Here is a 115,343-nt window from a genome sequence, read left to right as displayed (position 1 = left end):
GGAGTGAGCGGGATTAAGATAGTAGCCGATGCCACGTTTGGTCAAGATAAAGTCATTACCCAGTTTTTTACGTAAATGATGAATATGCACTTCAATGGCATTACTTTCGATATCTTGTTGCCAACCATATAGCTTATCTTCTAAACTTGCTCGGCTGTGGATTTGCTTGGGATGGGTCAGCATTTGCTCTAAGATTGCCACTTCTTTGATGGTCAATTCAACCACTTGACCTTGATAAGTCACTTGCTGAGTGTTTGGCTGATACGCCACTTCACCATAACGAATCTCAGGTTGGCTGCGTCCCTGACTGCGCCGCATTAGAGCTTGCAGACGGGCAATGACTTCATCCAATGCAAATGGCTTAACCAAGTAATCGTCAGCGCCCGCATTGAGTCCTGCCACCCGATTAGCAATCGCATCACGAGCGGTGATAATCAACACCGGCGTATCTATATGTTTGGCACGCCAGTTTTGCAGCACGGTCATGCCGTCACCTTTTGGCAAGGTTAAATCAAGCAGCACCGCATCAAACATATCCTCTTGCAGTGCCATTTCACCTTGCTTAGCATCACTGAACCAATCGACCATCATGCCATGGCTCTTTAAGCCGAGGATAATACCTTCAGCAATGCTGCTATCGTCTTCTATTAATAATATCCGTGCCATGTGTCTTCCGCCGCTTCGTTTAGTTCACATCTGACGGCTCATCTGTCACCGTTTTATTACCGGTTATCATCGCTTTAATAAGATTTTGCCGTTCCCAATAACTCATCACAATAGCAGAGATAATGTGCAGCGGTACAAGCACGTATAAACTATTGGCTAAGAACTCATGAATCCCTTCCATTAAGTCTTTATTACCAAGAATTTTCGTCTCCATGAGATATCCTGTCAAGCCTAAGCCTATAATCACCGCCCATAACGTGAACATCATAAGGGCGGCTAATGGATTGTGACCCAAATGCTGTTCATCAACACGGCGCGCGCTTAAATCAGCTAGATGACGTTTCAGTCGTGTAGGCGTCGGGAAAAAGTCAGTCAAGCGTGCATAGCGCGTTCCAACCAAACCCCACAGCAAGCGTATCACCACCAATCCTACCACGGTATAGCCGACAACTTCGTGCAGCTCGCTGCCATCTTCAGTAAAGAGTAAGTTAGCAATAATACCAGCAGCGACTGTCCAGTGAGTAAATCTGACCAAAATATCCCAAACTCGCACTTGCCGAGTTTTGAGGACCGTTAATGACGCTACATCAGAATGATGGATCAAATTAGTTTTGTTATTGTGGCTCATGGTCGTCACTCCCTCAATCATACATTTATTTATTGACGATATCCGGCTGCTAAAAATTAAAGCTAAGCAAAATATCGTAAGCAGACTAGAGATAACCTCATCTGTCTTATCGCTATTACAACAAACAAAACTTAAGGGAAGCTTAGGAAACCAGTTAAGAATATAAATGAATAGTTGAACACAAGTGCTAGGGACTTTATGCTAATGACGATTGCGACGGTAATATAAGATATAATTGGAGATATTTATTAAAGGTATAATGATTATTATCTTATACCGATATCTTTAATAGCACGGGCTTTTTTACACGGCGCTTAGCAAAGAAAATCATAGCAAAGCCGCACGCTAGCGTCCACGATAGCAGCATTGATACCAAAGTATGACTAAAAAAATGATCGCCAATGAGCATTTTATACATCCCCATCGTCCATCCTAAGATGGTAGTTAAAATAATGATTTTAACGCGATGACGTTTCAGAGTAGGCAGATAGGCAAATCCATATAATGCAAAGCCCGCGCTTGCATGCGCTGCAGGAAAGCACTTGGCTTCTGTGTTCGCAACAATATTCTGCCAAATACTAAGATACGGTAACGCCCCATTAAACAAAGCCAAATTATTCGGGCAACTGACGTGAGTAACGGCTTTTAGCGAAGCAATAATGGTGGGCACGGCTATCAACGTCACCAATAAATAGCCTATCTCACGATTCGACAACGTAGTGACTAGCCCAATAAAGAAAGTTTTGGCACGCATCGTATAAGTAGACTTACGCCGTACATACCTTAAGATGAGTATTACCAATAATGCTACAATCATTAATATCAGCAAGGCTTTGGGGAAATCGTACAGGATAAACGCATAAGGCTGTCCGCCTTTTTCCAGCAGCCAATCACCATTAGAATAAAAAAGCTCACTGATGCGAACGTCTAGTTGACTGTGCTCAAATACCAACGTAGAGCCGATAGTTAGAGCAAGCAGGATTAGCCATTGCTTGATAAGTGGCGTATAAACTTGATTCATCAACACATCTCACTAACTACAATAATATAACCACTATAAATAGTAACCAAACCAAGAATGACGATTAATATCAGCTATAGTGTAATCACGATAATTATCAAACATTAAATCTTGGCGATATCTTTACATTATAATGCAGCCAGTTGTTAAGATAGCGTTAAGACGAATCGCGACAGAATAATGCACGATATTAACGTGTTCTTAACAGCAATTTTGCTAACTTACCTCTTTTATATTTACTATATCAGATCAGACAGGTCTACATGATGCATACATGGTTATCCAAACTCTCGCTCTCAACTCGTCAGATTGGCTTAGACTATCTGATTTTTTTGACCGCATTATTCCTAGTAATCACGGCAAATCTAGGATTTTTTCAGCACGCATTAAGCATCTACGACTTTAAAAACAATGCGGGATTTATTATCTCACTGGGCGGCATGTTACTAGGTCTTTTATGGCTGGTTTTACAACTGCTTTGCTATCGTCTCAGCTATCGTTTTGTCTTGATACTCATGGTAATTGTCGCAGCAGTTTGTGCCTACTTTACCGATAGTTACGGCACGATATTTGACCGTGATATGTTACTAAATGGTCTACAAACCGATCAGGCAGAGGCACGCGACCTATTAGCCCCTGCTTTTTTTATTCGAGTATTACTATTAGGCATATTGCCCGCTTTCTTAATTTTCAAAGTGGCTGTACCTCGACTATCATGGAAAAAGGCAGTACAGCATAAAGCGGTAACACTCATTCTAGCGGTCGCTTTAATCGCTGTCAGTTTGCTGCCTTTTGGCGACCAATATGCGAGCTTTTTCCGTCAGCATAAGCAAGTGCGCTACTATACCAATCCGATTACGCCTGTCTATTCAGCGTTTAAACTATTGAAAGTATCTTACGATGACATGACCCGCCCCACCTCGATGATTACCCATGCAACGGATGCCAAAAAAGTGAGTGTAGCAAACACCACAACAGCGTCTAAACCTAAGTTAATGGTCTTTGTCGTTGGTGAAACGGTTCGTGGCGATCATATCAGCTTGAATGGCTATCCCCGCGATACCATGCCCCTATTGAGCAAACAAGCAAATATCTATAGCTTTAAAGACGCCAGTGCTTGCGGCACATCTACTGCCTACTCCGTACCTTGTATGTTTAGTTATCTGGGGCAAAAAGACTATGATATCGATGAGGCAAAGTACCATGAAAATGTCCTTGATACCCTCAGTCGACTGGGCGTAAAAGTAGTTTGGCGCGATAATAATTCTAGCTCTAAAGGCGTTGCCGACCGAGTGACTTATGAGGATTTTAAAACAGCAACACTGAATCCCGTATGTGATGTCGAATGCCGCGATGTTGGGATGCTAAGTGGCTTTGATAAGCTCGTACCGATATCAGGCAAACCACAAGATACGTTAATTCTCTTGCATCAGATGGGCAATCACGGACCGGCTTACTATAAGCGCTATCCAAAAGAATTTGAGGTATTCAAACCCGTTTGTAAGAGTAACGAGCTGTCACAGTGCGATTCAAGCAGCTTAATTAATGGCTATGATAATGCCATTCTTTATACCGACTACTTTTTAAATACGACAATTGAAACCCTGAAGAAATATGAGCAAACCTATGATGTAACGATGGTCTATATGAGCGATCATGGTGAGAGCTTAGGTGAGAATAATATCTATCTTCATGGTCTGCCTTATAAAATAGCCCCTAAAGCACAAAAACATGTGCCTTTGATTGTCTGGTCGCCGACAGATAATGGCGTTGATGCCGCGAGTCTGCAATCAATGGTAGCAAAGCCTGTCTCACATGACATTATCACCCCGTCCTTGCTGAGTTTCTATGGTATTCAAACTCAAGAAGTTGCGGATAAACAAACCTTGTTTAAAGCGCAATAGCCATACTTTTTTAAAATACAGCAGTTTTAAAATGCAGTAGTATATGTGGTGTGGCATTATCAGAGCATTATATTGAAAAAAAGCAACGAGACTGGGAATGAAAATGACTAAAATACTGATTATTGAAGACAATCCTGACATCGTTGCCAATATCTATGCTTTTTTTGAACCAAAAGGCTATGAGGTCGATAATGCTTATAATGGTAACAGTGGTTTGGCATTAGCTATTGAAAATCGCTACGATGTCATCTTGCTAGATGTGATGCTACCGGGGATGAATGGCACAAAGTTATGCCAAACGCTGCGTGCGGAACATCACAATAAAACGCCTGTCTTAATGCTGACCGCGCGTGATACGGTGTCTGATAAAGTCATTGGTTTTGAGAGTGGTGCAGATGACTATTTGGTCAAGCCGTTTTCGCTCGTTGAGCTTGACGCTCGTATCAAAGCGTTAATACGCCGTCATCAAGATGATCATTTTCAGCATATATTACAAGTCGGCGAACTACGATTAGATGCCGAATGTCACTTAGTAACACGCGCAGATCAACCTTTAAAGCTGACGCCAACTGGCTTTAAGATATTGCAATTATTAATGGTGACCTCACCACGAGTGGTCAGTAAAAGTGAAATTGAAGATAAGGTTTGGGGACGCAATATCCCTGATAGTGATGCATTGCGTACTCACGTACATACCTTACGCCAACAAGTGGATAAACCTTTCACTTATCCGATGATTGTGACCATAACTGGTGTCGGTTATCAGCTTGCTATACCTGATAACTCGTCTGCTAACCTAGCTGATAATCTGCCTGCCAGTCTTCCTGACGCGCGCAATAACACACTCACATAAGCGAACATATACCGCATGAAAGCTTTTGATTCTATTTCCCAAAAGTTCCGCTTATCTTATCTGATTTTTACCGCCATATTATGTGTGACCTTTGTCAGTATATTTTTTTATGCGGGCATCCATATGGAGGAAATGCTGGTTAAGAGCCGTTTACTGGAACAGCTGTCACTTAGTATTAAACAATCGGGTATTCAAAATCATTACGCAGCGGATTCTGGTATTAATATCTATCGATTTGATACTGCGCCACCTGAACTACAGGCAAAAGCGACCGAAACGGTTCAAGAAATAACAGTCGAGGTCAATGGTCAAAATAGAGAGCTGCACTTTTTCACCCATCAAAAAGAGGGTCAACGGTATATTTTGACCTATCTACTAGAGGATCATATGGCGCTTGAAGACTATCCAGTCTTAGCGATATTCGAACACTTTGAAGCCATATTTTTACAGACCTTACTGCTTGCGGTTCTGCTAAGTTTTGCGATTGCTATTCTTTTTTCCTATGTATCTTCCTACCAAATTACTAAACCGTTATTAATTTTAAAAAATGCCGTCGAAACAGATAACGAATCATTAAGCACCCTGCTACATCTACCCTCAGAGGTCGGGGTGTTGGCGCGTGTCATTGATGATAAGAATCAAAAACTCGCCAGCTATTTGCTTCGAGAGCAGCTATTTACAGGAGATGTGAGCCATGAGCTACGAACACCGCTCACGATTATTATTGGCGCAGCGGAAGTACTTGAATCGCAATTACCTTTAGACAGTCAGCAGCGTGAGTTCACCCGACGCATTCATCATACGGCAACTGAAACCTCAGACATTATCACCGCCTTACTGATGTTATCAAGAACGCCTGAGCAACTGGATGCGCCAAGAACGATTATTAATTCAGTGATAACCTCAGAAGTAGAACGGCTACAATACCTGATTGGCTATAAATCTGTGACCTGCGAAATTATTGCTGACCACAGCTATGCAGCGATGGTGCGTCCTGAATTGCTAAAAATGGCAGTGGGTAATTTGATTAAAAATGCCTTTCAATATACAGAGTCAGGACAAGTCACGATTACCATTGATTATGACTTTATTACCGTTGTCGATAGCGGCATAGGCATCCGTGAATCGATGACGCCACATTTGTTTGAGCGCTTTGAACGTGGTGGCATCGATGATATTAATGCTATTGAAGGTAGCGGATTGGGACTCAGTATTGTGCAACGTATCATGGTGCATCTCGGTTGGCAATTGCACTACCAACCTAATGCCTCAGGTGGCAGTACCTTTAAGATTCAGTATAAAAACGCGCTGTCCCAAATTGATAGCAATGACTATAATAATGAATAAATTTTCTATAATAATCGGATATATTTACCCCTAACATTAAAGGGCATTAGCCGCGTCATAAGCGGTTTTAATCGCATGTGAGATATCAGCAACTTCTAAGCAGTCTCCTACTTTGACGACTGCAATACCTTTATCAAGGAATGCTGCTGTGTCAAATTCAACGGGACGTGCGCCGCTGGCAATAACCACGTAGTCGCACGGAATTGCTACCGGCTTACTGTCCTTATCCCCGCAATGCAATTTTTCCTTATCGATGCTGATGACTTGATGATTCACATACTGTTCTACACCGTGTATTCGATAACTCTCAAGCATGGTCGGTAGAATAGTCGTGCTTAAGTCATTTGCAATCTTATCTTGCATCTCTACCACTGATACCTTGCAACCTTGTTCAGCAAGATATTCTGCCGTTTCACAACCAACAATACCACCGCCAATAACCACCACGCGACCAGATACTTTTTGCTCACCAGCAAGTACTTTCCACGCATCACGGACGTTTTCGCCATCCACGCCTGTTATAGGCGGTGTGAAGCTCGACGCACCAACGGCTACGATTACAACGTCGGGAGCACACGCCAGCACATTTGAGACAGTGGCGGTTTTCCCAAGATGCAATTTCATGCCCTCACGGTGGACTGCCTGTACTAAATCCTCTACAGCACGGTATATCTCACTTTTACGAGGGGGAATATTAGCTATATTCAACTGTCCGCCCAGCTTATTTTCTTGTTCAAACAAGGTGACACGATGCCCTTTTTTTGCAGCAACGCGGGCAGCCTCTAATCCTGCAGGACCGCCACCAATGACGACAATGTTTTTCTTTATTTTAGCCGGTGTGATAAAGCGTGTTTCTTCAAAGCCATTCTCAGCATTGACCACGCAAGCGATAAATGAACGATTGAGAACGTTATCAACGCAGCCTTCGTTACATGAGATACAGCGAATAATATCTCGGGCTTTACCTGCAGCAGCTTTATTCGTCCAATCAGGATCAGCCAACAACGCACGACCAATACCAATCATATCAGCCTTGCCGTTTTGAAGCATATTCTCGCCCATATTGGGATCAATAATACGCCCTGAAGTGCTGACAGGAATAGAAACCTCACGTTTAATATCGCCTGTAATATCCGCAAAAAAGCAATAAGGCTGCACACCCATCGGTGGGATAGTATCTGCCATATTACCGGTGTGATTCGCCTGCCCAACATGCAACATATCCACGCCAGAATCTTCAAGCCACTGTGCAAACAGTGGCGCATCCGCCTCATCAATACCGCCTTTACCACGATCAGGAGTAACTACTGATAATTTATAATCGATAATCATATCGGGCACTGATTTCTTCAAGGCAGCGACCAACATCAAGGCAAAACGAGTACGATTTTCCAGAGAACCACCGAATTTATCTGTGCGTGTATTCATTCGCGTGCTACACAGCGCGCCCACTAGCCTGTCACCATGTATTTGAATGACATCCACACCTGCTTTCTGAGCGCGCACTGCGCAAGCACACATCTTGTCAATAATAGCCATCAAGGCGTTTTCAGACACTTCATTAATGAAAAACTGCATATCGTGATGTAGTTGAGTACGCACTTTGTCCATCTCACCCGCAGCAAACAACGCATTAAGGGTATCGCAGTCATATTCTGGGTGGAATATTTGCACGCCAAGTTTAGCGCCATAGGCATGTACATTATCAGCGAGCAGGCGAAAACTTGCTATTTGGCTATCATCAAACAGCTTAGGTGTGGGTGCAAAGCTACGGATAGGCGCGACATCACCCAGCACAATATATCCGACGCCACCTTTCGCAAGCCGTGTATAAAAGCCATTGCTTTGCGAGCTAATCGTACCGTCTTTGGCTTCATACCCTGTCGTTAGCGGCGGAAACATGATGCGATTCTTAAAGACTACACCGCCAATCGTGATGGGTTCTAATATTTTCATAACCACTCTCTTATGTATATCTCAGAAATAATCGTAACTGTTAAACAGTCGTATTCCGCTATTCTCTCATTCCCTGCTCTAATTGTGGGGTTTAATATTTTATTAAAGTAAGATTTTTGATCGTCATCAAAATGTAATACTCGGCTGTTAGAGTGTGCCTAAGTTAAGGTTTCTTAATTAGAAATAGCACCTAAACCCTATAAAATTACCGTTCTATTACTTAACTCTTAATATTTAAAATTGGTTTAATATCAAAGTATTATCTACAAGTATTACCGTATTATTCATTAATACCGCTTATTGTAATCATTTTTTAATAAAAGCATTAATAGCTACATTATTTTTTTGGTAACTTACTTCATTTATTCAAATTTTATTCATAATTAATTCCATTTAGGAGAGTTACATGCGTTATTCATTACTGGCTGTGGCAACAATGGCGAGCGCCCTGACTTTAGCAGCTTGTGATAGTAAAAAAGAGGCAAACACTGATGCTACTGGTGCAGTAGCGACGGAATCGTCTGCGCAAGCTGCAAGCAATCAAACCGCGGCGGCTTCAACATCAGGTTTTAAATCTGCTGAAAATATTGCCCTTAACATTACGGGTGCTGGTGCGTCTTTTCCGCAGCCTATTTATGCCAAGTGGTCAGCTGACTACAATGCGGCAACGGGGGGTCAGGTCAATTATCAGTCTATTGGCTCATCAGGCGGTATTAAGCAAATTGAATCAAAAACGGTCGACTTTGGTGCATCTGACGCGCCGCTAACCCCTGAGGAATTAGAAGCGTCAGGTCTGATTCAGTTTCCCTCTGTGATTGGCGGCGTCGTACCTGTGGTTAATATTGACGGTATCAAACCGGGTCAATTACAATTAGATGGCGAAACTTTAGCAAATATTTATTTGGGTAAAATCAGTAAATGGAATGACGCGGCTATCAAAGCGCTGAACCCTGACTTAGCCCTACCTGATGCCGCGATTACCACCGTATTTCGCTCTGACGGTTCTGGTACGACCTTTAACTTTACCGATTATTTAGCCAAAGTATCAACGGCTTGGAAAGATACTGTTGGCGTAGACAAAACGGTGAAATGGCCAACGTCAGCAAAGGGAGCAGGCGGGAAAGGCAATGAGGGCGTGGCAAGCTACGTCAATCGTATGAAGAACTCTATCGGCTATGTTGAGTATGCCTATGCTAAGCAAAATAATATGGCACACACTGCGCTAAAAAATGCAGCAGGCAACTTTGTGCAACCTTCGGCAAAAACTTTTGCCGCAGCGGGTGATATCGATTGGTCACAACACGCAGGCTTTTATAAAGTCATTACCAACTCTGAGACTGAGCAAGCGTGGCCAATTGCTGCCGCTACTTTCATCTTAGTGCACAAACAACCAGAAAATCCCAAACAAGTGGCTGGCGTATTAAATTTCTTTGATTGGGCATATAGCCAAGGGGATGATGACGCCATCGCGCTCGATTATGTACCGTTCTCTGACACAGCAGTAGCGTTGTTTAAAGCCAAGTGGAATGACGTGAAAGGCAGTGATGGACAGCCCTTATATAAGCCAGCTCAGTAAATTCATTACAATATTAATGACAACCTTATTGATAACGTAGCTTGATAAGTTTTATTACAGCAAATTTAACGGTAAAGCGCAGCAGTTTTTTTAATACGCTTTACCATTTTGAGTTTGCTGTTGCAAAACAATATTAGATAATAAAACCGTCTATTATCTCTCCAATTTTTTCGACTGAATCATATTTAATAATGAGACATTTATGATAGATCTAAGGTCGCAACTGGCTAAACAAAAACGTTACGATGCACTGTTCGTCAATGCAACCAAAGCTTTTGCCATTCTGGTGCTGTTGTCATTGGGCGGTATTCTTGCCTCCTTGGTCATTGGTGCGCTACCGAGTATCCAGACATTTGGACTTGGGTTTTATACCAGTAATAACTGGGATACGGTTGCTAACGAATATGGGGCATTGGCACCTATTTACGGCACGTTAGTAACGTCATTTATCGCTATTTTAATTGCCGTGCCGATCAGCTTTGGTATTGCTATATTTTTAACAGAAATGTGCCCTAACTTTCTTAAAAAACCGCTGGGTATTGCTATTGAGTTATTAGCCGGTATTCCTTCGATTATTTATGGCATGTGGGGCTTGTTTGTCTTTGCGCCTTTTTTTGGCAACCATATTCAGCCTTGGTTTATCGAGCATATAGGTCCACTGCCTATTATCGGTAAATTATTTACTGGCGCACCGATGGGACTGGGGATGTTTACCGCGTCTTTGGTGCTCGCCATTATGATTATCCCGTTTATAGCTGCCACCATGCGCGATGTTTTCGCTGTAGTGCCCGACTTACTTAAAGAGTCGGCATATGGTATGGGCGCGACGACTTGGGAGGTCATGTTTAAAGTTATTTTACCGTACACCAAAGCAGGAGTCGTCGGCGGTGTCATTTTAGGGCTTGGACGCGCTTTGGGTGAAACCATGGCAGTGACCTTTTTAATTGGTAATGCCTTTAATATCAGCCCCAGTTTGTTCACCTCAGGGGTAACGATTACCTCGGCACTGGCAAATGAGTTTGCGGAGGCATCTAGTGAGTTGCATTTGGCATCGCTATTGCATTTAGGCTTAATTTTATTCGTCATTACCTTTATTGTACTGTCACTTGCCAAGCTGATGCTCATGCGTATGGATCATAAGGCTGGCAATCGCTAAGTCTAACTCTAAAAAGTTTAACTCTGCCAACTCACGCGTACTATTTTATCTAAGACGATAAGGAAATATAGGTTATGTCCACTACCCCTGCCAGTACAGCTGTTAATAATACATTGCCGATTGCCACCAATTTTAAGGGTCGTTATAACCAAAGTTTATATAACAAACGACGTTGGATGAATAAGCTTGGCTTAGGATTTGCGATGTCAGCAATGGTATTTGGCTTGTTTTGGCTCTGTTGGATTTTGCTAACGTTATTGGTAGAAGGCTTTCAAGGTCTAGTTCAATTGCCAGTATTTACGGCTGATACGCCGCCACCAATGAGCGTGGGTGGACTACGCAATGCCATTGTTGGTTCAGTCATGCTGGCATTTTCAGGGTTATTTATCGGTGCACCTATTGGACTGATGACAGGTATTTACTTAGCCGAATTCTCGCATGGTAGCTTGCTAGGTAAAGTGACCCGATTTTTAAATGATATTTTATTATCAGCACCATCGATTGTCATCGGGCTATTTATTTACGCATTGATGGTCAAAGGCAAAAGCTTCTCTGGTTGGGCAGGCGCGTTGGCATTGGCACTCATTGTCATTCCTGTGGTCGTACGGACGACAGAAAACATGCTTAAACTGGTGCCCAATACCTTGCGTGAAGCTGCCTATGCACTGGGCACGCCCAAGTGGAAACTGGTGACCCAAGTTACCTTTAAAGCCGCTAAAGCCGGACTGACTACCGGTATATTATTAGCATTTGCCCGTATTACGGGTGAGACAGCACCCTTACTATTTACCGCGCTAAACAATCAATATTTTAGTACCGATATGGGTCAGCCATTAGCAAACTTACCCAATACCATTTACCAGTTTGCGATGAGCCCTTACGAGAACTGGCATACCTTAGCATGGGCAGCAGCACTCCTAATTACTGGCTCGGTCTTGGTATTAAATATTTTGGCACGCTTTATCGGCAATAGAGATCAGCACTAATAGAAATACGATATTTTTCATTACTACCTAATATTAAGAACTAATTGTTAATAACCCATTTTCCTATATTTAATGAAGCTGAACGAGATATCCTATGAGCGATGTTAAAAAAAGAACTTCTAAAACAGACAAAACTTTTAACGCCAAAAACCGCAGCCTATTTACGAATTCAATACCAAGCAAAGCGCAAATGGCACAACCCGATAGCGCTCATTTTACTCAGCAAACATGGCAAGATATTCCCAAAAATATGCCACCTGCAAAAATGGAAATTCGTGATTTGAATTTTTACTATGGTGACTTTCAAGCGCTGAAAAATATCAATATTGATATTGCGGATAAAAAAGTTACCGCCTTTATCGGTCCATCTGGCTGCGGCAAGTCTACCCTACTGCGTACCTTTAATCGCATGTATGACCTGTATCCCGGCATGCGTGCTGAAGGCAATATTAACCTTGATGGCAATAACATCTTAGGTAAAGATATCGATGTGAACTTATTACGCGCACAAGTTGGCATGGTATTTCAAAAACCAACCCCTTTCCCGATGTCCATTTACGACAATGTGGCGTTTGGCGTACGCTTGTATGAAAAACTAAGCAAAGCAGAACTGGACCATCGCGTCGAATGGGCACTGAAAAAATCAGCACTGTGGCCAGAGGTTAAAGACAAGCTAAAAGCATCTGGATTGTCTTTATCAGGCGGACAGCAACAACGCTTGTGTATCGCGCGTAGCGTGGCGACTAAGCCGGAAGTATTATTGCTTGATGAGCCAACCTCAGCGCTGGACCCTATCTCAACTGGCGCGATTGAAGATTTGATTGAAGATTTAAAAAATGATTACACCATTGCCATCGTGACGCATAACATGCAACAAGCCGCACGGGTTTCTGACTATACCGTTTATATGTATTTGGGCGATATGATTGAAATGGGTGAAACCGATCAGGTCTTTACCAATCCTGCCCAAAAAGCCACTGAAGACTATATTACTGGTCGTTACGGTTAAAATGCTACTAAAAACATGACTTAACTAAGCATTTTAATTAAACATTACTTTTTAAATACCCTGCATGATGCGCCCAATATTTTGATGTTATGGAGTACCCTTGATGCAAAATGATAAACATACTTCTAAAAGCTTTGACCAAGACCTTGATGAAGCCATCCGCTTATTTTTATACATGGGTGATAGTGCCGCCAATCAAGTAACCAAAGCCATCCACGCGATGATTGGTAAAGATGCGGTAATGGCGCAAGAAGTCATTGATATGGATTTTGATATCAATCGTATGGAAATTGAGCTTGATGAACATATTTTATTATTAGTGGCAAAACGGCAGCCGACTGCCAGTGACTTGCGCTTGGTTATGGCAATCAGTAAAGGCGTGGTCGACCTAGAGCGCATTGGTGATGAAGCGGTCAAAATAGCAAAAATGGCATTAAAAATAATCACTCAAAGCCACACGCCATATGGTTACGCTGAAGTTCAACATTTAGGCAATCATGTGCGCTTGATGCTGCACAATGCCCTTGATGCCTTTAGCCAATCCAATGCCGAGCAAGCGTTTGAAGTCATTCGTAATGATGAAGTGGTCAATGCTGAATACCAATCTGCACTGCGCGCACTAATGACTTATATTATGGAAGACTCGCGGCACGTCTCCAAAGTGATTAACGTCATGTGGGTGTTGCGTGCGCTGGAGCGGATTGGTGATCATGCCCAAAATATCGCTGAGCTAGTTATTAACTACATGAGTGGGCACGATGTGCGTCATTCGGACTATACTTCGGTTGAAAAAGCGGTACAGGAAGCCAACGATCGCATGGCATCACACTACCCGCAAGTTACTATAAGCCAAGAGAACAGCGCTAGTACAATAGATGATAAGGTTAATGAGTAAGGTTAACTTAAAAGCTTTTTCATTAAAACAGCGTTAGAAAAGCTGTTTTAACCATTGTTTAAGATGTTGCCATAATGATGAATTAGCCTCACTGGGTTGCGGCTTTTCATCAACATTACTCATTTTATTAACAACATCAGCGCCATTAGCACCATCAACAGTTATAGGAAACGCCGATTCAAGCTGTTCACAGGTAGGATATTTTTCTTGTAGCTTGTGTAAATAATAGGCTTGATTTTCAGTAAAAAACCCATCTAATATGCCGATAGGCGTAGCACCATCATGACGACAACTATCATTCTCACGATTCCACGCCACAAATGACACTACTGGCTTGCCAATTATCAATGTATCATTCTCACAGCGCAGTGCTGCTAGCGATGATATTGTATAGTCTGCTGGTTTACTACCATCTGGGTTATAGGCTAAACCAATAACCAACTCATTTTTTTCAATATTTTTTAGCTCAAAATTACTGCGCCATTGCTGAGGTTTAGAGTACTTAAACCAAGTCAAAAAGGGGCGAAAGACAAAGCGATGACGGCTAAACTGCACATCAAAATTTATCGGCTGATTAACCTCTGGAACGGGTGATAAAGCTTGTACACGACCAATAAATACATCGGACGGTGAATGAGGCAGACACGCCCATAGTGTCTGTGGCGTAGTCAACAGAATTAAGACAGGCACATAATAAAATAGGCGCATTAATTTACTCTCATCATTAACCATATTCATCAACGACTGATATCTAAACCATCAAAAGAGTGATTATTCTACCTTATTGATGAGCTATTGGAACTTATGTTATAGCGATATTTAGAGTCAAAAAAAAACCCAAACTATCCTCTCAGATAATTTGGATTACATTTAAAATAACAGAGCACTCAGCTAAAACCTAAACAACGCTGCATTATTCTTCGTCAATATTTGGTTATATAACGCCTCATCATTGACAATATCTTTAAAAGCATTTAGCGCCTTATCAAAACTCATGTCACTCTCATTTTGAGTATGTGGCCAATCACTGCCCCAAATCAAGCGATTTTGCATACCGTGCTGCACTAATAGCTTAAAAGCATCCTTAGCATTTTGTATTCCTATGTTTTCACCTAAACGATAGTATCCCGACACTTTTACCCAGTGCTGAGTAGCATCAAGAATAGTGAGCAACGTTTGGAAATCGGGATCTGCTACTCCTTTATTCTCATCAAAACGTCCGAAATGATCGATAACCACATCTAGCGCATACAGCTTGAGCATTGGTAGCAACTGCACGAGATAAGCAGATGGCGCATGAAGCTCGACTTGCCAATGAATATCTGCTAAACGAGTTAAAAATCCAGTCCACTCTGGCAGAGTCAAGTCAGGACAAGGTAGCCCGAACAGATTAAGACGGATACCAACAATGCCTTGTTTATCAAGCGCCTGCATAGTCGCCATATCTGTCTTATTATCTATAACCGCCACGCCTTTAAGCCGTTTAGGCTGTGCTGCTAACGCCGCTAACATACAGCTATTATCCGTTCCCAAAAAGCTTGGCTGAATCAGTACACCTTGATTGAAGCCATGTTTATCAAGCTGTTCAATATAATCCTCGACGCTCGCCGTATACTCGGGACGATAGCGCGACGTTGGCACAAACTTAGCATGATGCGAGAAGACATGCGCATGGGTGTCAATATACTGCATAAAACACTCCTTCAAAGTAAGCGTTAGAATATTAACTGAATAATGATAGTAGCAATCAATCCTGCAACGATGCCGATCGGTACGGCTTTAAATAATAACGCATTTAACAGTTTATCTTTATCCATACTTGCTGGAGATGAGCCTAATATCAAGCTGCCTCCTGAAGAAAATGGCGAGATAGAAGAGCTTTGTGCACCGACAATAATACAGATGAATAATAACAAAGGATTCAGACCAGAAGCGACCGCCAATGCTGGTACGATAGGAAATAAAGCCGGCGCGACCACCCCAAGTGTACTCGCAAATACGGACATAATAGCACTGATAATAAATACTAAAATCGGCAGTAACCAAACGGGTACATTGGTGCTGAGCCATTCTGTTAGCTCATTAATCACCCCTGCTTTCACCCCAAGACTGATAAGCATTCCCACACCGCAAATCATAATTAAGGTATTCCAAGGTACTAAAGCAATCACCTTTTTTTCATCACCAAGCTTTAGAAATAAGCTGATTAACGCAAAAAATATGGCAATAAAACCGATATCAATACGCGCATTCAAAAAATCAATCGTTTGGTTTTGCGGCATGATGATATTTAAAATAGGTACAATCAACACAATTGTCATCATCGTAAAAATAAGAATAATCGATTTTTTTTGCTTACTATCTAATGGCTCAGGCAGAATCGATTCAATCTGTATCTGGTTACGTTTCGCATTAATAACGCTATAGATACCCAACACGACGATAGGAATTAAAAAAGTCGCCGCAAAAATACCGGAAGAATAGGTAAAAGCCGTATCGCTGGCTATGTTTGCGGTATCCATTAATCCTCTAAAAATGATACCACTTTGCGAGGTCATAAAATTCGCCCCCGCCAGTGCCCCATAGTTCACCGCCAATACCGCAATGACGACATTCATTTTGGTTTTTTCACACAATAACAGGGTCATCGGAGCCATAAAGGCAAGCACCGTATAATATCCTGCGCCCAAGCCAGAAATAATAGTGGCAACAAAAAAGATAGCGAGAGGTAATAACGAGGGAAATTTTCGACACCGATACAGCAACTGATTACATAATTTTTCTAATGCCCCATTCGCCAAGGCAAAGTTATAAAATAAAGTCACGGAAAAGATAATAAAGAATATCTTGATAGGCCATAACTCAATCACTTCTGAGGTTTTGAGCCCCATCACGAAGCAGCCTATTAGATATGAAAATACAATAGCAAAAAAGCCGATATTAATTTTTGTCTTATAGCCCAACACAATAGAAACTACGATGGCGGCGAGAATATAAAAAGTCATGTCTGCTCCTTGACCTCGACTATTCGAGTAAAGACTTAATTACATATAAAGGTATAAACATATATATGAATTTATTTTATTATTAGAAGGCATCATGCTAATATTGTCAAATAGTTTTTATGGTCTAGATGAGAGTGGGGCTAAAAATGATAGAGACATTGCAAAAATATAAAGTGCCCCGTTACGAACAAGTGCGCTGGCAAATCCAAAAATTACTGACAGAAGGCAGATGGGATAAAACCACCCCCTTACCTACTGAACAAGAACTTGCCGAGCGTTATGAAGTCTCTGTCGGCACAGTGCGTAAGGCTGTCGAAAAATTGGTAGAAGATGGTATTTTATTCAAGCAACAGGGAAAAGGAACATTTTTAAAACAGCCTAATTTTGAGCATTCATTATCACGATTTTTTAAGTTTCGCGACAAAGATTCAGCCTACGTCACGCCAATAGGGGTTATCAAGAAAATAGCAGAAATACCCGCACTTGAGCATATCAACGAAAAGTTAAAACAAGATAAAAATGCGACGTTAATTTACCTAGAACGTGTTCGTATCATCAATGATAAGATAATTGTTAGCGAAAAAATATGGTTACCTAAAAGCCGCTTTGAGCCACTAATAACACTAGACTCTAATGAATTTGGCAGTCTTCTATATCCTTTTTATTATAAAAAATGTGGTCAATTTGTTTTTTCAGCCACAGAAACACTATTCTTTATCAAAGATCATGCAGACTATTATTTAAAAAATAGTGAGCATGAACCCTTAGTCAAAGTATGCCGAATTGCCAAAAATCTAAATGGCGAGCCGATTGAATATCGAGAATCCTATGGTTTAGCAGAACATTTCAGTTATGAGATTAGTATTAACTGAAACTCATAACTGAAATTAATAATCAAATTACTCAATAGGCAACACTATCTGCACTACCAGACCTTTAATACCATCTTGACGATTGTGTACATTTAGCTGACCTTTATGCGCCATTACCACCGCATGGACGATAGCAAGTCCTAGACCATAACCACCTGTTTGCCGATGGCGAGCGGAATCTAGGCGAACAAAAGGCTGGAATATGCGCTCTAAGTCTTTATTCGCGACGCCGCCGCCTTCATCGATAATGCTAATTTGAATACCGTCTGTTACTTTATCTATCTGTATTTGCTTTAGCTCAACCGTAACCGTTGAATCAGGCGATGTGTGCATAAACGCATTACGAATGACATTCTCAAACGCGCTATGTAGCTGGTCTTGATTCCCAAGTACGGAGTAATTTAATGTTGGCGGCTGCCATTGCCAACAAACATTTTTATGATGAAATTCAAAACAAACATCTTGCCCAATCTCACTGATAATCTCAGGAATATTTACACTCTCACGCTCCAAATCATTCATCGCATACTGCTGCATCTGCAATGATTGAATACGAATAATTTGTTCAATCAACTCATTCATACGCGCAGATTCTTTATCAATACGATCCAGATAACGACTAGCATTGGGAGCGAAATCTCGAGTCAGCTCAGTTGCGACATCAAGCCGCGCCAGTGGGGAACGCAATTCATGAGAGATATCACTCAACATTTGTTTACGTGATAGCTCGCTGTCAGCTAAGCGTGTCGATAACTGCGCCACATCTTTGGCGAGTAGTCCCAGCTCATCTCTACCGAGCTTTGATAAATCAGGATTGGCTTGATAATCACCAACCAACATCCGATGTATGCTGTGTTGCACACGCAAAATACGCTTGGTCATCGTACGGCTGAGCCAAAAGCAGACTAAAATACTAAATAGCAAGATAAGAGCTAAGCGTAAAGTAAAATGTCCCCGTTGTAGCTCTAGGACATCTTTAAATAGGAGATGGGGACGCAGCTGAATAATGGCGGTTTTACCATTGGGCAATGTCACGGTTACTTCAGCCAGTTCAGGGCGACTGTCCACATCGGCAATGGCTTTATGCGCAGGCATAGGCTGAAAAATATCATCAAGTAGCGAAGGTTTAGCATTTGAATCGTCAGCACTTAAGCTGTATATATCATAAGGATTCTTGCTAGAACGTTCCTTATTACTATATTTACTATAATCCGTTTCACTTTTATCAAAACGATTATCGAAACTGCTTTTATCAAAACGGTTGTCAGAAGCTTTATTATCAACATCTGCCTTATCAAAGCCGAGGTCACCTGACTGCGCTGATATTGATGGCTCGATTATTTGGTTATCAGTACGTCGCTCTTCTCGATAACGATATTTAGGATAAATTATCGAGCCTTGTTCATCGTATATCCTAATCTGATTCATGAGTCGACGGTCATCTGCGTACATGCTCTTGACGCTGTCCATATCGCCTGCTTGTAGCGCTGTAACTAATAATTCGCGCTTAGATAATAAGGTCTCGATTTGACTGTCCATGCGTGTTGCCAGTTCTTGTTCATTGAGCCAGCGCTCCCCTATAATGGATAACGTAGAAGTAATTAGAATCATGAACAACAATCCTAAAAACAGTTGCCAGAATATGGTCAAATGCGGTTTTTTTATTAAGGAAGCGGTGTTTTCCATTGCTGAGTCATTCATGTTAGTCATGTCAGTCATTACAGTACCAGCTGATAGCCCTTGCCACGAATGGCTTTAATAGGCTCATCATGAAAAGGTTGAAGTTTTTTTCTAAGACGCGAGACATGCACATCAAGACTACGATCAAAGGGTTGCAGCTCACGTTGCAGCACATGTTCTGACAGCCAAGCTTTACTAACCACTTCCCCCTTTTGTCTTAACAACGCCACTAATAAATCAAACTCCGTACCCGTTACTTGTAGCTCGATGCCATCTATCTGACAAATACGCTGAGTTTGATCCAGTTGCAAACGACTGTCAGGTAATGGCGTGTGCTCTGAAGAAGCTGCGTTGGTACGTTTAATCACGGCATTAATACGTGCCAGCAACTCGCGCGGATTACAAGGCTTGGTAATATAATCATCAGCACCAAGCTCTAAACCAATAATACGGTCAATCTCTTCACCTTTAGCAGTGAGCATGATAACGGGAATATCACTGATACTTGGCAGTTGACGCAGCACACTCAAGCCATCCATTTTTGGCATCATGATATCGAGTACCAATAAATCATAAGTAATGGCATCATTCGTTGTTGCTTTCAGTCTTCGTATGACCGCCTCTCCATCATGGACACACTCACAGTTGATACCGTGATTATGCAGATATTCTTGTAATAACTGCGTCAATTCCTCGTCATCATCACCAAGCAGAATATTGGGCATCTCAACTCCTTTATCATTAAATACGGTTAAGCGCTTCATTTTTACGCACGTTATATTTCTATTATCCGCCAAGCACAAGACAAGGCGCTACAAACGTTACCTTTCTTAATGTTTCATAAATGTTCGTAACGTCAGTCTGCTCTATTATAGTTTCTATCGACAGCGAGTATTGTTTTATAGCAGTCAGTGACATCGCTGTTAAATGCTTTAAACATGGCGCTTTTAAGACCACAAATCATACTTTTAAAAATAATTTAAGGAAAAATAATGAAAAAATTATTAATGAGCACAATCATTGCCGCATCAAGTGTATTTGCCATCACTGCCGGTGCTAATGCAGCTAGCCCAGCGACCGACACTGCAGCGCAAAGCAGCACACAACAACATAGAGCGGGCGCACACAATCCATACGCACAGCTCAATTTGACCGCCACACAAGAAGCGCAAATCAAAGCCATTATGCAACAAAAATATGGCGCGCAAAAAGGTAAAGCCGGTAACTATAAAGCTGAACGTGAGCAAATGCAGAAGCAGATTCAAACCCTTACTGACAGTAAAACGTTGAATAACACCACGCTTAACCGTTTGGCAGATCAGGAAGCCGCAAAAACCAAACAACGCTTTATTGAGCGTGTACAAACCCAACATGCTATCTCGCAAATATTAACTCCTGAACAACGCAGCAAAATGGCACAATTAAAAACCGAAAGACAGGCTAAAGGTCGTCAGCATTGGGAAAACCGTAAGGCAGCGGCTAAATAATAACAGCGTCCGTTTACTAGAAAATACTTATTTATATCCTATAAAAAAAGCGCATCAGTGAATCTGATGCGCTTTTTTATTAATTCAAGTAACATAAATTTAAACGTAAACTTATTCGGCGTTCATCATCTCAACCTGAGTAGCGTACATACTTTTATAAATTGGCAGCATATTAAGAAGTAACTTACCCATAGCGGTGCCATGACCTGCCTTATAATATGCTGCTAATTCCTTACTATAATCTCGTAAGTCTATGCTATTACTGGCATTGGGTACTTGCCTGTCACTTGGCAAATTAAGAAACGCGGCATCTTGCGTCCGTAATGGTAAATACTGCTGTAAGACGTCAATCGTGACACTATCGCTCGGTTGAGCTTGGCGACTCTTTGAGGTTGGTAAATCACTACGCGTATGCTGCCATTGCAACTGACCGCGCTTGTCAAAACCATACAGCTCTTGTATTGGTGCGCGGGTGTTGACTTGCTCAGTGGGCGTTAATGTAGACGTTTTAGGATCGCTATCCATGGCGCTTTTCATCATTATTAATACGTGTTGTACCAATATTTTACTGGTAAATTTTTCAGCACCAGGACGTTGTGCATCGTCCTCATCAGATGTCTTTTTAACGATCAAATCTGGATATTGCTGACCAATGAGCTTATGAAAAGTGTTGATATAGGTTTTATAAGACTGCTCATAGCTTGCAGCATCTTGCACACGGCGGATTATTTTTGGCGTGTGTAGCATGGGCGCAAGCTGCTGTTGGGGTATTTTAGGAAATAAAGTAGTCAGAGTGTCCGGTGCGATAACGTCAAATCGACTAACGGCTGCTTGCTCGTACAAGGCATCAAGGGCAGCAAAGTGGCTTTTTATCACGGCACTGCCAAAACCCTTGGGCAATGTACCATCATCAAGTGCAATTTTTAGCCATTTATTGTGCCATTTTGCTCCTAATTTATCATCCAACACTTTTGAGTTCATGGACGCAAAGTTATCCGCCCATAGATAGATAGTACCGTTTTTTAAATCGACATAAATGGGCTGATTGATGCTGGTGTAATTATTGCGCGCCTGATATTGGGCGCTGGTCAACATGGTAAACTTGCCTGCGAGCGGTTGATAAACGCCTTGAGCATTAAGAGATAATGGCTTTAATAAATAAGCATCCATTAATTGCGCTTTTTTGATATCAAGCTTGGTTTTTTTGCCCTCGTATTCTGTAAATATCTTGTCATAATAAGGCGACACGGGCTTGAGATTTGCTTGCTTGTCAGCGGTTGGTGACGACGATGGCACGACAATAACCGCATTTTTGTTAGTACGCTTAACATCATAGTTAGCATCGTCAGCCGCAACAGCGTCAGCGTCACTATCATAGTGACTATCTGACCACGCTTCATAAGCTTGCGCACAGGCTACATAAGAGAGCTTAAGCGCGTTACGCTGAGCTTGATAGGCGCTTGCTGAGATATCTTTACCTTGTGCTTCTGACTGCGTCAATAAGGCAGCATAGCCTTGGTCATGATTATCTTCACAATAACTATCGACACTTGCTGAGGCTACCAGTTGCTTGGTATCCACATTGGTAAACTGCTTGTCGTTACTAATCTCAAGATTGGTATGATAGCTAAAAGACTGGCGACGCTGTTGCTGTAAGGCGCTAACGACTATTTTTTTGGCATCAGCAGGTGACTGACTTGCAGCGCTAGTGCTTGATTGGCTTAGGCTGGTTGTTTGGCAACCCGTCACCAATAAAGAAGCGGCTAATAATGAGCTTGCCAATACGGTTTTGGTGCTGACTAATGATGACAATTTGGGCGCAGTTTTCATATTATTTTATCCTTGAACAGCAGTATCTTAAATCTGACAGGTGATATTTATTGGGTGATTACTGAGTGCTAAAAATCTATCTTACTCATCCTCAATATCAAGAGTGTCATTGCTATTATTATTGTAACTGTCATCGTAGTTTTCATTCAGATTATATTTTTCATCATACTCATAACGTGCCTCACGCGCCTGCTGTAAACGCTGGGTTTGCTGCTGTATTTTCCTAATCAAGGCATTACCATCAATCGCAGGTGGCGCATTAGCCCCAAAAGATTGCGCAAGCAATGGCGCTAAAGGATGCTTGTTGAAACTTGCGTTGTCGTAGCGCGTTTGATTGATAACCGTGGTTTTTGATCCCAAAAGATCCCCGCCAACATTGACACGTTGCTGCTTGGCTAGTAGACGGTCTGAATGATCAAGATAATAGTAATTGGTATGATTAAAAGAGATAGGACCAATGGCTTCTATAAGCTGTAATAATGAGCCAACATCGGCACTTTGATAGCCTTTATTATAGTGCGCAATCTTAGTGATGGCGGTTTTTAATGCCGCATCTTCAGGGTATTTTTCTGGATTGGCATCGACATAGTCTTGTAGCGAACGCGACACATATTTAAACACTTTACCGATGAGTTCACCACTTTGCCGACTGCCAAAATATACTTTTACCGCTTGCGTGGCGCCAACCTCTTTGGCAAATTTATCACCACTAATATCAACGGCACTGAAATAATCCGGTGCAAGCTCCGCCATGCTGTTTTGTACTGCATTAATAGCTGCATCATAAATCACCGCTACGGGGATTTGCGAGGTTATGGTCTCAGGTAAGCCAAAGCCGACGGTATGGGCTGCCATCTGTGTGGGTAATGGTGTATCCTCCGGACTGGCAATTGCCATAATTGGCATCAATGCAGAAGGGTCGATAATCACGCGGCTGTTATTAAAATCAAGTGCAATAGGCAGTTGGATGGATGACGTGATGGTTGGTGCTAGATAATCATAGCTATAAACGCTTTGAATACGCTTGTTCTGCGGTTGATACTGAGTAACACTATTAATAGAAAGGTATTGATATTGATAGGTGTTCATGGCTTCAATTTGCTCAGGAGTGCGACTGAACATACTTAATATTTGACTGACAGCGCCTGAAGAATCAGACTCTGCTGTTGCCTCTTTTTGATTAGCAGCTTGCTGCTGTTTAGTATGCATGGCTTCATAATCATTGAGCAACTCTTTTGGGTTCAGCCCTCTTATACCTGACAGTAGACCACCGCGCCCACCATTATATTCCTCTTCTTTTTGGTTACCATACTCATTGTAGCCGTCTTTATCATAGCCATATTGGTCGTAACCAGACTCGTCATAGCCCGCTTGATTAAAGCCGTCTTCATCAAAAACATCGTCATTATTCTCTATAAGTTCAGCATCTGTACTGTCGTCCGCTGCTACTGACGCCACAACCGCTTCCGCATCCGAGTCCACATCATAGTCATTATTATCATCATCGGCACTATCTGCATTTTTATAAGCATATAAGTTAATTAACGTCCTCAATAAACCACTAGAACCGGCGTCAATACTATCTGCCTTAATAAAAGGGACGGCATGATAACTGGCGTGCGCGACAGCAACATGCTCAGTCGCCAAATGTTGACGAATAGCAGCCAATAAGCGTTGCTTGGCTTGCATGTCATTATCTGGATAGGTAGTGCTATCGAATAATTGCTGATACTGGTCACTATTGGCGTTCAAACGGGCATGAAACGCACGACCTTGGGCTTGGCTTTGCGCACCATCAGCAGTATCAAAATCAATAAGTGGTTGAGGCGTACCAGCCGTAGAAGATAGGTGGCTACTAGACTGACAGCCTATTAATGCCACAGAAACGCTACTGAGCAACAGCGCATAACCTGCGGTAGATTTTCGTTTGCGTATGTTCGCTTCTACCTGAGACCGATGCTGTAAACCACGTTGATTAGAAGTGAATGGTGACATAGAAATCCCTATAGTCGACTGATAATATATGGAGAAAATTTGAACAAGATGTTATTTATAGCACAAAAGGTTACAAATGAGTAATTAATAGGTAGGGTTTTATAAAAGCTTCCACGCGTTCAAACGGTTTATAACAAAAGTTGATAAGTAGCTGTCCATTGAGCATTATTTTCGTTACTATTTACTGAGTATTAATGCTCGACCCCTTTCCCACTCGTAAAAAGGACTTTGCGATGCACAACTCAATATCTAAAATTCAACAAAATGCTCATCTTAATAATCCGCAAAATAAAGCGAAAATAAAAGCCGCTATACTATTAATCAGCAGCACGTTTTTAGTCTCCGTATCCGCTCATGCCCTTGAACCCACTAAAAGCACCATCAATAACGGCTCAATAAACAACAGCTCAATAAATACTAGCGCCATCAATCTAGCGATTATGACAGATACGCCGACCGTACTGTCGGAAACGAAGCGCGTCACTCGTGCCACGCCTAATAGGCTACAACAAGCGCCCAATACCACCGTCACTAAAAAAGCGGCTAAAGCTGACCTTGCCATTTATTCAAGTGATGCTATTGAGCATCCGTTATGGGCAAAAAACGGTATGGTAGCAAGCCAAGAAGCCATTGCCTCTGATATCGGATTACAAATCCTTAAGCAAGGCGGTAATGCTGTCGATGCTGCCGTTGCGGTTGGCTTTGCCTTAGCTGTCACCCTACCTCGTGCCGGCAATATTGGCGGTGGCGGATTTATGATGATTTATGATGCCAAACAAGGAAAAACGATAGCACTCGATTATCGTGAAAAAGCACCAAGCAGCGCGACGCGAGATATGTATCTCGATAAAGACGGCAATGCAGTGAGTGACTTATCACGCTATCACGGCTTGGCAGTTGGTGTACCAGGAACGGTTGCTGGACTGCTTAAAGCGTTAGATGAGCACGGTACGATGAGTCGCGGCAAGGTCATGGCACCCGCGATTGCGTTGGCGGAAAAAGGTATTGTCGTCACCCCGGGCTTGACCGAGTCGTTAGAGGCACTCAGTGAGCGCATGCAAAAATGGCCCAGTACCAAAAAAATATTCTTTAAACCCAATGGCAGCACTTATCAACCCGGTGAGCGTTTAAAGCAACCTGAGCTTGCTCGCTCACTTAAGTTGATTGCTGCTCAAGGTACTGACGGATTTTATAAAGGGGAAACCGCGCGTAAACTGGTGAAAGCGGTCAATGAAGCGGGCGGCAATATGAGCTTGCAAGATTTGGCGAATTATCAAGCTATTGCACGCGAGCCAGTGAAAGGTAACTATCGTGGTTATGAAATCGTCTCTATGCCACCTCCGTCCTCTGGCGGTATTCATATTGTGCAGATTTTAAATATTTTAGAAGGTTACCCGTTAAAAGACTACGGGCAAAACAGCGCACAAACCATCCATTTAATGGCAGAAGCGATGCAACTTGCTTATGCTGACCGCGCAGAATATTTGGGAGATTCAGACTTTATTGACGTGCCAGTAAAAGGTCTGACTGCTCGTCCTTATGCCGATAAATTACGCAACTTAATCAATCCAAACAAAGCCACGCCCGCTGCGACCATTAAAGCTAATAATCCTCTACCCTATGAGAGCGACCAAACCACGCATTTCTCAATTGTCGATAAAGACGGTAACGCGGTAGCGAATACTTATACCTTAAACTTCTCTTATGGCACCGGATTGGTCGCTGAAGGTACAGGTGTTTTACTCAATAACGAAATGGATGACTTTTCCGCAAAACCAGGTGTGCCCAATGGTTATGGTCTACTTGGTGGCGAAGCGAATGACGTGGAAGGTGGCAAACGTCCTTTGTCTTCTATGAGCCCAACCTTAGTGTTTAAAGACAGTAAGCCCTATATCGTAACGGGCAGCCCTGGCGGTAGCCGTATTATTACCACCGTCACCCAAATCATCTCCAACGTCATTGACCACGACATGAATATTGCTGAAGCGACTCATGCACCGCGTATTCATGACCAATGGTTACCTGATGAAATTCGTATCGAAAAAGCACTGAACATTGATACGATTAGAAAGCTTGAATCAATGGGTCATAAAGTCAGTCCGCAAGAAGCCATGGGTTCAACGCAATCCATAATGTTGACGCCAAATGGTGTCTATGGCGCGTCAGACCCGCGTATTGTCGATGCCGCAGTAGTTGGGTATTAGGTGTCAGATAACCGGTGACAAATGCGCTTGGCGGAATTGCGTGGGCGACATACCTGTGAATTGTTTGAACTGACGGCTAAAGGCACTATGATCGCCATAGCCGCAGTTCAATGAAATCTGAGTAATCGATATCTCAGGCATGGCTAATAATTTAATGGCATATTCCAGTCGCAGTTTTTGCACAAACTGTAAAGGCGACATATTCAGTACCGCTTTAAAGGTGCGCTCTAACTGCGACAAGCTCAAATTAGCCAATTCCGCTAACTCAGTAATATTAATTTTTTGATCTAGATTATCTCTTACAAATTGCGCTACTTCAGCCAAACGCGCGTGTTTACGTAAAATGCGCTCATTATCTTCATCAATATCGACCGAGATACCCACCATCGCGATAATTTGCTTATGGATATTATAAATAGGCAATTTATTGGTCAGGCACCAGCCAAGCTTCCCTGATGCGTAACTGTGTAGCTCCAGATTATCAACAATCACCTTGCCTTCCTGAATCACTTTTAAATCCTGCAACACATAGTCTTTACCTTGACGGTGAGCAAAAACCTGCTCTGAGGTAAAACCCACAATATCTGCATGTTTACTCAACTTGCAGCGTTTTAATAACGTTTTATTAGCAAGTTGATAACGTGCCTGCTCATCTTTTACAAAAAACACCACATTACTCAAGGTATCAAGTAGCGGTAATAATAGTGAAATACTACCAATAAATGCAGCACTATTGTCTGGATAATAATTATCTAGACTCTGCTGTAGTACGGCCGCCAGTTTTTTTTCTTCTATAGCATTATTAAACATATCATTTCCTTTCACTTTCTTACCTTCTATTTTTGTCACTCTTAATATCGTATCTCGTGGCATGCTCCCATCAAGCATACCTAAATTATAGGCTACTCCCCTCTTTTTTATTCCCTATTTATTCGCGGTACGCTACTAATCCTTCGTACCTTCTCATTAAAACATTCGCTAATTTAAGTATCGACTGTGCAGAAATGCGCATTCTTTACCAAAAAAACAGCAAGACGATGCATTTAAAAAAGTCCAATCTATATACAGACCTTAGATATTCAGTACTGGCTATGACGTATTAGATATTAAGTAGTTAGTAAGATATCCGGTCTGATGAATGACAATGGAATGTACCTTTTACACGGATGAATTAGGATGTCGGTCATGGCTTCTACACTATATAACTTTGAGATTATAGATTCGCATACCGGTGGCGAGCCCACTCGTATGGTCTACGACGGCTTTCCTGCGCTTGTTGGTGACACCATTCAAGACAAGTTGCACTACTTCAAACAACACTTTGATCATCTACGCCAAAGTATCATTTTAGAACCTCGTGGCAATGATGTTCTTGTTGGTGCCTTACTGTTATCTGCCACCGACCCTAAAGCCACTGCAGGAGTTATTTTTTTCAATAACGCCGGCTATCTTGGCATGTGTGGTCATGGCACCATCGGCGTCATTATATCTTTGGCGTATCAACAAAAAATAACTGCAGGCGAGCATTGGTTAGAGACGCCAGTAGGATTAGTCAAAACTACTTTGCGTGACGACGGCAGCTGCAGCGTACAAAACGTGCCTTCTTATCGTTATAAAAAAGAAGTTGAGGTTAATGTTCCTGAGCTTGGCGTTATTCGCGGTGACATCGCATGGGGTGGCAACTGGTTCTTTTTGGTAAGTGAGCATGGACAAGATATTGCCGCCAATAATGTCGAGGCGCTGACGCAAGTATGTATCCAGATTAAACAAGCTTTAGTCGCAGGCAATATCACTGGGAAAGACGGCGGCGAAATTGATCACATTGAGCTGTTTGCCGATAGCACAGAAGCTAACATTGATAGCAAAAACTTTGTGTTATGTCCGGGCGCTGCTTATGACCGCTCACCTTGTGGTACGGGCACTAGCGCCAAACTTGCCTGCTTAGCCGCTGATAATAAATTAGCACCTGAGCACTTATGGCACCAACAAGGCGTGGTTGGCAGCTCCTTTACCGGCAGTTATCAATACGCAACGCCAAGCCAGCTCGACCAAATGGGCGCCTATCCTGACAATACCATTATTCCAACAATTTGTGGTCATGCTTATGTCTGTGCAGAAACCCGCTTAATTGTACAAGATAACGATCCTTTTAAGTGGGGCATAGCTACTTTATAAGGCGAGCTAAATTTACAGCACTGAAAAATATAGTATCTGTCTATTTTTAGTACCTATGTTGAAGTAAATATGAATTATTGAGAGCACTTATGAGCACACAAGACTTCGACTTACATATTATTGGTGGCGGTATTATCGGTCTAGCGACGGCGGTAACGTTGCAAGCGCGGGGAGTAAAAGTAGCGCTGCTTGATGCCAACGAAGTGGGTCAAAGCGCCTCATTTGGTAATGCGGGTCATTTAGCAACCGAACAAGTGTTTCCCATCGCTGATGCCAGTATCTTACGTCATCTCCCAGCGATGTTATTTAATCCCGCAGGTCCGTTACGGCTAGATTGGCGCTACTTACCACGCTTGATGCCCTGGGCAATCCAATTATTAATGAATATGCGCCCTGAGCCGTTTGCCCGTATTCATCAAGCCATCTTAAACCTGAACCAAAGCAGTATCGAAGCGTGGCAAGGGTTTGCAAATGAGTGGCAGCTTAATGATTGGGTACAGGTAGAAGGCTCCTTATTAACCGTTGAAAAACAAGTCAGCATCGAGCCTTTAATCACTCATGGCAACCGTCTTAACGACATTGGCGTAGCAAATGAGTTATTGAGTAAAGAGGCATTGCAAGAACGTGAACCTGCCTTGCAAGACAATCAGCTGAATGCGTTGTTTTTTCCTGATACCGGTCACGTTACGAATTTAAAAGCCATCATCAGTCAGCTTAGCAATACCTTTCGACAACTGGGCGGTCATATCATTGAACATTGCCGTGTGCTTGAAGCCACGCTCGATACAGACGGGGTTCTTCTGACCACCAGTCAAGGTGAGATGACGGCAAATAAGGTGATGCTATCTGCAGGCGCGCATTCAAAAGCACTTGCCAAGCAACTGACTGGTGTGAGCGTGCCCTTAGATACTGAGCGTGGCTATCACTTGATGCTCCCTCATGAAAGCAAACGTTTACATATACCGGTATCAAGTATGGATCGGCGCTTCATTATGACTCCGATGCAAGATGGGCTACGTTTAGCAGGGACGGTAGAGTATGCCGGATTAGATGCCCCTGCCAATATGCGACGTGCACAAATGCTCTTGCCACTGGCGCAGCCAATGCTTAAAGCAACGTTAGATGCCACAGATAGCGTGCCGTGGATGGGATTTCGTCCTTCAACCGCAGACTCATTACCTGTCATCGATAACATCGGTCGCGTATTTTTAAACTTTGGGCATCAGCATTTAGGCTTAACGCAAGCAGTAGTCAGTGCGCAGATGATTGCTGAATATTATTTTAATGAGCCACATGCTATCGACCCGACACCTTACCGATTAAACCGTTTTAAAAAATCGTGATACGCAATCGTATGACGCTATGTCAAGAAAGCCAGCGAAGTAAATAAAACCAGCGATTCAACTTTGAATCACTATGAATGAAATCATCAATAATCAATTCATCAATAACTAAGGATAGTCTCATGAATATAAATGGAATTTTAGTCCCAATCGTTACCCCTTTTGACAACCATGGCGATGTCGACACTGACACCTTAACCACGCTAGTAGAGGCGTTTATTGACAAAGGCGTGACTGGTATTGTCGCCTGCGGAACTACGGGCGAATACTACACCTTTTCAGACGCAGAGCGTGAACTCGTGCTAACCACCATCGCTAATGCGGCCAAAGGTAAAGTGACCCTTATCGCTGGTATCAATAACTTATCAACTGATCACTCTATCAAACTTGCCGAGCAAGCCAAAACTTTAGGTTATGACGGCTTAATGCTATCTGCACCACCTTATAGCTTACCTGAGCAAGACGGTATCATCGCGCATTTTGAAAAAGTCGCGGATGCAAGTGAGCTGCCTATTATCATGTACAACTTCCCTGCTCGTGTTGGCGTGAGTATCGAGTTTGACACGGTAGCACATCTAGCCAAGCATCCTAATATCGTGGGCGTTAAAGAAAGCAGCGGCGACTTTAGTCATGCGCTACGCATGCTGCAAGCGAATTTTGATAACTTTGAGGTGGTTTGTGGCTGTGACGATCAACCGGTTGACTTCTTCTTTTGGGGCGCAAAAAGCTGGATTGCTGGTGCCGCTAACGTCTTTCCAGAAGAACAAGTCGCCCTCTTTAATGCCACTCAAGAAGGTGACTGGGACAAAGCCAAACATATCATGAGCAAAATCTATCCTGCTATCCATTCTATGGAATCTGGCAATTATAACCAAAAAGCCAAAGCCGGTTGTCTAAAAGGCAGCATCAATGTCGGCTCAGTACGTGTCCCCTTGACTGACATGCCAGCGGACGAAAAAGCAGAGTTTTTAGCCCTGCTTTCTTAATAGCAGTGCAAGCAGATACAACGCAAGCAAATACAACGAATATCTAGTGAGCAAATACTGACGCAAGCCATTAAAAATGAATATATCAATCAATATATGAACAAGCGCTACGTCAGTATGGCATCACCCTACTTATTATAAGGATACAAAAATGAGCATCACTAAAGAGCAAGTATTTGAACAAGCCAAACAACAAAAATTATGGGCAGGTCAATTAACAGTTGCTGACCCTCAATCCGAGGCGACATTAGACAATCACACCCCTATTGATAACACCCTTATCGGTCAAATTGCTGCAGGGACTGCCGAAGACGTCGATGCTGCCGTGAAAGCTGCACGTGACGGTTTTGAAAATGGCACATGGCGACGCTTAGCCCCTAGCGAGCGTAAAACCATCATGCAGCGCTGGTGCGCCCTCATGCATGAACATGCAGAAGAACTTGCAGCGTTAGATTGTGTCGATGCCGGTAAACCGATTACCGAATGCTTAAACACTGATATACCCGCAACCATTGAAACTTTCGAGTGGTATGCCGAAGCCGCTGATAAAGTATTTGGTAAAGTTGCCCCTACTGGTAGCGCCGCTTTAGGACTGATTATCCAAGAACCTATTGGCGTAGTCGGTGCCGTACTGCCATGGAACTTCCCTGCACAAATGTACGCGTGGAAAGTAGCGCCAGCCTTAATGATGGGCAATTCCGTCATTGTTAAACCTGCCGCCTTAACCTCATTATCTGCTTATCGCTTAACCGAATTGGCTTATGAAGCAGGCGTGCCTAAAGAAGCATTACAGCTAATTTGTGGTACGGGCAAAACTATTGGCGCTGCTATAGGTCGTCACATGGATATCGACATGGTGTCATTCACGGGCTCAATAGAAGTGGGTCGCCTATTTTTACAATATTCCGCTCAAAGCAATCTCAAAGAAATCGTCTTAGAATGCGGTGGCAAAAGCCCACAAGTGATATTTGATGATGCGGTGTTAGACGATGCTGTGATTAACGACATCTTGTCTGCCGCTTTTTGGAACATGAGTGAAAACTGTAGTTGTGGCTCACGCTTATTGGTACACAGCAGCCAAAAAGAAAGCCTCCTCAATAAGCTTAAAGAAGGATTAAAAGGTTGGAAAGTCGGCTCACCTTATGATGTCGAAACCGCTATTGGTCCGATGATTGAAAAAGCACATTTCGAAAAAGTTTGCCATTATTTAGAGACCGCAAAAGCAGAAGGCGCAACTTTAGTGGCAGGTGGCAAAATTCATACTAACTTAGGTAGTGGCTGGTATATCGAGCCGACTATTTTTGATAATGTCACGCCCGATATGACCCTGTTTAAAGAAGAAGTCTTTGGTCCCTTGCTTGCAGTGACCAGTTTTGAGACAGATGAAGAAGCCATCGCACTGGCTAATGATACTGAATTTGGCTTAGCCGCCTCTTTTTATACGCAAAACATCAAGCGCGCTTATAAAGTTGGTTCAGCGATTAAAGCAGGTACGGTATCTATTAATGGTTTTTCGGAAGGTGACATTACCACACCATTTGGTGGCTATAAACAATCAGGATTCGGTGGTCGTGATAATGGACTTGAAGCCTTATCACAATACACGCAAACCAAAACCATCTGGTTGGTGAACTAAGCGATTTTTGCAACGGCTACCTTTTATATCATGATGTACTGATACTTGATGAAATGATAGATAGGTAGCCAACCGCTTAGATGGATTACGTTTTTAGTCACACACTTACAAGGAAGTAGGTTATGGAAGCGATTATTAATACCATTGTCGGCTATATATGGAGCGATGCGTTAGTTTATTTAGCACTTGGAGTGGGTATTTACTTTACGGTCATGACACGCGGTGTCCAGTTCCGCTACCTCAAAGAGATGGTCAGACTGTTATTTGACAAACAACAGTCTGACCAAGGCATTAGCTCATTCCAAGCGTTTTGCATGGCATTATCGGGTCGAATTGGCGTTGGTAATATTGCAGGGGTTGCCACTGCCATTGCAGCAGGTGGACCGGGCGCTGTGTTTTGGATGGTCGTCATGGGTTTACTTGGCGGTGCGAGTGCCTTTATTGAATCTACCCTTGCTCAGGTCTATAAGCACAACGTAGATGACCAATACCGCGGTGGCTCGCCATTTTATATCGAGCGTGGACTGAAGATGAAGCCATTTGCGATTATCGTCGCTTCAGTAACTTGCCTATCTTATGGGGTGTTAGTACCGGGCGTACAAGCCAACACTATCGCTGATTCTTTCAATACCGCTTTCAATATTCCCCCTGTTATAACGGGCCTGATTGTCGTTGCCATGCTCGCCATTATTATCTTTGGCGGAATCAAACGTATTGCCAGCTTCGCCAGTACCGTTGTACCATTTATGGCGATTGGTTATATCTTAATGATGGTCATCGTTTTAGCCTTTAATGCCTCAAACTTGCCTGCTATGTTCGCCTTGATTTTCAAAAGCGCCTTTGGTATGGATGCCGTATTCGGCGGTATTATTGGTTTAGCCATTTCTTGGGGTGTACGCCGTGCGGTCTTTTCAAACGTTGCGGGCGCAGGCGAAGCGACTTTCAGCTCAGCTGCCGCAGAAGTCTCACACCCTGCCAAACAAGGCTTGGTACAAAGCTTTTCTATCTATATCGATACGGTTGTCGTCTGTACGGCAACTGCACTCATGATTTTATCTACGGGTATGTATAACGTCATTCCTACAGAAGGCTTAACCTTAGTCGAAAATCTGCCCGGTATTGAAGCGGGAACTGCATTTACACAAGCAGCGGTATCAACTGTATTTAGCCAATACGGCAGCGGTTTCGTTGCGATTGCCATCTTCTTATTTGCTTTCACTTGTTTGATTGCTTATTACTATATCGCTGAAACCACGTTGGTTTATCTTGATAGTAAACTTCGCTATCCAGTATTAAAACCTTTATTAAAAATAGTATTTTTAATCGTCTGCTTTAGCGGCAGCATACAGTCGATAGGTATGATGTGGGCGCTAGGCGACATTGGTTTCGGTAGTATGTGTTATTTGAACTTCATTGCTATCTTATTACTCAGCAAAACCGCATTAAAAGTGTTAAAAGACTATGATGAGCAAATGAAATTAGGGCTCAATCCTGTATTCGACCCAAGGAAAGCCGGTGTTGACAATGCTGATTTTTGGATAGAATATAGTGATAAGTATGATAAGCGCTAAATAGTAACTGGATTATTTCTGATACTTTAATAAATAAAAATCCTTACTTTTACTATGACACCAAGAGCTTGCACTTATAAGACATATTATAGCCCATCGAAACCTATTAACCTCATTTATACTAGCCTGTTGAGAGCACTTATGAATACTCAAGAATTCGATATACACATTATTGGTGGTGGTATTATTGGTTTAACGACGGCGGTAACGCTACAGGCGCGTGGGGTAAAGGTATGCCTACTCGAAGCCAATGAGATATGTAAGGGTACCTCATCAGGTAACGCAGGACATTTAGCAACCGAGCAGGTATTCCCCGTTGCTGACGCTAGCATGTTACGTCATATTCCCGCCATGCTGCTTAATCCTACTGGACCGCTACGGCTAGATTGGCGCTATCTTCCACGTTTGATGCCGTGGGCGCTACAGCTCTTGTTAAATATGCGCTCTGAGCCTTTTGACCGTATTCATAAGGCGATATTAAGCCTAAATCAAAGCAGCTTAGAGGCATGGCAAAACTTTGCAACTCAATTTCAGCTAAATCAGTGGGTGCATACCAGCGGCTCACTATTAACCATAGAGCACCCCACTAATCTCAAGATACTAACCGATTATGGTAAACGTCTTAATGATGTTGGGGTGGTCAATCATCTGCTAACCAAAGAAGGTATTGCAGAGTATGAGCCCGCCTTGGACAACAGTAAACTCGATGCTCTATATTTCTCCGAGACTGGACATTTTACCAATCTGCAAGCCATTCACGATAGTCTTGCTAACACCTTTAGGCAGCTTGGAGGTCATATCATTGAGCATTGCCGCGTGCTTGAAGCTGTGCCAAGCGAGGACGGTATTCACTTAAAGACTAACCACGGCGATATTATTGCCTCTAAAGTTGTCCTATCAGCAGGCGCTTACTCAAAAGCATTAGCCAAACAACTTACGGGCGTTAAAGTGCCATTGGATACCGAGCGCGGTTATCATTTAATGCTGCCGCATGAGAGCAAGCGCTTAAACATGTCGGTATCGAGTTTGGATCGGCATTTTATTATGACTCCTATGGAAGGTGGCTTACGCCTAGCGGGCACAGTGGAATACGCAGGGCTTGACGCACCGCCTAATATGCAGCGCGCACACAAGCTATTGCAACATGCACAACCCATGCTAAAAACACCATTAAATACCGATGATAGTGTGCCGTGGATGGGCTTTAGACCAACGACAGTGGATTCTTTGCCAGTCATTGATAGAATCGGGCGAGTGTTTTTAAACTTTGGTCATCATCATTTAGGTTTGACTCAATCAGTCGTAAGTGCACGGATGACTGCAGAGTACTATTTTGACGATCCACACACTATTGACCCTAAAGCTTATAAGCTTGATCGTTTTAGTAAAAAATCTCATTGAGTTATTATTGTTAGTATCAAAAAAGCCTTCTATATTGTTATGATATAAAGGGCTTTTTTAATACCTTTTATATCTTAACAAGGTAACGATCTGCTTAAACCTGCTATAGAACCACTCTTATTTTCAGTAAATATTATTTCTATGCCATTTATTATGTAGCTAAACTAACCATACTTACGTCACTGAATAAGTGGCTGTAGAGGCTAAATAATGCTATGATTACCACCTAAGATAAAGATTAAAAATAAGGCTATCAATGCCTTATTTTTTGTTTAGGTAGCCTAATAATCCATGAATTATTAGATAGTAGATTTCTATATTTACATCCTTGTCTTAACGTCTTACCCTCCTTTTTGATTTAATCAGTAAGAGTTCTCTATGGCATTTGTACACCTCGGCATTCACAGCGAATATTCGATTACCGATTCTATCGTGCGCATCAAGCCATTGGTTAAAGCAGCAGCGGCTGACAATCAACGCGCCCTTGCATTGACAGATTTATCCAACCTTTATGCCACGGTAAAATTCTATCGTGCTTGCTTAGGTGCCGGTATTAAGCCCATTATCGGCAGCGAAGTCATTATGGACAATGAAGACACACGCTTAACTCTGCTGGCGATGGATAATGAGGGATATCAAAATATTACCCGTATCGTGTCGCTTGGCTTTACCGAAGGTCGTGCTGATCCTGTCAACCATGGTACTCCTGTTATTAAACGTAGCCATATTTTAGAGCATGCCGCAGGCGTCATAGTCTTATTTACTGAAAAGTCTGATGTTGGGCAAGCATTGGTTGGCTCAATGCCGGAAAAAGCTGATGAATTGCTTGCAGAGTGGCAAGCAGCATTTAGCGACCGCTTATATTTTGCGATCAAGCGCACCAATCGTACGGGCGAAGATGCCTTTATTAAGGCAGTGATTCACTCAGGTGCTAAGCATCATATCCCTATCATTGCGCATAACGATGTGCGGTTTTTAGAGCAAGATGATTTCGATGCCCATGAAGCGCGGGTCTGTATCGCTGGCTCTTATGTACTTGCTGATCAAAATCGTCCACAAACTTATTCCGATGCCCAGTACCTAAAAACTCAAACGCAAATGCAGCAATTATTTGCTGATATTCCGCAGGTTATTGACAATACTTTACGCTTAGCAACGCGCTGTAATGTGACTTTAACGCTTGGCATTAACGTCTTACCAGAGTTTCCAGTACCTGAAGGTGAAACGACTGAATCTTTTTTTCGCCTAGAGTCGCAGCGCGGGCTTGAACATCGTTTAGACAAACTATTCCCAGTTGAGGCACGCAGCGATAATTGGAGTGATATACGCCAAAGATATGATGAGCGTTTAGAGTATGAGCTGAAGGTTATCCTATCAATGGGCTTCCCTGGTTACTTCCTAATTGTTATGGATTTTATCCGCTGGGCAAAGGCCAATGGCGTACCAGTCGGTCCTGGTCGTGGTTCCGGTGCAGGTTCGCTAGTCGCTTATGCGCTCAATATTACCGACCTTGACCCTATCCATTACGACTTATTATTCGAGCGCTTTTTAAACCCTGAACGGGTATCCATGCCCGACTTTGATATTGACTTTTGTATTGAAGGGCGCGATCGCGTTATTGATTATGTGGCGCAAACCTATGGTCGTGAAGCGGTGTCGCAAATTATTACCTTTGGTACAATGGCAGCGAAAGCTGTGGTACGAGATGTAGCGCGCGCTCAAAGTAAATCCTACTTTCTTGCCAGTAAAATGTCGAAGCTCATTCCTAAAACACCGGGGATTACGCTCAGTCAAGCACTTGAACAAGAACCACAGCTTAAAGACTTAATCTCCAACCCTGACAATATGGATTATGAAGATGCCATTGAGATTTGGGAGATGGCGATTAAGCTTGAAGGTATTTGCCGAAACGTCGGTAAACATGCGGGCGGTGTATTGATTGCGCCACACAGAATTACTGATTTTAGCGCTATTTATTGTGACGATGACGGTCACCGCGTCAGTCAGTTTGACAAAGATGACGTCGAAGCCGTTGGTCTAGTAAAGTTTGACTTTTTGGGCTTGCGTAACTTAACGGTAATCAGTGCAGCGGTCAAAAATATCAATCAGCGCCGCGCGAAAGAAGGTGTGGCTGAATTGGTATTAGAAGATTTGCCATTAGATGACGCTAATGCCTATAAGCTCTTGCAAGATGCCAAAACGACCGCGGTATTTCAGCTAGAAAGTATGGGTATGAAAAAATACCTTGCTAAGTTGCAGCCAACCAATATTGAAGATGTTATCGCCATGTGTGCGCTGTATCGCCCCGGTCCACTCGATGCCGGTATGGTAGAGATGTATATCGACCGTAAGCACGGTCGCGAGGAAGTCATTTATGACCATCCCAATCTTGAACCAATTTTAGAAAATACCAACGGCGTTATTGTTTATCAAGAACAGGTCATGCAAATCTCGCAGGTAATGGCGGGTTATAGCTTGGGCGGCGCGGATATGCTTCGCCGCGCTATGGGTAAAAAGAAACCTGAAGAGATGGCGAAGCAGCGTGATATTTTCGTCACTGGTGCCACTGAGCAAGGTATTGATGAAGCTACCTCAGGTGGCGTGTTTGATTTGATGGAAAAGTTTGCCGGCTACGGTTTTAACCGCTCACATTCTGCTGCTTATGGTGTGCTTGCTTATCAAACGGCTTATTTAAAACAGTACTACCCTGCTGAATTTATGGCGGCAGTATTAACATCCGATATGAATAATACGGATAATGTGGTGTTCTTTATTAACGATTGCCGTGAAAACTTCGGTTTAACCGTGGTTAATCCATCGGTGAATCGTAGTGAATGGCACTTTGTTGCGGATCAGCCGACCAATATTATTTATGGTTTGGGTGCTATTAAGGGCGTGGGTGAAGGTGCGGTTGAATCTATCGTTGAGGCGCGTCGTCGTGACGGATATTTTAAAGATTTATATGACTTTTGCCGTCGTGTTGATATCAAAAAAGTGAATAAGCGTACGCTTGAAGCATTAGTAAATGCAGGGTGTTTTGATGACTTTGCCGCAACCTTGCGTCCTGACTTACCAAGCGACGAAGCATACGAGATTCGTGGCGCATTAATGAGCCAGCTGCCAAGCGCGGTGCAGGCGGCTGAGCAAGACCGCCAAAATAAAGAAATCGGTATGATGGATTTATTTGGTGAAATGGACGGTGTCGTTGCGGCGCCTCCTCTAGTCATGACGCCAAAGCTGATTTGGGGTGATAAACACCGCCTAAAAGCCGAAAAGAATACTTTAGGATTATACTTAACGGGTCATCCGATTAATGAATATCTAGAAGAACTGAAGCGTTATACTTCAGGCGCACGCTTAGATAAACTGGCGGATACGGGCTATAACGGTAGCTGCTATTTTGCGGGCTTAATTATCGACATCGCAAACTTTGGTAATCGTAACGTCATTATCTTAGATGATGGTACCTCAAGACTGGAAGTTAGCTGTTACGCTGAGCGCTTTAATCGCGTCAAAGAGCAGCTAAAAATTGATGAAGTGGTCATTATTAAAGGCAGTATCCGTGAACGCGATGGTCGTCTGTTCGCCCGTCTTGATAATGCTCTGACCATCGTCGATGCACGCCTGCGTTGGCTCAAAAAAATCAGCATCAAAATTCATGGTCATGATATTAATTTGCTCACGCGCTTACAGCCCCTACTTAAATCAGCACAAGCGGACTTAATACCGGCACCGCGCCTAGCGTTTGACAACGATCAGGACGAGCAAAGTAATGGCAATGGCAGCGCTAACGATTATTATGATAATACTGCTGGTGGCAGTTTGTACGATGAAGATGGTAATGATTTATTAGCATTAGAAAAAGATATGCATCAATATACTGTCAGTCAAAGCAATATTGAGCAAGGCTATGCCAATAATGCGCTGAGTAATACAGACGCCTCAATCAACGACAACTGTACCCCACTCGGGCTGAGTGTGTATGAGGATTACGGTATTGCCAATGTCGGACTGTCTGAACATTGGCGCATCTATCCTAATGATGATAATCTACAACAGTTAAAGAATATGATTAGCGTAGAGAACTTACATTTTCATTACAGCTGATTGATTACACCCACCCATTTTACATTACTGGAAACTTAGTCATGGACGACACTCATCTTAATCATAACCAAAACATGGATAGCCATTCTATGGACAGCCATCCTGTTCATGAGGTCATCAATCACGAACAGTTTGAAGAGATGCGCGACTTGCTGGAAGAAGACTTTGCAGACTTAGTGCAGACTTATCTTACGGATAGCCAAAAACGTATTGATAGTCTGCGTGTCGCTCAAGTAGCTGGTGATAATGCGAATGGCTTTGAGGCGGCTCATGCGCTAAAAGGTGCCAGTGCTAATTTAGGCGCCACGCAATTAGTAACTCTCAGTGGACAATTACAAGAAGCCTGCCGTGCTCATCAAATCAGTCATTCAGCTACCGTTATTGAACATTTATCAGAAGCACTACACCATGTCGAACAACAGATTTATCAACGCTTAGCGCTATAAAAACCGAGCTAGAAAAACAGGGCTATCATAATAATGAGTCGTACTTTATCAACATCAGCTTCCATCTTAGCAAATACTATGGTAAGTGACTACTTATCCTGCCTACAAGTCGTCATGGTGAATACCACCTTGCCAGCCAATATTGGTTCAGCTGCACGGGCAATGCATACCATGGGCTTGTCACGGCTGACGGTTGTTAATCCCAAGCTCCCGATTGACGAGACCAGTATTTCGCATGCCGCTGGTGGCGGTGAGGTGTTAGCAGCAGCAACAATTACGCCTACGCTAGAATCTGCTATTGCAGATTGCCAGTTGGTCTTTGCTGCCAGTAGTCGCAGTCGCCATTTGCCACGTCCAGTGGTGACTCCAACGCAAGCAGCGAAAATCATGCTAGACTTTATTGATAAGCAAAGTGCTATTAATGAGCAAAATGGTATGAATACAGCGCCCAATATTGCCCTTTTATTTGGTCGTGAAGATCGTGGTCTGACCAATGAAGAACTAGCATACGCTGATTATCATATTCAGATTGATGCCAATCCTGCTTATCCTGTGCTCAATGTCGCATCAGCCGTGCAAGTGATTGCCAGCTTTATCTTTGCTTATACGCAGACGCATATTCCCTCTATGCCTCATCGAATTAGTCTCGATAATAAAGACACAATAGAGGCAACGACTAATACAGATAATGCAACAACCCCACTGCTGTTAAATACCTATGTGCGTCAGCAATGGGATGAGCCTGCCATCACTCAACAGCAATTGCAACAATTGACGAAACGTACTACGGAACTGATGGTTCAGCGTGGTCTGGCGGATGCGGAACATTTAAAATCATTGCCGTCACGCTTATCTCGACTTGGTTCACGTATCCAACTCGACCAAAAAGAGTATCAACTGCTCAGTGCTTTGGTAGCCAAACTTTTAAAAGAATAAAGCTACGCAGCCTAAAAAAACCTAAGTCGCCAAGTTTTTTGTATTATTAACGATGCCTGATATACTAGCGCACGCTACATGCATTACTTAATAATGATTATTTTTTATAAACTGAGCAATAACAGCGATTGTTAGCGAGCAATTGCATACGATGTAATATTAAAAAGGAGCTAATTATGAAATGGACAGTCTACTTATCTGGTGAAATTCACACCGACTGGCGTCAGAGAATCATTCAAGGTGCTACAGAACATGGTCTTGATATTGAGTTCACATCAGCCGTCACTGAGCACGAAGCCAGCGACGCAGCCGGTGATGTACTGGGTAAAGACGAGAATGCATTCTGGCGCGATCATAAGTCGTCGAAGGTCAATTCGATTCGTACCAAAAATCTGATACAAAAATGCGATATTGCTATTATTCGTTTTGGTGATAAGTATAAGCAGTGGAATGCAGCATTTGATGCCGGCTGTTGTGCAGCTTTGGGCAAACCATATATCACGCTGCATGCTGATGACATTATTCATCCGCTAAAAGAAGTGGACGCAGCAGCAATGGCATGGGCGCAAACGCCTGAACAAGTTGTTGAGCTGTTAAAATATACTATCAACGGCTAGATGTGGCAGTAAAAACGAATTGGAATCTATGTGGCAGTATTGCGGACGTAAACGATCACCTTTAGCATAAAAAAACTACTGTTCACTGCCAATCTGGTTTTATTTAACACTCATCGCTATATTTTATGATGCAAAGCTGCTATAACTAAAAATATTGTCATCAAAAATACGATAGGACGCTTTATGTTATTGCCAACTGCCTTGTTTAAATCGCTTACTCGCATCAAAAAAGACTTAAAAGAAGATATCGATGCCGTATTCACTCGTGATCCTGCTGCGCGCAATAGTATGGAAGTTCTACTGACCTACCCTGGTATTCATGCGCTTATTTTACATCGTGGGGCGCACTGTTTGTGGGAGCACGACCAAAAATTTGCGGCGCGTGCCATCTCTTACGGCTCCCGCATTATTACCGGTATCGAAATTCACCCTGCGGCTAAGATTGGCAAGCGCTTTTTTATCGATCATGGCGTTGGCGTCGTTATCGGTGAGACGGCTGAGATTGGCAATGACGTGACTTTATATCATGGCGTCACTCTCGGCGGTGTATCATGGAATAATGGCAAACGTCACCCAACCCTAGAAGATGGCGTTATTGTCGGTGCGGGCGCCAAAGTGTTAGGACCATTTACGGTGGGTAAAGGCGCTAAGATTGGCTCGAATGCGGTAGTCGTTAAAGCAGTACCGGCGGGTGCAACGATGGTCGGTAGTGCCGCACGCATGATATCAGATCATCATGATGAAAAAGGCAACCCAATTACTGCCAAAGTTGATGAGAACAAACCACAAGAAAAAGCAGCCATCACGCCAAATAGAAAAGTAACTCGCAGCAGCGCCCGCGACACCGCTTTTCAGGCTTACGGTATCGATCCCTCTTCACAAGACCCAGTGGCGGAAGCATTTGCAAAAATGCTTGAACATATTCAACAATCTGAAACTCGCCTCGATCAATTGCAGGCGGCAATGTGCAAGATTGATCCTGATTTTTGCAAAAAAGAGTATGATAAATTGTGCTTAGAAGATATTGATGTGATTGGGCAAAGTGATATGGATGAAATAGCCTCTGAGCAGAAGTAGATATCAAAGGACTAGCTAGTTAATGAATGAATGATGCTTGTATGTAAATCCATGCTTATTAGCTATATTATAAAACTAAAAAGCCCGAGGCCAATTGATATTAACTGGCTTCGGGCTTTTTTAATGATAACTCTAGCAAAGTATTTTTATAAATTTAATTTCTCTTCAATCCATTCTTTTAACACGACTGCTTGATTATAATCTTCATCTTTTGCGCCATAAACCAAAGTAACATTATGTTTTTCAAGCTGAGCTTTTATCATATCTAGAAACTCACCGTTCATTTCATTGTCGTCTAATTCTTGTTTATACAATCTCTTAAAGTCAGTAAACTTATCTTTATCGTAATTAAAATATTTTCTAAGTTTATCAGATGGCGCTATATCTTTTGGCCACCAGCTATAACTTATGTTTTCTTTTTTTATCCCTCTAGGCCATAAGCGGTCAACCAGTATGCAATATTCATCATCTTTTCCTTTTTCTCTATACGCTCTTCGGATTTTAATTTTTGATATCATGATAGAATCCTTTCAGTATCAAAGGCTAATATTTGAATGCATGAACCTTCCCGTCCATAATATTAGTTTTATAACCTTAATTTCAATTCTTATTTACGCTACTCATTTATTGCTTAAAACGATGAATTAGGTTGCGTTAAAAACTCTATTTCTTCGACAGTAGAAGTCCGTCCGAGGATTTCATTACGGTGTGGGTAACGACCGAAGCAATCTACGATAACTTTGTGTTTAATCTCAGAACCATATATTTCTTCATTGGTATAATGTTTAAATAATTGTTCAGCTTGTTGATGAATTAACTTTGATTCGCTATGCATATAAGGCATTAGCAGAAACTTGCGTTCATCTAGACCCTTTAATTTTTGTAAGGTGCCCGCTGCCACCGCTTCTTGAGCCAAAGTTAGTGCCATGGGATCTTGAGCAAAAGCTTTTGCAGTATGACGGTAAATATTGCGTGAAAATTGGTCTAATATGATTATTTCAGCTAAGCGTCCTTGAGGATTGCTGCGCCAAGTATAAAACTCTGCCGCCGCGGCTTGTTTTAGGATATCGACAAAGTGCGCTCTGAGAACTTCATCTAGCCCTATATCCTTATCGAACCATTTTTGACTACCCACCTCTTTAAAACAAAAATCCAATATCTCTCTGTACATAAACCGCTCTTTTCTAAGATTTAAATGTTAACTCTACTATAAACCAGTCTCAACCAATTCCTCTATTCCCACATTCTCATGCGCCTTAAACGGATAGCGATCTGCCATAACTATCCATTCCTGACTAAGATTTAATCTTATTAATAAAATATCGATATCCATGGACACTTGCCGTATTGCCGTAGGCGTAGTTTGACGACATCGATGACAATCCTTTTCAAACGCTTTAAAAGTGTGTTGTAACTGCTGTAACGTCATGGGCACTGTGAGCAATAGATAAACGCATTGATTGATATAGTCAGGTTTTGGCTGCTGTAGCGTGGATGTGAAGTCAGGATTCTGCAGGGCGCTCGATGACGTTATCCTACCAAGTGTGGCTAGTTGCTGATGCACTTGCGGCAAGTAATATTCAGCTTGATAATTACTGCCCAATGCCAATACGATAGCCGCCACAGCTTGCGCTTGCAGCGTTTCCGGCTCATCTTTGCTTAATCTTGAAACATCCAAATTCAGTAATCCTTTATGCATCATCTTATGCGTTATCAGATTTGCTCTCAGCCGTCTCATTTTCAGCACTTTGATTGTCCGCAGCTTTTGCATAACGGGTAATTTGCACACCAACTGCTTCTGCTTGTTTAATAGCAGTCGGTTTTGCAACGCTCAAAATTACTTTTTGACATGAATACTTAGCCAACAGGCTCTCAGCGATTTCTCCAGCTAAATGCTCAAGCAGTTCTGCTTTTATTTCTTTGCACCACCTGCTGACATCATCACAAACCGCTTTATAATTAAGGGCATCACTTACATCATCTGACACTGCCGCTTTACTAATATCGGTCTCAAGTACAATATCAATGCGTATCGGCTGATTAATGGCGCGTTCCCACTCGTAAACACCAATCACTGCCTCTACTGTTAGACCTTTTACAAATACCACATCTGACTCGGTATGAAACATCTTATTGTCCTCATTATCTATTTTTTATTAAAATCTGTGCTGCTATTTTTCTAAGGCTTGCTCACGTAAAAGCTCCGCTTTAAGCTGTTTACTTGGACGATTGCGCCATAAATCAATACTGAATAATAACAGACCGAACCAAATCAGTCCAAATACAGCGAGGCGATGTAAATCAAACGGCTCGTTATAATAAAACACCGCCAAGAAGAAAATAAAAGTCGGTGTCAGATAGTTCATAAAGCTGAGGATACTATAAGCCACCAACTTAGTAGACTTATTAAATAATAGCAAAGGTATCAGAGTAATAGGACCTGCCAGCATTAACAACCAAATAGAAGGCGTAAACCAAAAGCTGAGCTGGCTGCTGACAACATCCGCTTGCCAAAACCACCACAGACAAATAGGCACTAGCATTGCCGTTTCAATAAACATGGCATCAACGGCAGTCAATGGCGTTTGCCGCTGAATAGTGCCATAAGTGCTAAAACTAAACGCCAATATCAATGATATCCACGGCACACTTCCAAGCATCACCACTTGAATAACTACAGATAATAATGCGAAACCAATAGCCACCCATTGCAGCCGTCGCAGACGCTCTTTGAATAAAATCATCGATAGCGCGACACCCACTAAGGGTCCAATAAAATACCCTAAACTGGCTTCAAGAATCTGATCATGAGTCACTGCCCAGACATAAGTCAGCCAGTTAATCGCAATGATAATACCTGAGATAAACGTATAGGCTATCCATTTTGGATGTTGCTTGAGGGTATCAATCCACTGCCAACGCTTGGTAATTACCAACACGATTAACAAACACGCAAACGTCCAACTAATACGATGACCAATGATTTCAGTCGCATCATAAGCGGTTAATTGCTTAAAGTATAATGGAAACACACCCCATATAAAAAAGGCAATAAGCGCAGTTATAATACCCTCTTTGGTGGTGCGAATGGGCGTTACTGATTTTTTGACGACATTATCGGTAGTCATAAGGTGAAACAACTTTTTAGAGCAAAACATACCCTTGCTATAGTCCATTCAACAATGAAAATGGCAAGGATACTAAATTCACTAGATGAAAAATTAAGTGAAATTAAAATAGAAAAGCAATGTATCAATGCCAACAGCGACACCCATACATTGCTAAAAAAATTTCAAAAAAACCAAAGTAAGGATTTATTATAACCCTTCTTTCATAAAGAATTAAGCGTTATCGATACTATTATCAACACCTTTATTCACTTCAATATTCATACCGATTTGACTGGCAAGCTCCGCAAAACCTGGGAAGCTAGTATTGACAGTTTCGACACCTTCAATGGTGATTTGCTTCGATGCACGTAGACTCGCAACCGCAAAGCTCATGGCAATACGGTGATCATGGTGCGAGACGATATGTCCACCACCAAATACGGGCTGGCTATTATTTACTTCGTCACTTTGAGAGTTGCTGCCCTGACCTTCAATAATAAGACCATCTTCGGTTACCGTACAGTCAACGCCAAGCGTTTGTAAACCGTCAGCCATTACCGCAATGCGATCTGACTCTTTCACCCGTAGCTCTTTTGCGCCCGTTAACACCGTACGACCCTGCGCACAGCTTGCCGCAATAAACAATACTGGAAATTCATCAATCGCTAGTGGCACCAATGCTTCTGGTATCTCAATACCAACTAAGTTAGAGCTGCGAATCGTAATATCAGCCACCGGCTCACCACCAACATACGTCTCATTACTTAAGGTAATATCAGCATTCATCAGCTTTAAGATATCAATAATACCCGTACGCGTGGGATTGATACCGACTTGCGTTAGCGTCAGTTCGCTACCCTGACTGATAGCGGCGGCAACCATAAAGAACGCCGCTGAAGAGATATCAGCAGGTACGGCAATATCACCACCGGTGAGTGTACCACCACCTTCGATACTGATGCGATTACCATCAACAGTCACTGGGTAACCGAATGCCGATAGCATACGCTCGGTATGGTCACGGCTAATTTCTGGTTGCGTGACCGTTGTGGTTCCCTCAGCCCAGAGACCGGCTAACAATAAGCAAGATTTAATTTGAGCAGAGGCTACTGGCATATCATAATCAATACCGTGTAGCGGTTTGCCGACATTATCACGACCAGTGATGCTCAGCGGTGACGTGCCATTATGTCCAGTGCTTTGAATGACCGCGCCCATTTCACGAAGTGGCGACGCGACGCGTTCCATTGGGCGTTTATTAAGACTGGTATCGCCTGTCAAGACGCTATCGAATTTTTGTGCAGCTAAGATACCGGCTAATAGGCGCATACTGGTGCCCGAATTACCCATATATAATGGCGTTTTACTCGGTTTTAGACCGTTCATACCGACACCATGGATGGTCAACCTACCCTTATCCGGTCCTTCGATGGTCACACCCATATCACGGAATGCTTGTAGGGTCGCTAAGGCATCTTCACCTTCCAAAAACCCTGTGACATGGGTCACGCCTGTTGCAAGACTGCCAAGCATAATACTACGATGCGAGATAGATTTATCACCGGGAATGGCGATGGTGCCGATAACGGTATTGCTAGGGGTAATATTATAAGAAGCTGACATGGCAGAGGTATCCGTATAAGGGGTGCTGGCTAACATATGACCAAAATGTCGACGTGCGGCTTGCGCTCGACCTAAAAGCCCCATCAGGGCGGTTGAATCTTTATCAATGATAAGCTGACGTATATCCTGTAGATAAACACTATACTCATCAAGGGCGCTGACTATCGCGCTTTGATTGGCAAAAAATATATCGTGCCACATTTTCGGGTCACTGGCGGCAATACGAGTAAAGTCTCGAAAGCCGCCAGCTGCATAGCGAAACATATCTAAATTATCATTATGGCTGGCAAGCTGCTCAACCAGATTAAACGCGAGCAGATGCGGCAAATGACTGGTATGCGCTAATATTGAATCATGGTGAGCTGCTGCCATCGGCATCACGGTTGCACCTACGGCTTCCCATAACTGCCGTAGCTTATTGATGGCGCTAACCCTAGTCGTTGGCAACTCACAAATGATAACGCTATGATTGACAAATAAATTGCTACGGCGCGCATGATAGCCTGAATTTTCAGCACCGGCAATGGGATGCGCAGGCACTAGCCCAACAGGCAATGACGTAAATACCGCTTGCGCCGCTTCAATGATATTAACCTTGGTACTACACACATCAGTAATGATGCAATCAGTCGCAAGCTGACCATTATCCATGGCTGCTTTAATATCGCTAAACACCGCTTGCGCCGCTTGTACAGGAACAGCAATAACGATTAGATCACTACCGGATACGACATCACTCAGTACGGCGCTGCCCGCATCCAGCAAGCCCTGCGCAATTGCTTCTTCTATACTGGGTAGATGCCTATCGACCGCGACCAAACGTTTGCTTAAATGATTATCTCTAATCGCTTGTGCTAAACTTGCCCCAATCAACCCCAAACCTATCACACAAACTTGCTGAAAGAGTGGCGGTATGATTGATAGGGATGTATTAACGGGCGCTTGATTGGCTAAATCTTGATTTATTGTTTGCATAATATTCTGAATTATCATTTCACTTAATGGGTATTCGCCTAATAATTTTGGGTTTAATAATATTAAACTTAATCATCCGTTAATATCGAACGCAACGTATCGATAAGGCGCATATTATCTTCTGCCACACCCACGGTAATCCGTAGCCAATTCGATAAGCCATAACCGGCAAGCGGACGGACAATAACCCCTTGCTCAAGTAGCGCTTGGTGAATCACGGCAGCCGTCGTATCTTCCATCTCAACTTCAATTTCAACCATGATAAAGTTAGCATGTGACTTGATAAAACCCAGTCCTAGCGCATCAAACTGCTTTTCTAACCAGCGCCTTTGCTCTTGATTGGTGTCACGCACCTTCTCAATAAAATCTTGGTCAGCAAGCGCCGCATTAGCAGCAGCAAGACCAATCCGGCTCACATTAAAAGGCTGACGAATACGATTGAGCAAGTCGGCAATGGGTGCTGAGCTGAGCGCGTAACCAATCCGCAGACCTGCCAGCCCATAAGCTTTCGAAAAAGTGCGCACGATGACGACATTGTCAAACTCATCTAATAGCGCACGATTATTACTTTCAGGGCTATATTCGACATAAGCCTCGTCCAATACCACCAGTACTGAGCTTGGCAGACTGGCAACAAACTTATGCAACTCTTCGCGTTCAAGCTGTGTGCCCGTTGGATTATTAGGATTGGCGATAAAGACTATTTTCGTATTAGGATTATCGTCAACGGCTTGGCGCATCGCGATAAGATCGTGACCAAAACGCTGCGCAGGCACTTCAATACCCGTCGCACCTTGCATTTTTGCCAGCATTGAATACACCACAAAGGCGTATTGACTGTAAACTATCGCATCCTCTGAGCCGACAAAACTACGCGCTAAGATATCGAGCAAATCATTAGCGCCATTACCCAACGTAATACACTCTATATCTATATTATTGAAGTCAGATAAGGCTTGCTTAAGATAATACCCCTTACCATCAGGATAACGTGCCAGCTGACCCAATTGCTCCGTAATCGCTAAGGTGACTTGCGGTGAGCAGCCGATTGGATTCTCATTACTTGCCAACTTCACCACGTCTGAAATACCATACTCGCGCGTCAGCTCTTCTACTGGCTTGCCCGTTTGATACGGTGCCAGCTCTAAAATGCTGTCGTACGCTGGCGCGACCTTTAACTTAGCTTGGTCTTTAGTTTTTTGAGCCGCGGTTTGAGATAATTCTATTGACTGCATGAGTTATCCTTAGATGTTTTGATCCATCTATTATTTGTTATTACAGACATTTTTTATCAATCAGCTGTATTGCAAATCAGCTTATAGCACTGCTTTTGGATAAGAACCTAAGATACGGACATCTTTGACCAATGGGCGAATATCAGCAATCGCAGCGCGCACATTGGCGTCTTGAATATGCCCATCCATATCAATAAAGAATACGTATGCCCACTTATTTGGACGCTCTGGACGCGTTTCAATACTGGTCATTGAGACACCGTGATAGGATAATGGTTTTAAAATTTCGATCAACGCGCCCGCTTTATCATGTGCAGAAACCACAATAGAGGTTTTATCTTGACCAGACGGTGCCACCGATTCGTGACCGATGATTAAGAAACGTGTGGTATTGCTCGGATTGTCTTCGATATTGGAATACAGCTTATGCAAATCATATTCAGCAGCCGCAACATCACCGGCAATAGCGGCTGAATGCCATTCATTCTTCAGACGACGTGCTGCTTCACCGTTACTTGATACCGCAACACGCTCAATATTGGGATAGTTGACATCGAGCCAATGGCGACATTGCGCCAAAGATTGCTGATGCGAATAAATACGACTGATACCATCAAGCTTAGTATGTTCAGCTACTAAGAAGTTTTGATGAATCGGCAGCTCAACTTCGCCAATGATTTTTAGCGTTGAAGATAAAAAGCCATCTAAGGTATGGTTAACCACACCTTCAGATGAGTTTTCAACGGGCACTACCCCATACATCGCCGTGCCTGCTTCTACTTCACGGAACACATCCGTGATGGTAGTCATCGGCATCGTATCTGCCGCTTTACCAAAATGTTTAAGCGCAGCAGCATGGGTGAAAGTGCCGACAGGTCCTAAAAATGCAATGCGCTGCGGTGCTTCTAAATCCAAACACACTGACATAATTTCACGAAAGAGACGTGCCATTTTTTCATCAGCGATTGGACCGGTATTACGAGCCATTACCGCTTTTAATACCTGCGCTTCTCGTTCAGGACGATAAAAGATAGGATTACGCTCAGCAGGATTACCGCTATTTGCCACCTGTTCTTTTTTAACGATCGCCACTTGTTGGGCGAGCTTGGCACGGTTATTAATGAGCGTTTGAATTTCACAGTCTACGGTATCAATATTTTGACGTAGGCGATTTAGAAGCTCTTGGTCGGTTGAGGTATCGCTGACGCTGACAGCAGTTGGGTTTATATTATTCTTATTTTGCTCTGATGACTGCTCACTCATTACCGACTATCCTTGTTTAGAACGTGTTATTTATTAATATGATGTTTGAACACTATGTTCAAAAACACATAGCGAAGTGGACTGCTCATTAATTTAGCACATTATTAATATATTTAAGAAATTATTCCCTACTTACGCTATCTATCATTTATCGTATTTACATACAAAGATAAGGCGCAAGCAGTTTATCGGTTCTACTATAACAAAAACTACGCACAGTGCCCATTCGTAAATCATCGTAAATAGCGATAAATGTCCAAAGTCGGCTAAATTTTACTACCGTTTTAGCGTATGACCGATAAGCATGATAAAACTATGCTACAGTTTAAGGCTGTTTACTAACGGTATAGCACCGACTATGGCAACGACGTTAATTTAATAACACTTTAATGACAGCAGTTAATGATACAAGGATATCTGATGAGCGCATTACAGCAGCTTCGCACTATGACTACCATTGTCGCTGATACTGGCGATCTTGCCGCTATCGAGCGCTTAAAACCTATTGATGCCACCACCAATCCTAGTCTAATTACCAAAGCCCTCATTCATCCTGATAATCAAGCGATGCTCGCAGATACCATGAGTCAGTATCAAGGGGATGTGGATGCAACCATTGACGCGCTTACCATCCAAATTGGTTGCGATATTTTAGGATTAATCGAAGGGCGCGTCTCAACCGAAGTCGATGCCCGCTTATCCTATGATACCCAAGCAACGATTGATAAAGCGTTAGAATTTATGGACGCTTATGCAAAAGCAGGCGTTGACCCAAAACGAGTGCTGATTAAAATGGCAGCGACATGGCAAGGTATTGAAGCAGCGCGCTATCTTGAGACCCAAGATATCCACTGTAATCTGACATTATTATTTGGGCAACATCAAGCCGTTGCTTGTGCGGATGCAGGCGTGACGCTGATTTCACCTTTCGTTGGGCGTATTTTAGATTGGCAAAAACGCCAACAGAACCGCCAAAACGTGCCCGCTGCTGATGATATGGGTGTGCAATCGGTTAAACTGATTTATCAATATTATAAGCAGCACGGTTATAAAACGCAGGTGATGGGCGCAAGCTTCCGTTCAACCGAGCAGATACTCGCACTGGCAGGCTGTGATTTATTGACTATCGCGCCAAACCTTATTGACGAACTAGCAGCGATGGATATTAGCGTCACTCGTCAGTTATCGCCAACGATGTCGATGGATATGGACAGCATGACGCGGGTGAGCTTAACAGCTGAAGAATTTAGTCAAGTATATCAACAGGATACCGTCACCCAAGACTTATTACCAAAAGGTATCGACGGCTTTATCAGTGCTCGTGATGAGCTTGCTCAAACGTTGGCTGCAATGCACAACTAAGATTGCAAGAAAAACATCGACGCTTATGTCATTTGTCATGTAATCAATGTAAAAATAGTCCTATTAATAAGATTTAAAATTAATATGCTTTAAACAGTTTTTAAATCAGTATAAAAAAGCGCTCTGATATAAACTCAAGGCGCTTTTTTATGCCAGATAACTCAGATAACCAAGCTCATTTTCTAAGCATTCGCTCTAATAACTCGTTTTTTTAAGCTTTTAACACCGTATAAATGGGTACTGGAAACACGCCATGCAAATCTACCAAATCAAGCAGCACCAATGTCCCCACTACCGTATGATGAGCTGACTTGCAAAGCTCATAAGCCGTCATCAGCGTGCCACCTGTCGCCAATATATCATCGACTAATAATACACGCTCAGGGGGCAAATTATTTTGCATCTCAAGCGTATCTTTACCATATTCCAAAGAATATGCTTTATTAGCAACGGGTGGTGGTAGCTTGCCCGGTTTACGCAACAAAATCATACCTTTACCCAAGCGCCCTGCCAGCAAGCTTGCAAATACAAACCCACGCGCTTCAACTGCTCCTAAGCAGTCCACTTGTTCTAATAATCCTTCAGGTAACACCGCCAACATCGCATCAATAACCTCATTAATATGATTGCGCAATAGAGGCGTAATGTCATAAAAATCAATACCAGCTTTTGGAAAGTCAGGCACGGTACGAATAGCTTGCCAAAATGGATGATCTAGATTGAGTGTATTAGACGGTTCTAACGACGTAGCGGCTGGTATGTTTTTGGCGGTAGCACTCATTACAATCCTTAAGATAGATAGCTTAAATAACCTGAATACTAATAACATAGCAGCGGCAAATAAGGTTTGAAATATTGATATTAACGTCAGATATTATAGCATAATTGACGTTATATTTTTGGCCGAAAAGCGATAAACATCCGTTATGCAATACACTTTTTTATATTTAAAGGGTTGTAAAAACCTCACTTATCTCAATATACAAGTGTAAACTTAATCATAATAATTATGGTTATATGCTACACTGCGTACGTGTTTGTGGTCTAATAATAAGCTATAAAATTGGTAATAATTGATAGGATTATATATGAACCGTTATGAATGTATTGTCTGCGGCTGGATTTATGATGAAGCACTGGGCTGCCCTGAAGAAGGCATCGCCCCTGGTACTAAGTGGGATGATATCCCTGACGATTGGACATGTCCCGAATGCGGTGTGGGTAAACTGGATTTTGAGATGGTCGCAATTTAAGTAGGAACGCTCATGACGAACTCAAATGATCTTACAAGCACCGACTTGTCTAAAGATACGTTCAACTATCCTACTCACGAATGGCAACGATTTGGTGAACACTATTGGCGTGCATCAGATATCAGTAAGCATCTCTATCAAGCGATGATTGATATCGGCGACGGTATTGAACTGTGCGTTGAGGCGGGTGGTAACCCTGAAAATCCTCCGCTATTGATGGTAATGGGGCTGGGTTCACAAATGGTGTTTTGGCCAGACGATTTTATAAAACGTCTGATAGATGCAGGCTTCTTTGTCATTCGTTTTGATAATCGCGATATCGGTTTGTCATCTAAAGTACAAATCGAAGGTCTACCTCGTGTCAGTCAGCTAAAAATGATGCTACGGCTGCAAACTGGTCTCTCCAATAAAGGTCAGCAAGTGGCTTACAATTTGACTGATATGGCTGAAGATACCGTTCGTCTGATTAAAGCGTTAAAGCTTGGTAGCACCCATTTGCTTGGCGCCTCTATGGGCGGTATGATTGCGCAGATTGTCGCCGCGCGCTATCCCAGCTTGGTACAACGCATGGCGCTGCTATTTACCACCACCAATCGCGCTTTTTTAAAGCCACCAAGACCGAAACAGCTATATACCCTAATCAATCGTCCTGAGAGCCACTCTGAACGTGATATCGTGCGTCATAGTGTCTGGTTTATGAAAACAGTGGGCACGCCTGGGCATGTTAACGTGCGTACCGTGCGTGAAATAGCCAAGCTACGTTATCAGCGCAATTTCCACCCTTTAGGTTCGGTTCAACAGCTTAACGCTATTTTATCATCAGGCTCTATCAGTCGCTTCAGTAAGCAAGTAAAAGCACCAACTATTGTAATTCATGGAAGTGCCGATGGGCTACTACCTCCTTCACAAGGACGCGTGGTTGCCAAAACCATTCCCAATGCTAAGTTTCATTTGGTCGAAGGGATGGCACATGATATTCCGGCATATTATCAGCCCTATCTCGTAGATTTAATTCGACATCATTTATTAGATTAAATTATTTTAAATCACTGATGTCGATAAAATCTTAAAATAAAAAAAGAGGTTAAAACATATAAGCAAATTATATGTTTTAACCTCTTTTTTGCATGCCTACTTTAATGTCAACTGCCTATGTATTCTTACTTTATTTTTAATCGCAGCCAACATATTTTCCTTGTTTATTAATACAAATTTTACCGCCAGTTTCAAGGCTACTGACCCAAGCTTTACCATTTTTAAAGACAAACGAATTCGCCTTTTCAGCACTATCACCATATATAACGCGATTATTATCAAAATCTAAAGGAATAACCAACTCGCCACCTAAGTTCAAAAAGCCCCAATTATTATCGATACGTACACCAGCCAATTCTTCAGAAAAAGGGCGCACTTCATCAAATGAATAAGTAATCATCACCACATTATTATCATCAACAAAGCCCCATTTACCATCCTGTTGTTGCGGTTGTAAAGTAGTAAATCCTGCTGGAGGTAGCGGAATTTTTATTGCCGATGATGGTGCCGACAATAATTCATTATTCTGAACGGGCGATTTATTAGGCATTGTGTTTGCAGAAGAAGCTTGAAAAGTATCATTTTTACTTGAAGGTTTAGGGCTTACAGCATTAGGATTTGCAGTGGGACTGCCATTTTTATCTAGCCAGCTAATCGACTTGTTTTTACTCACGCGCGTCACGCCGCCACGATAATCATCGATATTACTAATCGATCCTGAGAATGGCACGATGGTTTGGTTACCAGTACTTATTACCCCATACTGCCCCGATTTTTTAACCACGATACGCCCTTCAGACACCGGACGTGCCCAGTTTTTTCCATTACTTAACATATCATAACTGGTTGGGATAACTTCGCGTCCCTGCATATTAATGTAGCCAACTCGACCTTTACTCAAGACAGGCAATAAACCCTCCGATAAATTATTAGCATCGACTTTTTGGTAACGTGTTAAATCGAGAATTACTTTACCTTTACTGTCAATTAATGCGACAGGCTCACCAAAGTCTTTAGCCGCTAAAAAATAACCATTAGTAGCGGTGCAAGAAACATTTTTATAATAGCTTTTCGGTATTTTACAGCTTGCCGCTTGTGCAGTTGGTATGATAAAAATGGTGCTTAGCAATAAACTAGTGCCAATACACAGGCTCGGTAATTTGTTTATCGGTAACTCCTTTAATAGTTGCCTTAATGATGGTAATACTTTCGATTGTTTGTTCCATGAACTAAAAGAACGTTTAACCATAAAGAAATCCAAGTTAAAATTTTATAGCAAGCATTTAAAGCTATAACGCCCACTATCATAATATACTAACTAGGTTAACAAATAGTGGTCATTTTCCCTATTTAAGTCAAGTAATAACCTGTCTGTACTCTATGTATCTTGTCAGAAATTTGTTCTCACCATTACAGCTGATATGAGTCAAATATTTTAAATGATTGTGTTGTTATAACAGTTTATCTATGCTGATAGCATTTATATTATCGGTCGAAACATTTACAATACCGCTTTTTCAAGCTATGCATTCATTGACGAAATTGACGAACAGGATAACTCATGGTCATTGCTTCATCACGCTCTGCCTCCACTGGCTTAGTCATTGGTTGTGTTATTTTTGGATTAGGTAGCCTGATTGTCGCTCATGTCGATATTGGTGGCTGGGCGATGGCATTTTGGCGGCTTGCTATCTCAGGGGTGATATTTGCGCTGCTGGCAATAATCACGGGGCAACGCCTGCCACGCTCAAGACGTGCCATTACTTACGCTTTATTATCAGGTGTATTTTTAGGCTTTGACTTAGCGCTTTGGCATGAGAGCATTCATGCAGTCGGGCCTGGAATTTCTACACTGCTCAATAGCTTACAGATTTTCTTTTTAGCCGCCATTGGGTTTTTATACTTTAATGAGCGTCAATCAATTGTGCAGTTAGCCAGTCTATGTTTAGCAATGCTTGGCGTGGCAATGATTGGTAGTGCTGAATTTGCGCAAAATACGGCAGCGACACTTGGTTTTGTCACCGGTATCGTGTCAGGTGCGATGTTAGCCGCATCGATGACTTTTATCCGTAAGACCCACGATACGGAGCCGACACCGATATTTGTCTTGATGCAGCTAATCAGTATTGGTGGCGTGGTTGCGATGATTATGCCAATGTTGTTCTTTGATATGGGTAATATATTGCCCAATACGTGGTCTGAGGTTGGCTGGATATTGATTTATGGCTCGGTGATGCAGTGCCTAGCGTGGGGATTGATTGCTTATTCTATTCCTAAACTGTCGTTGGCGCTGACAGGCTTACTGCTATTAACCGAACCCATTGCCGCATTAATCATTGACTACAGCTGGCTGGATAAGCCTATCAACAACTTACAATGGAGCGGTGCTCTGTTAACAATGTTTGCCATTTATTTAGGCTCGCTGAAACCTAAAGCGCGGGTATTGCGCCGTTATCGTTTTTTTGCACAGTTTTATAAACGTAAATATAAATAGCTATCAAGCTGTCGTCATTAAACTGAGGTTATCTACCCTCATTATTGGCTTCGCGCTATAACCAATAATGAGTGAAACACTTCATACATAAATCAGTTTTTTTGACGATTAAATAAGGCATTAAGCACAATAGCGGTTAAGGTTGCCGTACCAATGCCACCCAAATCAAAACCACCTAAATGTAGGCTAAAATTGCCCGTACCCATAATCACGGTGACCGCTGCAATAATCAAATTGCTATTTTTGCTAAAGTCGACATGACTGTCTATCCAAATTTTTGCACCTGCAATCGCAATTAAACCAAACACCACGATAGAAGCGCCACCTAACAATGCGGGCGGAATGGTTTGGATAATCGCGCCAAATTTTGGCGATAATCCTAGCAGAACAGCCACCACACCAGCCATCACAAAAACAGTGGTGCTATATACTTTAGTAACTGCCATGACGCCAATATTTTCAGCATAAGTCGTCACCCCTGTGCCGCCAAAACCCGCTGAAAAAGTCGTGGCTAAACCATCGGCAAAAAATGCTCGACCCATATAAGGGGTCACGTGTGATTTAGTCATCCCTTCTACCGCTTTAAAATGTCCAAGATTTTCGGCAATCAAAATAAATGCCACTGGCGCAATTAAAATAATCGCACTCATTTCAAAGCGTGGCGTATGAATACCCGGCAAGCCAAACCAAGATGCCGCTTGGATACCACTAAAATCAATTGGCACGCCAAAACCCAGAAGATTAGTCATCACAAAATAAGCGATATATGACAATATTAAGCCGACCAGTAACAATAAACGTCTGAGCATACCGCGCGTAAAGACCGCAACACCACTAATAAGCAAGACTGTCAGCACTGCCATCCACGCATCGAATTGATTGGCGGAGACCCCTTGAATCGTAACAGGTGCTAAGTTCAGACCGATAATCATAACGATGGCGCCAGTGACAATTGGCGGCATTAAACGCTCAATCCATCCTGTTCCCGTCTTAATGACAAGCAAACCTACTAACGCATAAATCATGCCGCAGACCATAATGCCACCTAAAGCGACATCCAAGTTACTATTAAAGCCAACGCCCGCATAAGCAGTGACTGCGATAACTGGTCCAATAAATGCAAAGCTTGAGCCCAAATAGCTGGGCATACGCCCGCCAGTAATCATAAAAAACATGATGGTACAAATACCAGACATTAAAATAGCTAAATTGGGGTCAAAACCCATCAATAATGGTGCCAGCACCGTTGAACCAAACATCGCAAAAGTATGCTGCACGCCAAGCAAGACGCTTTTCGTGGGCGGCAAATATTCATTGATACCAACAGGATGATGATCCAAGTCGCCCTGATACGGTCGCCATGTTGGAAACCAGCTATCATTATCAAAGTCAGGATTATAGGGTAAACTCGGAGCAGCGGCGTCTGTGTCTAGTACCGAAGCGTCTTGTGATGAATGAAAGGTATCTTTTGATTGAGAGGATTGCTTTGGAGAAGGTGTCATGGGCGCTGATCCTAAGTAATCTAAGCCAATAATGATGAAAATATAATCGTTATCGATAATGATGATGAAATGACAAGGTAAATAGTAGAGTTACAATCCACCTACCACTCAACTCATCCACCCTTTCGCATTAGCGACAACTATCGCTCTACAAATCATTCTTTAATATCTTTAAAGAGAAATAATCTATCACTATAATGATTATTTATAAGATAATTGAGGAAAGAAATCAGTTGTTTTTATAGATGTATGACGCTAGATATGCTTTACTAGAAGTAGCTATTCGTCTGTTTATATCTTTATATATTCTATAACGACGCTCAACTTACAGGATGTTACAGAAGCATTGATGCCGAGCATCATAGCGGAATTTAATCATAAACAACAGCGATTATTCACTCGAAACCAGTACTACGACGTTCATATTTTTTTATAAACGAAGCTATAAATCCACTGATTAGCGGTATTCACCTCTATCCGTCATATTTTTTATGCACGTATTGTGTCTATAGGCTATATGGTTGCGCTGACTCTATTTCACTTTTTTGGTAACTTATTATGATTAGTGTATTTGACTTATTTAAAATTGGCATTGGTCCATCAAGCTCACATACTGTCGGACCGATGGTAGCGGCTAACTTATTTTTAGCGTCTCTACTCAAGCAAACGCCCTTAACCAATGTGATTGGTCTAGAGATTGAGCTGTATGGGTCACTCGCAGCAACGGGTAAGGGACACGCGACCGATACGGCGATACTGCTAGGTTTACTTGGGCACAAGCCCAGCACGATTGATACCCGTCTGACCAGTCAATATCTGTCGCCCATTTTTTCTGATAAGCAGCTTAATCTATCAGGCGATCATACCATTGCTTTTGATACGGAACGTGATATTCATTGGTATGGCGAGACGGTATTGCCTTATCATCCTAACGCGATGATCATTCGTGCACGCTTAGCAGACAATACCCATTATCAACAAACCTATTATTCAGTAGGCGGTGGTTTTGTTATTAATGGAGAAAATGCCCATAATCCTGATGAAGACCATGGCACACCAACTATAGACTCTATCCCCTATCCGTTTAATAGTGCTGCTGAACTGCTTGAACAGTGTCGTCAGCATGATTTAAGTATTAGTGAATTGGTATTGGCTAACGAGCTGCATTATCGCAGCCAAGAAGAAGTATTTGCCTATCTAGACTCTATCTGGACGGCGATGCAAGATTGCGTGACACGTGGTTGTGAAAATAGCGGTATCTTGCCAGGTGGCTTAGATGTCAAACGCCGCGCCAAAGCGCTCTATTCACAACTGTGCGCGGAAAAAGATCTGCCGACTACCGAAAGTGATAAGCTTGCGGCGATGGATTGGATAGATTTATATGCGTTAGCGGTTAATGAAGAAAATGCGAATGGTGGCAACGTGGTTACGGCACCAACCAATGGCGCGGCAGGCATTATTCCTGCAGTCATGCATTATTATCGCGACTTCTTAGCAGACTACAGCCTTGATGGCGCACGCAAATTCTTATTAAATGCCACCGCTATTGGCAGTTTAATCAAACAAAATGCTTCTATCTCTGGGGCTGAAGTGGGTTGTCAAGGGGAAGTCGGCTCTGCCTGTGCGATGGCAGCGTCTGGACTAGCAGAAATATTAGGTGGCGATCCGGCTAAATGTCTTAATGCCGCTGAGATAGGCATCGAGCATAACTTAGGTCTGACTTGTGACCCTGTTGGCGGGTTAGTACAAGTACCTTGTATTGAACGTAATGCGATGGGCGGCGTCAAAGCTGTTAATGCAGCACGTCTGGCTTGTCGCGGTGATGGACAGCATTTTGTGTCTTTTGATAAAGTGGTTGAGACCATGAAACAAACGGGCGAAGATATGATGGATATTTATAAAGAAACGTCACGTGGTGGATTGGCTATTTATGCTGATAACCGCATTCCTACCGCTACCCATGGCGTCAGCGTAAAATACAGCCAATGCTAATATAGCCCATCAAAAATCTCGCAACACGAAAAAGCCTCTAATTGATTAGAGGCTTTTTTATTAACTTTTTATTATCAATAAATAATAGTTATTATCAAAAATAGCGCTTACTTAACCAACTTTAATACCTACTCAGCTGTTTTTGAAACAATGCTATTTAAGAACCATAGTGGTCTTACCACACCTGATGCCGTATCAGCAACCGCTTCTTGACGCACATCTAACACGTAACGGTAATTTGGCTCATAAGTAAAGCCTTGAATGTTACCATTTAAGGTGTTGTAATTTTTCTGATACGTTTGGCGATATTGCAAACATTGGGCTTCGACTACCGTTCCACCGGTATCTGTCACCTGACACACTGCTTTACGTGGCGCGATTTCTACTTGAAAGCTTGGAATATTCACTACTTTTACCTTGACCGCTTCGCCTTCAACCACCATGGCGCGCTCGTCATTTAACTTCATAGTAGAACAGCCTGCCACTGTAAATGTTGTTACTAATGCTGCAATCGCTAACTTTTTCATTACCTTATCCTCAGTTAATTATTATTAAAGTAGAAATATTTATGATGATTATTTTATTTGAACCGTTTGTTGTTTACCGCAATAAGTATAAACCGCTCAAAACCTTATCCTCTATATCCGCTTTGTAAGTTAACGTCAGGTTTTGCAACTAGTGTTAGTCAACAGTAATAACTGAGAGTATTTTTTTAACAATGACTTTTAATAATGAATAATCATTTGGTACGATTAGCTACGATAGTCGGCATTTATTTTGACGTAATCATACGATAAGTCGCAGGTGTAAACGGTATCAGTTGCTGTGCCACGCGCCAAATCTATCTGAATGGTAATCTCAGGGCGGCTCATGACGGCATTCCCTGCTGCTTCGGTATAGTCGGCAGCGACGCTACCATTTTGGCAAATCATCACTTCATTAAGCGAGACATTCACTTGTTCAGTATCTAAATCCTCCACGCCTGCATAGCCAACTGCCGCAAGGATGCGTCCCCAATTGGCATCACTGGCAAAAAAGGCCGTTTTAACGAGTGGTGATTGTGCAACCGCATACGCTACATCACAGCATTCTTCCGTGGTTTTACCGCCAGTCACTTTAACCGTCATAAATTTCGTCGCGCCTTCACCATCACGCACGATTAATTGTGCCAAGCGCACGAATACCTCGGTCAACGCATTAAACACTGCCTGATAATGTGGATGTTCAGGGCTATCAATAACTTCCGAGCTGGCTTTGCCGGTTGCTATTAGTACGCAACAATCATTGGTAGAGGTATCCCCATCGACCGTGATGCGGTTAAAGGATTGCTGATTAATGGCACTCAGCATTTCTTGCAATAAGTCCGGTGCAATATTGGCATCGGTAGCAACATAGCCAAGCATGGTCGCCATATTAGGGCGAATCATGCCAGAACCTTTTGACATACCTGTTATATGGTAGTCAGTGCCAGCAACGGTGATTTTTTGGCTCGCAACTTTCGGTATCGTATCCGTAGTAAGAATGCCATTAGCAGCAGCGTGCCAGTTATCCGCGCTAAGATTTGCCAATGCGCTATCGAGTCCAGCTATTACCGCTTCACTGTTGAGAGGTTCGCCAATCACACCGGTAGAAAACGGTAGTACCGTATCAGCATTCACGCCAGTTCTTGATGCTAATGCCGCACAGATATCTTCAGCACGACGCTTGCCATCAGTGCCTGTTCCCGCATTGGCATTACCAGTATTGACGACCAAATAACGTGGCGCAGCGGCAGCAAAATGCTCACGCAATACCCGTACAGGTGCGGCACAAAAAGCGTTCTGCGTGGTAACAACCGCTGTCGCTGCCGAATCTGCTATTTCGATAACCACCAAATCATCGCGGCCTTTATAGCGCACGCCCGCAGCCGTCACACTGAGCTTGATACCATCAATAGCATAAATAGTTTGAGGCACTGCAACATTTCCAACAGCCATTTTAAAATCCTTATTAATTGGTTTTTATTAAATTTAAAAAGTAATGAGTCATATTTTTGATAAGTAGAATGGCTAGAATTAACTCAAGTCAAATGCTGACCAAATCGGCGCATGATCAGACGGTTTTTCCATACCGCGTAGCTCATAACTGATACCAGCGTCCGTACACTTATCTTTTAAATCAGGCGTACATAAAATATGGTCAATACGTAAACCGCGCTTAGGACTGTCATCGAAGCCACGACTGCGATAGTCAAACCAACTATATAGTTCCGTACTTTCTGGATAATGCAGACGATACGTATCAGTCAGCTCACGTGACATGAGCGCCTCATACCATTCACGCTCCTCAGGAAGAAACGAGGTTTTTCTATTCTTTAACCAACGCTTGGCATTAACCTCACCAATACCGATATCAATATCTTCTGGCGCGATATTCATATCACCCATGATAATCAACGAACGCCCTTCTGCCTTTAACATATCAATATACGCCATTAAATCGGCATAATAGGCACGCTTCATCGGAAACTTAGTCGGATGATCTTGGCTTTCACCTTGTGGAAAATAGCCATTTAGCACATCAATCTCACGTCCTTGCAACTCATAACGGGCATGAATAAAGCGTTTTTGCGCCTCATCATCGTCATTAGGAAATCCTTTTTGCACAAAAATAGGCGCAACTTTAGATAGTAATGCGACGCCATAATGTGCCTTTTGCCCAAAATACTCGACGTGATACCCCAAACTCTCAACGTTCTCAAGCGGAAATTGCTCATCATGAACCTTGGTTTCTTGCAAGCCCATCACATCAGGGTCAATAATGTCGCGTAATGCTTCCAGCTGATGCTGACGGGCACGAATACCATTGATATTAAAACAGACAAAGCGAGTCATGCGTTATTCCTATAATTATAAGTTTGAAATTAATAAGTTGAAATATGATTATTATTAGCGTTGACTATTTTTAATGCGAATAAAATAGTGAATTATTTTGCTATCGTTGTCCTTTGATTGATATTATCAGTACAATCATTAAACTATACCCTTTCTTATTATGACGTTGCGTTTTATTACAGCCGCAAGCCTTTTTATCGAGTTATTTTATGTCTACCATTATTACCACAACGACAAGCACAAAAAAGGCAACCACTGCACAGACGGCTATACAGCCACTTTTTGCCGTTGATTATCACGTTTATATTAACCATACGGACGCAGGCGGTATCGTCTATCATGCCAATAATTTGGTATTTTTTGAAAATTGCCGCCGTGATTGGTTTACCACACTGGGCTTAAATACTTACTTTTTACAAACGGACGACTGTCAAATTCAGCATTTTGTGGTCAGTCAAGCCGATATTCAGTACCGTAAAGCCATATTTTTAGATGAAGTGATTAGCGTGCGTATTGATAAGGTTGAACTCAAACCTGCCAGCATTATCTTTTATCAAAGCATTCATCGTCATCTCCCTGAAAATGATACGGCACAGAAAGCTAATGCAGTTAATAACAGACCAGCTGACACCTTATTAAGCAGCGCCAAAATTGTCATTGCTTGTGTGCAAAATCAAACCAAATCTTCTGAGCCATCAAAGCAGTCTGACAATAATGCTTCAAGCGCTGCTAATGCCGCACCGATTCGTCCGATTCGCGTGCCACCACTGCTACATAATAGCATTCAGCACGCTATTTCGCAGCAGTTGACTGAGCAATAATGTTGATAGTCCCTGACCGCGCAAATAACCTATTATTGGAATTTAACAATATTTGGGTGCATAGTAAGCGTCTTTTAGACACAGATTCCACCAATACTGCGCATAAAACCAGATCTAAAACGAATGACAATCAGGTAAATAACGAGCAAGTTTTAATCAATGCTGCCAACGGTCAACTCTCACAAGGGCAACTAACTGTATTAACCGGACATTCTGGTAGCGGTAAGTCGGTATTATTACGAGTGCTCGCAGGATTATCGCCGTTGACTACTGGGAATATTTGGCTTCATAATGACAATGGGCGGCTTAATATTCGTGATACGTCTGCTACCCAGTGGCGCAGGCAAGTCGCATTACTGGCACAGCATCCTGAGCTCGTAGAAGGCAGTGTCCTTGATAATTTGCAACTGCCTTATACGTTGCAAGCGCATCGGCATAGCCACTTTAATATCGACTGGCATATTCAGCAATTAGCATGCTTACAACGACGTGAGACTTTTTTACAACAATCAGCTGCGCATTTATCCGGTGGCGAACGCCAAATCGTGAATACGCTGCGATTATTACAGCTGCAACCGCAAGTATTGCTTTTAGATGAGCCCACTGCGGCACTCGATACAGAAACGGCTAGCCACCTTATTCAATTATTAATGGGGTGGCTACAAGCTGAACCGCGGCGAACCCTGTTATGGGTGACGCACGATACTCAAATCATCATGCCTTTAGCCGCTAGACATTGGGATATGCAAGCAGGTATATTAACGGACGTGACGATTAATAATAAGTAGAATACGGTATAAGTCAATACATTTATAGCAACCTATATATAAAAGCTTATATTTTCAAACCAATCTTTTTATTCTCGACGTGTCCTAATTTATCTTATCTTAACCTACCTTAAAAACGAGCGCGGCTACCTGATAATGAATGAGACTAATGAGCTGCAAATTTTACTAACTTATACAGATGTGGCACTTGCCAGCAGCCTGATAATAGTGGTGCTATTAGTATCGTGGCGACTGCGCTTAGGATTAACCAAGACGTTATTAATGGCAGCGGTGCGTACCATCATCCAGCTCAGCTTTATTGGGCTGATACTGGCGTGGATATTTGCTCGCGAACACTGGTATGAAGTATTGGTCATTTTGACCATCATGACATTAATTGCGGCAGGAGCGGCTAAGAATCGTGTTAAACGTGCTTATAAAGGTTTATTAACGGATACTTTTATTGCCGTGAGCACCTCAGCAATACTGGTCACTATTGTCGCAATCCTGCTGATTTTACAGGTAAAACCTTGGTATACGCCGCAATTTATTATTCCGATATTGGGACTAATATTAGGTAACTCATTAACGGCTATTTCATTAACCAGTAATCAGCTTATCAACACCTTTCATGAGCAACAAGCGCGTATTGAGATGATGCTATCCTTATCAGCCACACCATATGAGGCGGTACATGAACCCATTCGCGCTGCGATTATAAATGGTATGACGCCAACGCTCAACTCTATGCTGGTGGTTGGTATCGTTAGCTTGCCGGGGATGATGACGGGTCAAATAATGGCGGGTGCCGACCCTACCCAAGCCGTACGTTATCAAATTGTGACCATGTTTTTAATATGTGTGAGCAGTACACTTGGCTGCACATTAAGCGCTCTGCTTATCTATCGACGGTTTTTTAATCGTCAGCAGCAGCTTATTCTACCGAGCTAATGCTCGTTTATTATTAATGGTTTGTGAATAGCAGAAAAGCATTAAAAAAGCCCTCGATATTAAATACAGAGGGCTTTTATTATTTAAGCTTATACAAAACGCGCTTAGCTTATTTTATTGACCACTGTTAACGGTAGGCGCTTCATCGCTTGACCGACGATTGACCATGGCAAGCTAGGCACGCAGGCTTCATCAACGCCCGCCTCAATCGCTGCGACGATAGCTTTAGTACCCGTATCCGCATCCACTTCAAACGGTAGTGGCTTGGCATTGGTATTAATCTCAGTGCGAATATAACCCGGATAAATGGTAGAGACTTTAATGGGTAAGTTCGTCAGCAGCATATCCGCACGGATACCTTCTGCCAAATACGCCAAACCTGCCTTACTCGCCCCATAAGTAGTCATGTGCTTAGGCAAACCACGCATCGCTGACATACTGGATATCACGACCAAATGACCACTGTTTTGGGCACGGAATATCGTCATTGCCGCTTCACATTGTGCCAATGCCGATACAAAGTTAATCTCAGCAGTACGGCGATTGGTCTCAAAACGCCCTTTACCAATACGGCGACTTTCACCTACACCGGCATTAACCACCACGCGATCAATTTGCCCAAAGTCAGCAGCAAAGGCATCAAAGACTTTAAAAATAGCATCATAATCACTAACATCTAATGCACGATATTCAATACGAATATCAGGATAACCTTTTACAAGTTCCGCTTTTAATTGCTCTAAGCGATCAGTACGACGGGCGCAGATTGCCAAATTGTAGCCTAATTGCGCAAATAGACGCGCCATATTTTCGCCTAGCCCTGAGCTGGCACCCGTGATTAAAACGGTTTTATCGCGACCAACTTGCTGCTTAGACAGCCCTTTTAAATAACGGGCGGGCTGAATGGCGCTAAATGCTTGACTCGTACTTTGTTTAGCAGTTTGCGTGACTAAATCTATCAATTTATATGGCATGGGCACTTCCTTGTAGGTATAGCTATCAACATTAAAAGTATAAAAGCACAAAGCGTAAAGTTAAAAATAAGACATTATAATAGATATATGTTGGTAAATGAGTGGCGATTGTGTATTAACAACCGCCTAATGTCCACAAATATGAGTCATATTCCTATTATTTCTAGTGCTTCGTCACAAAATGCTGACCTTTCACAAATAAATGACTATGCTCATTGAACGCGAGTAGCTGTGGCGTTGTCAGGTGCGGTAAGCTGATAGCCGTGACGCCAGTATTGACCGAGCTTTGGGTCAGCTGATATGCCGTTTGACTGCCTTGCTGTAATAAATGCGCCGTAATGGCGGCAATGACGCCGCCTGAGGTAAAGACCAATACCGTACTGTCTTGGTGTAGATGATCAAGCTGAGCAACTTGCGCGCCTACCTGCTCTAACGCCTGTTGAGCACGCTTACTAAAGGTAGGCCAGCTCTCGATATAATCATCATCATGGTCGCCACCATGCCATCGTACCATCGCCTCACCGAACATCTCACCCAATCGTGTCAATGGCTTATTGGCTTTAGTAAGCTCTGCTGCAACTTGTGCCTGCGTGGTCAGATGAGGGGTAGATTTCATGAATACATCTTCATGATTAAACTCATTAAAGACAGGTAGTACATAACTGTTAGGCGTTTCAATATCAAGTATAGGCACATGACCACTGACGCCAATAGACGGCTGATACTTATCCCAAAAGTGACGCGCTGAGTCACGCTGCCGTACCAAGCTACCACTAAAAATAGCATCTATCCGGCGTTGGGTGTTGGCATAATGTTGACCAAGCAGACGCGCCTGCTGACAGCCAAGCTCGGAGAGCTGATCGTAGTTTTCTTGTCCAAATGAAGCTTGACCATGACGTGCTAAGAGAATCGTTGTCATTATTAATATACCTGTTTTTATTGTATTTTTTATTCACAAACTTATTTTTTAGAGAGTTTGCTTAAAAACATTGCTTAGTTTTCAGATGATTTAGATGTTGCTAATAATAGTAGCGGTAATAAATCTACGGCACAATATCCGCTAAGCAAAACAGACCAAACACGTCATAAAACGTCCAACTTTTCATTTGTAAGTTGGTCTTTTTAAAATAATAGAAATCACTTCATCACGTATCATCAGACTCACTCAGGTTCTGGAGTTTCTTTAAACTTAAATAGCCAATATAAGATTTATCTTCTTGCAAAATTCCAATATCAGTATCTGCATCTGCTAATGGCAGGATTGATAAACGACCGCCTATTAATAAATCATTCACATCATATATCTCGTCAATATCAACTTGCTGCTTATCATCAATGTGAGATGCCGCGTTAAACGGCGTATCTTTATCACTAAAGCTATAGTGCTGATAAAACGCAGATTTTTTTGCCTGTTTAACAGCATCCGCTTGGGTTGGCGCAACAATGAGCAATTTATGATGATATTCTTCAAACTCGCCAGCAAGATAACCGCCCAAATTAATAAAGTAGAGTTTTAGGCTTGTAGCGTTGCTATCGGCATCCGTTTTTTGTGTAGCCACTTTTTGTAGTTCAGTCGTTGGCTGCCACTGAATACGATGATTATTGACTACGGTCACTTGCCGATACGCGTCTAGATGCCATTTGTTCTTGACCTCAGGCCAATGAACATTAATGGCGTCAACAAAGTCACCAATATGATCACCAACGCCAAAAAACATATCATGCTGTTCTATCAAACGTCCTTTTGGTCGACCACCAATTTTAATCATAAATAGCGTTGGCATGACGCCTCCTTACATAAATTTAAAGACATAAGTTTAAAGCGCATTATTTATAGCACATCTATTATGAACAAGCAGCAAAAAGGCGCAACCAACAAGGGTACGCCTTTAATATAAATAAATAATGTCATTGCTAGATATAAATGATAAATCGTTTTACTAACAAACTATCTTAATTTTTATTTTAAGATATTTAAACGGCTGTTAAAATCAAAACGCATCAAGGCATCTGGAAGTTTGTTAATAGCGATGCTAAATGCTGCCTCAGCGGCTTGTGCCAGACCCAATTTTTCTGCAAAGGTTGGCTTTTGGCGTGAATGTAGCGCATACACTTCATGATTATCCATCAGCTCTAAAAGATAGCTGTCAGAAGTTTGTAGTTTATCAACTAAATTCAAATGTAGCGCATCTTCACCATACCAATGCTCGCCTGTTGCCACTTTATCCAAGTCAAGCATACCGCGATAACGATTCACGAAATGCTTAAATAACTTGTGCGTTTGCTCAAGCTCTTCTTGATACTTAGCACGGTCTTCGTCGTCATTTTCACCAAATACAGTAACGGTACGTTTATAATCGCCAGCCGTAAACTGCTCATAGTCAACGTCGTGGTTTTTAAGCCATTTATGAAAATTAGGTAATTGTGACACAACACCAATCGAACCAATAATTGCGAATGGCGCTGCAACAATATTATCCGCCACGCACGCCATCATATAACCACCACTGGCTGCCACTTTATCCACGCAGACGGTCAGTTTCAAGCCAGCACTTTTAAGACGTTCTAATTGCGCCGCTGCCAAGCCATAACTGTGTACCAAACCACCGCCAGATTCAAGGCGTATCACCACTTCATCGCCTTTATTGGCGGTACTGATTAAAGTACTGATTTCTTCACGCAAATGCTTAACAGCAGTTGCTTTCATATCACCATCAAAGTCGAGGACAAAGACTTGTTGAGCTTTATTTTTGCCTTTGGCTTTCGCTTTACTTTTTGAGTCTTTCTTGGCTTTTTTAGCTAGGCTCTTTTTGAGCTGTTTCAGTGCCGCTTTACCTTGAGTCGCCTCAGTTAGGTCTTCACGGTGTTGCGCTTGGGTCTTATTAAGGTGCATGACTTTAAGTTCAACAGGATTTTTAGACGGATGAAATAACATAAGCAGAATTCCTTTAAAGTTTAAAATGCTGGGATTGTTTTTGTAAATATTGTGCGATGAAGACAAGTATGAATATTAGCTTGATATATGCACGCTATGTCTAACTTTCAAGCGCGACAATAATATTTAACCCATTACCACTATGATTGAATCGGCAGGTCAAATCAAACCTAGCCGTGACCCTTGATTGTATCGCTATAGTTGTATAATAAAAGCACTTTAGGCATAATATGCGTTTACACTAAATTTTCTGCAGCTAACGTGATGACCATTTGTCTTAATCGCGTTATGTATGCTATTTTTTGCTGTGGGCTTTTCCATTAGCATTAGATAGTATACGACTGTCTGTAAGAGTGTACTTTGTATTGGGCCGATAACTGGATAACAAATATTATGACGCAAAGTGAGATGATGATGCATAGTGAATACCGAGACGAATATTGCGGCGCGGTAACCGAAAGCTTACTAGAGCAAACCATTACTATCGTTGGCTGGGTACATCGTCGTCGCGATCATGGTGGCGTGATTTTCTTAGACATGCGCGACCGTGCAGGCATTCTGCAAGTGGTTGTCGATCCAGATACCCCAGAAGCGTTTGCTACAGCTGATGCCGCACGCCCAGAGTACGTGTTAAAAATTACTGGTCGCGTTCGTCAACGCTACGCAGGCACAGAAAACGCCAATATGACCAGTGGTCAAATTGAGATGTTAGGTAAAGAGATTGAAATCCTTGCCAAGTCTGAAACTCCACCTTTCCCATTAAACGATGAGAAAACCACGGTATCAGAAGACTTACGTTTAAAATACCGCTACCTTGATATGCGTCGTCCAGAGATGCAAGAGCGTATGGTATTCCGTGCCAAAGCGACTTCAGCGATTCGTCGTTATTTAGATGATCATGGCTTTTTAGACGTTGAAACGCCTATTCTAACCCGTGCAACCCCAGAAGGCGCGCGCGATTATTTGGTACCATCACGCACACGTCCGGGTAACTTTTTTGCATTGCCGCAATCACCACAGCTGTTTAAGCAGCTATTGATGGTTGCCGGTTTTGACCGTTACTATCAAATCGCTAAATGCTTCCGTGATGAAGACTTACGTGCTGATCGTCAGCCTGAATTTACCCAAGTCGATATTGAAACTTCTTTCTTAAGTGAAGAAGAAATCATGAATATCAACGAAGGTTTGATTAAGCATGTCTTTAAGACGATGATGAACGTTGAGTTTGAGCAATTTCCACGTATGACGTATGCTGAAGCGATGCGTGACTACGCCTCAGACAAGCCTGACTTGCGCATTCCACTTAAATTAATTGATGTTGCTGATTTAATGCAAGCGGTTGATTTTAAAGTATTCTCAGGTCCTGCCAACGATCCAAAAGGTCGCGTTGCTGCCCTACGTATTCCTGGTGGTAGCTCATTAAGCCGTAAGCAAATTGATGAATATACCAAGTTTGTTGGTATTTATGGCGCCCGTGGTTTGGCTTATATTAAAGTCAATGACGCGAGCAACATTAATAACGGCGTTGATAAAGAATCTGGTCTCCAGTCACCAATCATCAAAAACATGACTGATGACGTACTTGCCAGCTTAGTCGAACGTACTGGCGCAGTAGATGGCGATATCATCTTCTTTGGTGCCGATAAAGCGCGTGTGGTTAATGATGCGATGGGCGCGTTACGTCAAAAAATTGGTCTTGATTTAGAAATGACCACTTGCGAATGGGCACCACTTTGGGTCACTGACTTCCCAATGTTTGAAGAAACCGACGATGGCAAATGGACGTCAATGCATCATCCATTCACTAAACCAAAAGGTTCAGTTGAAGAGTTAAAAAACAACCCAGCAACTGCCCTATCTATTGCCTATGATATGGTATTAAATGGTACTGAAGTGGGCGGTGGTAGCTTACGTATCAATACCCTTGAGATGCAAACGGCTGTATTTGAAGCTCTTGGTATCGATGAGCAAGAAGCCGAAGATAAATTTAGCTTCTTACTTGATGCCCTTAAATATGGTGCGCCACCGCACGGTGGTTTAGCATTTGGTTTAGACCGCTTGATTATGTTGATGGTAGGCGCAGACTCTATTCGTGATGTTATCGCTTTCCCAAAAACCAAAACTGCTGAGTGTCCATTAACCCAAGCGCCTGCTGAAGTTGATGGCAAGCAACTACGTGAATTGGGTATTCGTGTACGTGAAAAGGTTCAATCTGACACCAATAAACCTGCTTAATTAAATGGTTAAATAATGCGCAGATATTTTTCACAGTCTGATTTATTACCATGTGATTTAACATGAATCCATATCATGTTTTCAAAGTCGTGCCATTATCTGTATTGCAGATAATGGCACGTTTTGTTGCCTGGATTATCATATTACTGCCAAACCTAAGTATAGTGCGCACTATTAGTATTAATTTACAGCTGGTAGCACCTGCGTTAACTGAGAAGCAAAAACACAATATCACCAAGGATATTGTCCGGCATCAATGTCTTAGTAGTGTTGAATCTATTAAGAGTTGGGCGATGTCACCTGAGTGGAGCGTTGCTCAAATTCAGGAAGTTCATAATAAAGAGATTTTAATAGAAGGGCTTGCAAGCCCTAAAGGTATGCTCGCTATCGTACCGCATTTAGGCACGTGGGAGATGATGAATGCGTGGCTGAATCAGTTTGGCTCGCCAACCATTATGTATAAGCCCGTTAAAGGTGATATTACCAATGATTTTGTACTTCAAGGGCGCGCCCGTCTCAATGCAACTTTAGTACCGACGGATGGCAGTGGTGTCAAAGCTATTTTTAAAACCCTTAAACAAGGTGGCTTTAGCATCGTATTGCCCGACCATGTTCCTGAACCATCAGGGGGCGTCATCGTACCATTTTTTGGTGTTGAAACCTTAACCAGTACCCTTGCATCTAAGCTCGCCAGTAAAACCAAGTGTGCGCTGGTAGGCTTATCTTGTATACGTCGTACTGACGGGCACGGTTTTGATATCTATTGCTATAAGCTTGATGACCCCGCATTATATGATCGTGATGCCTCTATCTCCACCCATGCTTTAAACCAAGCTATGGAGCGGATGATAAAAGAATATTTCAGTCATTATATGTGGGGATATCGACGCTTTAAACATATACCTATCTTAAAGAATCCTTATCAAGCTGATGAGAGTACGATCGCAGAGTATGTTCGTACCAATCATTCTAGCGATGTACCCCCTACTGATAATAGTATAGACAATAATGACGCATCGTTATAATCTAGAAGTATACGCTGATATTGTCTTAATGATTAAAACCTTAAACTGTTAATCCTATTACATTACTACTCTTTCCTTTATCTCAACATGAGTATGCCATGACAACTGACGTAATTGCACATTCATCGACCACGCAAGTGCCAACAGACGCGACGGCACCTGAACAGCGTTATATCATTTGCATGAAATGGGGTGATAAGTATGGTGCTGAGTATGTCAACCGCCTATATAATATGGTCAGTCGCCACTTGACGTTAGACTTTCAGATGGTTTGTTTAACTGATGACAGCACCGGTATTGATGCTGCGGTGCAATGCTATCCGATACCTGAGCTAAATCTGCCATCAGGCTTGCCTGAGCGCGGTTGGAAAAAACTCACCACCTTTCAGCCTGATTTGTATGACCTTAAAGGCGTGGCATTATTTTTAGATATTGATATCGTTATCGTTGCTAATATTGACGGCTTTTTTACTTATAAGGCTGAGCACGACGATAGCGTGGTTATCATCCGTGACTGGAAAAAGCCATGGCGCATGATTGGCAATAGCTCTGTATATCGCTTTAATGTTGGTATGCACACCTACCCTGACTTGCTGGCTAATTTTGAGCGCAACTTTGAGACCATCCGTCAACAAGTACGCCATGAACAAGCCTATCTCTCTAATTATTTACGTGAGCACCATCATTTAGAGTATTGGGATAAAACCTGGTGTGTCAGCTTTAAATATCAATGTATGGCTCCCATTCCGTTCAACTTAGTGCGCGCCCCGCATCTGCCTGAGAACGCAAAAATTGTTATTTTTCACGGTGAAATAAATCCACCAGACGCTATCAATGGTGGTAGCGGTAAATGGTATCGTTATGTCAAGCCAAGCCCATGGCTAAAAGAATATTGGCAATAACTTTGGTCATAAACACGGTTAATGTGAGCACTGATTATTTTCTATCCTAATAAACACGTCGTCATTAACCTCTATTCTAGCGCTGTAGAAAATACTGATTGAATTATAAAGCTGAAAGCAACTTTTGGAATATAATATGGCGCTGACTTTAGAATTACCTCCTACTGCTGATTTTAATATTGATAATCAACTTATTACTATTGCTGCTTTTGATGCTACTGAAGAAAAGCAGAGTCTACATCAGCAAGCCGTAAATATTATTGCGTCTGGACCGTCGACTGCCAACTTATCGTTCTCAGAGCTGCAAGACATACCCACTATTTTCGTGAATGGTAGTATTAGTCTTATTGAACATCATCATTTCACTCATGTGGTTGGCTATGTCATTAGTGATGCACGATTTATTCATCATCAACCCGATATCTTACAAAAATATTATACTGGTCAGCCTTTGTATGCGACCTTAGCCGTATTCGAAGCAATGGCAGTAACACACCCTCATATCATGCAAACTTACCATGATGCCATGCGTATTTTATATCCAGTAGATAGACCTTGGGGCGTCAAATCCAATAAGGCTTTATTTAGCAAGTTATCCTTTAAGAACAAATGGCTTAATAAGAAAAAACCCTTATCTTCTTTTGCCGATGACGCAAATTTTGTTATTGTTGATAATCAACCTGCCCCTATTGGGGTGTCTCTGAATCTTACTTATGGGTTTGTAGAAGCGGGAACCGTTGCCTATGTGGCAGCACAGCTGGCATTTGCCCGTCAAGCAAGCGCGATTCATCTTTATGGCATTGACTTACTCAATAGTAGTCAGCCACGATTTTATGAAAATGTAGACAATAGCGCGCCAAGTAGACTTGATAAAGCAATCAACGATCGTATCGTGCCATCGTTTAATTTATTGGGCAAAGTCTATAAAGAGCATGGCGTTACCGTTATTAATCATTCGCCAATCTCCAAAAATCTATTCGATAATCTTAATTGATAATCTTGATTGATAACCTTGATTAACGTCCTACTCTAATGCATGAACCTGACCAAACTGCAAATATTGACGCGCGACTCGATTAGGTAATAACTGCTGATTAAATGGAACTTGATACTCATCAAGATTATCTATTGCCTGATTGATTAGGGCTGCTAAGGCATTGATATCGCCTACAGGTATTAAATTTTTCTCAGGTAATAACTCTCGTGGACCAAACGGACAATCAGTACTGATAACAGGTACTTTTAACGCTTGTGCCTCAACAATAACATAGCCAAAACCTTCAAATGTAGAGGTAAGTACCAATAGTGCAGCGGCGGCAATGAGTGGATAAGGGTTTGCCTGAAATCCTAAAAATTTTACACGGTCACTAATATTCAGCTCAATAGCTAATTGCTTCATTTCAGCTTCAAGACTACCCTTACCCACCAACACCAAAGGTAGTTTTTGATTTGTTTTAGCGTATGCTTGTAACAAGTCACGATGATTTTTCATCGTATCAAATGATCCAACATGGATCAGATACTCATTAATCGTCAAACCAAACTGTTCGATTACTAACGGTTGAGCGGCTGCTTTTCTAATCTCATCGACATCACATGGATTATAAATCGTTGTGGTTCTATTAAGGTTATTACCGATAAGCTCCAAAAGATCCTGACGTGCACCTTCACTGACACAGCTGCAAGGATGAGCGCCATATACCATTTTTAAATGGGCAATAGTTTGATTAGGTTTAGATAATAACTTTTCTTGAAATTGCTTAGACAATGCGGTGTGCAGGACATTCACAATATTTGGCAGCTGGCTATAGGCCATAATCCAGTTTACTTTATAGATATTCGCCAAAATTAAATCAGGCGTTCCTATATTGTTAAACACATAATCGTCAATACGCTCTGCTACCTTCTTATACGCGGCAGCTTGCTCGGTTTCTGTGTCTAGTAGCGGAGCACTATAAGCCACGACATGGTACTTAACACGGATATCTAACGCCATATCCTCTGATACCTCTAAACAAAGTACATGCACGTCATAGTTCATCTCAATATATGCACGCGCCAATGTCGTGACCATGCGCTCAGCACCGCGACCTTCTAATGCTTTTAATATCAGTAAAACAATGGATCTGGTCATGGTATTTGCATTTATTTGATAATAATATATCGATATTAACGTTTTAGATATGTTAGTGTTACATAATAATTTACATTTCTAATATAGATATATTTTTGAGTAATATTAAACATGATTACAAAAGATTCTACAAAAAAAATTGTTATAGCAATATCTTGTTTACGTATTGGCGGTGCCGAACAGTTTGTGATTACTCTAGCAAAAAGCTTGAAACATTCGGGACATGATGTCCATATTTTGTTATTAGACAATTTTATCGAGCTGCCTATACCTAAAGATATACCGATACATATATTCCCATATGACATTTATCGCAAAATTCCAAGATTTATGCGCAAAAAAATTATCGCAAAAGCGATCGACAACCTTATTCTAAAAAATATTGGAAAGCCTGATTTAGTACTTTCTAATCTAAAGTCTATGGATCAATTTTTAGCATACAGTCAACTAGAACATGTTTATTTGGTAGTTCATAATACTTTATCTAAGTTGCATAGTCTTTCATCACGTTCATTAAAGCAATTAAAAGAGACTTATTTAGCAAAGCCTTGCATTGGCGTTAGCAATGGAGTCACTATAGATCTGCCTATATTACTTGAACGTCCGATGAACATCACCACAATTTATGACCCCGTTGATATCCAAAAAGCTGAAGATTTAGCTTGTGACTTTATACCGCCTTATCAAGACTATTTAGTAAATGTTAGTACATTTAAAATGGCAAAGCGTCACGACATCCTAATCGCAGCTTATGCAAAAAGCACTCTTGACTGCCCACTAGTATTGGTAGGAGATGGTGTAGAACGCGAGACATGCGAACATCTGGCGTTACAATTAGGAGTATCAGATCGGGTACACTTCGTTGGAATGACTACCAACCCTTACCCATATATCAAATATGCAACCGCAATGGTAATATCTTCAGATTTCGAAGGCTTAAATATTGCTATGCTTGAAGCAATATCATTATATACGCCAGTTATTAGTACTGCGTGCCCTTCAGGACCTCCTGAGGTATTACCAGCCCATCATCTAGTACCTGTTGGTGATATTAAAGCCTTGGCGAAAAAGATGCAGCAAGTGGTATCGAGCCCTGAAAAGTTTATGATGCCACTAGCAAAAAAATTTCATCCTGAGTATGCCGCTAATCAATATTTAGCACTCATTAATAATCATAAAAACAGTAGCATTTGATAAATAGATAGCTGGCTTATTGTGGGAAATTTATTTTTCGCTTTTTATAACCCTTCATGATTAACCATCCTGTATAGCCTATACGTTTTGGTGATAACTGCGCAAACACTCTTATTAACTCTATACTGACTTTCTCAAATCCAGAAGGTTTTTGTTTGGCTATCACCACCTTACGCGCATCTTCTAGTACGCTGCCAAAACGTACAGAATCTCTATTATATATTTTATCTTGAATACATAGTGCTGGAAATGTTTGATGGACACTGCTATTTTTTTGTTCGATTAATCTGTCGAACATAATATGATCAACGGGTCGATCTATGCCAAGTTTTTCTGTCATCGCTAACAGTTTCTTCGCACCTTGCTGACTAATAATATATCCAGCCATACACATATGACGGCACAGCATATGCCCTAATACTAAGCTCACCCCTTTATTAATTACTACTCGTTCGTACATAGTTTCAAGCTTAATTACATCAAATTTTTTAGGCAGCCATTCGAATTGTTTTAACAACACTGTAGCACTTTTAGAAAAGTGAATATCGTCTTCAAAAACAATCAAGTATGGTATGTTCTTATTAATGACGTGCTGCCATAGGCAGTAATGACTCAGATAACAAGCGACCTCTCCTGCTGATAGTTTTTCGCTGGTCACTAGTAAGTTATATTTTTCTAGCGTATCAGTTGCTTGTTAATGGCATCAAAATAATTAAAATCGAGATGATGATCCTCAAATAAACAGTCAATATGCTTCCTACGGGTATATTCATCGACTAAACTGACCACGGCTATGTGCTTCACATTAAAGAACCTTTTTATTTAAGCTAAAATACTTAGTCATGTACTTTTGAACTGATAAATATCATTTAAGAAACAGAGTTCATAAAGTCGATATGTTTTTTGGCAATCTGATGCGGCAGATACGCTGCATCAAATGGTACAGAAAACTGCTCTGGATTTTGGATCGCTTGTGACATTTTTTTAGCAATGGCGTCAATATTACCTACAGGCATCAAATTATTTTCTGGTAACATCTCTTTAGGACCTGATTGGCAATCAGTACTAATCACAGGGGTTCCTATCGCTAATGCTTCTAATATAACCATGGGTAGCCCTTCCTGACTTGATGTCAGGATTTTGAATTTAGCATGCTTCATATAGGGATAAGCGTTTTTTTGAAATCCTAATAAAAAAACTTTTTCAGCCAAACCAAGGTCAATAATTAACTTTTCTATTTCACTTTGAAGTTTTCCCTGACCTAATAATAGTAAAGGTAAGGACCGATTAGTTTTAGCATATGCCCTTAATAAAACATTATGACACTTTACTGCTTTAAAACTACCAACGTGAATCATATAGTTATTATATTTGGGTACGAACGCTGTAGACAGTTGCTGAATTTCAGATTGATCTATAGGGTTATGAATCGTAGTAATTGGAGTAATTGCACCAAGACTCTCAATAAAATCTCGTTTTACACCATCACTCACACAGACACATGGGTGGTTAGAATAAGTATTTATCAGCTTATTTCTTACGTGATTTATATTTTTCACACTATTAAATTTATATTCTAATGATATTGTATTATGAATAATATGAGTAATATTAGGAAGGCTGCTATAAGCAACTACACTATCTGAGCGTTGTAGATTAGACAAAATAATATCAGGTTGTCCTATTTTCTCTAAAATATATCTATCTAACTTACGTGCAAATAATTTATGTCTTAGTTGCTCACTAGGAATAAGCTTATACGGTTTAAATTTTATTAAATGATAGTTTAATCTTGGATTTAAATCATATTCTACTAGCGGTTTAAATCTTATAATATGTACCTGATAGCCGATTTCATGAAATCCTTGACCTAAACTTAATACAGAGCGCTCTGCACCACCCCCTTGTAAACAGTTGATAATCAGTACAACTATGTTTTTACGCTGGCTCATATATAGCAACTCGTTTAGTAATTTCGAGCATTATACAACGTCTAGTACGGTTATTATAGCTTTCACCATATTTCCTCATAGTATATGATAGTCTTCGCTTACTCGACTGCATTCGCAAGTTGAGTGAGTTTATTATTATTAATGTATAGGGTTGATATGACGAAAGAGCGACTTCACAAGCCAAATGAACTTAAAAAAACATGGCAAGGCTTTTTTTTATTATTAGTCGGTTATTTCATTATTTGGTCTATCGCGCCAGCCTTCCTCGCCAGTAGCGTACCGTTCGATGTCAGCGAAGGCATCAATTGGGGTAACGAATGGCAATGGGGTTATTATAAACACCCCCCGTTATCATCATGGATATTATACAGTTTTTATAAGTTGTTTGGGCATATTGGACCTTATTTGCTCAGCCAATTGTATGTGCTGCTAACACTGTTTTTGGTATATAAACTGGGTAAACAAGTCTGGTCACCAGCAACTGGGCTTTTAGGTAGTGGATTAACCTTAGCTGTTGTTTACTATACCTACCCTAGTCTTGAATTTAACCATAACGTTGCGCAATTTCCTATTTGGGCGGGACTGTATCTAGCATTTTATCAAGCGCTAACCCGTAATCGACTGACTGATTGGCTACTACTGGGAGTCGTTGGCGGTCTTGGTATGTTGACCAAATACAGTGTGATATTCTTGCTGCTACCCATGGCGCTGTATTTATTGTTACCAAAGCAATGGTCACTGCTAAAAACCCCCAATCCTTGGATTGCTGCCTTTGTGATGTTAGCAGTATTTTCACCGCATCTATATTGGCTTGTACAACATGATTGGCTGCCGTTTGGGTATGCTAGTGGACGTTCAGATGAGGCGCTTGCTGCGACCGATGTTATCCAGCGTCACTTTACTTGGGTAAGCTTTCTGCTTGCGCAGCTGGTCGCCCATATTCCACTACTATTACTATTAGCCTTTAATCGTAAGCGTTTAGTTGGTGCCTCTGCTTATAAGCATAATTTACCAGCAGGAGCATCACTCTTATGGTATCTTTGGGCAGCGCCAATACTGGTGCTCATCGTGCTAAGCTTAGTATTCGGTATCGGTCTGCGCGATATGTGGGGTATGCCCATGTGGGCGTTGTCAGGCTTATTAGCAGCATCATTTATCGTACCCGCTACGCAAGCATTAACTGCTATTAAAGTACGGAAGGCGCTTGTTATTTGGCTCACGCTCGCAACAGTATTAATGATCGTTTATGTGGGTTTTGGCGATAAAATACGTCATAAGCCCTCGCGAATGAACTGGCCAGAACAAGCCTTAGCAACACAGGCTCAAGATACGTGGCAAACGCTGAGCAGTTGTCCGCTTGATAGTGTGTCAGGCGATCGCTGGCTTGGTGCATTAGTCGCGATGAATAGTGGCTTTCCATCACAAATGATTTCAGGACCTGCTAGCCATTCACCGTGGATGAGTGCTGAACGCCTTCAACAACAGGGTACTTTAGTCATGTGGCAAGACGATGGTGATGATATCGTACTGCCTTTGCTCGATGAGATAGCGGTAGTAAATGACCCTACAGCCAGCCATAAAACCACGTCCAATCTATTAATAAAACAGCAAGGTCAATGGCAGATTAAATGGTCAGATACCAATGCCACTGAGCCGCTAACAGTAAACTGGATCGCTTATGTGCCAAGCCATTGCCTTTCGGTCAACCCACGCTGATGAGTGTACTCATGCCTGAAAATTATCTTTGTGTTCCTTATTTATCTATTATCATGCCCGCGTATAATGATGCAGAGGCATTACAGATATTTTTACCAAAAGTATTTGAATTTACTGCAACATTGCAAGCACCGATACATAATGCAGCAATAGGTAAACGTGATGTAGAGACACAAGTTGCAAGCTGCGAGATTATTATTGTTGACGATGGCAGCGATGATGATTTAATAAGTGTGGTCAATACCTTAATACCTACCCTTCCCACAAATACAGCATTGCATTTGGTACGGTTATCGCGTAACTTTGGTAAAGAACCTGCACTCAGTGCCGGACTTGCCAAAGCACAAGGCGAGCTTGTGGCGATGATTGATGCCGACGGTCAACACCCTTTACCAGTATTGGCACAAATGCTGAGTATGATTGAACAATCAGATATCGATATGGTCGCAGGTATTCAAGCCAATCGCCCACATGAGAGTCGATTGGCAAAAACCTTCAAAGCCAGTTTTTACCACTTTATTCAAGACAGTCAGCGTTATAAGATTCGCCCGAATGCTGGTGATTTTCGAGTGATGAATCGTAAAGTAGTTCAAGCGTTACGGGCGCTACCTGAACGTCAACGCTTTATGAAAGGGTTGTATGCTTGGGTAGGTTTTAATACCGTCTATTTACCTTTTACCGCAGATCATCGGGACACGGGCGAGAGCAAGTTTAATTTTGGTAGCCTTTTTGAATTAGCCCTAGTGGGCATCACCTCTTTTTCACACAAGCCGTTACGCTTGATATCGCGAATAGGGTTTGTCGTTTCTGCCTTAGCATTTTTATATGGTTTATATATCGTTATTGAAACCTTATTATTCGGCAGTGATGTGGCGGGTTGGGCAACGGTTGCCGCTGGTATTATGTTCTCAACGGGTATTCAGCTGGTCTGCATCGGTGTCATTGGCGAATATGTCGGTCGGCTATACGAAGAAGTCAAACAGCGTCCGCTTTACCTGATTGATGAGATTATCAGTAGTGAAAATGTGGCTGACCAGCTTATCGTTAATGACGTTGTTAATGATGTTATTAATCATAGTATTTATAAACAAACCGAATTCACTACTCATGAATAAGGCGGCAACGATCATATCGTCATCACAGCAAGCGTTATGGTTTTTAATAGTGGGTGCAAGCGCAGCATTAGTACATTTTCTGGTATTAATTAGTATTGTCAATTTCACTGCTATGAGCCCCGCTTGGGCAAACGTTTTTGCTTTTTTAGTGGCGTTTGTGGTGAGCTTTACAGGTCATTTTTATCTGACCTTTCGTCAAAAAACAGTTCCTATTATTAATAACAATTATCCTCAAAATACAGTCAGCACTTATCATTCTACAAAAAGAGATACGCTAAACGCTTCGATGCCAAGTACTTCGATGCTAAGTACGTTGATAAAGTGGTTTGCCAGTTCTGCTGCTGGATTTATGGCGAATCAAGGCTTATTTGTACTAGGGCTTGACTGGTTTGGCGAGCGATACTATATGCTGATATGGTTAGTAGTGACCGGTGTTATTACTGTTATGACTTTTGTATTAGGTAAACTTTGGGCATTTAAATCATGATTAATATAAAAAATAAAGCTTCTCAGAATAAAAACTTTCAGAAAGATACCTCTCAGTCATCGAATACGGCACGTGCCATCATTATTAATGTTGATGATTTAGGCTTGTCGAGCGCAGTAAACGATGCCGTTATTCGTCTTGCGGAGCGCGGGCGCATTGGCGCAAGTAGTTATATGGTAGGCGGGCAGATTACAGATAGTGATATCAGTACGCTGACCGACTTAAAGGTTGATATTGGTCTACATCTAGACTTGACGGGTGTGTTTCCTTCAGCATTACGTGGTTCCTTAAAATCGCTGGTGATAAGCAGTTATCTACGACGCCTTAATGCCACACAGGTATCTGATATCATTCGTCGCCAGCTTGATGGGTTTGAAGATACTTTCGGGCGCTCGCCCGTCTTCGTTGACGGTCATCAACATATTCATCAGTTCCCCATCATTCGTCAAAGTCTGATTAAAGAACTCAGCGCCCGTTATAGCGAAGAAGCGCAACACTCAATCAGCGCACGCACAACCACACCATTAGTTAATGATCTCAAATCTTGGATTATTTATGGTCTTGGCGGTCATGCTTGGCGCAAATTGTGTGCAGAAAGTCATATTACGACTAACGATTATTTTGGCGGCGTATATGGCTTTGATGCTGATTTTCAACAGCTTGCTGCCCTATGGGAAAGTTGGCTAACCAACGCTCCACGCACACCATACTTAGCACCTGCAATGCTTACACCGACCTTTGGTATTGAAGCATTAGGTACTTATGCTCAATATGGCTCAACGACCCCGCCCATACATTCCGTACCTAATGCCTTGCCAAGTCATTTAACCACGACGCTTATTATGTGTCATCCTGCCGTCCCTGCGACCAACTGGCAAGATGATATCAAGGCGGCACGTGAACGAGAGTATGAGTGGTTGATGAGTCATAAATTTGAGCAATTATTGGAAGAATATGACGTTAGACTGATACGTTGGTCGGATATAGTGTCATAGGCAAATACTGGGTTAATTAATTATTTAGAATTGTTTACATCTTATACTCTCACATAATATGACACGCAGAAAAAAGCCAAGACCTATATGCAGTCTTGGCTTTTTATCATATTCATATAATTTGGATAAAGCTTAATCAATAAGGCTTAGTCAATAAAGCTTAACCAATCTATATATTGCTCATTGCGACCATGAACCACATCAAAATATAAGGTTTGCAATTTTTCCGTTAGCTCACCGCGACCACCGTTACCAATCACTCGATCATCATATTCACGAATAGGGGTGACTTCAGCCGCCGTACCCGTCATGAAAATCTCATCTGCTAAGTAAAACTCATCACGAGTAATACGGCGCTCAATAACCTTGATACCTAAATCATTAGCAAACTGAATGATGGTACGACGCGTGATACCGTCCAATGCGCCACCGGCTAAATCTGGCGTATGCAACACGCCATCTTTGACTAAGAATAAATTCTCGCCTGCACCTTGGCAAACAAAGCCTTGTGGATCCATTAAGATGGCTTCATCGTAGCCACTACGCGTGACTTCTTGGTTTGCCATGATGGAAACAGGATAGTTACTTGACGCTTTTGCTTTGCACATGGTCACGTTGGGCATATGATGGGTATACGATGAGGTTTTGACACGAATACCATTTTTGATACCTTCATCACCAAGATATGCACCCCAATGCCAAGCACCAACCATGGCATTAATGCTGTTATCACGTGACGATAAGCCAAGCTTTTCTGCACCAATCCAAATCAATGGACGAATATAAGCTTCTGCTAAATTGTTTTGTTTGACCACATCTTTTTGCGCTTGCTCAAGGGTTGCGGCATCAAATGGCACGTCTAATTGGAAAATTTTAGCAGAACCTAGCAAACGTTCAGTATGGTCTTTTAGACGGAAAATCGCGGTACGTTTATCATCGGTTTGATATGCGCGCACGCCTTCAAAGACTGCTATGCCATAATGTAAGCTGTGGGTAAATATATGAACTTTGGCATCTGGCTGATTGATCATCGTGCCATTCATCCAAAGCTTGCCGTCTTCTTTTGACATATCCATTCAATAATCCTTATGCTAGCGCTGGTGTCTAACTTTTTTGTTGAGTAAATAAATTAACATTGTATTGTTGTCGCATACTGTCAAATGTAGAGGTTTCATAAGCCGTTATAAGCCGTTTTAAACCATCATTACCATCATTTTAAACAGTCATTGTTACCATCTTTTTATGGGGTGCGGACGATTATATCACTGGCAGCCAAGCTAAATGAAATCTTTTAGTTTGCTGCTGGTTGGCTTTTATTTATAGTCTATTTTTTAAAATTAATATTATAGGTCAAGATAAGTCTAATTTAAGGTTCGACAGATTCTCCGCCCATTAGATGCTGCCACTGTGATTGAACCAGTGCCCGCGTCTCGTGCCATAATGCCTCGTCTACTAATAACGACTGTTCCGCCAATGCCAATTGATGACTAGCGGCACGTATACGCAGATAAGCATCGGTTAAGTCCTGACACACTTGCACTTCCCAAATACCAAGTAATGCCACTTCTTCAAAAATCCGGACGTTATCACTCCACTTAGTCAAACTGGGATACTGATGGGAATAGGCGAGAACGGCAAATTGTGCCAAAAACTCAATATCGACAATACCGCCTGCATCTTGTTTCAGATCAAAATTGCCGTCTTGCTGTTTACGTTGGCTACTACCCAGATGTTTTTGCATTTTAAGACGCATACTGGTTACTTCGATGCGCACTTGCTCAATGGTGCGCGGTAGCGCTAATACAGTTCGGCGAATGGCACAAAAACGCGCAGTCACGCGTTTATCACCACAGATGGCGCGCGCTCGAACAAGGGCTTGATGTTCCCATGACCATGCTTTTTCACGTTGATAGGTTTCAAAAGCGTGGCAAGACACGACCATCATGCCCGCATTACCAGAGGGACGCAGACGCATATCAATCTCATAAGCGCGACCGTCACGAGTTTGGGTGTTGAGATAGGTCATGAGCTTTTGCGCCAAACGAGCGGCAAACTTCATACCACTGACTGACGTTTCACCCGTCGTCATACCCTGCTCTTTTATTTTATGCAAAAACACCAAATCTAAATCAGAAGCATACGATAGTTCAAGTCCACCCAGTTTGCCATAACCAATGATAGCAAAGCCGCAATCCACTTCCGTGACTGGATCACCATCTTGCCCAATAGGATAGCCATAACGCTTCACCAACTCAGCAAAAGCGCGTTCAAGCGCTGCCTCCAATACCACCTCAGCAATATAGGTCAACGAATCAGAGACTTTCATGATTGGGCGCTCAGCCAGCACGTCACTAGCCGCGACTGCCAATACTTGATTTTTTTTAAACAATCTTAGTACACTGAGCAATTCTTCCTCGTCATCTGGCTCAACACGTAATAGCTGTTGACGCAGAATATCACGCAGCTCAGGCTTATCCGGTAAATGGCGATAGCGCTGCTGTAAAAAAGTATCGAGCAATACCGGATAACGTGCCAGCTCATGAGCAATCCAAGGACTGGCGGACAGCATAGGAATCAGCTCAACGGTGGCATTAGGATTTTCTGCAATCATGACCAAATAAATAGAACGACGACATATTGCCTCAAGTAGTGCAATCAGACGCGGTAACGCCGCATTCGCCAATTGTTGCTGTTCCTGATGCGCCAGTAACGCGTGGATAATGACCGGATAGACATTATCTAACCGCTCTCGGGCTTCCTTACTGAGGTTCGCCACCATTTTCGATTGCCAAAAAGCCTGTAGTTGGGCACGGCTTTCTTCACTCAAAACGGTATCAAGCTGAACAATTTGCTCCTCAAGATTAGTCGGATCCAGCGTGACACTGTCTTGTGCGGGTATTTGCCGTTCGGTGACCATACGCTCAAACGGTACATTCACATTTTCTCGATGACCATTCAACGTGACTAGCAGCGCGTCCCAATCATCAAATCCAAGGGTAAGCGCTAAATTGTGCTGCCAATAGGAATCATGAGGCAAACGCTGAGTTTGTTGATCATTAATTGCTTGGATAGCATGTTCAAGTCGGCGTAAAAACCGATAAGCCGCTTGCAGGTTTTCATAAGTCGGACGGTCTAAATACTCAAGTAGGTATAATTCATGCATCGCTTGCAGGCAAGGTTTGATTTGTAGCTGCGGATGCCGTCCACCATAAATCAGCTGAAAGGCTTGCACAATAAACTCAATATCGCGAATACCGCCTGCACCTAGTTTGATATTATCCAAATCTTCACGCTGTGCCACTTGATTTTGAATCAGTGACTTCATCTCACGCAAGGCTGAAAAAGCACTATAATCCACGTAATAACGAAACACGAATGGCTTAATAAGTGCCTGCAATTCATCATAAAACGGCGGATTAATCTGTCCAACCACCCGCGCTTTTAACCATGCAAAACGCTCCCACGCGCGTCCATGATTGCTAAAATACTTTTGCAACGCGGATAAATGAATCGCTAAATCACTGCCATCACCCCACGGGCGCAGGCGCATATCTACCCGAAATACAAATCCATCGGCGGTACAGTTATCGAGCAGCTTAATAATGCCTTGACCAAGACGCGTCATAAAACGCTTATTATCAATACTACGCGTGCCCTTCGCCTTATCACCATCCGTCTGACCACGCGCTTGATGCACAAATATCAAATCAATATCACTGGATAAATTCAGCTCATGAGCGCCAAGCTTACCCATCGCCATAATCGCCATATCATCTGTATGCTGCACTCCTTTTGCATCTATAAAAGTGGGTTGACCATATTGAGACACCAGATGCTGATAGGTATAATGCTTAGCAAATAAAATACAGCCATCCGCAAACTCAGACAGCTCATCGGTTAACTGCTCAAGCGCAATCAGTCCTAGCGCATCTTGCCAAATCCAACGCATCATCAACAGCATACGCAGATGACGCAACCCACTCATCACCTTGATTTCATCTGCAAGTTGATAATTTTCATCCAATGTATAATCTTGAATAAGATCATCAATCTGCTGGCGAGTTAAGGTCTGAGCCAATGGATAACTGCGCAGAAATGTCTGACATGAAATCGTTCTACGCTCCCATATTTGATACGCAAATTCACTGGCAGTCTGCAAAACTTGTAATTGCACGGTCGTAGGCTGGTAGCTTGCGCTATTGAGCATCGTGGAGGGCTGAACTGGTGACATAATAATAAAACTCCTTACAGCATATATTGACTAGGCTAGCTAAATTTCACCGTCTTATTTATAGTTTTTTAGAGACGAACACAGTTTTTTTAAGAGACATAGTGCATACAACGACACTGGACTGAAACATAATCATACTTAACTTAAACGTTTGGCTCACCCCAACTTAGCGTATTACCGATACAATTTATCTCCAGTCAACAATACCTTCTGCGCACAGCTAAACTATCAAGGCAATAATTACCAAGATAAGCATAAGACAATCTGTGTCAGAATCATTCAACACCGCGCGCTTTATAGTAGCATGGAACACTTAGACATCAATGGCAGCGACGACATGAAATGATAGCGACGACACGTATATCGGCGACATCGTAGCCATCATCCTATTTGCAGTCCAAAAATTTATTCAAAAAAGCCGTTTGATAAAATTTTAATAAAAGTCTTTAAAGTTCATATCTTTTTATAATGACTAACTCTTTAGCATTAATGTCACTGCTTACTACAAATCGCCAATCCATAAAAAAGGTCATTAACAATGCATAATCAAGAACAAAATCAAGAACAAAACCAAGAAATCGTACTGGCTAAGCATCCGTCAGGCACAGTAAAAGCAGATACCTTTAAATTCAATACTATCGATATGCCCCAGTGCCAAGATAATGAAGTATTAATCAAAAGCCTTTATATCTCAGTCGACCCCGGTATGCGCGGCTTTATGGATAAAGGCGATGACGATGCGGCTGGCAATAAATTTAAACTCAACAAACCTATTACCAGTAGAACGGTTGCGCAGGTTATCGACAGCAAAAGTCAGGATTTTAAACAAGGCGATATTGTACACGGTCGCTTTGCTTGGCAAAAATACCAAAGCGTGAGTACAGACCATATCGCAAAAGTAGACCCTACTCTTGCGCCTATTTCTACCGCCGTCAGTATGCTTGGCATACCGGGTTTAGCCGCCTATTTTGGCATGATAAACATCGGTCAACCAAAAAAAGGCGACACGGTCGTCGTCTCCGGTGCTGCTGGCGCGGTAGGCAGTATTGCTGCCCAAATTGCTCGAATTAAAGGCTGTAGAGTGGTCGGTATTGCAGGCACACCGCAAAAAATTGATTATCTAGAGCAAGATTTAGGTCTAGATAAAGGCATTAATTATAAACAAACTGACGATATGACCGCAGCGATAAAAGCGGCATGCCCTAATGGCGTTGATGTATTTTTTGATAATGTCGGCGGCGAGCTGTTCGATGCCGTCTTTGCCAATATCAATGAACACGCACGCATTGCTATTTGTGGTCAAATCGCCGATTATAATGCAAAAAACCCACCACAAGGTCCAAGACCGATGCACATGCTCATCAAAAAAAGCGCGCGCATGGAAGGCTTTGTGGCTTATGATTTTATGGAAGAATTTAATGATGCCAAAAAACAAATTGGCGAATGGTACAACGATGGTAAGATAACCTATAAAGAACACCTTATCGAGGGTTTTGAACATATCCCTGCTGCCTTTATCGGCTTGTTTTCAGGCGAAAATATTGGCAAGCAAATGGTCAAGGTTGCAGATATTGAAGAATTTTAAGTCTATAACCATCTTTGATTATAATAATGATAATTAATATTCAATAACTTGTGATACCACACTTATGACTACTGTGACTACAGCCACCACCCCACTGCTACTGATTACTGCTGACCCTAGCCATCCGCTTGCGCATTTAGCATTGCGCTACGCTAAGGCATTGCTTGAGCAAGCCAAAGATACTGCTAATTCTACTGATATCGCTGATTCTGAGCTTAATCAGCCGCCCTTAAATGTATTTTTTTATGCGGATGCGGCACATACTGCAAACCGACTACGTTGGCAGTCAGCTGAGCAGTTTAATTTAACCCAAGCATGGCAAACATTAGCTACGCAATATCAGTTACCGCTGCCTGTTTGTGTCAGTACAGCACTCAGTCGCGGTATTAGCGATACTGACAATAGTGAACGTCATCAACTAGACGGTGATAATGTTGCTACTGGATTTCATCTTGTTGGGCTAAGCGAACTTGCCATGATGATGCAAAGTAACTGCCGCCTGATACAGTTTTAACACGTGTACATTGAGGACAACAAATGAAATTACTGATTCAATTGCGCACGCCTACTGAGATGGCAAGTTATGAGGGTTGCGCCCTCGCTTTGACATTGGCGACCTTTGGACATGAGGTACAGCTGTATTTAGATGCGCCTGTTTTTGGTTTATTAATGCAACCCAAATCCCGTTTGCATGGCATGATTCAATCCCTTGAACTGTATGATATGCCTGCCGCGTGGTTGCCTGATGACGTATTCAGTGGTTGGATAACCGGAATGCTACCCAATGATTTAGCGGCACAGCTCACCTTTATACCTGAAGTCGTTAACTCACAAGATTTTGAGCAAATTCTCACTTTTTAAACTGCTTATTATAGCTAAACCTTCTTATTCAATATGGCAACCAACGGACATTCGTTATGGCAACCTTATATCAATTACACAGCTCAATGGATACGCTCAGACGCAGTACAACTGAGATGGCGTTAACGTGGCGCGCGGGCGATAGTATCGTTTTATTAGGCACAACGGTGGCATTTATAGATTGGCTCAATGCGTATGTCGAAGATGGTGATATACAAGGTATCGCTAGTATTTATGCACTCTCCGACGATGTTGCGCAGCTCAGTGCCAATACAGCCACACAGCTGAATCTCGATAAAAAATTGACCAAATTATTAACGGATAATGAATGGGTACAGCTCACGCAAGACCCTCAGTTTGATAAAGTGGTGACGATTGCCTTATGACCATTGCAATCAAGCCCCATATCATGACTGCTAACGTCGCATTGGATCAGGACGGTCATCTTTATGACCATAGTATTTGGACACCAGAACTGGCGCAACACCTTGCGGATACCCTCGAGGTTGATTTGAATGCTGAACATTTAGAGATTCTGCTGCAAGTGCGGGCATTTTTTATTAAATTTAATCACGCGCCAGCGACGCGCCCACTGATTAAATGGTTACAACAAAACTTACCTGAGCACGATATTAGCAACCAAAAACTGCAACAGCTGTTCAATACGGGCTTGGTCGCGCGTCATGTCAACCGTTTGGCGGGATTACCAAAGCCACCGAACTGTTTATAGTCCGCTTGAAGTTTTACAAGCGTCAGTATGCTTTATCAAAAACATGGTTTATCAAAAAATCATTTGGCATCATAAACAGTCAGGTTCTCATAACCGACACTGCGACCTGCATCTCCACCAAAACCTTGCTGTCGCCATACTTCGTAGAGACATATTGCCACGCTATTAGATAAATTTAAGCTACGTGAGTCCGGTAACATCGGTAAGCGTAGCCAGTGGTTAGCGCCAATATCATCACGGATAGTATCTGGCAATCCTGCGGTTTCGGAACCAAAAACCAAGGCGACGTTACTAGCTCCATTTTTTGAAATGTTGTCTATATTATCAATTGTTTGAGTAGAGAAATCATAATCATAAAAAGGACGACTTAGCTTGGTGGTTAACGCAATAATCGTCTGACAATCTGCCGCCAGTAACGCAGACTTTGTCGCTGCCCAATCTTCATGAACTTGCAAATGCGCGTATTCATGATAATCTAGACCTGCTCGGCGCAGCTTTTTGTCATCCAGCTCAAAACCTAAAGGCTGTACTAAATGCAGTTGTGCGCCACTATTAGCACATAAACGAATGATATTACCCGTATTACTGGGCATCTTTGGTGCTACGAGCACAATATGAATGATCATGTTAATTCCGTAAAAATGAATAATTATCAATATTTAGGTTTCTACAACCTTTTAAGTCTACTATTTAATTAAGAGCAATTTAAGAGCAACGCTTTAAGAGAAAGGTTGGTGCAAAACCAGTGCTTAGTAGGATAGCTAGCTAACAGAGTTGTAAGACAGCTTATAGCTAAGCGTAATCAAAAGTTACACTTTACTGTCTATAGTTACATTTTAGTACTGGGTATATATTTTAACTTTCACTATGATATCTGCAAAGGATAACTAAAATATTAAGACAGAGCGACAATGCCATTATGAAATTTTTATCTGTGATTTTCTATCTGGTAGCGTCGCTTTAGCATTTTATCCTGTTTGCCATCAATGTTGCTCAAGCAGACTGCTTGACTTTATTGTGTTTACTTGTAAGAATCCATTTATTTTTGAGGACACTATTATGAAAAAAGTAATTATCGCATCTTTGGCGGCTATGTTTGTATTAACTGGTTGTAACACTTTTAAAGGTATCGGCAAAGACGTATCTAGCGCTGGTAATGCAGTAACCGGTACTGCTCAAGAAGTACAAAACAAAATCTAAGTTTTAATTAGATTTTATATTTAAGAGGCTTACCAAACGGTAGGCCTTTTTTTATACTTTGTATAAACTATCGTAATTTTATCCCTTTTAAGGACACTACTATGAAAAAAGTAATTATCGCATCTTTGACCGCTATGTTTGTACTAACTGGCTGCAACACGTTCGCAGGTCTAGGCCAAGACTTATCAATCGCTGGTAATGCTATAAGTAGTACTGCTCAAGAAGCTCAAGGAAACATTTGAGTTTTTATTAGCTGTTTCCTTGAAGAGGCTGACCCAACGGTAGGCCTTTTTTATTACTATTTATGATGATTTTTTATACGTCATAAAAATGCTCGTAATATCTGATTTAGATAACGCTGTCCTAGTTTAGTAGGCCGTAGAGTGTCTTTACTATCTATCAGCAAACCTTTATTAATTAATTCGGTTATTTCAGTGGCAATACTGTCGTACGTCAGCCCCGTTCGCGCTTCAAATAAGGTCCACGCGACCCCATCATGTAAACGCAAGACATTGAGCATAAACTCACTAACCAATTCATCACTTGCAATGGCTTGCCAGCCAACCATTTTTGGCGCAGTTGGCATCGTATTGGTATCGGCATAAGTAACATAATCTTTTGGCAGACGCGACTTGCTAAAACGATAGATACCTGCTGCCGACAGCAATTCATTATCTGCTAGATTACTTAATACATTTTTACCAATGCTTATCTTGCCGTGAGCGCCCGCACCAATCGCTAAATAATCACCAAATTGCCAATAATTCACATTATGGCGACACGGCATATCGGATGCGCCTGTCCATGCTGACACTTCATAATTATCATAGCCCAAACGCTGAAGTAACGTCTGACCTGCCTGCTCGATATCAGCCAAGCTATCCTCATCAGGTAAAATAGGCTGACTGCGATAAAATACGGTATTGGGCTCAATCGTTAGCTGATACCAAGATATATGGGTTGCGCCTGCATCGTGTGCCAACTGAATATCGTGCATGGCTTCAGGCAACGTCTGCTGCGGTAAACCGTGCATCAAATCGACATTGACGCGCTCAAATCCAGCCGCACGCGCCGCTTTAATGGCGGTTATAGCTTGCTCAGGATTATGAATACGCCCAAGCGTTTGCAATTTATCAACATCAAAACTCTGCACACCAATAGACAAACGATTGATACCGACCTCTAGATATTCGGCAAATGGCGCATGTTCCAATGTCCCAGGGTTGGCTTCCATCGTAATTTCAATATTGGCAGCAAAATTAAAAATCGAGCGCAACTCTGAAAATAAGCGCCGATATTGTACGATAGGTAACAATGATGGCGTGCCACCGCCAATAAATATCGAGCTAATCTCTCGCCCTTGCGTTAGCGGCTGCTGCATACGGGCATCTAATAATAACGCGTCGACATAATCATCATACATCGATAGTGATATATCAGCGCCCAGCTCATGCGAGTTAAAATCACAGTAAGGACACTTTTTTACGCACCATGGAATATGAATATAAAGCGCTAGCGGAATACTCAATACCTCTAAGTTATTTGTATTGAGCATATTTTCCATGATAGGAAAATCGTGAACATTGTAATTATTCAAATTACGATTGTTAAAAAGGCTATCAGATTCATTTTCAGACATAAATGGGCTTATTTATCGATAAAGTGCTGTCATTAACAGCAGAAAGTAACGCTAGAATAACGGCTAAACCACTTAAAAAAAAGGGTAACTTAAAGAATAATACATCAATAACAAAACCAGTAACAAATGCTCATATTAACGGCTTACTCTTATAGGCAAAATAGCAGAGAACTGCCGTATAAATCACTATCGTATAACATGATAAACAATTAAAAAAAGGATAAAAATAATGGCGTATTGGCTGATAAAATCTAATCCAAAATGTTTTAGCATAAACGATTTAGAGTGTTTAGGAACAGAGATGTGGGATGGCGTACGAAATTATCGTGCTCGTAACTTTATGCGCGATGATATGAAGGTTGGTGATCGCGCCTTTTTTTATCACTCAAGTGCTAAACCATCAGGCGTGGCGGGTATTGTGACCATTACTAAAGCTGGCTATCCTGATTCAACCCAATTTCACCCTGAGCATCGACATTTTGATCCTATCGCCACCATCGAGGCACCGCGTTGGTATATGGTAGATGTTACTTTTGAGCAAGCCTTTACGGATATTTTGCCATTAGCAGAGCTCAAATTCTTGCCTTCCCTTGAAGACTCGTTATTACTAAGAAAAGGCTGTGAGCAATTAACCATTATTCCGCTTGAGCCTAAGCACTGGTTTGCAATTATGGATATGGCAGAAGAATTAGGGTTGGTAGGAAATTCGATGGATGACGAGGAAATAATATAAAAATGGCAATGGCAGCCCAATAATAGTGTTGATAGCTTAACGCAAAAGTAACATTAATAAAAAAACGTCAATGCGATTTCATATACTAAACCATGACTCATGCGTGTGCGCCTTGTTGAAAGCGTTGACATCAGGACTCGGTTTCTTTACCATCCTCTCTACCTTTAACCTGTCCATTCATTGACTGAATTGACGGGTTATTTTTATTTCAGTGTCCGGATTTTATCTTTTGAATTCTAGTGGTGCTCGCGATGTTAATGCCTGTGTGCCATTTCTTAGCGTATATCACCATTTACTATCGCTTTGTCTAAATATAACTGCTCGCACTATTTTTTACTGTTTTACTCTTACTTCGTTGATGTGCGTATTTGTCCATCAGCAATAACCACCGTGAATAATGAAAAGTTGCTAACTATGGTTTCCCCGATTTCGTTTACAGATTTTAAAAGTTATAGCCTACGATTAGGTGTGCTCGCGCTACCTATCTTAGTGACTCAGTTTTGCCAAGCGGCACTGGGTGTCGTTGATGCCATCATGGCAGGTCAAGTCTCCGCGCTAGATTTAGCTGCTGTGGCGGTTGGTTCTGGTATTTGGTTGCCGCTGTTTTTATTAGCGACCGGTATTTTAATCGCTACCACACCATTAATTGGTGAGGCGATAGGTCAAAACAAACATGATCAAGTACCACATATTACGCAACAGTCTTTATGGACAGCAGCGGTGATTGGTATTATTGGTTTTGTGATTGTGAATCTAGCGCCAAATGTTCTTAGCTTGATGGGCGTCCCTGAGAATATTCAGCCTATCGCGACTCAATATTTATATGGGGTATCGTTTGGCTTCCCAGCGCTTGCCATATATGCGGTGCTACGCAGTTACTGCGAGGCACTTGCGCGACCCGAACCCGTTACAATTATCAGTATCATCGGCTTGCTCGCTGATATTCCACTGAATTACATTTTTATCCATGGTTTGTTTGGTATGCCTGAAATGGGCGGAGCAGGTTGTGGGGTGGCAACAGCGATAGTGTTATGGATAAATGTATTACTATTAGGCGCTTATACGACTTTTACAAAACGCCATCAATTTGCTAGTACCCGCTTTTTTTATAGCTTTACTGCACCCAATCGCGTGCAAATCAAAAAGCTATTGACGCTTGGCATACCTATCGGTATCTCCATCTTTTTTGAGGCGAGCTTATTTAGCTTAGGTGCGCTAGTGATTAGTCCATTAGGAGCATTGGCAACGGCATCGCATCAGGTGGCGCTATCAGTGACCTCACAGCTATTTATGATACCCATATCGGTGGCAATGGCGCTGACTATTATGGTATCTAACCGTTTTGGTGAAAAAAATCTTCTTGCTTTACGCCATGTGCAAGCCACTGGGCTGATTTGGACAGTACTAATTGCGATTGTTTCTATGGTTGGGATTTGGCTATTCAGACCACAATTGGCTATGGCTTTCACAGATAATGTAGAGGTGCGCGCGCAAGCCATGCACCTATTAATCTTTGCCCTTGCTTATCAGCTATTTGACGGTTGGCAGGTAAATATTGCGGGCATTTTGCGCGGGATGCAGGACACCACCGTCCCCATGTGGGTCACGCTATTTTGTTATTGGATTGTCGCCTTGCCACTTGGCATTTACTTAGTACGCCATACAGATGTGGGCGCACAAGGGTTTTGGATGGCATTAATCACTGGTCTATTCTTATCGTCTATCCTACTTACCCTACGCCTGCGTTATCAACAAAGACGCTTGCAAGCACAGTGGGGTTAGCGCGTTAGTCATTAATCTTTATCCAGTAAATAATAATTTTTAGTATAATTTTAAAACTTATTATCAACGAGTTAAAAAGCCGCTACGTATCTATCTATACGCAGCGGCTTTTATTATCGAAAAATCTATTATATTTCTATTCTATCCTTTTGCCCTTCTATTCTGCCCCTCTAGCGTAGTATCTAGTAACCAATGCTAGCGCTGCTCACCAACATAGACTATGATAAATAACTGCTCCTTTTATGAGTGGTACAATTGAGTAGTGCAATTTTTTAGCACTCTACACCGTGCAGATTTATCATGATATCTTTGCGCTAAAAGCCATTACATAAAAAATCAGTAAAAAACCAGTTTGATAAAGCCTTAATAAAAATATATTCACTAAAAAGTAGCTAATAATAAAGTGTGTCTTACTAATTCTCGCTTTAACGTTAAAAATATGTAAAAATCCCAGTTAACAACTGTACATTGATTGCTCATTGCCTCGAATCTAGGTATCATTAGTAATGAATGAGACAATATTTTGTTACACTATTTCCCCCTAAAATCTTAGTATAAGGTGTCATAAAAATTATGGATATTGAAAAAATACGCACTCTAGTAGCTCTTATGGAAGAAAACGAGCTGGTCAATCTAGAAATCAGTTCTGATGATGAGCATATTAGCCTAACCCGTCATTATGCTGCTCCTGCACCAACCATGATGGCTGCTCCTACTGCTGGCGCGGCACCTATCGCTACTGCACCTAAAGCGGCTGTAAAAGCTGGTAGCATTGAAACCTCACCAATGGTCGGCGTGTTTTATTCAGCTCCTACTCCTAATGACCCACCATTTGTTAAAGTCGGTCAAAAAGTACAAGCCGGTGATACCATTGGTATTATTGAAGCCATGAAAATCATGAACCCGCTTGAAGCAACTCAAAGTGGTGTCATTGACGAAATCTTAGTAGATAACTCTGAAGTGGTACAATTTGGTCAACCGGTAGTACGCTATAAAGCCTAACGGTATTTGCCCCACTTTATATGGTTATGATTGATACCTCTTTATGATGGTTACGACCTCAAATGCCATTGTATTCGCTACAACGGCATCATGAGTAACTCGTAAAGAGCTATTTAATTACTACCGTTTTGCTAAGGATGACTTCATGATAAAAAAACTGCTCATTGCCAATCGAGGCGAAATTGCCTTACGTATCGTTCGAGCTTGTAAAGCGCTTGGCATCGAAACTGTTGGCGTCTATTCGACCGCTGATGCCAACTTAATGCACTTACGCTTCGTTGATGAAGCAATCTGTATTGGTAAGCCTAATGCCAACCAAAGCTATTTAGATATTAATACTATCTTAACCGCTGCTGAAATTTCTGGCGCTGATGCCATTCACCCTGGTTATGGATTTTTAGCTGAAAATGCTGAATTTGCAGAGCGTGTTGAAGAAGCAGGGTTAACTTTCGTTGGTCCTAATGCGGATCATATTCGCTTAATGGGTAATAAAGTTTCAGCGATCAACGCGATGAAAAAAGCAGGCGTACCGACCGTACCCGGCTCTGTTGGCGCGGTGACCATGCACAATGCTGAAGAACAAGCGCGTAATATTGGCTTTCCGCTATTGATTAAAGCCGCTTCTGGCGGCGGTGGTCGCGGTATGCGTGTGGTCGAGCGTTTTGATGAGCTTGTCGGACAAGTGCAAGCGGCAAAACAAGAAGCTGAGCTGTGGTTCGGTGACGATACCGTGTATATGGAGCGTTACTTACAAAACCCGCGCCACGTTGAGATTCAAGTATTAGGCGATGGTAATGGTAATGCCATTCATTTATATGACCGTGACTGCTCATTACAACGTCGCCATCAAAAAGTGTTTGAAGAAGCGCCTGCTCCTGATATCCCTGATGATGTTCGTCAGCCTATCTTAGATGCCTGCGTTAAAGCCTGTCAGCTCGTTAAGTATCGCGGCGCTGGAACTTTTGAGTTTTTATTTGAAAACAATGAATTCTTCTTTATCGAAATGAATACGCGCGTACAGGTTGAGCATCCAGTCACCGAGATGATTACGGGTATCGACGTCGTCGTTGAGCAATTAAAAATCGCCGCAGGTTACGGACTTTCTTATCGCCAAGATGAGATTGAAGTTCAAGGTCACGCGATTGAGTGTCGTATCAATGCTGAAGATGCCGTCACCTTTATGCCGTCACCCGGTACAGTCACACAGTTATTTGCACCAAGTGGCACAGGCGTACGCTTTGATTCTCACCTCTACCCTGGCTATGTGGTTCCAAGCTACTATGACTCATTAATTGGTAAGCTTATCTGTCATGGACAAACACGCCAGCAAGCGATTGCCAAAACATTGCATGCACTGGACGAGCTGATTATCGAAGGCATTAATACCAACATTCCACTACATCGTGATGTGATTTTAGCGGATGAAGATTTTACTAACGAAGCCCAAAATATTCATTATCTTGAAAGAGTATTGCTCGCAGCTAATAATCCTAAAACTGAAGCTGCCTTATAATTGATACCAGTTAGCACTACCAATTTATCTGTATCATAAAAAAACCGCTATCTCATAAGATAGCGGTTTTTTTATGGTTAGTTTTCGTGGTTAGACAATGTATCACTGATAGGCTTAGTACTTGATGCGCTTACTGGCTCATTACTGTGCTGATATTATAAACAGTTATGGTAATATCCGATGAAAGCTCATAAAGCATTCTTTACCTTCAGAGTCAGAGCACCACTGCATTTTATTGCCGTCATGATTTAAGAATGCGATTAGAGCTTCATCCGTTTGGTCGACCTGATTGCCAGAACAATCCACTTCATTATTATCATAGACAGTTTTTATAGCAATAATCGGCAGACCTTCATCACGATGGGTCACTAAATAGCGACCATATGTCCATTCTTTACCACTTACCGCCCACATTTCATTATCGGCGGCGAAGTTATATAGCTCGCGGCATTGAGACGTATTTTGTGAAGTTGACGGCTTTGTCGTCGCTTGAGCAGTAGAGTTTGGTGCTGTGGCATTTATAGTATTTGGGTTATCTAGATTAATTTCCCATTGTCCAGCAATGGCAGGACTAATATGCGTTGTAATCACCGATTGACCGACCTGCTCACCAGCGGCAGGTAGTGAGGACAGAACAGATGCCAACGTAAATGAAGCCATTGAGAGGGTTGCCATAATTAACCTTTTATATAAAATGATATGTTACATTTATATTAACGTAAGTCTTCGACCTCAAAAACCCAAGTAACATTATGCTATCTAAACCAAAATACGAGTGTAACACTTCAAGTAATGTTGCTCAAATATTTCGAGCCATTATGAAAAATTCGACAGAATTAGTATCCTAAAAATTAGTTGTGCACCGATTATCGTAAATGAATTGCGCAAAAAAAATAACGCCATGACTCAAATTTGCTTATCGCAACCGTCATGGCGTTATTGCTATTCACTTACCTATTACTAATCAAACATTTACGCTTTAATCATATTAATTAAGCTTAGCAAAAGTTTATGCCGTGGTAGTCGTCGGTGCTTGGGCAAATGCAGATAGAGCGCCTTTTAACATTGCCGATACGGTACTGCTGCACGTTCCGATACCAGAGTAAACCTCTCCATCAACATTGAGCTGAATATAAGCAGCGGCATTTGCATTGGTTTTGTTATCGCTGTTATCGTCATCACTATTGGTAGTATTGTGCTGCGGATTAATGGCATGTTCAGCATAATTAATGACATGTAACGATTTGCCAGTATGCTGCGCAAGACCATCAATAAATGATGACAATGGACCATTACCTGTACCATCGATAGTGATGGTGTCGCCATTCATTTGTACTTGTCCGTTAAAGTAAACCTCTCCGCCTTTATTATTGACACTATAATCTAGTAGCTCAAAGTTGCCTTGCTGCAGGTAAGTGTCTTCAAAGGTTTGTAAGATTTCGCTGTTCTGTAGTTCGCGCGCTGCGGTTTCTGCTTGCTGTTGTACGACGCGGCTAAAGTCAATTTGCATCCAGCGTGGTAAGTTAAAGCCATAGTTGCGCTGCAAGATATAAGCAACGCCACCTTTACCAGACTGGCTATTAATACGCACCACATCTTGATAGCTACGTCCAATATGCGCAGGATCAATCGGTAAATAAGCCACGTCCCAAACATTTTCAGTCTGTTCGACATGCTTCTCGTTATAATCAAGACACTTTTTAATTGCGTCTTGGTGCGAACCACTAAAGGCAGTAAAGACCAATTCACCAACATACGGATGGCGTGGATGTAGTGGCAAGTTATTGCATTCGCTAACCACCTGTACGATTTCACTCATATTGCTAAAATCAAGCTGAGGATCAACACCTTGGCTGAACAAGTTCATTGCCATGACCATGATATCCATATTGCCAGTACGTTCGCCATTACCCAAAAGCGTCCCTTCAATACGATCCGCGCCAGCAAGTACACCCAGCTCAGCGGCTGCAACGGCACAGCCACGGTCATTATGAGTGTGCAGACTAACCGTCACATGCTCACGCTGCGCTAAATTACGGCAAAAATATTCCACTTGGTCTGCGAATACGTTCGGCATAGACGCTTCAACCGTCGCTGGCAAATTAAGAATCACTTCTTGACCGTTTTGGGGCTGCCAAATCTCGCAAACCGCATCGCAAACTTCTACCGCATATTCCGTTTCCGTCTGGCTAAAGCTCTCAGGTGAGTACTGAAACACCCATTCTGTTTCAGGGTATTTAGCGGCATATTCAACCAATAACTTCGCACCCGTGATAGCAATATCTTTAATCTCATCTTTATCTTTGCCATATACCTTTTCACGTTGAATACGACAAGTTGAGTTATAAACGTGAACAATGGCACGTTTTGCCCCTTTTAACGACTCAAATGTACGGGCAATCAAATGCTCACGAGCTTGTACTAAAACTTGCAACGTCACATCTTCTGGTACGTGATTTTCTTCAATCAATTTACGCGCAAAATCAAATTCAACTTGCGCCGCTGATGGAAAACCAATTTCAATTTCTTTAAAACCGACTCCAACTAAGGTCTTAAAAAGACGCATTTTTTGGTCAATCGTCATCGGATCAATTAACGCTTGGTTACCATCACGCAGATCGACACTTGCCCATATTGGCGCTTTTTCAATCGTTTTGTTTGGCCATGTACGGTCTGATAACAAAGGCGCAAACGCAAACGGACGATATTTACGGAAATCGAAAGCAGCATGCTTTGGAGTGACTTTAGTAGCATTGGTAGATGCAGTACGTGTGGCTTGTTCAGACATAATCAATCCTTAGATAAGAGATAACCAGATAAAGTTTAAAAAATAAAATACATAAAAATCAGGTATAAAATTGTGTGGTCTTTCAGTAGCTCAGCAATGCACTGGCTTAAAATAAGTCGCCTTTAGCATAGGAGATAATAAAAGTTTATAGCATTATAATAGCAAAATTTATAAGGTGAAAATCAGCTTTATTTTATAATTATTATAAATATTTTAGTGATAAACTCTAATTTTATCGTTATAATTAGTGAAATTCACTATAAAACCCATATACCATGCCGAATATAAATTCTGATAGCGTTTCCTTAACGGATATCGACGAAACAGATAAACGTCTATTACGCTTGTTGCAAACCGAAGCACGAATGAGCATTACTGAGCTTGCTGAGCGTGTTAATTTATCCGCGACACCTTGCGCGCGCCGTGTTAAACACTTAGAAGATACGGGCATTATCACCGGCTATTATACGCAAACTAACGCGCAAAAGTTGGGTTATCCACTGGCAATTTTTATTGCCATTAGCATGGATCGCCATACAGCGGAACGCTTTGAGCAATTTGAACGCAAAATCCAAAGCTTTGATGAAGTCGTCAGCTGTAGCATTGTCACGGGTCGCAGTGAAGACTATTTAATTAAAGTACGAGTACGCGACATGGCGCATTATGAAGAATTTTTATTACACAGGCTAAATCGAATTGAAGGCGTGGCACAGGTACATACCAGCTTTGAGCTGCGCGAAGTCTTTAGCCGAAGCATCGTTTAGTAATGGTTAATGCAATTAGTAATCAATAGAATAAATCATAATTTTCATTAACTATTCGAAATTGCTTGGCTGGACTGGCGACGAAACCAAAATAATAAAATCAGGCTGACGAATAATCCAGCACCGGCAACCGCTAAGCCTGTATTAAAATTATTACTTTTTCCTGCTAGCGTAACCGTGACTAAAGGTCCTATAAACTGCCCGACGCTATACGCTAAGGTGGCAAGCCCCATCAGCAAATTAGAGTAAATAGGATTGATATTTTTAATAATAATGAGTGTCATGGAGACAATGCCAGCAAAGGTTAAGCCTAAAATCACCGCATTGCCATATAAACCGAGCGCACCATCAAACCACATCGGCATAAACATCCCAAATGCTTGTAAGATAGTTAAGCCAATTAAGGTTTTAATCTCGCCGATACGCTTGGCAAGGGCGCCCCAAATAGGGTTGGATAGCATGGCAAAAATACCAACAATCAGCCAAATGAGCAAGCCTGACTGACCTTGTGAAGTCAGACGCTGCCCAGCCATCACTGGTAAAAAAGTCGCTGAGGTAATATAACCAAAACCAGCGAGCGCATAACTGGCTGATAATAAGATGACGGCTTTGGTATGACCGACGACCGCTTCATATAATGCGCGTTTAAAGTTAATATAAGTTTGGTGGATTGAACCGCGCTGGATACTGTCAGATACGTTTGGCGAATGGGTTAATGGCATTTTCGTTGGGCGTATAGCATACAACAGCGCCAACACTGGCAAGCTGATAATACCCGCGGTCAGCCAAATCAAATTAAAATGATAGCCAAGCGTTAACAGTGACCAAGTGAGAATAGCGGAGGCACTAATACCACTACCGATACCGGCATAATGTATGGTTGACAGTACTGAACGCCGCGCATCGCTAAAGCGTTGAATGACCAAAGATGAGCTTAAAATCATCGCCACGCCACTGGCAATACCCGCGATTAAGCGAATAACATACCAGATATTTAATGACATTTTAGGCACGAATAATAGCATGGTCGTAACGATACTGACGCTCGTCCACAGCATGAGTGTTTGCCACGTTAAACGCTGTGGCACAAATATCGCAATCAGCGCCCCAAAAAAATAGCCGATATAATTAATTGATGCGAGCCAACCCGCTATCGTTGTCGATAACGTCAGCTGACTCATAATATCCGGCAAGGTAGCGGTAAATAAAAAACGCCCAAAGCCCATCACCACCGCCATACAATAAAGCCCAATAAAAGCGATAGCGGTTTGATTGGTAATGGTAAATCTGGTATGGCTTTGAGGAGTAGTCATCATGACAGAGCCAAGTTGTGGCGAGCAGCACACAATCCTTTGTGTTAAAAATGATTATCAAATAATAGCGTCAAAACGATGTTTAAAGCCGTTTAGTAATTAAAACTCATCACTGTACCGTAATTGATGGCGGCTCTATCGATGAAACATCTTGCCCTAATATGTTCACGCGCTGATCACTAAACATATCCATATCAGGCGCAAGCGTACGCATAAACCGATCAAAGTATAAAAGCTGCTTGGTTAATAACGCGAAATCACGTGGAAAATGAATACCATGCTGCTTACCGACTGAGACAATCTCGAGCATCATTTTATTCAGCTCATCTGCCTGCTCCTTGGTATTAAACGGTATGCCACTGGTAAATGCTCTGTCTTCCGCCATAATGGAGGTCATCATACGCTGCAAGTCACTTGCTAAAGCCGCCACATCGACATCATGCCCGCGGGTCATTTCCATATCCACCATATGTTGCGCCATTGCTTGATAATTATTATCCTGCAACGCCTGCATCATACCCATACAAGCACGCCAGCTTTCAGCTTTTAACTTGCCGACAATACCAAAATCTAGAAAACCTATACGCCCATCGGTGAGCAGCATCAAGTTACCCGCATGCAAATCTGCATGGAAGCTATTGCACAGCATAAGACTGGCAAACCATGTATTGAGAGTATCTGCCATCACTTGCGCGGGGTCATTGCAATATTGCTGCATTGCCGATTCATCGATCATGGACACGCCATGCAGCCGACTCATAGTCAGCACGCGTTTAGTGGTCAATTCATCATACACTTGTGGTGCAACCACTCGCGTATTTCCTGCTATTGCTAGGAATTGCTGAAAATCACGAATATTCTGCGCCTCGGCAACAAAGTCAGTTTCAGCAAGCATCCGCAAACGAATTTCGTCAATAATCGGTGCAATACTGGCAAACTTCATCGACGGCATCATCACTTCTAACAATTTGGTCACGCCGTGCAATACGCCCAAATCAGTTTGCATGATGGTTTCGACATCAGGTTTTTGTACTTTTAACACTACTTCATCACCGTTATGCAAACGTGCTGCATGTACTTGTGCGATAGAGGCGGATGCTAATGGCTGTTTATCAATATATGCAAATTTATCGCTGAGTGTTTGCCCATCAACAGCTAACTCAGCAGTCAATACTTGCTCAATATAATCATACGATAATGGTGTGGTTTGATCCAAACAACTTTGGAACGCTTCCACATATTCACGCGGGAATAGTGAGGGTGTACTGGCGATAAACTGCCCAATTTTGATATAGGTTGTGCCTAACTGCTCAAAGGTATCTTTTAGTAATCTGGCATCAGGCTTTTCGCCTTTTGCAATTCTTAGCGCAGATAGCCCTGCAATACTGGCAGTCTGCCGTACGCGATTAACCACGTTAAAGGAATGCTTTAATAAATGAGGACGATGAATTTTCATAAAGGACAACTGTTAGTAGTAAGCAGAAAATAATTAAGAGAAACTGAATATAGTGATAAAGTTGCAGTATTCAAGCACAGTATTCAAGTTAAAGTATTCAAGTTAAAGTATTCAAGTTAAAGTATTCAAGTTAAAGTATTAAAGCTAAACGGCACAAACAGGACAGAGCTTATCTTGTCGATAGCCCATCAGCCGCTGCTGCATCTGACTACCGTCCCACAATAACAGTTTACCTGTCAGTGGATTTTTGGTTAATCCTAAATATTGTAACGCGGCATTGGCTTGTAAATTGCCCATAATGGCAGTCGTGCTAGCAAGGACACCTGAGTTCGCACAATTACGTTCATCCGCCTCTATATCAATATCATGCGCACCAAACACGCAATAATAACAGCCGGTATGTAACTGCGGCTCAAACAATGCCAATTGTCCTTGCATCGCAATCGCTGAGGCGGATAGTAGTGGAGTCTGATAGCGTACACTAATCCGATTAACCATATCGCGGGTGGCAAAATTATCCGTGCAATCTAGTAGTAAGTTGGGCTTGCCGGAAGCGATATCAAGCAATTCATAAGCATTGTCTTCACTCAGACGAGCAACTGTCCCCCAAGATTTAACCAGAGGATTGATGCGTTGTAGCATTCTTGCAGCAGTCAACGCCTTAGGCTTACCAATATCATCGGGTAAAAACAGTGTTTGCCGCTGCAAGTTACTGGCTTCAATCACATCATCATCAATCAAATGGATATGTCCAAGACCTGCACGCACAAGGGTTTCAGAAGCAGGACAACCCAGTCCACCTGCTCCAATCATTACCACACGCGCAGACTTTAACCGCAACTGGGCATCGATATCCCAACCGTTGAGCAATATCTGCCGTGCATAGCGTAACAGCTCTGCGTCTATCAAATTCTCTGTATTTATATCTACAAGGTGCGTCATCTTTATCACCAACATTATTAGTTAGGCAATTGCCCAAAGGTCACTCTATCATTACCACCAAAATCTTGAATAACTTGCACGGTAACGAAGCCATTAGCTACAAACAGCGCGTGGACGGCAGACCCTTGATCAAAACCATGCTCAATGGCTAACAATCCACTCCTACGCAAATAATGTGGTGCTTGCTGCACAATATGTTCTATATCCGCCAAACCATGATTGGACGCACTCAACGCACTGATAGGTTCTGCCTGTAAGCGTTGCAAATGCTCGTCAGCCTCATCTATATAAGGCGGATTAGAGACAATCACATCAAATAAATGCTCAGAATCCATTGGCAAATTTTCATACCAACTGGATTGAACAAACTTAATATTATCAACCTGATTAGCAAGCGCATTATGGCGAGCAACTTTTAACGCCTCGGCTGAAAAATCAACTGCCACAACTTGCCAGTTTGCTTTTTTTAATTCATGCGCAAGACTAATCGCAATACAACCTGAGCCTGTGCCCAAATCTAGCAAGCGCTTGTTAGTACAACCATTAACCTGTGCAGTAGGCTGGGCTTTTATCCAATTCAATACTTGCTCGACCAATATCTCAGTATCAGGTCGAGGTATCAAGGTATGCTCATTCACCATAAAATCAAGCGACCAAAACGCCTGCTGACCCGTCAAATATGCTAATGGCATACCCTGCTGCATCTTTTTCACGCCAGCATTGAAAAGCTCAAACTCTGTATCAGTCAGTTGATAACTATCATTCATGATTAAAAATAATGCAGGCTTATCAAGGATGTGCAGCAGCCAATCCGTTATCCAAAATGGTGGTAGCTCATGATTTAAAGCACCATTCGCCAGCTGCGGACTTTGCCGTTTAATTTGTCGAATCGTCAGTGCCGTCATAGAACGCTCTTAAATAGAAGGTATCAGGTATTTATTTAATATCATTACCGCTCAGCTATTCAGACGCTCGTGGCGGCTCATTGCTATCGGTCAAGCTAGGGTTGGATTTGGTTAATTTATCACCACCATTACTATTATCGTCACCGTTTTTATCACCATAAATATCATCGTTATCACCAATCACGATATGTTTATCTACCAAATAAATCAGCACCAAAATAGGAATACCAATTAAAAAGGTAAAGGTGAAAAAGAATGGATAGCTCATGTTATCGACAATGGTACCTGAATAGCCGCCTAAAACCTTAGGCAACAAGGTCATTAATGATGAGAAAATCGCATATTGTACGGCAGTAAAGCGAATCGAGGTCAGCGCTGATAAGAAAGCAATAAATACGGCACTGGCAAGACCGGCTGCTAAGTTATCAAAAATAACTGCCAAATACATATATTGCAAGCTACCAGGATGATAGGTCAGCAAGACAAATAACATATTACTGACTGCCGCTAATATTGCCCCAATCATCATTGCCTGCATCATGCGTATTTTTTGCGCTAAGATACCGCCTAAAAAGCCACCACCGATGACCATAATGACGCCGACAAGCTTAACTGCTGTGGCAATATCCGTTTTGCTAAAACCCATGTCTTGATAGAAAACGTTAGACATGACACCAGCGACGATATCAGAGATTCGGTATAGACCGATCAACGCCAGTAGTAGTAACGCCTTTTTACCATAGCGGCGGAAGAAATCGACAATAGGCTCAATCCAGGTGACATACGCCATTTTTTTATTGACTAGACCAGCCCTTACCAATAGATAACCCACCACTAAGGCTATCGCCAAGCTTGCCAGCATACGCACAACTTCAAATAAAAATTCGATAGCGACACTGTCACTTTCAGGTAGTATATGCCCAGCATAGATAAACGTCATCACGAACGCCGATACCGATAACACAAATACCAACACCAATCTGACATAATCAGTCGACTTCTGCTCAATTCTAACTTGTGTACTAATGGGCTCATGAATAATTAAAGTCGTCGCGACACCGACACCCATAACGGCAGCCATAATCCAATACGTATTGCGCCACGCCTCATAACTATATAAAGCTTCGGTCGAGCCAAAGTAGTCTGCTAAATAAAGTGCGCCAGCACCTGCGAAAATCATACCTAAGCGATAACCAGCGGTATACATCGCCGACAGTACGGACTGTAAACTTGGCGGTGCCAACTCAATTCGGTATGCATCGACAACGATATCTTGCGTTGCTGATGCAAATCCGAGCAATACCGCTCCTATCGCCATGTATGTCAACATATCATCATTAATAGGGTTGACACTGGCCATGATACAAATAGCACCAATAATCAGTAACTGTGATACTAGCATCCATGCGCGCCTGCGCCCCAACCACTTAGTTAATAGCGGCAATGGCACGGCATCGATAAGCGGTGCCCAAATAAACTTAAACGAATATCCCAATGCAGCCCAGCTAAACGTCGTGACCACGCCACGTTCTATACCCGCTTCGCGTAGCCATAACGACAGACTGGAGAAAATAAGAAGAATCGGAATGCCAGCGGCAAAACCTAAGAACAGCATGATGAGCGCGCGCCGATCAAGATAGGCTTTTGCCGCCTCGCCCCATGACTTCTTGGCGATTGGAGGATTAGGTGGTACAGGTTGGACAGCAGACATAACAACTCACCAAAACTTGAAACAAGAGATACAACAGTGCGCCACTTTTCATCAAGCATTTATACTGAGTGTGACGATGACATCAATATAATCAAAATAAAAAATCGCCTAGCGCTGCACAAAAAAACAGGCCTTGCGGCAAAATTGAAATATGGTACTTGAGAACTCGGTTATTGCCTAGACATTATGACAATATTTTTGCATGAACGGCTACAACTAACGTTCTATACCCACCTATATATGTCTAAATCGTAATACGGTGTTTCATAACCTTACTTAACTATTAAGCGAGCTTTACTATCACTTATATATAGCCAATCAAATGATTCTTCTAAAAAAATAAACTAGCAACTTTATATTCCTAAATAATATAAATAGATATCTATTTATTATATACAAGAATAATAACTTTGTTCTACACTAGGCGCTTGCTGCGCTTGTATGCATTTTCTTATACTCAGCCTTGATTTAGGCGTTGAGTATATTAAGTCAGTTTCATTAAGTTTCATTAATAGGATTAAGTCATGGCAATCGATGTGGTGGTCAATCAGCGGCATCTACAGATTCAGCTCAAACAGTTGGAAACCGTGTGGCATACGGTGGTCAATGGCTATAACTTAAGCCAAGCGGCGATAGTGCTGCATACCAGTCAATCCAGCTTGTCAAAACATATCGCAGCGCTTGAAAATCAGCTCAAAACTGAAGTGTTTGTCCGTCAAGGCAAACGTCTAACGGGACTTACGACAATGGGCACGGCGCTCATGCCGCATATCGAATCTATCTTTGCTGAAATTCGTACCATTGAAAACCTCAGTCTTGACTTTAATAATCCTAATATCGGCACTTTAACCATTGCCACGACGCATACGCAGGCACGTTATGTATTGCCACAAGTGGTGAAAGAATTTAAAAAGCGTTTTCCCAAAGTTAATTTGATTTTACAACAGGCAGATCCTGAAACGATTGCGCAAATGGTCATTCGTGGACAAGCTGATATCGGTATTGCGACCGAATCATTACTGCATAATAATTATCTGCGTTGTTATCGTTATTATGATTGGACACACCGCGTTATCGTGCCAAGCGACCACGAGCTAGCAGGTCTTGAAAGCATTGATTTACCAACCCTTGCTAGTTATCCCATAGTAACGTATCACGGTGGCTTTACAGGGCGCGGCGCGATTGACAAAGCCTTTAGTGATGCGGGTCTTGAGCCTGATATTGTATTGGCAGCACTTGATGCCGATGTGATTAGCACCTATGTAGGACTTGGCTTGGGCATTGGTATTATCGCTGAAATGGCATTTGAGCCCAGTCATTATCATAATTTGACCGCGATTCCAGTCGATCACTTTGGTCGCTTTACCAGTTGGATGGCGGTACGTGATGATGCCGAAATTCGTCAATATGGACGCGCATTTATGGAATTATGCCAAAAACAGTTTAGTCAGTAGTTTCAGGTAACAGACTTAGATTTATCTTACAACGCCTATACTTCAACATCCTATTAATGACTGCGGCTTTACTATTAATGAATAGTGAAGCCGTTTTTTTATCTTTTAACTTAATGTTATTCTTGTACCACTATCTATTTCTATAACCACATTAAGATTTGTTACCACCTTTGATACTTACCTTTATATTGAGAATAAATGCCCCATTATATTAAGGGTCAAGTGTTCGAAACTTTTTATAAGCAGCCTTATAATCAGGCTACCGCAGGCTGTCAGAAAGATTATGAATACTGTCAAATTTATAATAATAGGTGATTTATGAGCAATAAAATTCCGTTATCGTTTCTAGATTTAGCGCCCGTTCCTACCGGTAAAACCATCGCTGATGGTATTGTCCAAACCGTTGAGATCGCACAGCAAGCAGAAAAAGTAGGCTTAAACCGTTATTGGATGGCAGAACATCACAATATGGCTGGTATTGCGAGCGCTGCCACTTCAGTGCTGTTGTCTCATATTGGTAGCCAGACGGAGCATATTCGCATTGGTTCAGGTGGCATTATGCTGCCTAATCACGCCCCACTAGTGGTCGCTGAGCAGTTCGGTACGCTTCAAGCACTATACGGCGATCGGATAGACTTAGGTCTTGGGCGCGCACCGGGTACTGATGGCGCTACCTTTCAAGCGCTACGTCGACAAATGCAAGATGCGGAGCGCTTTCCTCAGGACGTGCAGGAGCTGTTATATCTATTGGGTGACAGTACAGATGATAGTCCGGTACAAGCGTTCCCAGGAGCAAAATCAAATGTCCCTATTTGGATTTTAGGCTCATCCTTATTTGGTGCCACGTTAGCAGCACATTTAGGACTACCGTATGTGTTTGCCTCTCATTTTGCACCGCAAATGCTCAGTCATGCCATTACAGCTTATCGTGAACAGTTCCAGCCTTCTGCTTATCTCGATAAACCTTATGTGATGCTAGCGGCAAATTTATTACTTGCTGATGACGATGCGACGGCTCATTATCACTTTACATCAGCCCAACAAAGCTTTGTACGTTTACGTCGTAATGAGCGTGGACAAATGCCAAAACCTGTCGAAGATATGAATACGATATGGAGTCCAGCAGAAAAGGCGATGGTCGATAGCGCCTTGTCCGTATCTTTTATTGGTTCAGTAGAAACGGTTAAACCAAAACTGGCGGATTTCATTGCTCAATATGAGCCTGACGAGCTGATTGTCACTGCCAACATTTATGACCAAGCAGCGCGGTTGCGTTCACTAGAGCTGGTATCTCAGTTAAATTTGTTTACTTTACAATCGGTGAATGAACTTGCATAATTATTAGTATATCTTAAAAGGAGATTAGTCATGGAACCCTCTGCTTTTATCGATAGTACAATATTAATATATATCTTGGGTTTTATTGCAGTCATGGTAATTGCTGGCTATTTTACCTATAATATTAGCCCAAGTCGTAAAAAACGTCGGGAAGAAAAACGCAATAATCGACGTTAGCCAATAGCCATACTTAATATTAAAAACCTCCTATTTATATATGAATAGGAGGTTTTTTGATGGGCAAAACTGTTTGTTCAAAACTATTTTCTTATTATTAATAATAAAACTGATGACGCAACTAATAACAAGTTTTTAGCAAAGTGTTGTGCCAAGTTTTTGTTGTTCAGCACGTTGGGCGACATATAGCGCTACAGCAGCATCAAAACTTGCCGCTCCCACCGATTTAAACAACGTTATCTTCGTCTTGGGCGTACTGACTTCTTCTGTTATTACATCGGATATCTTTCCTGTTACCAGTGCTTGTAGATCTCCACTAAGTTGCTCCCATGTCCATGCACAATCAGCAGTGTCATGAGCTTGGATTAAATCACCCGCTTCATGACGACAGCCTGTTAAGTCATCAACGACGACCATGCTACTATTTTCGACCACTTCATTGCTGACTTCTTTCATTGATGGCAGATAAGCGCCTACTGCATTGATATGTACATCTGGCTTGATGTGCTCTATACCAAATAATCCCATCTCAGCACGGGTGGCAAGATTGATAATATCTGCATCTTTGATGGCATCTTCAAGCTGTGTACAGACATGTAATTTAACATCCCATTGTCCATAATCACGCGCAAACTGGGCTTTAAACTGCTCGGCGCCTTGTTCACTTCTATTCCATAGATAAACCGTTTTAACCTCAGGACGTACCGTCAGTACCGCATTTAATTGCTCATACGCCATACCGCCACAGCCGATTACCGCGACGCTTTGACAGTCAGTTCTCGCCATATACTTAGTCGCGATGCCGGATAATGCTGCCGTACGCACTTGGGTAATATAAACGCCATCCATCACCGCTAATATCTCGCCAGTTGCATTATTGGAAACGCTAATAATAGCGGTGGTCGTGGGTAGATTACGGCTAGGGTTGTCAGGGCAAATGGTTACCAGCTTAACCGCAGTGTATTCTTGCGTGCCATCATAAATAGTCGCTGGCATGGATAAATGCGAGCCTGTGCTGTGTTTGCTAATATTGTTATCATTACTAAATAGCTCTTCACTAAACGTTTCAATCACTAAGCGCTCAGGCGATTTAACCCAGCTCGGATGGGCAGCTTGCAAATGTAATAGCGCCTCAATCGTATCGATAGCGGCTTGCATAGTCAGATGTTCGGTGACGGCTTGTTGATTTAACCATTGCATGACGAGCATTCCTTATTTGCGGAGTATTTATTGATTTCAATGAATCACTTATCATGCCGTTATATTTTCTACATGACAATGACTTTTCTCTCAATAATTTAATTTTAGGTTAATAAAAATATAGTTGCCGATAAGAAATGTCTATATCAATAATGGTTAAAAATCTCATTTACGCTTTTAATAAACCATAAAACGAAAACCCCAACATCATCGTGATACTGGGGTTTTATTATCTTTCAATGAATACATATTTTTATATGAGTCCAATACCACGTAATATCGCCGCCCCAATCGCCATGCCGAACAAACCCACGACAGTTGTAAAAGCTAAAATATTCGCCGCCAATACTTCATTACCGCCCATCGCCTTTGCCATCACATAACTGGCAGCAGCAGTTGGAGCGGCAACCATTAAGAATAAAACACCCATATGAATACCGGTTAAACCAAACCCAAATCCTACGGCAATTGCTATCAGCGGGGCGACCACAATACGACCAATACTTGCCTGCATAGATACGCCTGAAGGACTCAACATTGACCTCAAATCAATACTCGCACCTGCACAGATTAGGGCTAATGGTAATGCCACCGATGCTAATAAATCACCCGTCTTGTGAATAACACCAGTTATAGGAGGCAAGGACAGCGCTTTATATGCAAAAGCAGCCACGAGCGCAATCATCAATGGATTGGTAGCAAGTTTTTTAATGATTAATATACTGCGACTGACCCACGTATCGTCCGCACTTTTGGACATACGACTGAGCGTGATGACCGCTAAGATATTAAATAATATCGTTATCACGCCCATATAAACCGCACCGACACTTAAACCTGTTTTTCCATAAGCGTTGGCTACGGTTGCCAGACCAATAATCGCCATATTGCTGCGAAACACGCCTTGGACGAATACTCCTTGATCGGCAGGCTTCCGAATGAAGCGATTGGCATACATTTCTGAACCAATAAATAAGATAAAGGTGACCACAATTCCGGCAGCAATTAGGACGAATTGCTTGGCATAATCGACCTCACTATCAACCACACTAAAGAACAGCAAACAGGGCAAACAATAGTTAAAGACAAAGTTAGAGGCTTGATCGATAAATGCTTGACTGGCTTCGCCACGTCTTTGCATAAAAAAACCCAACCCCATGAGAGCAAGGTTGGGTAGAATAATAGTAATCGCAAAAAGGATGGCTTCAATCATGAATGGACTCAGAGCAACAAGCTAACGTTGCCCAAGAGCATCAGGGCAACGTCACGGTAAATTGGGATACATGATAGTGTTAATAAAGTATGCACTAATAGACTATAGTGCTAAAGCCGCCTTTACTTTTTTCTGTTTTTTAATGGTCATTGCTAATAACTGAATGGCGGCAGGTGTCACACCACTCACCCGACCAGCTTGAGCAAGGGTCGCTGGACGTATTTGCGTCAATTTTTGTACAATCTCATTGGATAGCCCAGATACCACGCTATAGTCAAAGTCCATTGGGAGCGCAGTATTTTCTAGACGCTTCATTTGATCGATCTCTTCTTGTTGACGATCGATATAACCAGCATATTTGACTGAAATTTCTATCTGCTCACCCACTAAAGTATCAACTTGAGAGTCCGTAATGGCAGCAATATCAGTAAAATGCACTTGTGGACGTTTCAATAAATCATACGCCGTCGATTCTTTTGACAATATCTCACCAGTTTGCGCGGTCAGTTGCACGCCAAGTG

Annotated in this window: 102 protein-coding genes (2 of these 102 running past the window's edge); 54 read left to right on the top strand and 48 right to left on the bottom strand. The window is 42.1% G+C overall.

Translation table 11 applies throughout. The annotated features are described in order from the left end of the window. The 3 genes from AOC03_RS00995 to AOC03_RS00985 form a co-directional block, all read right to left on the bottom strand. Window positions 1–666, bottom strand: partial view of a response regulator gene (locus tag AOC03_RS00995; protein WP_062533195.1) — the 5' portion only. 9 nt of this gene lie to the left of the window's left edge; the window shows 666 of its 675 coding nt (coding positions 1–666); it begins with the start codon at window positions 664–666; its stop codon lies off the left edge, out of view. 19 nt (window positions 667–685) lie between these two features. Beyond that, window positions 686–1,294 (bottom strand): cytochrome b/b6 domain-containing protein, encoded by a 609-nt coding sequence (locus AOC03_RS00990; RefSeq protein ID WP_084785726.1) that lies wholly within the window; start codon window positions 1,292–1,294, stop codon window positions 686–688. A 271-nt stretch (window positions 1,295–1,565) separates the two neighbouring features. Beyond that, entirely contained in the window at window positions 1,566–2,315 is a 750-nt protein-coding gene (locus AOC03_RS00985; protein ID WP_062533194.1) for a PAP2 family lipid A phosphatase, read from the bottom strand. 263 nt (window positions 2,316–2,578) lie between these two features. On the opposite strand from AOC03_RS00985, the gene AOC03_RS00980 reads away from it, so the two are divergent. The 3 genes from AOC03_RS00980 to AOC03_RS00970 all read left to right on the top strand — a co-directional run bounded on the left by AOC03_RS00980 (window position 2,579) and on the right by AOC03_RS00970 (window position 6,419). Continuing rightward, window positions 2,579–4,219: a phosphoethanolamine transferase gene (locus AOC03_RS00980; protein ID WP_062533193.1), complete on the top strand. Its 1,641-nt coding sequence runs from the start codon at window positions 2,579–2,581 to the stop codon at window positions 4,217–4,219. A 103-nt stretch (window positions 4,220–4,322) separates the two neighbouring features. Beyond that, window positions 4,323–5,072, top strand: a complete 750-nt coding sequence (locus AOC03_RS00975) for a response regulator transcription factor (protein WP_062536329.1) — start codon at window positions 4,323–4,325, stop codon at window positions 5,070–5,072. Window positions 5,073–5,087: 15 nt separating this feature from the next. Next, window positions 5,088–6,419, top strand: coding sequence for a sensor histidine kinase (locus AOC03_RS00970; protein ID WP_062533192.1), 1,332 nt, complete (start codon window positions 5,088–5,090; stop codon window positions 6,417–6,419). Window positions 6,420–6,455: 36 nt separating this feature from the next. On the opposite strand, the gene bilR is transcribed toward AOC03_RS00970, so the two are convergent. Next, window positions 6,456–8,375 (bottom strand): bilirubin reductase, long form, encoded by a 1,920-nt coding sequence (gene bilR, locus AOC03_RS00965; protein WP_062533191.1) that lies wholly within the window; start codon window positions 8,373–8,375, stop codon window positions 6,456–6,458. 406 nt (window positions 8,376–8,781) lie between these two features. On the opposite strand from bilR, the gene pstS reads away from it, so the two are divergent. From pstS to phoU, 5 genes are all read left to right on the top strand, one after another. Continuing rightward, entirely contained in the window at window positions 8,782–9,951 is a 1,170-nt protein-coding gene (gene pstS, locus AOC03_RS00960; protein WP_062533190.1) for a phosphate ABC transporter substrate-binding protein PstS, read from the top strand. A 202-nt stretch (window positions 9,952–10,153) separates the two neighbouring features. Beyond that, entirely contained in the window at window positions 10,154–11,107 is a 954-nt protein-coding gene (gene pstC / locus AOC03_RS00955) for a phosphate ABC transporter permease subunit PstC (RefSeq protein WP_062533189.1), read from the top strand. Between the two features lie 74 nt (window positions 11,108–11,181). Continuing rightward, the gene (pstA, locus tag AOC03_RS00950) at window positions 11,182–12,093 is read left to right on the top strand and encodes a phosphate ABC transporter permease PstA (protein WP_062533188.1); all 912 of its coding nucleotides are present in this window, start codon (window positions 11,182–11,184) and stop codon (window positions 12,091–12,093) included. Between the two features lie 94 nt (window positions 12,094–12,187). Beyond that, complete coding sequence (gene pstB, locus AOC03_RS00945) at window positions 12,188–13,102, top strand: phosphate ABC transporter ATP-binding protein PstB (RefSeq protein WP_062533187.1); 915 nt, start codon at window positions 12,188–12,190, stop codon at window positions 13,100–13,102. 103 nt (window positions 13,103–13,205) lie between these two features. Next, the gene (gene phoU, locus AOC03_RS00940; protein WP_062533186.1) at window positions 13,206–13,997 is read left to right on the top strand and encodes a phosphate signaling complex protein PhoU; all 792 of its coding nucleotides are present in this window, start codon (window positions 13,206–13,208) and stop codon (window positions 13,995–13,997) included. Between the two features lie 33 nt (window positions 13,998–14,030). Here phoU and AOC03_RS00935 read toward each other — a convergent pair whose 3' ends face one another. The 3 genes from AOC03_RS00935 to AOC03_RS00925 all read right to left on the bottom strand — a co-directional run bounded on the left by AOC03_RS00935 (window position 14,031) and on the right by AOC03_RS00925 (window position 17,002). Continuing rightward, on the bottom strand, window positions 14,031–14,705 hold the full coding sequence (locus AOC03_RS00935; protein WP_227514256.1) for a hypothetical protein: 675 nt from the start codon (window positions 14,703–14,705) through the stop codon (window positions 14,031–14,033). Between the two features lie 183 nt (window positions 14,706–14,888). Beyond that, the gene (locus tag AOC03_RS00930) at window positions 14,889–15,689 is read right to left on the bottom strand and encodes an amidohydrolase family protein (protein WP_062533184.1); all 801 of its coding nucleotides are present in this window, start codon (window positions 15,687–15,689) and stop codon (window positions 14,889–14,891) included. Between the two features lie 23 nt (window positions 15,690–15,712). After that, window positions 15,713–17,002, bottom strand: a complete 1,290-nt coding sequence (locus AOC03_RS00925; protein WP_062533183.1) for an SLC13 family permease — start codon at window positions 17,000–17,002, stop codon at window positions 15,713–15,715. Window positions 17,003–17,148: 146 nt separating this feature from the next. On the opposite strand from AOC03_RS00925, the gene AOC03_RS00920 reads away from it, so the two are divergent. Then, window positions 17,149–17,874 carry a GntR family transcriptional regulator gene (locus AOC03_RS00920; protein ID WP_062533182.1) on the top strand — a complete coding sequence of 242 codons (726 nt, stop codon included), beginning with the start codon at window positions 17,149–17,151 and terminating at the stop codon, window positions 17,872–17,874. Window positions 17,875–17,901: 27 nt separating this feature from the next. On the opposite strand, the gene AOC03_RS00915 is transcribed toward AOC03_RS00920, so the two are convergent. Both AOC03_RS00915 and AOC03_RS00910 read right to left on the bottom strand, forming a co-directional pair. Further along, window positions 17,902–19,593, bottom strand: a complete 1,692-nt coding sequence (locus AOC03_RS00915; RefSeq protein ID WP_227514255.1) for a sensor histidine kinase — start codon at window positions 19,591–19,593, stop codon at window positions 17,902–17,904. After that, window positions 19,593–20,279: a response regulator transcription factor gene (locus tag AOC03_RS00910; protein ID WP_062536324.1), complete on the bottom strand. Its 687-nt coding sequence runs from the start codon at window positions 20,277–20,279 to the stop codon at window positions 19,593–19,595. Before AOC03_RS00910 ends, AOC03_RS00915 begins: the two co-directional genes overlap by 1 nt. Window positions 20,280–20,546: 267 nt before the next feature. Here AOC03_RS00910 and AOC03_RS00905 point away from each other — a divergent pair, with 267 nt between their 5' ends. Continuing rightward, complete coding sequence (locus AOC03_RS00905) at window positions 20,547–21,041, top strand: Spy/CpxP family protein refolding chaperone (RefSeq protein ID WP_062533181.1); 495 nt, start codon at window positions 20,547–20,549, stop codon at window positions 21,039–21,041. A 111-nt stretch (window positions 21,042–21,152) separates the two neighbouring features. Here the strand turns inward: AOC03_RS00905 and AOC03_RS00900 are convergent, their stop codons facing one another. Next, entirely contained in the window at window positions 21,153–22,871 is a 1,719-nt protein-coding gene (locus AOC03_RS00900) for a hypothetical protein (protein ID WP_062533180.1), read from the bottom strand. Between the two features lie 81 nt (window positions 22,872–22,952). Further along, window positions 22,953–24,866 carry a hypothetical protein gene (locus AOC03_RS00895; protein ID WP_062533179.1) on the bottom strand — a complete coding sequence of 638 codons (1,914 nt, stop codon included), beginning with the start codon at window positions 24,864–24,866 and terminating at the stop codon, window positions 22,953–22,955. Window positions 24,867–25,099: 233 nt separating this feature from the next. Here AOC03_RS00895 and ggt point away from each other — a divergent pair, with 233 nt between their 5' ends. Beyond that, window positions 25,100–27,070: a gamma-glutamyltransferase gene (ggt, locus tag AOC03_RS00890; protein ID WP_084785725.1), complete on the top strand. Its 1,971-nt coding sequence runs from the start codon at window positions 25,100–25,102 to the stop codon at window positions 27,068–27,070. Between the two features lie 3 nt (window positions 27,071–27,073). On the opposite strand, the gene AOC03_RS00885 is transcribed toward ggt, so the two are convergent. Further along, entirely contained in the window at window positions 27,074–27,880 is an 807-nt protein-coding gene (locus AOC03_RS00885) for an AraC family transcriptional regulator (protein ID WP_062533178.1), read from the bottom strand. Between the two features lie 375 nt (window positions 27,881–28,255). Between AOC03_RS00885 and AOC03_RS00880 the strand changes: the two genes are divergently transcribed. The 11 genes from AOC03_RS00880 to cysE all read left to right on the top strand — a co-directional run bounded on the left by AOC03_RS00880 (window position 28,256) and on the right by cysE (window position 43,365). After that, the gene (locus tag AOC03_RS00880) at window positions 28,256–29,245 is read left to right on the top strand and encodes a proline racemase family protein (RefSeq protein ID WP_062533177.1); all 990 of its coding nucleotides are present in this window, start codon (window positions 28,256–28,258) and stop codon (window positions 29,243–29,245) included. A gap of 89 nt (window positions 29,246–29,334) precedes the next feature. After that, the gene (locus AOC03_RS00875; protein ID WP_062533176.1) at window positions 29,335–30,588 is read left to right on the top strand and encodes an NAD(P)/FAD-dependent oxidoreductase; all 1,254 of its coding nucleotides are present in this window, start codon (window positions 29,335–29,337) and stop codon (window positions 30,586–30,588) included. A 122-nt stretch (window positions 30,589–30,710) separates the two neighbouring features. Next, complete coding sequence (dapA, locus tag AOC03_RS00870; protein WP_062533175.1) at window positions 30,711–31,574, top strand: 4-hydroxy-tetrahydrodipicolinate synthase; 864 nt, start codon at window positions 30,711–30,713, stop codon at window positions 31,572–31,574. A gap of 151 nt (window positions 31,575–31,725) precedes the next feature. After that, window positions 31,726–33,210, top strand: a complete 1,485-nt coding sequence (locus AOC03_RS00865; protein WP_062533174.1) for an aldehyde dehydrogenase — start codon at window positions 31,726–31,728, stop codon at window positions 33,208–33,210. Between the two features lie 122 nt (window positions 33,211–33,332). Then, window positions 33,333–34,781, top strand: coding sequence for an alanine/glycine:cation symporter family protein (locus tag AOC03_RS00860; protein WP_062533173.1), 1,449 nt, complete (start codon window positions 33,333–33,335; stop codon window positions 34,779–34,781). Window positions 34,782–34,922: 141 nt separating this feature from the next. Next, entirely contained in the window at window positions 34,923–36,182 is a 1,260-nt protein-coding gene (locus AOC03_RS00855; protein WP_062533172.1) for an NAD(P)/FAD-dependent oxidoreductase, read from the top strand. A gap of 378 nt (window positions 36,183–36,560) precedes the next feature. Next, window positions 36,561–40,289, top strand: a complete 3,729-nt coding sequence (gene dnaE / locus AOC03_RS00850; protein ID WP_062533171.1) for a DNA polymerase III subunit alpha — start codon at window positions 36,561–36,563, stop codon at window positions 40,287–40,289. A 41-nt stretch (window positions 40,290–40,330) separates the two neighbouring features. Next, the gene (locus tag AOC03_RS00845; RefSeq protein ID WP_227514254.1) at window positions 40,331–40,735 is read left to right on the top strand and encodes an Hpt domain-containing protein; all 405 of its coding nucleotides are present in this window, start codon (window positions 40,331–40,333) and stop codon (window positions 40,733–40,735) included. 33 nt (window positions 40,736–40,768) lie between these two features. Continuing rightward, a complete protein-coding gene (locus tag AOC03_RS00840; RefSeq protein ID WP_062533170.1) occupies window positions 40,769–41,671 on the top strand; it encodes an RNA methyltransferase in 903 nt (300 codons plus the stop codon). Window positions 41,672–41,847: 176 nt separating this feature from the next. Next, on the top strand, window positions 41,848–42,288 hold the full coding sequence (locus AOC03_RS00835) for a YtoQ family protein (protein WP_062533169.1): 441 nt from the start codon (window positions 41,848–41,850) through the stop codon (window positions 42,286–42,288). A gap of 222 nt (window positions 42,289–42,510) precedes the next feature. Then, a complete protein-coding gene (gene cysE, locus AOC03_RS00830; protein WP_237182073.1) occupies window positions 42,511–43,365 on the top strand; it encodes a serine O-acetyltransferase in 855 nt (284 codons plus the stop codon). Window positions 43,366–43,511: 146 nt separating this feature from the next. On the opposite strand, the gene AOC03_RS00825 is transcribed toward cysE, so the two are convergent. From AOC03_RS00825 to pheA, 8 genes are all read right to left on the bottom strand, one after another. Continuing rightward, a complete protein-coding gene (locus AOC03_RS00825) occupies window positions 43,512–43,883 on the bottom strand; it encodes a DUF488 domain-containing protein (RefSeq protein WP_062533167.1) in 372 nt (123 codons plus the stop codon). A gap of 113 nt (window positions 43,884–43,996) precedes the next feature. Further along, the gene (locus AOC03_RS00820) at window positions 43,997–44,536 is read right to left on the bottom strand and encodes a DUF924 family protein (RefSeq protein ID WP_062533166.1); all 540 of its coding nucleotides are present in this window, start codon (window positions 44,534–44,536) and stop codon (window positions 43,997–43,999) included. Window positions 44,537–44,572: 36 nt separating this feature from the next. Next, window positions 44,573–45,043 (bottom strand): 2-amino-4-hydroxy-6-hydroxymethyldihydropteridine diphosphokinase, encoded by a 471-nt coding sequence (locus tag AOC03_RS00815; RefSeq protein WP_227514253.1) that lies wholly within the window; start codon window positions 45,041–45,043, stop codon window positions 44,573–44,575. 25 nt (window positions 45,044–45,068) lie between these two features. Then, window positions 45,069–45,494: a dihydroneopterin aldolase gene (folB, locus tag AOC03_RS00810; protein ID WP_062533164.1), complete on the bottom strand. Its 426-nt coding sequence runs from the start codon at window positions 45,492–45,494 to the stop codon at window positions 45,069–45,071. 42 nt (window positions 45,495–45,536) lie between these two features. After that, window positions 45,537–46,493, bottom strand: a complete 957-nt coding sequence (gene rarD, locus AOC03_RS00805) for an EamA family transporter RarD (RefSeq protein WP_062533163.1) — start codon at window positions 46,491–46,493, stop codon at window positions 45,537–45,539. Between the two features lie 213 nt (window positions 46,494–46,706). After that, on the bottom strand, window positions 46,707–49,016 hold the full coding sequence (locus AOC03_RS00800; protein WP_157049329.1) for a bifunctional prephenate dehydrogenase/3-phosphoshikimate 1-carboxyvinyltransferase: 2,310 nt from the start codon (window positions 49,014–49,016) through the stop codon (window positions 46,707–46,709). A 125-nt stretch (window positions 49,017–49,141) separates the two neighbouring features. After that, window positions 49,142–50,308, bottom strand: a complete 1,167-nt coding sequence (gene hisC, locus AOC03_RS00795; RefSeq protein WP_062533161.1) for a histidinol-phosphate transaminase — start codon at window positions 50,306–50,308, stop codon at window positions 49,142–49,144. Window positions 50,309–50,389: 81 nt separating this feature from the next. After that, the gene (pheA, locus tag AOC03_RS00790; RefSeq protein ID WP_062533160.1) at window positions 50,390–51,571 is read right to left on the bottom strand and encodes a prephenate dehydratase; all 1,182 of its coding nucleotides are present in this window, start codon (window positions 51,569–51,571) and stop codon (window positions 50,390–50,392) included. 420 nt (window positions 51,572–51,991) lie between these two features. On the opposite strand from pheA, the gene AOC03_RS00785 reads away from it, so the two are divergent. Beyond that, window positions 51,992–52,933, top strand: coding sequence for a transaldolase (locus AOC03_RS00785; protein WP_062533159.1), 942 nt, complete (start codon window positions 51,992–51,994; stop codon window positions 52,931–52,933). 211 nt (window positions 52,934–53,144) lie between these two features. On the opposite strand, the gene AOC03_RS00780 is transcribed toward AOC03_RS00785, so the two are convergent. Further along, window positions 53,145–53,714: an adenine phosphoribosyltransferase gene (locus AOC03_RS00780; RefSeq protein ID WP_062533158.1), complete on the bottom strand. Its 570-nt coding sequence runs from the start codon at window positions 53,712–53,714 to the stop codon at window positions 53,145–53,147. 307 nt (window positions 53,715–54,021) lie between these two features. Here AOC03_RS00780 and AOC03_RS00775 point away from each other — a divergent pair, with 307 nt between their 5' ends. Further along, window positions 54,022–54,186, top strand: coding sequence for a rubredoxin (locus AOC03_RS00775; RefSeq protein ID WP_062533157.1), 165 nt, complete (start codon window positions 54,022–54,024; stop codon window positions 54,184–54,186). 12 nt (window positions 54,187–54,198) lie between these two features. Next, on the top strand, window positions 54,199–55,221 hold the full coding sequence (locus AOC03_RS00770) for an alpha/beta fold hydrolase (protein WP_062533156.1): 1,023 nt from the start codon (window positions 54,199–54,201) through the stop codon (window positions 55,219–55,221). Window positions 55,222–55,357: 136 nt separating this feature from the next. Here AOC03_RS00770 and AOC03_RS00765 read toward each other — a convergent pair whose 3' ends face one another. Further along, window positions 55,358–56,470, bottom strand: a complete 1,113-nt coding sequence (locus AOC03_RS00765; protein WP_062533155.1) for a WG repeat-containing protein — start codon at window positions 56,468–56,470, stop codon at window positions 55,358–55,360. Window positions 56,471–56,782: 312 nt separating this feature from the next. On the opposite strand from AOC03_RS00765, the gene AOC03_RS00760 reads away from it, so the two are divergent. After that, entirely contained in the window at window positions 56,783–57,715 is a 933-nt protein-coding gene (locus AOC03_RS00760) for a DMT family transporter (protein ID WP_062533154.1), read from the top strand. Window positions 57,716–57,807: 92 nt separating this feature from the next. On the opposite strand, the gene AOC03_RS00755 is transcribed toward AOC03_RS00760, so the two are convergent. Further along, on the bottom strand, window positions 57,808–59,217 hold the full coding sequence (locus tag AOC03_RS00755; RefSeq protein ID WP_062533153.1) for a solute carrier family 23 protein: 1,410 nt from the start codon (window positions 59,215–59,217) through the stop codon (window positions 57,808–57,810). 555 nt (window positions 59,218–59,772) lie between these two features. Between AOC03_RS00755 and AOC03_RS00750 the strand changes: the two genes are divergently transcribed. Beyond that, the gene (locus AOC03_RS00750) at window positions 59,773–61,209 is read left to right on the top strand and encodes an L-serine ammonia-lyase (RefSeq protein ID WP_204247931.1); all 1,437 of its coding nucleotides are present in this window, start codon (window positions 59,773–59,775) and stop codon (window positions 61,207–61,209) included. A 128-nt stretch (window positions 61,210–61,337) separates the two neighbouring features. Here AOC03_RS00750 and AOC03_RS00745 read toward each other — a convergent pair whose 3' ends face one another. The 3 genes from AOC03_RS00745 to xthA form a co-directional block, all read right to left on the bottom strand. Further along, complete coding sequence (locus AOC03_RS00745; RefSeq protein WP_062533151.1) at window positions 61,338–61,736, bottom strand: DUF4377 domain-containing protein; 399 nt, start codon at window positions 61,734–61,736, stop codon at window positions 61,338–61,340. Between the two features lie 225 nt (window positions 61,737–61,961). Further along, window positions 61,962–63,185 (bottom strand): bifunctional glutamate N-acetyltransferase/amino-acid acetyltransferase ArgJ, encoded by a 1,224-nt coding sequence (gene argJ, locus AOC03_RS00740; RefSeq protein ID WP_062533150.1) that lies wholly within the window; start codon window positions 63,183–63,185, stop codon window positions 61,962–61,964. Between the two features lie 78 nt (window positions 63,186–63,263). Continuing rightward, on the bottom strand, window positions 63,264–64,082 hold the full coding sequence (gene xthA / locus AOC03_RS00735) for an exodeoxyribonuclease III (RefSeq protein ID WP_062533149.1): 819 nt from the start codon (window positions 64,080–64,082) through the stop codon (window positions 63,264–63,266). 209 nt (window positions 64,083–64,291) lie between these two features. Here xthA and AOC03_RS00730 point away from each other — a divergent pair, with 209 nt between their 5' ends. From AOC03_RS00730 to AOC03_RS00720, 3 genes are all read left to right on the top strand, one after another. Further along, window positions 64,292–64,903 (top strand): hotdog domain-containing protein, encoded by a 612-nt coding sequence (locus tag AOC03_RS00730; RefSeq protein ID WP_062533148.1) that lies wholly within the window; start codon window positions 64,292–64,294, stop codon window positions 64,901–64,903. Next, window positions 64,903–65,691 carry an ABC transporter ATP-binding protein gene (locus AOC03_RS00725; RefSeq protein ID WP_062533147.1) on the top strand — a complete coding sequence of 263 codons (789 nt, stop codon included), beginning with the start codon at window positions 64,903–64,905 and terminating at the stop codon, window positions 65,689–65,691. The genes AOC03_RS00730 and AOC03_RS00725 overlap by 1 nt, the downstream gene beginning before the upstream one ends. Before the next feature lie 135 nt (window positions 65,692–65,826). Next, window positions 65,827–66,621 carry an ABC transporter permease gene (locus AOC03_RS00720; protein ID WP_062533146.1) on the top strand — a complete coding sequence of 265 codons (795 nt, stop codon included), beginning with the start codon at window positions 65,827–65,829 and terminating at the stop codon, window positions 66,619–66,621. Between the two features lie 104 nt (window positions 66,622–66,725). Here AOC03_RS00720 and AOC03_RS00715 read toward each other — a convergent pair whose 3' ends face one another. From AOC03_RS00715 to sohB, 4 genes are all read right to left on the bottom strand, one after another. Then, window positions 66,726–67,427 carry an SDR family oxidoreductase gene (locus AOC03_RS00715; RefSeq protein ID WP_062536317.1) on the bottom strand — a complete coding sequence of 234 codons (702 nt, stop codon included), beginning with the start codon at window positions 67,425–67,427 and terminating at the stop codon, window positions 66,726–66,728. Between the two features lie 331 nt (window positions 67,428–67,758). Beyond that, complete coding sequence (locus AOC03_RS00710) at window positions 67,759–68,514, bottom strand: histidine phosphatase family protein (protein WP_062533145.1); 756 nt, start codon at window positions 68,512–68,514, stop codon at window positions 67,759–67,761. 226 nt (window positions 68,515–68,740) lie between these two features. Then, complete coding sequence (locus tag AOC03_RS00705) at window positions 68,741–69,379, bottom strand: DUF1543 domain-containing protein (RefSeq protein WP_062533144.1); 639 nt, start codon at window positions 69,377–69,379, stop codon at window positions 68,741–68,743. Window positions 69,380–69,555: 176 nt separating this feature from the next. Then, the gene (sohB, locus tag AOC03_RS00700) at window positions 69,556–70,530 is read right to left on the bottom strand and encodes a protease SohB (protein ID WP_062533143.1); all 975 of its coding nucleotides are present in this window, start codon (window positions 70,528–70,530) and stop codon (window positions 69,556–69,558) included. Between the two features lie 411 nt (window positions 70,531–70,941). Between sohB and aspS the strand changes: the two genes are divergently transcribed. From aspS to AOC03_RS00680, 4 genes are all read left to right on the top strand, one after another. Beyond that, window positions 70,942–72,765: an aspartate--tRNA ligase gene (gene aspS, locus AOC03_RS00695; protein ID WP_062536315.1), complete on the top strand. Its 1,824-nt coding sequence runs from the start codon at window positions 70,942–70,944 to the stop codon at window positions 72,763–72,765. Between the two features lie 62 nt (window positions 72,766–72,827). After that, window positions 72,828–73,790, top strand: a complete 963-nt coding sequence (locus tag AOC03_RS00690; RefSeq protein ID WP_062533142.1) for a lysophospholipid acyltransferase family protein — start codon at window positions 72,828–72,830, stop codon at window positions 73,788–73,790. Window positions 73,791–73,972: 182 nt separating this feature from the next. Continuing rightward, a complete protein-coding gene (locus AOC03_RS00685; RefSeq protein WP_204247930.1) occupies window positions 73,973–74,692 on the top strand; it encodes a glycosyltransferase in 720 nt (239 codons plus the stop codon). Between the two features lie 136 nt (window positions 74,693–74,828). Further along, window positions 74,829–75,686 carry a hypothetical protein gene (locus AOC03_RS00680; RefSeq protein WP_062533140.1) on the top strand — a complete coding sequence of 286 codons (858 nt, stop codon included), beginning with the start codon at window positions 74,829–74,831 and terminating at the stop codon, window positions 75,684–75,686. A 30-nt stretch (window positions 75,687–75,716) separates the two neighbouring features. Here AOC03_RS00680 and AOC03_RS00675 read toward each other — a convergent pair whose 3' ends face one another. Continuing rightward, window positions 75,717–76,826, bottom strand: coding sequence for a glycosyltransferase (locus AOC03_RS00675; protein ID WP_062533139.1), 1,110 nt, complete (start codon window positions 76,824–76,826; stop codon window positions 75,717–75,719). 111 nt (window positions 76,827–76,937) lie between these two features. Between AOC03_RS00675 and AOC03_RS00670 the strand changes: the two genes are divergently transcribed. Then, complete coding sequence (locus AOC03_RS00670) at window positions 76,938–78,020, top strand: glycosyltransferase (protein WP_062533138.1); 1,083 nt, start codon at window positions 76,938–76,940, stop codon at window positions 78,018–78,020. 16 nt (window positions 78,021–78,036) lie between these two features. Here AOC03_RS00670 and AOC03_RS00665 read toward each other — a convergent pair whose 3' ends face one another. From AOC03_RS00665 to AOC03_RS00660, 3 genes are all read right to left on the bottom strand, one after another. Continuing rightward, a complete protein-coding gene (locus AOC03_RS00665; protein WP_084785723.1) occupies window positions 78,037–78,678 on the bottom strand; it encodes a glycosyltransferase family 25 protein in 642 nt (213 codons plus the stop codon). A 17-nt stretch (window positions 78,679–78,695) separates the two neighbouring features. Then, a complete protein-coding gene (locus AOC03_RS12960; RefSeq protein WP_162199615.1) occupies window positions 78,696–78,824 on the bottom strand; it encodes a glycosyltransferase family 25 protein in 129 nt (42 codons plus the stop codon). Window positions 78,825–78,889: 65 nt separating this feature from the next. Beyond that, window positions 78,890–79,972, bottom strand: coding sequence for a glycosyltransferase (locus AOC03_RS00660; protein WP_062533136.1), 1,083 nt, complete (start codon window positions 79,970–79,972; stop codon window positions 78,890–78,892). Window positions 79,973–80,128: 156 nt separating this feature from the next. Here AOC03_RS00660 and AOC03_RS00655 point away from each other — a divergent pair, with 156 nt between their 5' ends. Genes AOC03_RS00655 through AOC03_RS00640 form a run of 4 tightly spaced genes read left to right on the top strand, consistent with a single transcriptional unit; the run spans window position 80,129 to window position 84,285 of the window. After that, window positions 80,129–81,688, top strand: coding sequence for a glycosyltransferase family 39 protein (locus tag AOC03_RS00655; protein WP_062533135.1), 1,560 nt, complete (start codon window positions 80,129–80,131; stop codon window positions 81,686–81,688). A gap of 11 nt (window positions 81,689–81,699) precedes the next feature. After that, window positions 81,700–82,803, top strand: a complete 1,104-nt coding sequence (locus tag AOC03_RS00650) for a glycosyltransferase family 2 protein (protein WP_084785721.1) — start codon at window positions 81,700–81,702, stop codon at window positions 82,801–82,803. Further along, a complete protein-coding gene (locus AOC03_RS00645) occupies window positions 82,796–83,290 on the top strand; it encodes a GtrA family protein (RefSeq protein ID WP_062533134.1) in 495 nt (164 codons plus the stop codon). The genes AOC03_RS00650 and AOC03_RS00645 overlap by 8 nt, the downstream gene beginning before the upstream one ends. Continuing rightward, window positions 83,287–84,285, top strand: coding sequence for a ChbG/HpnK family deacetylase (locus AOC03_RS00640; protein WP_062533133.1), 999 nt, complete (start codon window positions 83,287–83,289; stop codon window positions 84,283–84,285). The genes AOC03_RS00645 and AOC03_RS00640 overlap by 4 nt, the downstream gene beginning before the upstream one ends. Window positions 84,286–84,431: 146 nt before the next feature. On the opposite strand, the gene AOC03_RS00635 is transcribed toward AOC03_RS00640, so the two are convergent. Both AOC03_RS00635 and glnE read right to left on the bottom strand, forming a co-directional pair. Next, window positions 84,432–85,361 (bottom strand): branched-chain amino acid transaminase, encoded by a 930-nt coding sequence (locus AOC03_RS00635; RefSeq protein WP_062533132.1) that lies wholly within the window; start codon window positions 85,359–85,361, stop codon window positions 84,432–84,434. 290 nt (window positions 85,362–85,651) lie between these two features. Next, the gene (gene glnE, locus AOC03_RS00630) at window positions 85,652–88,516 is read right to left on the bottom strand and encodes a bifunctional [glutamate--ammonia ligase]-adenylyl-L-tyrosine phosphorylase/[glutamate--ammonia-ligase] adenylyltransferase (protein WP_062533131.1); all 2,865 of its coding nucleotides are present in this window, start codon (window positions 88,514–88,516) and stop codon (window positions 85,652–85,654) included. Window positions 88,517–89,054: 538 nt separating this feature from the next. Between glnE and AOC03_RS00625 the strand changes: the two genes are divergently transcribed. From AOC03_RS00625 to AOC03_RS00605, 5 genes are all read left to right on the top strand, one after another. Continuing rightward, the gene (locus AOC03_RS00625) at window positions 89,055–90,101 is read left to right on the top strand and encodes an NADP-dependent oxidoreductase (protein WP_062533130.1); all 1,047 of its coding nucleotides are present in this window, start codon (window positions 89,055–89,057) and stop codon (window positions 90,099–90,101) included. Window positions 90,102–90,165: 64 nt separating this feature from the next. Next, window positions 90,166–90,615 (top strand): sulfurtransferase complex subunit TusD, encoded by a 450-nt coding sequence (tusD, locus tag AOC03_RS00620; RefSeq protein WP_062533129.1) that lies wholly within the window; start codon window positions 90,166–90,168, stop codon window positions 90,613–90,615. 23 nt (window positions 90,616–90,638) lie between these two features. Beyond that, on the top strand, window positions 90,639–90,962 hold the full coding sequence (locus AOC03_RS00615; RefSeq protein ID WP_062533128.1) for a hypothetical protein: 324 nt from the start codon (window positions 90,639–90,641) through the stop codon (window positions 90,960–90,962). Window positions 90,963–91,018: 56 nt separating this feature from the next. Beyond that, on the top strand, window positions 91,019–91,348 hold the full coding sequence (locus AOC03_RS00610) for a hypothetical protein (RefSeq protein WP_062533127.1): 330 nt from the start codon (window positions 91,019–91,021) through the stop codon (window positions 91,346–91,348). 23 nt (window positions 91,349–91,371) lie between these two features. Continuing rightward, the gene (locus AOC03_RS00605; RefSeq protein ID WP_062536313.1) at window positions 91,372–91,692 is read left to right on the top strand and encodes a TusE/DsrC/DsvC family sulfur relay protein; all 321 of its coding nucleotides are present in this window, start codon (window positions 91,372–91,374) and stop codon (window positions 91,690–91,692) included. Between the two features lie 59 nt (window positions 91,693–91,751). On the opposite strand, the gene AOC03_RS00600 is transcribed toward AOC03_RS00605, so the two are convergent. Beyond that, window positions 91,752–92,318 carry a tRNA (cytidine(34)-2'-O)-methyltransferase gene (locus AOC03_RS00600; protein ID WP_062533126.1) on the bottom strand — a complete coding sequence of 189 codons (567 nt, stop codon included), beginning with the start codon at window positions 92,316–92,318 and terminating at the stop codon, window positions 91,752–91,754. 433 nt (window positions 92,319–92,751) lie between these two features. Between AOC03_RS00600 and AOC03_RS00595 the strand changes: the two genes are divergently transcribed. Beyond that, window positions 92,752–92,892, top strand: coding sequence for an entericidin A/B family lipoprotein (locus AOC03_RS00595; RefSeq protein ID WP_062533125.1), 141 nt, complete (start codon window positions 92,752–92,754; stop codon window positions 92,890–92,892). 101 nt (window positions 92,893–92,993) lie between these two features. Then, entirely contained in the window at window positions 92,994–93,134 is a 141-nt protein-coding gene (locus AOC03_RS12815; protein WP_062533124.1) for a lipoprotein, read from the top strand. 80 nt (window positions 93,135–93,214) lie between these two features. Here AOC03_RS12815 and hemW read toward each other — a convergent pair whose 3' ends face one another. Then, on the bottom strand, window positions 93,215–94,456 hold the full coding sequence (gene hemW, locus AOC03_RS00585) for a radical SAM family heme chaperone HemW (protein ID WP_084785867.1): 1,242 nt from the start codon (window positions 94,454–94,456) through the stop codon (window positions 93,215–93,217). 304 nt (window positions 94,457–94,760) lie between these two features. On the opposite strand from hemW, the gene AOC03_RS00580 reads away from it, so the two are divergent. The 4 genes from AOC03_RS00580 to accC all read left to right on the top strand — a co-directional run bounded on the left by AOC03_RS00580 (window position 94,761) and on the right by accC (window position 99,561). Continuing rightward, window positions 94,761–95,264, top strand: a complete 504-nt coding sequence (locus tag AOC03_RS00580) for an EVE domain-containing protein (RefSeq protein WP_062533123.1) — start codon at window positions 94,761–94,763, stop codon at window positions 95,262–95,264. 414 nt (window positions 95,265–95,678) lie between these two features. After that, on the top strand, window positions 95,679–97,046 hold the full coding sequence (locus AOC03_RS00575) for an MATE family efflux transporter (protein ID WP_062533122.1): 1,368 nt from the start codon (window positions 95,679–95,681) through the stop codon (window positions 97,044–97,046). Between the two features lie 573 nt (window positions 97,047–97,619). Continuing rightward, entirely contained in the window at window positions 97,620–98,048 is a 429-nt protein-coding gene (accB, locus tag AOC03_RS00570; protein WP_062533121.1) for an acetyl-CoA carboxylase biotin carboxyl carrier protein, read from the top strand. Window positions 98,049–98,193: 145 nt separating this feature from the next. Then, window positions 98,194–99,561, top strand: coding sequence for an acetyl-CoA carboxylase biotin carboxylase subunit (gene accC / locus AOC03_RS00565; RefSeq protein ID WP_062533120.1), 1,368 nt, complete (start codon window positions 98,194–98,196; stop codon window positions 99,559–99,561). Between the two features lie 165 nt (window positions 99,562–99,726). Here the strand turns inward: accC and AOC03_RS00560 are convergent, their stop codons facing one another. Together AOC03_RS00560 and leuA are read right to left on the bottom strand one after the other, a co-directional pair. Then, the gene (locus AOC03_RS00560; RefSeq protein ID WP_062533119.1) at window positions 99,727–100,236 is read right to left on the bottom strand and encodes a hypothetical protein; all 510 of its coding nucleotides are present in this window, start codon (window positions 100,234–100,236) and stop codon (window positions 99,727–99,729) included. A 334-nt stretch (window positions 100,237–100,570) separates the two neighbouring features. Next, window positions 100,571–102,349 (bottom strand): 2-isopropylmalate synthase, encoded by a 1,779-nt coding sequence (gene leuA, locus AOC03_RS00555; RefSeq protein ID WP_062533118.1) that lies wholly within the window; start codon window positions 102,347–102,349, stop codon window positions 100,571–100,573. A 275-nt stretch (window positions 102,350–102,624) separates the two neighbouring features. Here leuA and AOC03_RS00550 point away from each other — a divergent pair, with 275 nt between their 5' ends. Continuing rightward, complete coding sequence (locus AOC03_RS00550; protein ID WP_062533117.1) at window positions 102,625–103,113, top strand: Lrp/AsnC family transcriptional regulator; 489 nt, start codon at window positions 102,625–102,627, stop codon at window positions 103,111–103,113. A 47-nt stretch (window positions 103,114–103,160) separates the two neighbouring features. Here AOC03_RS00550 and AOC03_RS00545 read toward each other — a convergent pair whose 3' ends face one another. The 5 genes from AOC03_RS00545 to AOC03_RS00525 form a co-directional block, all read right to left on the bottom strand. Continuing rightward, window positions 103,161–104,429, bottom strand: coding sequence for a YbfB/YjiJ family MFS transporter (locus tag AOC03_RS00545; RefSeq protein WP_062533116.1), 1,269 nt, complete (start codon window positions 104,427–104,429; stop codon window positions 103,161–103,163). A gap of 106 nt (window positions 104,430–104,535) precedes the next feature. Then, the gene (locus AOC03_RS00540; RefSeq protein ID WP_062533115.1) at window positions 104,536–105,882 is read right to left on the bottom strand and encodes an ABC1 kinase family protein; all 1,347 of its coding nucleotides are present in this window, start codon (window positions 105,880–105,882) and stop codon (window positions 104,536–104,538) included. A 144-nt stretch (window positions 105,883–106,026) separates the two neighbouring features. Then, window positions 106,027–106,824: a HesA/MoeB/ThiF family protein gene (locus AOC03_RS00535; RefSeq protein ID WP_062536310.1), complete on the bottom strand. Its 798-nt coding sequence runs from the start codon at window positions 106,822–106,824 to the stop codon at window positions 106,027–106,029. Window positions 106,825–106,841: 17 nt separating this feature from the next. Beyond that, on the bottom strand, window positions 106,842–107,729 hold the full coding sequence (gene prmC, locus AOC03_RS00530; RefSeq protein WP_062533114.1) for a peptide chain release factor N(5)-glutamine methyltransferase: 888 nt from the start codon (window positions 107,727–107,729) through the stop codon (window positions 106,842–106,844). A 55-nt stretch (window positions 107,730–107,784) separates the two neighbouring features. Further along, window positions 107,785–109,440 (bottom strand): AmpG family muropeptide MFS transporter, encoded by a 1,656-nt coding sequence (locus tag AOC03_RS00525; protein WP_062533113.1) that lies wholly within the window; start codon window positions 109,438–109,440, stop codon window positions 107,785–107,787. 524 nt (window positions 109,441–109,964) lie between these two features. On the opposite strand from AOC03_RS00525, the gene AOC03_RS00520 reads away from it, so the two are divergent. The 3 genes from AOC03_RS00520 to AOC03_RS13030 all read left to right on the top strand — a co-directional run bounded on the left by AOC03_RS00520 (window position 109,965) and on the right by AOC03_RS13030 (window position 112,416). Next, the gene (locus AOC03_RS00520) at window positions 109,965–110,894 is read left to right on the top strand and encodes a LysR substrate-binding domain-containing protein (RefSeq protein WP_062533112.1); all 930 of its coding nucleotides are present in this window, start codon (window positions 109,965–109,967) and stop codon (window positions 110,892–110,894) included. Between the two features lie 318 nt (window positions 110,895–111,212). After that, on the top strand, window positions 111,213–112,232 hold the full coding sequence (locus AOC03_RS00515) for an LLM class flavin-dependent oxidoreductase (protein ID WP_062533111.1): 1,020 nt from the start codon (window positions 111,213–111,215) through the stop codon (window positions 112,230–112,232). A gap of 100 nt (window positions 112,233–112,332) precedes the next feature. Beyond that, entirely contained in the window at window positions 112,333–112,416 is an 84-nt protein-coding gene (locus AOC03_RS13030) for a hypothetical protein (RefSeq protein ID WP_227514301.1), read from the top strand. A 128-nt stretch (window positions 112,417–112,544) separates the two neighbouring features. Here AOC03_RS13030 and AOC03_RS00510 read toward each other — a convergent pair whose 3' ends face one another. From AOC03_RS00510 to mnmG, 3 genes are all read right to left on the bottom strand, one after another. Next, window positions 112,545–113,609: an ornithine cyclodeaminase family protein gene (locus tag AOC03_RS00510; protein WP_062533110.1), complete on the bottom strand. Its 1,065-nt coding sequence runs from the start codon at window positions 113,607–113,609 to the stop codon at window positions 112,545–112,547. A 253-nt stretch (window positions 113,610–113,862) separates the two neighbouring features. Next, entirely contained in the window at window positions 113,863–114,822 is a 960-nt protein-coding gene (locus AOC03_RS00505; protein ID WP_062533109.1) for an AEC family transporter, read from the bottom strand. A gap of 102 nt (window positions 114,823–114,924) precedes the next feature. After that, window positions 114,925–115,343, bottom strand: partial view of a tRNA uridine-5-carboxymethylaminomethyl(34) synthesis enzyme MnmG gene (mnmG, locus tag AOC03_RS00500; protein WP_062533108.1) — the 3' end only. It continues 1,477 nt past the right edge of the window; the window shows 419 of its 1,896 coding nt (coding positions 1,478–1,896); the start codon falls outside the window, past its right edge; the stop codon is at window positions 114,925–114,927.

This window comes from Psychrobacter urativorans, assembly GCF_001298525.1.
Classification (GTDB): Bacteria; Pseudomonadota; Gammaproteobacteria; order Pseudomonadales; family Moraxellaceae; genus Psychrobacter; species Psychrobacter urativorans_A.
The sequence above is the reverse complement of the archived record's forward strand: the minus strand, read 5'-3'. Positions and strand labels throughout refer to the sequence as shown.

Excerpts from the sequence above, each read along its gene's own strand:
- AOC03_RS00990 (WP_084785726.1), bottom strand. The coding sequence starts at position 1,294 with ATGAGCCACAATAACAAAACTAATTTGATCCATCATTCTGATGTAGCG.
- AOC03_RS00985 (WP_062533194.1), bottom strand. The coding sequence starts at position 2,315 with ATGAATCAAGTTTATACGCCACTTATCAAGCAATGGCTAATCCTGCTT.
- AOC03_RS00980 (WP_062533193.1), top strand. The coding sequence starts at position 2,579 with ATGATGCATACATGGTTATCCAAACTCTCGCTCTCAACTCGTCAGATT.
- AOC03_RS00975 (WP_062536329.1), top strand. The coding sequence starts at position 4,323 with ATGACTAAAATACTGATTATTGAAGACAATCCTGACATCGTTGCCAAT.
- AOC03_RS00970 (WP_062533192.1), top strand. The coding sequence starts at position 5,088 with ATGAAAGCTTTTGATTCTATTTCCCAAAAGTTCCGCTTATCTTATCTG.
- bilR (WP_062533191.1), bottom strand. The coding sequence starts at position 8,375 with ATGAAAATATTAGAACCCATCACGATTGGCGGTGTAGTCTTTAAGAAT.
- pstS (WP_062533190.1), top strand. The coding sequence starts at position 8,782 with ATGCGTTATTCATTACTGGCTGTGGCAACAATGGCGAGCGCCCTGACT.
- pstC (WP_062533189.1), top strand. The coding sequence starts at position 10,154 with ATGATAGATCTAAGGTCGCAACTGGCTAAACAAAAACGTTACGATGCA.
- pstA (WP_062533188.1), top strand. The coding sequence starts at position 11,182 with ATGTCCACTACCCCTGCCAGTACAGCTGTTAATAATACATTGCCGATT.
- pstB (WP_062533187.1), top strand. The coding sequence starts at position 12,188 with ATGAGCGATGTTAAAAAAAGAACTTCTAAAACAGACAAAACTTTTAAC.
- phoU (WP_062533186.1), top strand. The coding sequence starts at position 13,206 with ATGCAAAATGATAAACATACTTCTAAAAGCTTTGACCAAGACCTTGAT.
- AOC03_RS00935 (WP_227514256.1), bottom strand. The coding sequence starts at position 14,705 with ATGCGCCTATTTTATTATGTGCCTGTCTTAATTCTGTTGACTACGCCA.
- AOC03_RS00930 (WP_062533184.1), bottom strand. The coding sequence starts at position 15,689 with ATGCAGTATATTGACACCCATGCGCATGTCTTCTCGCATCATGCTAAG.
- AOC03_RS00925 (WP_062533183.1), bottom strand. The coding sequence starts at position 17,002 with ATGACTTTTTATATTCTCGCCGCCATCGTAGTTTCTATTGTGTTGGGC.
- AOC03_RS00920 (WP_062533182.1), top strand. The coding sequence starts at position 17,149 with ATGATAGAGACATTGCAAAAATATAAAGTGCCCCGTTACGAACAAGTG.
- AOC03_RS00915 (WP_227514255.1), bottom strand. The coding sequence starts at position 19,593 with ATGACTGACATGACTAACATGAATGACTCAGCAATGGAAAACACCGCT.
- AOC03_RS00910 (WP_062536324.1), bottom strand. The coding sequence starts at position 20,279 with ATGCCCAATATTCTGCTTGGTGATGATGACGAGGAATTGACGCAGTTA.
- AOC03_RS00905 (WP_062533181.1), top strand. The coding sequence starts at position 20,547 with ATGAAAAAATTATTAATGAGCACAATCATTGCCGCATCAAGTGTATTT.
- AOC03_RS00900 (WP_062533180.1), bottom strand. The coding sequence starts at position 22,871 with ATGAAAACTGCGCCCAAATTGTCATCATTAGTCAGCACCAAAACCGTA.
- AOC03_RS00895 (WP_062533179.1), bottom strand. The coding sequence starts at position 24,866 with ATGTCACCATTCACTTCTAATCAACGTGGTTTACAGCATCGGTCTCAG.
- ggt (WP_084785725.1), top strand. The coding sequence starts at position 25,100 with ATGCACAACTCAATATCTAAAATTCAACAAAATGCTCATCTTAATAAT.
- AOC03_RS00885 (WP_062533178.1), bottom strand. The coding sequence starts at position 27,880 with ATGTTTAATAATGCTATAGAAGAAAAAAAACTGGCGGCCGTACTACAG.
- AOC03_RS00880 (WP_062533177.1), top strand. The coding sequence starts at position 28,256 with ATGGCTTCTACACTATATAACTTTGAGATTATAGATTCGCATACCGGT.
- AOC03_RS00875 (WP_062533176.1), top strand. The coding sequence starts at position 29,335 with ATGAGCACACAAGACTTCGACTTACATATTATTGGTGGCGGTATTATC.
- dapA (WP_062533175.1), top strand. The coding sequence starts at position 30,711 with ATGAATATAAATGGAATTTTAGTCCCAATCGTTACCCCTTTTGACAAC.
- AOC03_RS00865 (WP_062533174.1), top strand. The coding sequence starts at position 31,726 with ATGAGCATCACTAAAGAGCAAGTATTTGAACAAGCCAAACAACAAAAA.
- AOC03_RS00860 (WP_062533173.1), top strand. The coding sequence starts at position 33,333 with ATGGAAGCGATTATTAATACCATTGTCGGCTATATATGGAGCGATGCG.
- AOC03_RS00855 (WP_062533172.1), top strand. The coding sequence starts at position 34,923 with ATGAATACTCAAGAATTCGATATACACATTATTGGTGGTGGTATTATT.
- dnaE (WP_062533171.1), top strand. The coding sequence starts at position 36,561 with ATGGCATTTGTACACCTCGGCATTCACAGCGAATATTCGATTACCGAT.
- AOC03_RS00845 (WP_227514254.1), top strand. The coding sequence starts at position 40,331 with ATGGACGACACTCATCTTAATCATAACCAAAACATGGATAGCCATTCT.
- AOC03_RS00840 (WP_062533170.1), top strand. The coding sequence starts at position 40,769 with ATGAGTCGTACTTTATCAACATCAGCTTCCATCTTAGCAAATACTATG.
- AOC03_RS00835 (WP_062533169.1), top strand. The coding sequence starts at position 41,848 with ATGAAATGGACAGTCTACTTATCTGGTGAAATTCACACCGACTGGCGT.
- AOC03_RS00825 (WP_062533167.1), bottom strand. The coding sequence starts at position 43,883 with ATGATATCAAAAATTAAAATCCGAAGAGCGTATAGAGAAAAAGGAAAA.
- AOC03_RS00820 (WP_062533166.1), bottom strand. The coding sequence starts at position 44,536 with ATGTACAGAGAGATATTGGATTTTTGTTTTAAAGAGGTGGGTAGTCAA.
- folB (WP_062533164.1), bottom strand. The coding sequence starts at position 45,494 with ATGTTTCATACCGAGTCAGATGTGGTATTTGTAAAAGGTCTAACAGTA.
- rarD (WP_062533163.1), bottom strand. The coding sequence starts at position 46,493 with ATGACTACCGATAATGTCGTCAAAAAATCAGTAACGCCCATTCGCACC.
- hisC (WP_062533161.1), bottom strand. The coding sequence starts at position 50,308 with ATGCAGTCAATAGAATTATCTCAAACCGCGGCTCAAAAAACTAAAGAC.
- pheA (WP_062533160.1), bottom strand. The coding sequence starts at position 51,571 with ATGAGTGAGCAGTCATCAGAGCAAAATAAGAATAATATAAACCCAACT.
- AOC03_RS00785 (WP_062533159.1), top strand. The coding sequence starts at position 51,992 with ATGAGCGCATTACAGCAGCTTCGCACTATGACTACCATTGTCGCTGAT.
- AOC03_RS00780 (WP_062533158.1), bottom strand. The coding sequence starts at position 53,714 with ATGAGTGCTACCGCCAAAAACATACCAGCCGCTACGTCGTTAGAACCG.
- AOC03_RS00775 (WP_062533157.1), top strand. The coding sequence starts at position 54,022 with ATGAACCGTTATGAATGTATTGTCTGCGGCTGGATTTATGATGAAGCA.
- AOC03_RS00770 (WP_062533156.1), top strand. The coding sequence starts at position 54,199 with ATGACGAACTCAAATGATCTTACAAGCACCGACTTGTCTAAAGATACG.
- AOC03_RS00765 (WP_062533155.1), bottom strand. The coding sequence starts at position 56,470 with ATGGTTAAACGTTCTTTTAGTTCATGGAACAAACAATCGAAAGTATTA.
- AOC03_RS00760 (WP_062533154.1), top strand. The coding sequence starts at position 56,783 with ATGGTCATTGCTTCATCACGCTCTGCCTCCACTGGCTTAGTCATTGGT.
- AOC03_RS00755 (WP_062533153.1), bottom strand. The coding sequence starts at position 59,217 with ATGACACCTTCTCCAAAGCAATCCTCTCAATCAAAAGATACCTTTCAT.
- AOC03_RS00745 (WP_062533151.1), bottom strand. The coding sequence starts at position 61,736 with ATGAAAAAGTTAGCGATTGCAGCATTAGTAACAACATTTACAGTGGCA.
- argJ (WP_062533150.1), bottom strand. The coding sequence starts at position 63,185 with ATGGCTGTTGGAAATGTTGCAGTGCCTCAAACTATTTATGCTATTGAT.
- xthA (WP_062533149.1), bottom strand. The coding sequence starts at position 64,082 with ATGACTCGCTTTGTCTGTTTTAATATCAATGGTATTCGTGCCCGTCAG.
- AOC03_RS00730 (WP_062533148.1), top strand. The coding sequence starts at position 64,292 with ATGTCTACCATTATTACCACAACGACAAGCACAAAAAAGGCAACCACT.
- AOC03_RS00725 (WP_062533147.1), top strand. The coding sequence starts at position 64,903 with ATGTTGATAGTCCCTGACCGCGCAAATAACCTATTATTGGAATTTAAC.
- AOC03_RS00720 (WP_062533146.1), top strand. The coding sequence starts at position 65,827 with ATGAATGAGACTAATGAGCTGCAAATTTTACTAACTTATACAGATGTG.
- AOC03_RS00715 (WP_062536317.1), bottom strand. The coding sequence starts at position 67,427 with ATGGCGCGTCTATTTGCGCAATTAGGCTACAATTTGGCAATCTGCGCC.
- AOC03_RS00710 (WP_062533145.1), bottom strand. The coding sequence starts at position 68,514 with ATGACAACGATTCTCTTAGCACGTCATGGTCAAGCTTCATTTGGACAA.
- AOC03_RS00705 (WP_062533144.1), bottom strand. The coding sequence starts at position 69,379 with ATGCCAACGCTATTTATGATTAAAATTGGTGGTCGACCAAAAGGACGT.
- sohB (WP_062533143.1), bottom strand. The coding sequence starts at position 70,530 with ATGTTATTTCATCCGTCTAAAAATCCTGTTGAACTTAAAGTCATGCAC.
- aspS (WP_062536315.1), top strand. The coding sequence starts at position 70,942 with ATGATGCATAGTGAATACCGAGACGAATATTGCGGCGCGGTAACCGAA.
- AOC03_RS00690 (WP_062533142.1), top strand. The coding sequence starts at position 72,828 with ATGAATCCATATCATGTTTTCAAAGTCGTGCCATTATCTGTATTGCAG.
- AOC03_RS00685 (WP_204247930.1), top strand. The coding sequence starts at position 73,973 with ATGAAATGGGGTGATAAGTATGGTGCTGAGTATGTCAACCGCCTATAT.
- AOC03_RS00680 (WP_062533140.1), top strand. The coding sequence starts at position 74,829 with ATGGCGCTGACTTTAGAATTACCTCCTACTGCTGATTTTAATATTGAT.
- AOC03_RS00675 (WP_062533139.1), bottom strand. The coding sequence starts at position 76,826 with ATGACCAGATCCATTGTTTTACTGATATTAAAAGCATTAGAAGGTCGC.
- AOC03_RS00670 (WP_062533138.1), top strand. The coding sequence starts at position 76,938 with ATGATTACAAAAGATTCTACAAAAAAAATTGTTATAGCAATATCTTGT.
- AOC03_RS00660 (WP_062533136.1), bottom strand. The coding sequence starts at position 79,972 with ATGAGCCAGCGTAAAAACATAGTTGTACTGATTATCAACTGTTTACAA.
- AOC03_RS00655 (WP_062533135.1), top strand. The coding sequence starts at position 80,129 with ATGACGAAAGAGCGACTTCACAAGCCAAATGAACTTAAAAAAACATGG.
- AOC03_RS00650 (WP_084785721.1), top strand. The coding sequence starts at position 81,700 with ATGCCTGAAAATTATCTTTGTGTTCCTTATTTATCTATTATCATGCCC.
- AOC03_RS00645 (WP_062533134.1), top strand. The coding sequence starts at position 82,796 with ATGAATAAGGCGGCAACGATCATATCGTCATCACAGCAAGCGTTATGG.
- AOC03_RS00640 (WP_062533133.1), top strand. The coding sequence starts at position 83,287 with ATGATTAATATAAAAAATAAAGCTTCTCAGAATAAAAACTTTCAGAAA.
- AOC03_RS00635 (WP_062533132.1), bottom strand. The coding sequence starts at position 85,361 with ATGGATATGTCAAAAGAAGACGGCAAGCTTTGGATGAATGGCACGATG.
- glnE (WP_062533131.1), bottom strand. The coding sequence starts at position 88,516 with ATGTCACCAGTTCAGCCCTCCACGATGCTCAATAGCGCAAGCTACCAG.
- AOC03_RS00625 (WP_062533130.1), top strand. The coding sequence starts at position 89,055 with ATGCATAATCAAGAACAAAATCAAGAACAAAACCAAGAAATCGTACTG.
- tusD (WP_062533129.1), top strand. The coding sequence starts at position 90,166 with ATGACTACTGTGACTACAGCCACCACCCCACTGCTACTGATTACTGCT.
- AOC03_RS00615 (WP_062533128.1), top strand. The coding sequence starts at position 90,639 with ATGAAATTACTGATTCAATTGCGCACGCCTACTGAGATGGCAAGTTAT.
- AOC03_RS00610 (WP_062533127.1), top strand. The coding sequence starts at position 91,019 with ATGGCAACCTTATATCAATTACACAGCTCAATGGATACGCTCAGACGC.
- AOC03_RS00605 (WP_062536313.1), top strand. The coding sequence starts at position 91,372 with ATGACTGCTAACGTCGCATTGGATCAGGACGGTCATCTTTATGACCAT.
- AOC03_RS00600 (WP_062533126.1), bottom strand. The coding sequence starts at position 92,318 with ATGATCATTCATATTGTGCTCGTAGCACCAAAGATGCCCAGTAATACG.
- AOC03_RS00595 (WP_062533125.1), top strand. The coding sequence starts at position 92,752 with ATGAAAAAAGTAATTATCGCATCTTTGGCGGCTATGTTTGTATTAACT.
- AOC03_RS12815 (WP_062533124.1), top strand. The coding sequence starts at position 92,994 with ATGAAAAAAGTAATTATCGCATCTTTGACCGCTATGTTTGTACTAACT.
- hemW (WP_084785867.1), bottom strand. The coding sequence starts at position 94,456 with ATGGAAAATATGCTCAATACAAATAACTTAGAGGTATTGAGTATTCCG.
- AOC03_RS00580 (WP_062533123.1), top strand. The coding sequence starts at position 94,761 with ATGGCGTATTGGCTGATAAAATCTAATCCAAAATGTTTTAGCATAAAC.
- AOC03_RS00575 (WP_062533122.1), top strand. The coding sequence starts at position 95,679 with ATGGTTTCCCCGATTTCGTTTACAGATTTTAAAAGTTATAGCCTACGA.
- accB (WP_062533121.1), top strand. The coding sequence starts at position 97,620 with ATGGATATTGAAAAAATACGCACTCTAGTAGCTCTTATGGAAGAAAAC.
- accC (WP_062533120.1), top strand. The coding sequence starts at position 98,194 with ATGATAAAAAAACTGCTCATTGCCAATCGAGGCGAAATTGCCTTACGT.
- AOC03_RS00560 (WP_062533119.1), bottom strand. The coding sequence starts at position 100,236 with ATGGCAACCCTCTCAATGGCTTCATTTACGTTGGCATCTGTTCTGTCC.
- leuA (WP_062533118.1), bottom strand. The coding sequence starts at position 102,349 with ATGTCTGAACAAGCCACACGTACTGCATCTACCAATGCTACTAAAGTC.
- AOC03_RS00550 (WP_062533117.1), top strand. The coding sequence starts at position 102,625 with ATGCCGAATATAAATTCTGATAGCGTTTCCTTAACGGATATCGACGAA.
- AOC03_RS00545 (WP_062533116.1), bottom strand. The coding sequence starts at position 104,429 with ATGATGACTACTCCTCAAAGCCATACCAGATTTACCATTACCAATCAA.
- AOC03_RS00540 (WP_062533115.1), bottom strand. The coding sequence starts at position 105,882 with ATGAAAATTCATCGTCCTCATTTATTAAAGCATTCCTTTAACGTGGTT.
- AOC03_RS00535 (WP_062536310.1), bottom strand. The coding sequence starts at position 106,824 with ATGACGCACCTTGTAGATATAAATACAGAGAATTTGATAGACGCAGAG.
- prmC (WP_062533114.1), bottom strand. The coding sequence starts at position 107,729 with ATGACGGCACTGACGATTCGACAAATTAAACGGCAAAGTCCGCAGCTG.
- AOC03_RS00525 (WP_062533113.1), bottom strand. The coding sequence starts at position 109,440 with ATGTCTGCTGTCCAACCTGTACCACCTAATCCTCCAATCGCCAAGAAG.
- AOC03_RS00520 (WP_062533112.1), top strand. The coding sequence starts at position 109,965 with ATGGCAATCGATGTGGTGGTCAATCAGCGGCATCTACAGATTCAGCTC.
- AOC03_RS00515 (WP_062533111.1), top strand. The coding sequence starts at position 111,213 with ATGAGCAATAAAATTCCGTTATCGTTTCTAGATTTAGCGCCCGTTCCT.
- AOC03_RS00510 (WP_062533110.1), bottom strand. The coding sequence starts at position 113,609 with ATGCAATGGTTAAATCAACAAGCCGTCACCGAACATCTGACTATGCAA.
- AOC03_RS00505 (WP_062533109.1), bottom strand. The coding sequence starts at position 114,822 with ATGATTGAAGCCATCCTTTTTGCGATTACTATTATTCTACCCAACCTT.